76 protein-coding genes and 1 pseudogene (1 of these 77 running past the window's edge) are annotated in these 115,343 nt (G+C 34.7%); 42 read left to right on the forward strand and 35 right to left on the reverse strand.

Annotation, left to right across the window (positions count from 1 at the left end; all coding sequences use genetic code 11):
- On the reverse strand, window positions 1-2,849 hold a 2,849-nt coding region (locus AACZ49_RS11355; protein ID WP_339654759.1), incomplete at its 3' end, for a PQQ-dependent sugar dehydrogenase.
- 838 nt (window positions 2,850-3,687) lie between these two features.
- Here AACZ49_RS11355 and AACZ49_RS11360 point away from each other — a divergent pair.
- A complete protein-coding gene (locus AACZ49_RS11360) occupies window positions 3,688-4,482 on the forward strand; it encodes a polyprenol monophosphomannose synthase (protein ID WP_339654762.1) in 795 nt (264 codons plus the stop codon).
- 159 nt (window positions 4,483-4,641) lie between these two features.
- On the opposite strand, the gene AACZ49_RS11365 is transcribed toward AACZ49_RS11360, so the two are convergent.
- Together AACZ49_RS11365 and AACZ49_RS11370 are read right to left on the reverse strand one after the other, a co-directional pair.
- Window positions 4,642-6,165: a hypothetical protein gene (locus AACZ49_RS11365; protein WP_339654765.1), complete on the reverse strand. Its 1,524-nt coding sequence runs from the start codon at window positions 6,163-6,165 to the stop codon at window positions 4,642-4,644.
- Window positions 6,166-6,239: 74 nt separating this feature from the next.
- Complete coding sequence (locus AACZ49_RS11370; protein WP_339654768.1) at window positions 6,240-12,500, reverse strand: PKD domain-containing protein; 6,261 nt, start codon at window positions 12,498-12,500, stop codon at window positions 6,240-6,242.
- A 203-nt stretch (window positions 12,501-12,703) separates the two neighbouring features.
- Here AACZ49_RS11370 and AACZ49_RS11375 point away from each other — a divergent pair.
- The 4 genes and pseudogenes from AACZ49_RS11375 (at window position 12,704) to AACZ49_RS11390 (ending at window position 18,848) form a co-directional block, all read left to right on the forward strand.
- Window positions 12,704-12,793: pseudogene (locus AACZ49_RS11375) on the forward strand.
- A gap of 166 nt (window positions 12,794-12,959) precedes the next feature.
- Entirely contained in the window at window positions 12,960-14,492 is a 1,533-nt protein-coding gene (locus AACZ49_RS11380; RefSeq protein WP_339654771.1) for an FAD/NAD(P)-binding protein, read from the forward strand.
- A 109-nt stretch (window positions 14,493-14,601) separates the two neighbouring features.
- Window positions 14,602-18,174, forward strand: a complete 3,573-nt coding sequence (locus AACZ49_RS11385; protein ID WP_339654774.1) for a PQQ-dependent sugar dehydrogenase — start codon at window positions 14,602-14,604, stop codon at window positions 18,172-18,174.
- An 86-nt stretch (window positions 18,175-18,260) separates the two neighbouring features.
- Window positions 18,261-18,848 carry a hypothetical protein gene (locus AACZ49_RS11390; RefSeq protein ID WP_339654777.1) on the forward strand — a complete coding sequence of 196 codons (588 nt, stop codon included), beginning with the start codon at window positions 18,261-18,263 and terminating at the stop codon, window positions 18,846-18,848.
- A 116-nt stretch (window positions 18,849-18,964) separates the two neighbouring features.
- Here the strand turns inward: AACZ49_RS11390 and AACZ49_RS11395 are convergent, their stop codons facing one another.
- The 9 genes from AACZ49_RS11395 to AACZ49_RS11435 form a co-directional block, all read right to left on the reverse strand.
- On the reverse strand, window positions 18,965-20,149 hold the full coding sequence (locus AACZ49_RS11395; protein WP_339654780.1) for an OmpA family protein: 1,185 nt from the start codon (window positions 20,147-20,149) through the stop codon (window positions 18,965-18,967).
- A gap of 122 nt (window positions 20,150-20,271) precedes the next feature.
- Window positions 20,272-20,712 carry a hypothetical protein gene (locus AACZ49_RS11400; protein WP_339654783.1) on the reverse strand — a complete coding sequence of 147 codons (441 nt, stop codon included), beginning with the start codon at window positions 20,710-20,712 and terminating at the stop codon, window positions 20,272-20,274.
- Window positions 20,705-21,844 carry an N-acetyl-alpha-D-glucosaminyl L-malate synthase BshA gene (gene bshA / locus AACZ49_RS11405; RefSeq protein WP_339654786.1) on the reverse strand — a complete coding sequence of 380 codons (1,140 nt, stop codon included), beginning with the start codon at window positions 21,842-21,844 and terminating at the stop codon, window positions 20,705-20,707. The genes AACZ49_RS11400 and bshA overlap by 8 nt, the downstream gene beginning before the upstream one ends.
- An 18-nt stretch (window positions 21,845-21,862) precedes the next feature.
- The gene (locus tag AACZ49_RS11410) at window positions 21,863-24,772 is read right to left on the reverse strand and encodes a glycoside hydrolase family 3 N-terminal domain-containing protein (protein WP_339654788.1); all 2,910 of its coding nucleotides are present in this window, start codon (window positions 24,770-24,772) and stop codon (window positions 21,863-21,865) included.
- A 94-nt stretch (window positions 24,773-24,866) separates the two neighbouring features.
- Window positions 24,867-25,349: an ABC transporter ATPase gene (locus tag AACZ49_RS11415; RefSeq protein WP_339654791.1), complete on the reverse strand. Its 483-nt coding sequence runs from the start codon at window positions 25,347-25,349 to the stop codon at window positions 24,867-24,869.
- 19 nt (window positions 25,350-25,368) lie between these two features.
- On the reverse strand, window positions 25,369-26,160 hold the full coding sequence (locus AACZ49_RS11420) for a (Fe-S)-binding protein (RefSeq protein ID WP_339654794.1): 792 nt from the start codon (window positions 26,158-26,160) through the stop codon (window positions 25,369-25,371).
- 8 nt (window positions 26,161-26,168) lie between these two features.
- Complete coding sequence (locus AACZ49_RS11425; protein WP_339654797.1) at window positions 26,169-27,494, reverse strand: (Fe-S)-binding protein; 1,326 nt, start codon at window positions 27,492-27,494, stop codon at window positions 26,169-26,171.
- Window positions 27,495-27,502: 8 nt separating this feature from the next.
- The gene (locus AACZ49_RS11430) at window positions 27,503-28,468 is read right to left on the reverse strand and encodes an MlaD family protein (RefSeq protein ID WP_339654800.1); all 966 of its coding nucleotides are present in this window, start codon (window positions 28,466-28,468) and stop codon (window positions 27,503-27,505) included.
- Window positions 28,469-28,515: 47 nt separating this feature from the next.
- Window positions 28,516-29,757, reverse strand: coding sequence for an N-acetylmuramoyl-L-alanine amidase (locus AACZ49_RS11435; RefSeq protein ID WP_339654803.1), 1,242 nt, complete (start codon window positions 29,755-29,757; stop codon window positions 28,516-28,518).
- 143 nt (window positions 29,758-29,900) lie between these two features.
- Between AACZ49_RS11435 and AACZ49_RS11440 the strand changes: the two genes are divergently transcribed.
- Together AACZ49_RS11440 and AACZ49_RS11445 are read left to right on the forward strand one after the other, a co-directional pair.
- A complete protein-coding gene (locus AACZ49_RS11440) occupies window positions 29,901-32,624 on the forward strand; it encodes a putative LPS assembly protein LptD (RefSeq protein ID WP_339654806.1) in 2,724 nt (907 codons plus the stop codon).
- 18 nt (window positions 32,625-32,642) lie between these two features.
- Window positions 32,643-33,023, forward strand: a complete 381-nt coding sequence (locus AACZ49_RS11445) for a RidA family protein (protein WP_339654809.1) — start codon at window positions 32,643-32,645, stop codon at window positions 33,021-33,023.
- Between the two features lie 4 nt (window positions 33,024-33,027).
- On the opposite strand, the gene AACZ49_RS11450 is transcribed toward AACZ49_RS11445, so the two are convergent.
- The 4 genes from AACZ49_RS11450 to AACZ49_RS11465 all read right to left on the reverse strand — a co-directional run bounded on the left by AACZ49_RS11450 (window position 33,028) and on the right by AACZ49_RS11465 (window position 40,586).
- On the reverse strand, window positions 33,028-33,879 hold the full coding sequence (locus AACZ49_RS11450; RefSeq protein WP_339654812.1) for an N-acetylglucosamine kinase: 852 nt from the start codon (window positions 33,877-33,879) through the stop codon (window positions 33,028-33,030).
- Window positions 33,880-33,966: 87 nt separating this feature from the next.
- Complete coding sequence (gene gap, locus AACZ49_RS11455; protein ID WP_339654813.1) at window positions 33,967-34,968, reverse strand: type I glyceraldehyde-3-phosphate dehydrogenase; 1,002 nt, start codon at window positions 34,966-34,968, stop codon at window positions 33,967-33,969.
- Between the two features lie 23 nt (window positions 34,969-34,991).
- Window positions 34,992-35,978, reverse strand: a complete 987-nt coding sequence (gene pfkA / locus AACZ49_RS11460; RefSeq protein WP_339654815.1) for a 6-phosphofructokinase — start codon at window positions 35,976-35,978, stop codon at window positions 34,992-34,994.
- A gap of 162 nt (window positions 35,979-36,140) precedes the next feature.
- Window positions 36,141-40,586 (reverse strand): translocation/assembly module TamB domain-containing protein, encoded by a 4,446-nt coding sequence (locus tag AACZ49_RS11465; RefSeq protein WP_339654818.1) that lies wholly within the window; start codon window positions 40,584-40,586, stop codon window positions 36,141-36,143.
- Between the two features lie 68 nt (window positions 40,587-40,654).
- Between AACZ49_RS11465 and tsaD the strand changes: the two genes are divergently transcribed.
- The 11 genes from tsaD to AACZ49_RS11520 all read left to right on the forward strand — a co-directional run bounded on the left by tsaD (window position 40,655) and on the right by AACZ49_RS11520 (window position 63,622).
- Window positions 40,655-41,680 (forward strand): tRNA (adenosine(37)-N6)-threonylcarbamoyltransferase complex transferase subunit TsaD, encoded by a 1,026-nt coding sequence (gene tsaD, locus AACZ49_RS11470; RefSeq protein ID WP_339655076.1) that lies wholly within the window; start codon window positions 40,655-40,657, stop codon window positions 41,678-41,680.
- A 16-nt stretch (window positions 41,681-41,696) separates the two neighbouring features.
- Complete coding sequence (locus AACZ49_RS11475; RefSeq protein ID WP_339654821.1) at window positions 41,697-42,404, forward strand: 16S rRNA (uracil(1498)-N(3))-methyltransferase; 708 nt, start codon at window positions 41,697-41,699, stop codon at window positions 42,402-42,404.
- Between the two features lie 83 nt (window positions 42,405-42,487).
- Window positions 42,488-43,138: a DUF4159 domain-containing protein gene (locus AACZ49_RS11480; protein ID WP_339654823.1), complete on the forward strand. Its 651-nt coding sequence runs from the start codon at window positions 42,488-42,490 to the stop codon at window positions 43,136-43,138.
- Between the two features lie 3 nt (window positions 43,139-43,141).
- Entirely contained in the window at window positions 43,142-44,242 is a 1,101-nt protein-coding gene (locus AACZ49_RS11485; RefSeq protein ID WP_339654826.1) for an AI-2E family transporter, read from the forward strand.
- A gap of 7 nt (window positions 44,243-44,249) precedes the next feature.
- Window positions 44,250-45,434: a class I SAM-dependent methyltransferase gene (locus tag AACZ49_RS11490; RefSeq protein WP_339654828.1), complete on the forward strand. Its 1,185-nt coding sequence runs from the start codon at window positions 44,250-44,252 to the stop codon at window positions 45,432-45,434.
- A gap of 408 nt (window positions 45,435-45,842) precedes the next feature.
- Window positions 45,843-49,154: a TonB-dependent receptor gene (locus AACZ49_RS11495; protein WP_339654831.1), complete on the forward strand. Its 3,312-nt coding sequence runs from the start codon at window positions 45,843-45,845 to the stop codon at window positions 49,152-49,154.
- A 56-nt stretch (window positions 49,155-49,210) separates the two neighbouring features.
- Window positions 49,211-50,947 carry a RagB/SusD family nutrient uptake outer membrane protein gene (locus AACZ49_RS11500; RefSeq protein WP_339654834.1) on the forward strand — a complete coding sequence of 579 codons (1,737 nt, stop codon included), beginning with the start codon at window positions 49,211-49,213 and terminating at the stop codon, window positions 50,945-50,947.
- A gap of 110 nt (window positions 50,948-51,057) precedes the next feature.
- Window positions 51,058-54,615 (forward strand): FG-GAP-like repeat-containing protein, encoded by a 3,558-nt coding sequence (locus AACZ49_RS11505; protein ID WP_339654837.1) that lies wholly within the window; start codon window positions 51,058-51,060, stop codon window positions 54,613-54,615.
- Window positions 54,616-54,793: 178 nt separating this feature from the next.
- Complete coding sequence (locus AACZ49_RS11510) at window positions 54,794-58,129, forward strand: VCBS repeat-containing protein (RefSeq protein ID WP_339654840.1); 3,336 nt, start codon at window positions 54,794-54,796, stop codon at window positions 58,127-58,129.
- A 430-nt stretch (window positions 58,130-58,559) separates the two neighbouring features.
- Entirely contained in the window at window positions 58,560-61,844 is a 3,285-nt protein-coding gene (locus tag AACZ49_RS11515) for a TonB-dependent receptor (protein ID WP_339654843.1), read from the forward strand.
- Between the two features lie 23 nt (window positions 61,845-61,867).
- Entirely contained in the window at window positions 61,868-63,622 is a 1,755-nt protein-coding gene (locus AACZ49_RS11520) for a RagB/SusD family nutrient uptake outer membrane protein (RefSeq protein WP_339654846.1), read from the forward strand.
- A 92-nt stretch (window positions 63,623-63,714) separates the two neighbouring features.
- On the opposite strand, the gene AACZ49_RS11525 is transcribed toward AACZ49_RS11520, so the two are convergent.
- The 3 genes from AACZ49_RS11525 to AACZ49_RS11535 all read right to left on the reverse strand — a co-directional run bounded on the left by AACZ49_RS11525 (window position 63,715) and on the right by AACZ49_RS11535 (window position 74,374).
- Entirely contained in the window at window positions 63,715-64,923 is a 1,209-nt protein-coding gene (locus AACZ49_RS11525) for a multiheme c-type cytochrome (RefSeq protein ID WP_339654849.1), read from the reverse strand.
- Between the two features lie 17 nt (window positions 64,924-64,940).
- Complete coding sequence (locus AACZ49_RS11530) at window positions 64,941-65,654, reverse strand: PHB depolymerase family esterase (RefSeq protein WP_339654852.1); 714 nt, start codon at window positions 65,652-65,654, stop codon at window positions 64,941-64,943.
- A gap of 149 nt (window positions 65,655-65,803) precedes the next feature.
- Complete coding sequence (locus tag AACZ49_RS11535; protein WP_339654855.1) at window positions 65,804-74,374, reverse strand: T9SS type B sorting domain-containing protein; 8,571 nt, start codon at window positions 74,372-74,374, stop codon at window positions 65,804-65,806.
- Between the two features lie 128 nt (window positions 74,375-74,502).
- Between AACZ49_RS11535 and AACZ49_RS11540 the strand changes: the two genes are divergently transcribed.
- Window positions 74,503-75,624: a PQQ-dependent sugar dehydrogenase gene (locus tag AACZ49_RS11540; protein ID WP_339654857.1), complete on the forward strand. Its 1,122-nt coding sequence runs from the start codon at window positions 74,503-74,505 to the stop codon at window positions 75,622-75,624.
- Between the two features lie 77 nt (window positions 75,625-75,701).
- On the opposite strand, the gene murQ is transcribed toward AACZ49_RS11540, so the two are convergent.
- The gene (gene murQ, locus AACZ49_RS11545; RefSeq protein WP_339654860.1) at window positions 75,702-76,514 is read right to left on the reverse strand and encodes an N-acetylmuramic acid 6-phosphate etherase; all 813 of its coding nucleotides are present in this window, start codon (window positions 76,512-76,514) and stop codon (window positions 75,702-75,704) included.
- 4 nt (window positions 76,515-76,518) lie between these two features.
- Entirely contained in the window at window positions 76,519-77,268 is a 750-nt protein-coding gene (locus tag AACZ49_RS11550) for a DeoR/GlpR family DNA-binding transcription regulator (protein WP_339654863.1), read from the reverse strand.
- A gap of 203 nt (window positions 77,269-77,471) precedes the next feature.
- On the opposite strand from AACZ49_RS11550, the gene nagB reads away from it, so the two are divergent.
- The 8 genes from nagB to acs are packed head-to-tail and all read left to right on the forward strand — an operon-like array spanning window position 77,472 to window position 88,884.
- The gene (gene nagB / locus AACZ49_RS11555) at window positions 77,472-79,400 is read left to right on the forward strand and encodes a glucosamine-6-phosphate deaminase (RefSeq protein ID WP_339654865.1); all 1,929 of its coding nucleotides are present in this window, start codon (window positions 77,472-77,474) and stop codon (window positions 79,398-79,400) included.
- A 58-nt stretch (window positions 79,401-79,458) separates the two neighbouring features.
- Window positions 79,459-80,991, forward strand: coding sequence for a family 10 glycosylhydrolase (locus tag AACZ49_RS11560; RefSeq protein WP_339654867.1), 1,533 nt, complete (start codon window positions 79,459-79,461; stop codon window positions 80,989-80,991).
- Window positions 80,975-82,249, forward strand: coding sequence for an MFS transporter (locus tag AACZ49_RS11565; RefSeq protein WP_339654869.1), 1,275 nt, complete (start codon window positions 80,975-80,977; stop codon window positions 82,247-82,249). The genes AACZ49_RS11560 and AACZ49_RS11565 overlap by 17 nt, the downstream gene beginning before the upstream one ends.
- Entirely contained in the window at window positions 82,242-83,798 is a 1,557-nt protein-coding gene (locus tag AACZ49_RS11570) for a glycoside hydrolase family 3 N-terminal domain-containing protein (RefSeq protein WP_339654872.1), read from the forward strand. The genes AACZ49_RS11565 and AACZ49_RS11570 overlap by 8 nt, the downstream gene beginning before the upstream one ends.
- A 15-nt stretch (window positions 83,799-83,813) precedes the next feature.
- A complete protein-coding gene (locus tag AACZ49_RS11575) occupies window positions 83,814-84,890 on the forward strand; it encodes an anhydro-N-acetylmuramic acid kinase (RefSeq protein ID WP_339654875.1) in 1,077 nt (358 codons plus the stop codon).
- Between the two features lie 40 nt (window positions 84,891-84,930).
- Window positions 84,931-85,191: a DUF4212 domain-containing protein gene (locus tag AACZ49_RS11580; protein ID WP_339654878.1), complete on the forward strand. Its 261-nt coding sequence runs from the start codon at window positions 84,931-84,933 to the stop codon at window positions 85,189-85,191.
- Window positions 85,192-85,225: 34 nt separating this feature from the next.
- Window positions 85,226-86,920 carry a sodium:solute symporter family protein gene (locus AACZ49_RS11585; protein ID WP_339654881.1) on the forward strand — a complete coding sequence of 565 codons (1,695 nt, stop codon included), beginning with the start codon at window positions 85,226-85,228 and terminating at the stop codon, window positions 86,918-86,920.
- A 56-nt stretch (window positions 86,921-86,976) separates the two neighbouring features.
- Window positions 86,977-88,884, forward strand: coding sequence for an acetate--CoA ligase (gene acs, locus AACZ49_RS11590; RefSeq protein ID WP_339654884.1), 1,908 nt, complete (start codon window positions 86,977-86,979; stop codon window positions 88,882-88,884).
- Window positions 88,885-88,964: 80 nt separating this feature from the next.
- On the opposite strand, the gene AACZ49_RS11595 is transcribed toward acs, so the two are convergent.
- The 4 genes from AACZ49_RS11595 to AACZ49_RS11610 form a co-directional block, all read right to left on the reverse strand.
- Window positions 88,965-90,680, reverse strand: a complete 1,716-nt coding sequence (locus tag AACZ49_RS11595; protein ID WP_339654887.1) for a hypothetical protein — start codon at window positions 90,678-90,680, stop codon at window positions 88,965-88,967.
- Window positions 90,681-90,729: 49 nt separating this feature from the next.
- Window positions 90,730-91,386, reverse strand: a complete 657-nt coding sequence (locus tag AACZ49_RS11600) for an SCO family protein (RefSeq protein WP_339654890.1) — start codon at window positions 91,384-91,386, stop codon at window positions 90,730-90,732.
- Complete coding sequence (locus tag AACZ49_RS11605; RefSeq protein ID WP_339654893.1) at window positions 91,383-93,068, reverse strand: hypothetical protein; 1,686 nt, start codon at window positions 93,066-93,068, stop codon at window positions 91,383-91,385. Before AACZ49_RS11605 ends, AACZ49_RS11600 begins: the two co-directional genes overlap by 4 nt.
- A 188-nt stretch (window positions 93,069-93,256) precedes the next feature.
- Window positions 93,257-94,480: a multidrug effflux MFS transporter gene (locus AACZ49_RS11610; protein WP_339654896.1), complete on the reverse strand. Its 1,224-nt coding sequence runs from the start codon at window positions 94,478-94,480 to the stop codon at window positions 93,257-93,259.
- A 108-nt stretch (window positions 94,481-94,588) separates the two neighbouring features.
- On the opposite strand from AACZ49_RS11610, the gene udk reads away from it, so the two are divergent.
- The 9 genes from udk (at window position 94,589) to AACZ49_RS11655 (ending at window position 101,521) form a co-directional block, all read left to right on the forward strand.
- Window positions 94,589-95,203, forward strand: coding sequence for a uridine kinase (gene udk, locus AACZ49_RS11615; protein WP_339654898.1), 615 nt, complete (start codon window positions 94,589-94,591; stop codon window positions 95,201-95,203).
- Window positions 95,203-95,535 carry a septum formation initiator family protein gene (locus AACZ49_RS11620; protein WP_339654900.1) on the forward strand — a complete coding sequence of 111 codons (333 nt, stop codon included), beginning with the start codon at window positions 95,203-95,205 and terminating at the stop codon, window positions 95,533-95,535. Before udk ends, AACZ49_RS11620 begins: the two co-directional genes overlap by 1 nt.
- A gap of 187 nt (window positions 95,536-95,722) precedes the next feature.
- On the forward strand, window positions 95,723-96,496 hold the full coding sequence (locus AACZ49_RS11625) for an AAA family ATPase (RefSeq protein ID WP_339654902.1): 774 nt from the start codon (window positions 95,723-95,725) through the stop codon (window positions 96,494-96,496).
- A gap of 2 nt (window positions 96,497-96,498) precedes the next feature.
- Window positions 96,499-97,407 (forward strand): ParB/RepB/Spo0J family partition protein, encoded by a 909-nt coding sequence (locus AACZ49_RS11630; protein ID WP_339654905.1) that lies wholly within the window; start codon window positions 96,499-96,501, stop codon window positions 97,405-97,407.
- The gene (locus AACZ49_RS11635; RefSeq protein WP_339654908.1) at window positions 97,400-98,047 is read left to right on the forward strand and encodes a DUF5683 domain-containing protein; all 648 of its coding nucleotides are present in this window, start codon (window positions 97,400-97,402) and stop codon (window positions 98,045-98,047) included. Before AACZ49_RS11630 ends, AACZ49_RS11635 begins: the two co-directional genes overlap by 8 nt.
- Before the next feature lie 2 nt (window positions 98,048-98,049).
- The gene (gene dapB, locus AACZ49_RS11640) at window positions 98,050-98,751 is read left to right on the forward strand and encodes a 4-hydroxy-tetrahydrodipicolinate reductase (RefSeq protein WP_339654911.1); all 702 of its coding nucleotides are present in this window, start codon (window positions 98,050-98,052) and stop codon (window positions 98,749-98,751) included.
- 96 nt (window positions 98,752-98,847) lie between these two features.
- Window positions 98,848-100,548, forward strand: coding sequence for a signal peptidase I (gene lepB / locus AACZ49_RS11645; protein ID WP_339654914.1), 1,701 nt, complete (start codon window positions 98,848-98,850; stop codon window positions 100,546-100,548).
- 30 nt (window positions 100,549-100,578) lie between these two features.
- Window positions 100,579-101,208 carry a WbqC family protein gene (locus tag AACZ49_RS11650; protein WP_339654917.1) on the forward strand — a complete coding sequence of 210 codons (630 nt, stop codon included), beginning with the start codon at window positions 100,579-100,581 and terminating at the stop codon, window positions 101,206-101,208.
- Window positions 101,201-101,521 (forward strand): DUF6122 family protein, encoded by a 321-nt coding sequence (locus tag AACZ49_RS11655; RefSeq protein ID WP_339654920.1) that lies wholly within the window; start codon window positions 101,201-101,203, stop codon window positions 101,519-101,521. Before AACZ49_RS11650 ends, AACZ49_RS11655 begins: the two co-directional genes overlap by 8 nt.
- On the opposite strand, the gene AACZ49_RS11660 is transcribed toward AACZ49_RS11655, so the two are convergent.
- From AACZ49_RS11660 to AACZ49_RS11690, 7 genes are all read right to left on the reverse strand, one after another.
- Window positions 101,502-102,500 (reverse strand): endonuclease/exonuclease/phosphatase family protein, encoded by a 999-nt coding sequence (locus AACZ49_RS11660; RefSeq protein ID WP_339654924.1) that lies wholly within the window; start codon window positions 102,498-102,500, stop codon window positions 101,502-101,504. The two genes, AACZ49_RS11655 and AACZ49_RS11660, sit on opposite strands and share 20 nt — an antisense overlap.
- 35 nt (window positions 102,501-102,535) lie before the next feature.
- On the reverse strand, window positions 102,536-103,414 hold the full coding sequence (locus tag AACZ49_RS11665) for a rhomboid family intramembrane serine protease (RefSeq protein ID WP_339654927.1): 879 nt from the start codon (window positions 103,412-103,414) through the stop codon (window positions 102,536-102,538).
- Window positions 103,415-103,417: 3 nt separating this feature from the next.
- Complete coding sequence (locus AACZ49_RS11670; RefSeq protein ID WP_339654929.1) at window positions 103,418-104,161, reverse strand: rhomboid family intramembrane serine protease; 744 nt, start codon at window positions 104,159-104,161, stop codon at window positions 103,418-103,420.
- On the reverse strand, window positions 104,162-106,006 hold the full coding sequence (mutL, locus tag AACZ49_RS11675) for a DNA mismatch repair endonuclease MutL (RefSeq protein WP_339654932.1): 1,845 nt from the start codon (window positions 106,004-106,006) through the stop codon (window positions 104,162-104,164).
- Window positions 106,006-106,341, reverse strand: coding sequence for a riboflavin synthase subunit beta (locus AACZ49_RS11680; RefSeq protein WP_339654934.1), 336 nt, complete (start codon window positions 106,339-106,341; stop codon window positions 106,006-106,008). The genes mutL and AACZ49_RS11680 overlap by 1 nt, the downstream gene beginning before the upstream one ends.
- Before the next feature lie 85 nt (window positions 106,342-106,426).
- A complete protein-coding gene (ribH, locus tag AACZ49_RS11685; protein WP_339654936.1) occupies window positions 106,427-106,912 on the reverse strand; it encodes a 6,7-dimethyl-8-ribityllumazine synthase in 486 nt (161 codons plus the stop codon).
- Entirely contained in the window at window positions 106,912-107,679 is a 768-nt protein-coding gene (locus AACZ49_RS11690) for a tetratricopeptide repeat protein (RefSeq protein ID WP_339654938.1), read from the reverse strand. Before AACZ49_RS11690 ends, ribH begins: the two co-directional genes overlap by 1 nt.
- A 123-nt stretch (window positions 107,680-107,802) precedes the next feature.
- On the opposite strand from AACZ49_RS11690, the gene AACZ49_RS11695 reads away from it, so the two are divergent.
- Genes AACZ49_RS11695 through AACZ49_RS11705 form a run of 3 tightly spaced genes read left to right on the forward strand, consistent with a single transcriptional unit; the run spans window position 107,803 to window position 109,597 of the window.
- Window positions 107,803-108,882, forward strand: coding sequence for a DNA replication/repair protein RecF (locus AACZ49_RS11695; RefSeq protein WP_339654941.1), 1,080 nt, complete (start codon window positions 107,803-107,805; stop codon window positions 108,880-108,882).
- A gap of 2 nt (window positions 108,883-108,884) precedes the next feature.
- Complete coding sequence (locus AACZ49_RS11700; protein WP_339654944.1) at window positions 108,885-109,301, forward strand: hypothetical protein; 417 nt, start codon at window positions 108,885-108,887, stop codon at window positions 109,299-109,301.
- Entirely contained in the window at window positions 109,301-109,597 is a 297-nt protein-coding gene (locus AACZ49_RS11705) for a DUF721 domain-containing protein (protein ID WP_339654947.1), read from the forward strand. Before AACZ49_RS11700 ends, AACZ49_RS11705 begins: the two co-directional genes overlap by 1 nt.
- A gap of 68 nt (window positions 109,598-109,665) precedes the next feature.
- Here the strand turns inward: AACZ49_RS11705 and AACZ49_RS11710 are convergent, their stop codons facing one another.
- Complete coding sequence (locus AACZ49_RS11710; RefSeq protein WP_091627078.1) at window positions 109,666-110,085, reverse strand: nucleoside-diphosphate kinase; 420 nt, start codon at window positions 110,083-110,085, stop codon at window positions 109,666-109,668.
- Window positions 110,086-110,130: 45 nt separating this feature from the next.
- Window positions 110,131-111,159 (reverse strand): alkaline phosphatase D family protein, encoded by a 1,029-nt coding sequence (locus tag AACZ49_RS11715; RefSeq protein ID WP_339654952.1) that lies wholly within the window; start codon window positions 111,157-111,159, stop codon window positions 110,131-110,133.
- 75 nt (window positions 111,160-111,234) lie between these two features.
- Here AACZ49_RS11715 and AACZ49_RS11720 point away from each other — a divergent pair, with 75 nt between their 5' ends.
- From AACZ49_RS11720 to AACZ49_RS11730, 3 genes are read left to right on the forward strand one after another with little or no spacing between them, the layout of a single operon-like run.
- Window positions 111,235-112,251: a bifunctional oligoribonuclease/PAP phosphatase NrnA gene (locus tag AACZ49_RS11720; protein WP_339654955.1), complete on the forward strand. Its 1,017-nt coding sequence runs from the start codon at window positions 111,235-111,237 to the stop codon at window positions 112,249-112,251.
- Window positions 112,248-112,799, forward strand: a complete 552-nt coding sequence (gene gldI / locus AACZ49_RS11725; protein WP_339654958.1) for a gliding motility-associated peptidyl-prolyl isomerase GldI — start codon at window positions 112,248-112,250, stop codon at window positions 112,797-112,799. Before AACZ49_RS11720 ends, gldI begins: the two co-directional genes overlap by 4 nt.
- Before the next feature lie 10 nt (window positions 112,800-112,809).
- Entirely contained in the window at window positions 112,810-113,949 is a 1,140-nt protein-coding gene (locus AACZ49_RS11730) for a peptidylprolyl isomerase (protein WP_339654961.1), read from the forward strand.
- Between the two features lie 61 nt (window positions 113,950-114,010).
- Here the strand turns inward: AACZ49_RS11730 and AACZ49_RS11735 are convergent, their stop codons facing one another.
- A protein-coding gene (locus AACZ49_RS11735; RefSeq protein WP_339654963.1) for an aminoacyl-histidine dipeptidase crosses the window boundary here: on the reverse strand, window positions 114,011-115,343 show its 3' portion. It continues 113 nt past the right edge of the window; only the last 1,333 of its 1,446 coding nucleotides appear in the window; the start codon falls outside the window, past its right edge; it ends in the stop codon at window positions 114,011-114,013.

A 115,343-nucleotide genomic window follows, 5' to 3' on the forward strand; every position in this document is an offset into this window, starting at 1 on the left:
CCGCTATCGCTCGAAACCACCGATGGACCGGCAGCGTTCAATCGATAATGGTAGGTATTAATAGTAGGTGTACTTTCCGTACCTTCAAATTTCCATTTTATTCTATCAGAACCGTTATTATCAGCAACAATCACATTACCATCTGCTAATGCTGTTAAATATTTAGATGTTCTCTTATTTACAATAAAGAAAGAATCATCACCTGCATCTAGAACTTCCCATAATTGGGCATCAGAACCATTTCCATCATACTGCCATACATTACTTCCTGTCATTGGACCAAAACCTGCTACATCTAACAACTTACCGCTATGAACAACTTTAAATTCATAATAACCAATACCAGCAATATCAAATTGAAATTGTTGCCATTGTTCCTCTTGATAACTTTGATGAACAATATTTACCGAATTTTCAAGAGCCCCGCCTAAAGCTTGTAAAGTGTTATTTGTTGCTACGTTAACTAAACGATATTTCCCTGATTTAGGAGGTTTTACGCTTGGCAAAAGACTATTGATCCAACTTTCGATAAGCGTAATACCAGCTTCATCGACTTGATTCTTCGCTAAGGGAGGCATCATAATACCTGGTTGAATACTCGCTGTACGATGATAAATTATAGATTTTAATGCTTCACCTTCAAACAAAACCTTTTCTTCTGGATCGATATTGAGAGATTCATTTACACCAGCAGTCAATAACCCTGTCTGTGCCAAAGTACGGTCTAACCTTAAATCGAAATTTGCCCTATTCGCTGTAGCAGGATTATGACAGTAAGCGCAATTTAAATCTAGGTATGATCTAGCTCTATCATCTAAACTACTATTTGAATCAAGTATTGAAGTATGTGTTAAATAGCCAGGAGTATCAAGGTCAGTTATCGCCGCATCCAATATGCCCAAGGCACTCAAAGTAACCAATTGATTACCAACTGTACCGCCAACAGCAGTATAATTATAGCTTTTATTTAAATTTTTAGTTCTAGGGCCCAATGTACCGCCACTTGAAGGATTATGACAGGTTAGACATTCACCTTCAGAAGGAAAATGCCATTTAATTTGACGTGGAGCACCACCTTCCCCAGTAACTAGAATATTTTCGTCAATACCACTTTCTACCAAATAAGCTTCAGTTTGTTGCTCGTTCCATTTATAGGTTAAGAAGTAAAAATTACCTTCAGTATCTTTAATAGAAAATCTAGTTTCAATCTTTTTGGTAATAGAAATATCGCTATCATTAATAGGATAATCAAAATGCTTTATTAAAACAGTACCAATTGGAAAATTCCAATTACCATTTTCTGAAAAGTTAATTTTCTCAGCAGGGGTGTCATGAGAACCGTTATTAGGTATCGCCATCCATCTACTTTTAATTGCTCCGTCCGAATAAAACGAGTCAATCAAATCATACGGAACAAATCCATCTCTTACATTCAAATCTGCTACATCGCCAACGAATACTCCTGTTTCGGTCAATGTTTGCGGTGCAGATTGAATATTTGAACTAGACTTCATTTTATATAACTTTACCCCATCACCCTGTTTTAACAGATACAGTTCACCCTCGTTATCTTGACCAAAAGAAACAATATTTGTTGGTGAAAAATTGCCTACAAGGCTATAACTGCCATTAGTAGTATCAACTGCCCATATTTCACTACCAATGCCATAATCTGCACAAATATATTTACCTGTTAACTCAGGTATATCGTTACCCCTATAAACATACCCACCAATAATGGCATTGGCATCGGTTCTTGGAAAAGAAACCAATGGTCTGGTATGCGCCATATTATTATATAATGTCGGCAAACAATTTAGTTTAGGTCCGGAAAAACCTTCGTAAAGCGGCCAACCATAGTTTTTACCAGCTGACAATACATTAATCTCTTCATGAGTGTCCTCCCCAACTTCGCCTATATAAAAAACTCCTGTTTGCTTATCTTTAGTTAATCGATGAGGATTTCGATGACCAATAGAAAAATATTCTTCGAATACGCTTCCATTTATATTTACAAATGGATTGTCGTTCGGTATGGTATAAAATTTTCCTGAAAATTCATCGGGATCACCAGCATCTAAACCTAAACTACGTATAGGTATATGACTTGTATCGAGGTTCATATCAACATCTAATCGTAGTACTCCCCCATCTAAATTTTCTGAGATTTGTTGTGCGTTTACATATGCTGCTTGATCACCCGTGGAAATATACAAATAACCATCTTTTCCGAATTCCATTCCCCCTCCTCTATGAGTCGTGTTGAACATTCTTCTTTTTATCAATGTTACTCGGCTATTGCTTACAAACTGCAGCGTAGTAGCATTAACCTCGAAACGCTCTAAAACTAAATAATTACCATGAAATCTTTCTAAGCCACAAGAAAACGCCAAGGGCCCTTCTAGGGTTTTGTCTTTAGATTGCGTAGTATAATAAACATATATGAAATTTTTATTGGCTACAGTTCCAAATTGAGGGTGTATACTTAAACCTAAAAATCCACCATCCCAAACTTTTCCCCCAACTTCAGATGACAAGTCAATTAACAGGTTTTTCTGAAGTACATTATCATCATCATCAAACCAAAAAACTTTACCATCTCTTTGTCCTACAATTATCTTATTAGAATTGGGCACCACATTAAAATTTAAGGGTGTATTAAATTCTAAATTAACAAATGCAACATCATACGGCTGTGTACCCGTAGGCAATGGATCAAATGAGGTATCAGATACTAAGTTAAAAGCCTTTGTGGTTGTAAGGCCTGGTCCGAAGAATAATGGAACAAAACTAGTTAGTAATATGAAAGTAAAAAACAATAAAACAAAACCCCTGTAACGCTTCTTCATAGCTTTGAAATCCTTATAATTGTTTAGGGGAATTCCAAAATTATACTATTTATAACAATTAGAATTTAAGTAGTTTAAAATTCGATAAAAGACATTTTTAATACGTTCAAACGCATATTAAACCATATATATCTTCTTTTAACTTAAATTACAATTTTTTAAGCTATAGTAATTTATAACAATTTGTAATACAAACTCTCTTTTAAGATAACCATTTTACTACATCTTTTCTACCCTAAAGATTACCTTAAACTTTTTTTGCCCCCTTTTAACGAATATTTTTAATAATCGAAGAATTCATTTCTTTATTTGTTACTACGTAATTTTGCACGCTAAATAATATGAAATGAAAATTGACCTGCGTAAATCCGCATTTTTGAAATTCCTAGTAGTTGGTGGTTTTGGAACAATCATCAATATAAGCTTTTATACTATTTTTGTAAAATATGGATTACACTTTATTTTGGCCTCATTCTTGGCTTTTGTAATTGCGGTTTCAAGCAACTATTATTTTAATTCTATCTGGACCTTTAAAAATAGGGCCACCCATAAAACAAAAATCAAAAAGTACTTTGAATTTATTAGTATAAGTGGTCTGAATTTAGCAATTAACTTAATTATACTATCTATCTCACTTTGGTTTTTAAATAAAAATATGTTCTTTGGTGAGTTTCTATCAAACAATTTAAATTTTTTACTAGAAGGTGATGCCATCTTTTATAATAAAATAGTATCGCAAATTATTGGAATTGGATTTGCCACAATTTTAAATTACTTAGGAAATAAATTTATAACCTTTAAAGAAGCCCCCAAAAATACATTCATAAAGCCCTAGATCATGAAAAATAAAGTTTTAATCATTGTACCAACGTACAACGAAGTAGATAATATACCTGTTATCTTAAAGCAAATATATATTCAACAAGAATTTATTGACCAAAACAAAACAATTCATGTTCTAGTCGTTGATGACAATTCGCCAGACGGAACAGCAGATATAGTAAAAATGCTACAATCGGAACTTTACAATGGCAAATTGTATCTTCTGCAGCGTGAAGGTAAACAAGGGTTAGGTACTGCCTATATAGCCGGTTTTAAATGGTCCATAAGCAATAATTACGACTATATATTTGAAATGGATGCAGATTTGTCTCATAACCCTAAATATTTACCAGACTTTCTTGAAAAAATAAAAACCACTGATTTGGTTCTAGGAACCAGATATATGAAAGGTGGTGGTGTTGTAAACTGGGGAAAGCATAGAATTCTAATTAGTAAAGGTGGAAATCTATATTCTAAAATAATTTTAGGTTTACCATTCAGAGATTTAACAGGAGGCTACAAATGCTTTTCAGTTGAAGTTTTAAAGACAATAGATTTAGATTCTATTATCTCTAACGGATATGCTTTTCAAATTGAATTAACCTATAGAGCTTACTTAAGAGGGTTTAACATTAGTGAAACACCTATTATATTTCATGATCGCGTTGCAGGAAAGTCTAAATTATCCAACAATGTTTTTACAGAAGCCGTGAAAAATATTATTCTTCTTCGATTAAAAAAGAACTCCCTTTTAAAGGAATTCAAAAGTAATTCAAAATCTTTCAATACCGTTGAATCTATTAAAGGATAATTTAAATTAGAAATTACCAAACTGGTATTGACTCAATAATTATTGAAGTAAAATAAAAAGGTTCGGTACTAATTTATAAATCCTCTTTTACCATATAAATATGGTGAAGGAGGATTTTAACTTTATAAGAAAATAAAGAAAAGTTATTTTTGTAGAATTTTACTTGTTCAAATCATTAAGCTTATAAAGCATAAACCTATGAATCTCTTCTTCATAATATTGGTTTTTCTCCATCACCAAAGTGTAATTTGCTTCTAAAATTTTATTTGAATACGGTTTGTCAACCTTAGTCCTTAATACCACGAAATCTATATCTTTATTTCTTACATACGAATTAAGCGCATCTACATCAAAAGGGTACACACCATAGTCAAAATTATGTTTCATGTAATAAAAGGTAGTAGGCTCAATATTAGCAGTGTTATAAACACCCATATCAAGAAACATATAATTCAATAACGTTGGCTTTGTATAATCTTTTATGTAATCTGCGAATTGATACTGAAATAAATCAGCTTTTTTATAATCTCGCATGTATGCATTATGATGCATAAAGTTCATTATAACACAAAATATTGCGATTGTTCCTATTGTAAGATAGTGTGCCTTACTTTGAATTCTACTTAATAGTTTACCAGGTAATAATTTCAAAGCAAATAAAATACCCAGGAATATAAATGGTGTGAATATTTGAAAATAATAATCTAATCGAATTCCACCACCATAAACCGAAAGAAAAAGAAAAAGGAAGGGTACTACTATTCCCAACTTAACTAGGATATTAGACTCCACTTTTTTGGTCATCAAATACCCAATAAGACCACCGAGAAATAAAATACCAAATCCCGGATTATGTCTAAAATATACAAGTATAATTTTACCTGTTATGGTTACCAGATTCATTAACATTCCGTTAGAACTAGCATAGTATTTTATATTCGTGATAAAATACACATCAATAAAGTTGGTAAGGCCGTCTACAGAATAAAAATATAGTAACCATGGTATACCTGATAATACCATCCCTAATAGAAACACAACACTGGCTTGTAAAGCTCTTAATATTTTTTTATCAATTAATAACGTAAATAACACAACTAACATCCACCCGAACCAAAAACCAATCATAGAATACTTAATCCAAATGACCGATCCAGCTAATACTCCATTTAGTAATAATAATTTAAATGACATGAAGCTTTTATTATCCTCTTTTAAATGTCGAATTAAGTAAAAGATGCTTGCCCCCAGTAATGGAATACAATATTGCTCAGCACTATCACCATGGACAAAATTAGTTATGTTCACCATCAAGAATGCCATTAAAATAGTTGCTAAATTGGATAATTGAACATTCAGGTATAATCTAAATATTCTTCTTCCAAAAAATAGAAATACCGCAAAAGCAATTACCTCCATTACATATATACCAACAAATGTGTTATGTGATATTAAAGAGCCAATACCATGTATTAAGTATAAGGTTGGGCCTTTCTGTTCAAATATATCTTTATAGACCACCTTGCCATCCATCATACTCTTACCGACCGTAAAAATAGCATTAGCATCTACCCAATCATTCAAAGGATATATTGGGGATGACTTTGAGGCAAATAATAGAAATAAACATGCTACTAGTATTGTAAAACCAATCGTTTTAATGAAATTATTTTTAATATTCATAAACTATTATAAAAAGTAAAAGTGACTATAGTACGAGATATAGTCACTTTTATTGTGTTTCGATAAAAATTTTATTACTTATTAATAAGCAACCTTTTAGATATAGGTTCTTGACTAATCATGACCAATGTTATAACATACATTTCATTATTAAATATTGCTGTTGAAATTCGATATTTATTATCCTCTTCAATTTCCTCAGGCATATATCTTCGAATTAATTTGCCACTCATATCATGGACCGTTAATCCGATTACATCATCCATATTAAAATCACCATTGAATGAAACTTCAACATAATCGGCTGAAGGATTCGGTGACAATATCACTTCAAAGTCGTCATTATCCAAGATAGTATTTTCTGGTGAAACTTGTAATGTAATAATTGCTTCATCTGTCAAACCTTCTTCATCTGTAACTATTAAAGTTATCGTATAACTTCCAGCTTCAGTAAATGTATGTGCAGGATTAGCTTCAGTAGAAATACCTCCATCTCCAAAATCCCAAGCAAAAGATACAACCTCTTTATCATCACTAGACTGATCCCCAGTAAAAATTATCTCTATAAAAGCTTCACCCACCTCAATACTCGATGAAGCAACTGCAATTGGTGCTAGATTAACTCCACCAGTCACAATAATTTCTATTGTAGATGTTCCTGTAAACCCTTCACTATCAGTAACAGTTAAAATTGCCGAATATGTGCCGGGTATATTATAAATATGCGTAGGATTTGGTTCTGTTGAATTTTCATCATCACCGAAGTCCCATGCATATGAAACAATCTCATTAACACCTATAGATTGATCTCCTACAAATGACACAACTAACGGAGCTTCTCCACTAGTAACATCAGCTGAAGCCACAGATGTAGGATTTTCCACAACAACTTCTATAACCGCAATTAAAATAGATGATGTTCCAGTCACTCCCTCATTATCGGTGACGGTTAAAGTGGCCGTAAAGTCGCCAGCTGTCATATACGTATAAAGTGGGTTGGCTTCATCTGAGGTTCCTCCATCTCCAAAAACCCAAGCATAAGAACTAATTTCAACATCATCTGTTGACTGGTCTCCTGTAAACTGAACCTCTAAAGGTGCTACACCTTCTATTACATTAGCAGAAGCAACAGCAACAGGAGCTTCATTAGCAGCTGATACGGTAATATCGATAGTCGTAGTATTCTCTAGCCCTTCTAAATCTGTAACTGTTAATTCTACAGTATATACACCTATTTCATTAAAAGTATAAGTCGGATTAGCTTCTATTGATGTTTCACCAGGTTCAAATGTCCAAAAGTAAGATTCTACACCCACATCATCTGTAGATTGATCTCCTATAAATTCAACAAAAAGAGGAACAATACCACCGGTAACATTTGAAGACGCAACTGCAACCGGTGCTTGATTAGGCGCGGTAATTGTTATTTCAATATTACTTGTGTCTTCCAAACCACCTGCATCCGTTACTAAAAGAGTTACGTTATATGTACCTGCTGAAGTAAATGTATATGTAGGATTAGCCTCATTTGATGTTTTGCCTGGTTCAAATGTCCATAAATAAGATTCAATACCTACATCATCTGTAGACTGATCACCAATAAACGAAATATCAATAGTAGCTTCACCACCATTCAAATCAGAAGATGCCTCAGCTACAGGTGCTCCATTGACATCAATTATTATAACATCTGCAACATCTGCATAGCCATCACCATCTTCTATTGTTAAAACAACATTGAATGCACCGCCGTCTTCGAAAATGTAAATTGGATTAGCCTCATTTGAAGTAAAGCCATTACCAAAATCCCATAGATAGGATACAATATCATTTTTATCATCGGTAGAACCAGCACCAGAAAATTGTACCGTTAGATCTTCATTACCCGATAGAATATCAGCAGATGAATTAGCGACAGGAGCAAAACCTGTACTTAAGAATTGCCATCTATAAATATCACCACCATTATCAGCATCAATATTAATATTGCCGTTAGGTGCTTCTGTTAAATAATAGCCACTTAATTTACTAATTATGTGAAATGTATTATTACCTGCATCAACAATTTGCCATAACTGCGCATTAGAGCCATTATATGTATACTGCCAAACATTTGCACCAGTAGCAGTATTTGAAGACTGCACATCCAAATATTGATCATTTGTATGCAATGTTCTTAATACATAGTAACCATCTGCAGCTTCTTCTAAAGCAAACTCTTGATAATCTGAACCATCATAAGCACCAGTAACTAAATTAGTACCTTGAATTAATTCACCATTTGCAGCTCTAATAGTATTTTGTGTTTGTACATTCACGAGCCTATATTCACCAACTATTGGAGGGCCATTATCACCACCATCATTATCATAATTTAAGCCTTTAACAGTAGTACCAAGCCCTTCATAGTTTGTATCGACAATAGGTTCAACCACTAACACATCAATTACAAAATCTTGTACACCATCGGCAATAGCATCATCAACACCAGTTACTAAAACTGTTTGTGGAATGTTCCAGTTAGCTGTATTGAAAATTAATTGAGTTTGATCCAGAGTAAATTCATCAGCACCAAGTACCATATTGAATTCAAGAATAACTTGACCAATAGGCGAAGTATTCAAGGTTACATTAAAAGAATCTGTATCTAAATCTTCATCAACAACTACAACATCTTTACTTACATTAACACCGGCACTAGCAGGAGTACCGATAGGCAAGAATGTCCATTTGAAAATATCTGTATTCAGATTAGCAACAACTTCAATATTACCTTCTGGAGAAATTCTAAGATAGTTACCAGTAGATTTACTGATTATAAAATAAGTATTATCTCCATCGCCAGTATCAACTATTTCCCAAAGTTGTGCGTTAGTACCATTAAAATCATATTGCCAAACATTGACACCAACTCCAGCTCCTATACCAGCAACATCCATTGCTTTTAAACTATGTTGTGCAATAAATGAATAGTAACCAGCACCATCATAGTCAATTTCAAAATGCTCATTATCAACACCTTGGTAAGGACCTTGCTGAACGTTAGCCTCATTGTCTAAACTAGATGCCAAAACTTCTAGAGTTTGTCCGCTATTTTTGTTAACTATTCTATAAATACCTGGGTTTGGTGGTGCTACACCACCACCATCGTTATCAGAATTAACTCCGTCTAATAATATAGTAGTACCGATATAATCAGCATCTACAGAATTTTCATTCGCTCTAATTTGAATTTGAAAATCTTGAGGACCATCTACATCTACATCGTCTACCCCAGTAACATCAACAGTTTGCGGAAGGTTCCAATTAGCATTAGTAAAAGTCAATATCGCCTCGGACAATAAAATTTCATCAGCATTTAATATTACTGTTAAATCTAACTCAACATCACCTGTAGGCTCAGCGCCAAGAGAAACTTGAAACTGTGCTATATCTTCATCTTCGCTAGTAGTAAGAATATCAACATCGAGAACAATTTCTCTCTCAACAACAGCACCTATATCATCAAATCTCCATTTAAATATATCGGTTCCATCATCATCTAGAACTGCAACGTTACCATCTGTTTGTACGCCTAAATATTTTCCAGTACGAGAATTTACAATATGGTATTCATCATTACCAACACCTAACACTTCCCATTGTTGAGCATCACTACCATTACCATCATACTGCCATACATTTACATTTTGTGCAGCTCCAAAACCAGCTACATCTAAGTATTTATCACTGTGTACTGCACGAAGTTCAAAATAACCAGCATAAGCATTTTCTAATATAAAATGCTGACTATCTACACCTTGATATCCACCTTGAAGGACATTAGCAGTATTGTTAGTAGCACCACCATCGACTTGTAAGGTTTTACCTGACTCCACATTAACTATTCTGTATGTACCCGTATCAGGTGCAGCTAATGGTTCTACTAAACTGTTGATCCAATCTTGAAGCATAGCTACACCTTGTTCATCAACTCTATTTTTAGCCAATGGAGGCATCGCTTGACCTGGAACAACACTATTTGTTCTATGCCAAAGCACTGATTTATTGGCATCGCCAGCAAATACAATTTTTTCATCTGGTGTTACACCCAACGGTTGATTAACACCTGCAGTCAATAATCCTGTTTGGTTTAAGGTTTTAAACAATCTTAAATCGAAATCACCTCGATTATTTGTACCCTCTTGATGACAATAAGCACAATTCAAATCTAAATAAGACCTTGCCTTATCATCTAAAGTTCCATTTACATCGTTAATTGAAGTATGAGTTAATATACCAGGAGTATCTGTATCAGTAATAGTAGCATTTAAAATACCTAGCCCACTAAGGGTTACTAATTGATTACCTACCACACCACCTTTATCAGCATAATCATAATTGCTATTTAAATATCTTGAGCGGACACCAAGGGTTCCTTGAGATATCTCATTATGACATGTGACACACTCTCCATTATTTGGAAAATGCCATGTATCGGTTCTTGTACCACCACCAGCTAACGTAACTTGAACTGGCTCATCTAAACCATCTTCTTGTAATACAGCATCTGTTTGGGCATCATTCCAATTATAGGTAACGAAATAGAAGTTTCCATCAGCTCCTTTAATGGAAAATCTAGTTTCCATTCTTTTAACAATATTTGGATTATTCTCATCAGTAGGGTAATCAAAATGTTTGATCAAAACACTACCTATAGGAAAATCCCAAACACCATCTTCTGAATAGGCAATTTGTTCTGCTGGAGTGTCATGTGTTCCATCATTTGGTATTGCCAACCATCTTTTTTTCAAAGCTCCATCAGACCAAAAAGGATCAATACCTTCGTAAGGTATAACACCCTCTCTAACGGTTAAGTTGGTCATATCAGTAAATATGCCGGTATCACTTAAATTTTGAGGTAGATTGCTATAATTAGTAGCTTCTGGGGATCTTAATTTATATAGCTTAACACCAGCCCCTTGACTAAGAATATACAATTCCCCATCATAATCTTGACCCCAAGATACCATGTTACCAGGAGCAAAATTACCTAAAGAAGTATAGGTATTATTAACTCCTATATCAACCTTCCAAATTTCACCACCTACACCGTAATCACCACAGATGTATGAACCTGTAAGATCATTATAATCTTGACCTCTATATACATAACCACCAATTATTGCATTTGCCTCTGCTCTAGGAAACTGCACTAAAGGCCCGGTATGCGCCATGTTATTATATAACTGCGTTAAACATACATCTCCTGCATTTGTTCTTGGTGTATAAGGGGCATTTGCCTCGAATAATGGCCAACCATAATTCAAACCAGGTGTTGCCGGGTTTACTATATTTATTTCTTCATGACTATCTTCACCTACTTCACCAATATAGAATATACCTGTAGCACTATCTTTGGTCATACGATGTGGATTTCTATGACCTAAAGTAAAATATTCTTCAAAAACTGCCCCTGAACCATCATTAAAAGGGTTATCGTTAGGAATATAATATCCTATACCAGAAAATTCATCAGCCTCCCCTGCTTGGTTACCAAGAATACGAATCGGCGCATGACTTGTAGTACCGCCAATCATATCAACATCTAAACGTAATACACCACCATCTAAATTTTCATCAATTTGTTGTGCATTGATATAAGCTGCTTGATCACCTGTTGTTACCCATAAGTAGCCATCATCACCAAACTCCATACCACCACCACGGTGTGTTGTATTATAAAGTTGGCGCTGAATCATTGTTATTTTAGTATTTGGCACCGCTACTATAGTGGCTGGATTTACCTCAAATCTTTCTAACACTAAGTAGTTGCCATGAAACTTTTCTTCACCACAATAAAAGCCTAGGGGTTCTTCTAAAGTTGTGTCATTAGATGCAGTACTATAATAGACATAGAAAAAGTTGTGTACTCCATCTCCAAAATCTGGGTGAATTGACAATCCTAAAAATCCCCCATCCCAAACTTGTCCTCCGACAACATTTGATAAATCGATCACCGTATTTTTTACCGTGGTATTATCTGCATCGTCAAACCAAAATACCTTACCGTCTCTTTGACCAACAATAATCTTGTTCTGACCCGGTACAACATTAAAATTCAAAGGTGTATCAAAATCCAGATTTGGATAAGCAACCACATAAGGGTCTTGTGTAAAACCTGTATTAGGAAATACACCATCCAAATAATTACCAATAGGTTCTGCTTCTGTTAGACCTGGACCAAAAAACATTGGACCAAAACTCATTCCTACTGCAGATATCACTATTACCAAAGCAGTTAAAACAACATTCTTTTTGTTCTGCAACATATTCTTGTAAGAAACTTTTCTCATTTTAAAGACTTCTAGGTTAATTCAAACAACAAAAAAAAGCTATTTAAGCTTGATCAAATATTAATATCGTTCAAAGGGGTTTATTTACGATATATTTCAATTATACAAATTTACCTCAACCCATAATCATTAAGAACATTTTTTCATACAAAAATGAAACATAATAAAATAAATGAAAGATTAGGTCGTTTTTTTTAGAACATGGAGGAATGGCAGAGTGGTCTATTGTAGCAAGTAATGTATTTTAATTGTAAGGTTAACGCCTTCGAGGGTTCGAATCCCTTCTTCCTCCGCAATTAAAAAGCCTGATTCTGTCAGGCTTTTTTTATTAAAAATATTTTTAAGTTTGAATAATTTGCAACATATCGATTTTATTTACTAGTTAAACCAATTGTCAAGAAAAAAGATTCTTTTCTCTTAAATAATGCTCATTTTTGAGCAAATATTTATATTAATTTTATGTCCGAAAAAATTTCCTTTATTGGTGCGGGAATCGCTACAAGTTATACCTTAATCCCATTAATTGAGAAATTAGTAATGGCCACCAAGAAAGTTGAACTATTTATAATAGATAAATCGGATAGTTTCTATAGTGGAGTACCTTATGGCAAACGTTCTGGAGAAACCGTTTTACTAATAAATGATTTAAAAAACTTCATCCCTTTAGATGATCATAGAACACGCTTAAAAAATTGGTTAGACAAAAATTTAGATGAATTACTACAAACGTTTGTTTTAAAAGGTGGAGAACTTTCGAAAGCATGGATATTAGAAAATAAAGAAGATATTTATAACGGTAAATGGGATGACCTATATATTCCAAGATTCTTTTTTGGAAGATATATAAAACAACAAGTTGGAAACCAAATTGAAAAAGCTAGAAAAAGTGCTCATATCACCATAACAGAAATTAAAAAAGAAGCTATTAATATAGATTCAACTGAGAATGGATTTACTATAAAATTTACAGATAATTCTGCTTTAAAATCTGACAAAGTAGTTATTTCAACTGGTTCGCTTCCGAATAAAAAGTTGTTTGATTCTAGTAAGAAAATTGCACCTACCTTAAAATATATTAACAATTTATACCTACCCTCAATTGATACAAACATAAATAATATCGTAGATATTCTTACTTCAAGAAACAAGAAAAAATTAGTTACAAACATCTTAGTTCTAGGTGCAAATGCCAGTGGTCTAGAAGCAATTTATAGAATTTTTGACCAACAACCTTTCAAAGATTCACAAAACTCATTTACTTGCCTTTCAACTCATGGTACTATGCCAGATGGCAAAATAAATCATAATAAATTAACAGAATTTAATACGATAAACCTTAATAAACTTAAGAATTTAGAAATTATTACTGCGGATCAAATTGCCGAAGCTGTAAATAAGGATTTAGATTTGGCCGAAAGTTTAAAATTAGGAGCCGCATCCACTGTAGGCATTATCTCAAAAGGCATCGGCAGCTTACTACCAAAGCTAAATGAGGAACAATTAATAAAATTTGCGTGTAATCATGGTAATCAAATCGGTAGAAGACAACGATGCGCCGGGATTCATTATTTATCTGTGGTTGACCACTTAGTAGAAGAAGCAAAAATTGAACAGGTTAAAGGTCAATTTGAAAATTTAGAACTCCAAGACGATTCATTCAAATTAAACTATTTCTCGCCTGAAATTAACGTTTTTAAAAGTTTAGAAAATTTTCATATTGTAATTAATTGCCTAGGAAGCATTAATTTGGAAAGTGAATATATACCCGAATTATTTAAAAATTTATTTGACAAAAACTTCGCTTCTATAAACGATTCTAAAATTGGGTTAAAAATAGACAACCATTTACAAGCCTCTAAAAATATTTATGTTGCTGGACCAATGCTAGCTGGAAATTTAATTGAGGATCGAGCACTTTGGCATTTAGAACATTGTGGGAGAATCATTTGGAGTAGTGAAATATTAGCCAATAAAATCTTCAACAACATTTAACAAACTACCAAATTATTTTATTTTGAATTAATTTAAGATTTAATTGAGCTAAAACCCAACTTCACATTCTCTATCTTTGGCACGTAATTTTAACAAGTGCCAACTTTAAATGAACATAAATCCTAAATTTAATTATTGGGTCTTTTTAATTTTTATTTTTTTTTATACCCGAATATTCTCACAAGTTTCTTATCAAGAAGCTTTCCCTAATTTAGATTTCAACTTTCCTGTTGAAATTCAAAGTAGCAACGATGGATCCAACCGTTTATTTGTAGTTGAACAGCCAGGTAGAATTAAAGTATTTCCAAATAAGTCTGACGTAACTTTAGGTGAGCTTACAACATTCTTGGACATTTCCTCAATTGTATCGTATAGTTCAGGTCAAGAAATAGGTTTATTAGGTCTGGCATTTCATCCAAATTATTCAGTTAATGGCCATGTATATGTTTACTATATAGACCAACCAAATAACTACAGAATTAACATAGCACGCTATCAAGTAAATAGCAATAATTCGAATCTACTTAATCCAAGTTCGGGAGTAATCATAGCTCAATTCATCAAAAACCAATCAGATTCGAACCATAATGGTGGTAAAATTGAATTTGGTCCTGATGGATATTTGTACATATCCGTAGGTGATGGTGGCGGTGGCGGAGACCCTCAGGGTAACGGGCAAAACCTAAATACCGTATTTGGTAGCTTGCTTCGAATAGATGTAGATATAGATGGTAGTAATCCCATAGAAACTAATCCCGATTTACCTAACGGCAATTATGAAATACCTTCAAACAATCCTAGGGTGGGTCAATCGGGATTAGATGAGTTATACGCTTGGGGTATCAGAAATACATGGAAATTTTCTTTTGATGCTTCTGGAAATTTATGGGGCGCAGATGTTGGACAAAATATTTACGAAGAAATAAATTTAATTACAAGAGGAGGAAATTATGGCTGGAACAAATTTGAAGCAAATTCAGAACCTAGTTATGGCTCTGGCACTACTTTAATGTCTACACCGGATATAAAACCCATTTTTTTTAATGATCACAGTAATGGAGATAATTCGATAACCGGTGGCTATGTTTACCATGGTTCTTTATCTAGTTCCTTACTACAGAACAAATATATTTATGGAGATTATGTTTCTGGTAGAGTTTGGGCATTAAGTTATAACCCGGCCAACAGCAGTACCACTAATGAACTTTTATTTAAAACCAACGGTGAATTTATATCAAGTTTTGGTGAAGATGAAGCTGGTGAGCTGTATTTTTCAGATTACGGTTCTAACGTAAAACTATATAAATTAACGGAAACAATTATAGAACCAGTAACTACAGCTGTAAATGGAATTGGTGAATGGAAACCGATATCAACAGGCACCAATGGCAATGTTGAAACAATTGCAAATTCTTCAAATGGCATAACATATGTTGGAGGCACATTTAGCACTGCAGGAAATCTTAATGTAAATAACCTAGCTAGCATTAGTACGGTCAATGAATGGGAAGTATTTTCAAATGGAAGTAATGGTTCTATATATTCAATTGACATAGCCCCAGATGGGACAATTTATGCTTCTGGTGAATTTACCACCATCGGAGGAGTTTCTGCAAATAATATCGCAAAGTGGAATGGCTCATCTTGGTCGTCTTTAGGAGTTGGAACTAATGGTCCAGTATTAAAAATTAAATTTAGCGAAACCGGAGCATTATTTGTTGGTGGTGTATTTTCTAAAGCAGGCGGGATAACTGTAAACAATATTACTAAATGGGAAAATAATACATGGAGTGCACTTGTCGATAACACTACTAATATTTCTGGCACAAATAACGAAATAAGATCAATAGGTTTCGACGAGGATAATAATTTATACATAGGAGGAAATTTTGATACGGCAGGCGGAGTTTCAGCCAATAGAATAGCGCGTTGGAATGGCGCTAATTGGTCTGCCTTAGGAACCGGCACAAGTGGTTTTGTTCAAGCTATAGCATCTATAGGGGACTACCTATATATGGGAGGGAATTTTGCTATTGCAGGTAATAAGACAGTTAACAGAATCGCTAGATTCAATAAAAATAATGAATCGTGGGAAAGCCTTGGTAACGGTTTAAGTGGCAATGTAAATACCATAACCTCAAATGGAACATATATTTACGTTGGAGGTAGTTTTAGTACCGCTAGTGATGATGGCAATGTAGATAAAATAGTAAATAATATAGCCCGTTGGAGTGCAGACAATGGTTGGGAAGCATTAGGGACAAATACAAATGTAGGAGTTAACATAAGGGTAAATTCATTGACATTTACCAACAACAATACGGAACTTTTGGTAGGGGGTAATTTCAGTATAGCTGGCAATATAAATGCCAACAATGTAGCTATTTGGAGTGAAAATTTTTGCGAAGAAGATAGTATTATTCCAGAATATCAAATAAATGGTGTGTTTGAAAGCGGAAACAATACTCTTACCGTAAATGAAGGTGATGAATTAGTTATAAGCATGTTACCTAATAACGTTTCGTTTACACTCACCTTACCAAATGGCTCAAATGTAAATGGTGATTATAGTTTCGGAAGTATAACTGCTGAACAATCGGGGACGTATACTATTGAAACAAACCAAGGTTGTATTGAAAATTTGGAAATTTCAGTTCAGCCTTCAGAAGGAGCTGATCAAGACAATGATGGTGTATTTGATGAAAATGATAATTGTGCTAATACACTTTCTGGGGAATCTGTTGATTCAAATGGATGTACTATTAGTCAATTAGATAGTGATAACGATGGTGTGAATGATTCTTTAGACGATTGCCCCAATACTACAAATGGTACTTTAGTTGATCTCACAGGTTGCCCCGTACAAGAAATTGACAGTGATGAAGATGGTGTTAATGATACTATTGATTTATGCCCTAATACATTAAAAGGCATAACTGTAGATGAAAATGGTTGTGCTGTTAGAATTTACCCTAACAATCAATTTAAAATCACATCTGTTGGAACGTCTTGTATTGGCTCGAATAACGGTTCTATTTTTATTGAATCGATCACCAATGAAAACTTCTTGGCATCGATAACAGGTGCTACTAAAAATATCACATTACCATTTACTGATATTTTAACTATAAAAGACTTAAATATAGGAGATTACGACCTTTGTATTTCTTCAATAGATTCTCCAAATTATCAAACCTGTTCAAAGATAATAATAACAGAACCTTTACCACTAAGTGTTCAATTAGACTTCAATTCATTAACCAATAGTATTACCTTAAAAATGAATGGTGCAAAGGAATATACTATAGAAATAAATGGTAAAAGTATGCAAACCGAAAATCAACTCATAAGTTTACCATTGTATGATGAAGTTAATAATGTAAGGGTAAGTACAAGTCAATCATGTCAGGGGGAATTTGAAGATACCGTTATTTTAGAGAACTCATTTTTGATCTATCCAAACCCCGTAAGTGAAAGTCTTTCATTAGATGTAAAATCATTGACTTCTGATACCGTTGAAATAGCTATTTTTACGGAAGCTGGGCTTTTAATTCATTCTGAAACCTATTTAGTTAAACAGTCTAAAATTGAATTAAATACCAGTGCTTTTAGCTCAGGTATTTACTTTTTGAGAGTGAAAAATGATAAAGTAAATAAATCCTTCAAACTTATTAAACAGTGAGAAAAATTGGGTTTTTAATTTTCATAACACTAGTAATCCAATCATGTGGAGTTGATTTGGATGTTTTAGAGTATGCTAAAAAAAATATGAATTTATTACTTGTTTTCCCTGAGAACGATTCTGAATGTACCGAAGGTATTGTTGTTTCCGACACGGAGAGCGAACTAATTTTTGAATGGATAGATGAAAATGATAATGCCCCATATATCTTACATCTAACCAATATTTCTAACTCTCGGACAGAATTATATGAAAGTGAGACTACAGAGATAGCCATTACTCTTGAACGTGGTGTTGTTTATTCATGGTACGTTACAGGAAAAACTAATAGCATTAGTGAAGTTTGGAGTTTTTATAATGAAGGACCTGGACTTGAATCAACAATTCCTTTTCCTGCCACAGCTATTTCTCCTGTTTCTGGAGCATCAATTTCCCGCACTAGTACTACCGTTAATTTAATTTGGCAGTCAGAAGATTTAGATAATGATATTGTTGAGCATGACTTATATTTTGGTGAAGTCAAAGATCCTGAACTATATGGCACTAATATTATTGAAACAAGATTTGATGATATACCTGTAGTGGCAGGAAAAACCTATTATTGGAAAATAGTTACAAAAGATAGTGTAGGAAACGAATCCACATCACCTGTATTTACCTTTTCAGTTGGTTAGTCTACATCTCTTTCTAAAATAAACGAATTCGATAATTTAAAATCTTAATTAGTAAATCAAAATTGCCCATTAATCTCATTTCTGAATAATGGGCAATTGAAAATATTTTTAGTTCTTTAAAATTCTATAATAACAAACTCTGATCGTCTATTAACGGCATGCTTTTCTTCAGGACAATACGTAGTGTCATCACACTCATTTAACAACTTTCTTTCACCAAAAGATTCGGTTGTTAGTTTTGAGTCAGAAATACCTTTTGAAAGTAAATAATCTCTTGTTTTATAAACCCTGCGCTCTGATAGCCATTCGTTATACGATGAAGCGCCCCTAGAATCTGTATGGGAAGTAATTTGTAATTTTAATGTTGGAATTTCTTCAAGTATTTGCACCAAAGAATCCAAAATAGTTTTTGCTTTTTTATTTAATGTAGATGAATTCAAATCAAAATAAATATCCCCTAATTGATTAATTCTTGATTTAATCGCATCCCTTTTCTTATTAAAGACGTCTAATTTTTCTTGTTCGGCAGCAGCTAAAGCCTCTTCCTTTCTTTGCTTCTCAAGTCGCTCTGCTAGTAATGCTTCGTCCTTTAGTCTATTGACCTCAGCGATAGAATCTGTTTGACGTTGTTTTTCCTTTTCGATAGCGGCCAAAAGTTCTAACTTTTCTTCACCTCGTTTAGATAAACCTTTTTCTATACCAAATTGATAAACAACCCCTGCTGCATGCTGAATATGGTTCGAAGCGCCATCACTCTGGCTCATTGCCCATTTTCCTGTAGAATTCAAATCAAGCCCCCAATGATCGGAAAACCAAGTTCTAAAACCGACCAAAGCATTGTACGTACCTCTTCCCAAGTTATTGGCATCCGTATAACCAGCACCAATACCAACATAGGGGTCAAACCAGCCCGTTTGGCCAATAATCTTGTTCAAATCATAAGTTATACGAGTATCTAGACCGAAATAATCAATATCATCAGAAATTACCATATTATCAATTAGAACATTACCGCTTTTATATTTATTGTAGGTTCCAATAACCTCAATACCCAATCCATTTTTAAAATTCCTTCCAATATTTATCCTAGATGGAAAAGGAACCATATTCCATTCATTTGCAACATTAAACAATCCATCAAACACATTTCCTGAATCATCAACGGCATTGAAACCAATACCAAAAATCCATGAACTCTGTACTATACTATCCTTTGCTGTTATTTGAAGTTCATCTTGAGCAGAAGTTAAATTAGCAGCTAATAATAGCATCAAAAAGCCAAAAACTTTAGTAATTTTCATAATATTAAATTTGGGTTATAAATTGTAAAAATAATTGTAGATAAGATAACAGACAAATAAGTACTATGTAAAGTAATTATTATCGATTGAAAGTTGAATGTAGATTAATCATCGACGAATTACTATTGAATCTTAAGAGATTTCGAACTTAGTCGTAATTGAAAAATACTGAAAGGACTCACTATCAAATTGTTTTGTTTCTCAGTCTTGGATTTAAGTTTATGTACTACCAAACTATCAGCATATTCATTTATTTCTAAATCAATATAATTGGATGTTTTACTATCTCCACACCATACTAATAGCATATTTTGACTAAAATCAACTACTGGAGGTACTAAACCTGGTTTTCTTGTCCTATTAATTTTGCCGTAAAAAGTATTTAAAGCCTCTTGATTTCTGATTAAAAAATATTCTTCTTCTTCAAAACCACTGTAATTTTCATTTAAAATATTCTGAATACCCATTTCATTAGAATTCAGTAAACTACTAGTAACTGAACTTTTACATGCATTTAATTGAATCGATAAAATAAGCGCTAAAAAAATAAGGTTTTTATACATTTTTAAAACGACCTTTAAATGCTCTCTCATAAACTTCTTCGTAAAGTGGAAGAACTTTCTGAATATCAAATTTATGAGCTTCTTTTAGAGCATTAAGTTTAAAACTTTCTAATACTTCATCATTCTTCAATATAGTTATTGCCTTAGCTGCCATATCTTGAATATCACCAACATTGCTAAGAAAGCCACTTATCCCTTCTTTATTTACCTCTGGAATACCACCGGCATTACTTGATATTACAGGTACTTTATTAATCATAGCTTCTAAAGCAGCAAGACCAAAACTCTCCGTTTCCGACGGTAAGAGAAACAAATCTGAAAAACATAATATTTTATCGATTTCGTTACTATTACCTAAAAAGATGACTTTATCAGCAATACCTAGTTCCTCGCAAAGTCTTTCAGCACCTTCTTTCTCAGGACCCTCGCCCACCATAATAAGTTTAGAGGGTATTTCAAGTTGAATTTTGCTAAATATCTTTATAACATCAGGAATACGTTTAACCTTTCTAAAATTACTGATATGCGTAACTATTCGCTCATCATCATTGGCCATATTATAGCGTTGGCAATCGGTAAAGGATGTACTATATTTTTTGGCATCAATAAAATTCGGAATAACTTCTATCTCACCTTTAATATCAAAAATCTCCAAAGTTCCCCTTTTCAAGCTCTCAGATACAGATGTCACAACGTCAGATTGGTTTATACTGAAGGTTACCGCAGGCTTATAAAAAGGATGCTTGCCTACTAACGTTATATCAGTACCATGAAGTGTTGTAATCATAGGAACGAAAATCCCCTCTTCCTCTAACATTTTCTTAGCCATATAACCAGCATATGCATGTGGTATGGCATAATGAACATGTAATAAATCTATTTTATGAAGCTTTATGGTATCTACCAATTTACTGGATAATGCCAGCTCATAAGGCTGATAATGAAAAAGTGGATATTCTGGAACGTGAACTTCGTGAAAGAATATTTTATTACTTAACAACTCTAATCGTACCGGTTGTCGGTAGGTTATAAAATGAATCTCATGACCTCTATTCGCCAATGCGATTCCTAATTCTGTCGCTACAACACCACTACCACCAAAAGTAGGGTAACATACTATTGCTATTTTCATTACTACAAAACTAGCTTTTTAATTTAGAATTGAGTCGTAAATGACTTGTTGAATTCTAGTTCTTAACCCAGATTTAACTAATAAGGTGTTTGATGCAGATGGATACGTTCTGTTAGATAAAAACACATAAACAATTTCTTCTTCAGGGTCAGCCCAAGTATACGTACCTGTAAAACCACTATGACCAAAACTTTTTCTAGAAACACAACCACAGGTTGGTCCGCTATGTTCTAATTGTGGTTTATCAAAACCCACTCCTCTACGTACATTTTTATCGCAGAAATAGCAGGTGTTAAATTTCTTAACTGTTCTAGAATCAAAAAATTTGGTGCCACCATAATATCCGTTTTGAAGATACATTTGCATAATCTTCGCGATATCATTTGAGTTACTAAAAAGTCCGGCATGTCCTCCTACTCCTGCTTGCATCGCTGCCCCCATATCATGAACATAACCTTGCACAGTACCGTATCTATAATAATCATCTTCTTCTGAAGGTACAATCCTATTTTTTTCAAACTTATCTAAAGGATTGTATGAGGTATGGTTTGCACCAAGCCGACTATATAGAAAATTATTGGTCAAATAATCTAAGGGTTGACCATAATTCTCTTCAATAACCTTTTTCATCACATAGTAAGGCACATCGCTATAACGATATCGATTAGATTTTAAGTCTTGCCTTCCAATTCTATCATAAATTGAATCTTTATAGGCATCTGCTAAATAAAGGTTATCATAGACTTTAGTTGAAAAACCAGGCAATGGTGAATTTCGATAAAACTCACCAGAAGGCTTTCTATTTTCATCTAATGTATTAATGTAAAAAGGTATCCATGCAGGTAAGCGACCATAATGTGACAAAGCCTTTAAAACAGTTACATTTTTAATTTCGGTATCGGAATAATTTGGTAGTAATTCTTCAAAAGTATTATTCAATCCAATTTTACCTTCCTCTTCCATCTTCATTACCATGGGCAACGTTGACAATATTTTTGTCAATGAAGCCAAATCATATATATAATCGTTCGTAATTTTTTCTTTGGAATCATAGGTAGGCTTCCCAAAACTTTTTTGATAAATAATTTTGCCTTTTCTTGCCACCAAAATTTGCGCTCCCGGAAACATTAAACTATCCAACCCATCATTCACCATCCGGTCAATATCCCCTAAACCTTTCGAACTCATACCTACTCGCTCAGGTATACTATAACCAAGCCTACTTAGTGATTGTGTTTTAATTCCTGAATTCACCGGAAAATCAGAGTGTGCACTAACCGGTAATTTCCCTGAAGCTCCTACTGCGCCAAAAAGAACCTCTGCGGTTTTCTCTTGCGCTATATCACTATTCTGATAAGACATGACTACTGCGTCAATATTTTGAAATGAATTGATAGCAGATAATGCATAAGGTTTAGCAAAAACGCAAAGTATAAGATTAGACGTTCTTTCGGCCGCAATCTCTTGCAACCAATTTAGCTCGGATGCACTAAATTTGTAGCCTTTCCATGGGCTTTCATTACTTTTATGATGGCCAATTATAACAAGGTTAAATTCTTTTAATTTTACCTTTAAAGTGTTGATATCATTTGCATCTACAACGGTTACGTCAGCATAATTTTTCAATCCTTTCACAAAAACATCATTAGAAGCATCACCGAACTTTACATAAGCAATTTTCTTATTGTCCAAATTTTTAATAGCCAGTAAGTCTAACTTATTTTTTACGATAGTAATGGCATTCTCAATGGCCTCTTCATATATAATATCGTCTTCTAAACTGTTTAAATCATCATAAAGATTATCGACAGCAATTGGTTTATAATTGTTCAACCCTACTTTGTATTTCGCGAACAAAATCTTTTTAACTGAATAGGCTAAACGCTCTTCAGTCAATTTACCTTTTTCATAAGCTTTTGCTAATTTTAATTTAGCTTCAACTACATTTTCTGGCATTAAAAGTATATCGTTACCTGCCATAAATGCTGCTAATTCTACACTACCATCATTACCTTTCGATGAAACACCTTTCATATTAAGTGCGTCGGTAAAAATTAATCCTTTATAGCCAAGATCTTCTTTTAAAAGTCCGGAAATTATTTGTTCGGAAATAGAAGACGGCAAACCCTTCTTAATTTCTAGTTCAGGTACTTCTAAATGGGCTACCATTATACTGCTTAACCCAGACTTAATTAGTTTTTTAAAAGGGTATAACTCTAAACTATCCAATCGTTTTTTTGAAAAAGGAATTATAGGTAAATTATGATGTGAATCTACTTCAGTATCCCCATGACCTGGAAAATGTTTACCATTTGCCAAAACCCCTGCACGCTCCATTCCCTTAACAAATGCAATTCCCTTTTCAACTACATTATCCCTATCCTCACCAAACGAACGATTACCTATTATAGGATTGTTTGGATTGGTGTTAATATCTAAGTCTGGAGCAAAATTGATATGTACTCCCAATCGTTTTGCATGCCTACCAATTTGAAAGCCTACCTTTTCAACTACAGCACTATCTTGTATGGCACCTAAAGTCATGTTCCATGGAAAAGCATAGGTAGAATCTAACCGCATAGATAGTCCCCATTCTGCATCCATACCAATTAACAAAGGAACTTTTGATGCCGCCTGATATTCATTCGTAAGAATGGCTTGCCTAACAGGCCCTCCTTTTGAAAAAATAACTCCGCCTAAATTCTCCTTACTAATTAAATTTTTAATTTGATCCGTTGCCTCCTTATTTTGATTTGATGCGATACTAACCATGAACAACTGACCCAGCTTTTCATTTAAGGTCATTTTATCATATTCCCTATCGACCCAAGTCTTTTGAACTAGGCTATCTTCTGTAAATAACGGGTTTTGAGCAAGAAGACTTGAACAACAAAACAACCCACAAAAAACTATTAAAACAAGGCGCATAAAAATGTATGTACTGAGATAACTATTATGGGATGAAATTATTGTATTTCATCGATAAAACCCAATAAATAAAGATAGTTAAGAAGAAATCGTTTTACAGAAAACGAGCATGCCAACTCTCAGAGGCTGGCACTTCCCAATGTTCAAGATATTCCCCTTTGTTGGTTACCAAATTATTGAATACAATTGTATTTTTTGAAACAGCTTTTTGTTTCGCCATTGCCTTAAAGTCAAGTAAACTTTTGTAAGCAACAAACTCCCCTTGCTTATAAGACACATTCATTTTATCCAATAACAAAACATCGTATTTCTTTTCCAAATCTTGAATAAAACGAACTGATGCATCAATTGAACAACCTGTAGCACTTTGTGAATTCTGATCTAATGCAATTACTATGAATCTTTTATACCTTATTTCATAACCGGCATTTAAATCATTCCCATGAGCTGTCCAATTTTGTAAAAACACATCAATATCCGACTTTATATCAACTAACTCATCTTCAGAAAATGAACGACTACATTGATATATCCAAACTCTTGCTGTCTCGGGTAACGTATTAAATTCTACTAGCAAATTATGTATTTTTAAAATATTATAAATCTTCTGCAGTAGCAATAAGCTCTGCAATATCCATAACTGCAATTGAATCTTCTTTCTCTTTGTTCTTAATACCATCGGTCATCATGGTATTACAGAAAGGACATCCTGCTGCAATTATATCAGGCTTTATTTCTAAGGCTTGTTCGGTACGTTCAATATTCACGTCCTTGTTCCCCTTTTCAGGTTCTTTAAACATTTGCGCACCCCCAGCACCACAACAAAGACCTCTTTGTTTACAGCTTTTCATTTCTACCAGCTCGGCATCCAGTTTTCTGATTAAATCCCTTGGAGCTTCGTAAACGCCATTACCCCTTCCTAAATAACAAGGGTCATGAAAAGTAATTCGCTTTCCTTTAAACGTTCCGCCTTCCATCTTAATTCTACCCTCAGTTAGTAGTTGTTTTAGAAACTGTGTATGGTGAACAACTTCATAATTTCCCCCTAAACCAGGGTACTCATTTTTAATGGTATTAAAACAATGAGGACAAGCTGTTACTATCTTTTTTATTTCATATGCATTTAGTACTTCTATATTGGTAACTGCCTGCATTTGAAATAAAAATTCATTTCCTGCTCGCTTTGCTGGGTCGCCGGTACAACTTTCTTCAGTACCTAAAACCGCGAATGACACATTGGCTTTATTCAAAATCTTAACGAAAGCTTTTGTAATCTTTTTTGCCCTGTCATCAAAACTACCGGCACAACCTACCCAAAATAAAACTTCAGGAAAGGTACCTTTCGAAAAAAATTCTGCCATTGTAGGCACTTTCAATTCACTTACCATATCTTGTTTTAAGATTCTTTACTCCAGTTTAAACGGTCCATTTGGTTAAATGGCCAAGGCGCTCCATTATTTTCAATATTACCCATCATATTATTCAAATCTGTTGGAGCGGCAGATTGTTCCATAACAAGATATTGTCGCATATCCATAATTATAGAAAGAGGATCAATGCTAATAGGACAAGCTTCTACACAAGCATTACAAGAGGTACAAGCCCATAATTCTTCTGGGGTAATGTAATCGTTCAATAATTGCTTTCCATCGTCTTTAAACTCGCCATTATTCTCATCTATATTCTTACCAACTTCCTCTAAACGGTCACGAGTATCCATCATAATTTTACGAGGAGATAATTTTTTACCTGTTTGATTCGCTGGACATTCGCTGGTGCACCTGCCACATTCGGTACAGGTATACGCATTTAATAATTGCACCCAACTTAAATCTTGTACGTCTGAAGCACCAAATTTATATGGTACTGCAGTATCTTCAACAGGTTCTGCATACGGGTCTACATCAGGATCCAACATCAACCTAACTTCATCGGTTACCGATTGTAAATTCTTAAACTGTCCTTTGGGTGTTAGTTTACCATAATAAGTATTCGGAAAGGCAAGTAATATATGCAAGTGTTTCGAATAGTACAAATAGTTGAGGAAGAATAAAATCCCTGCAATATGTAGCCACCAAGCAGTACGTTCAACTATTATTAAAGTCGATATAGCTAAATTTTCGAATAATGGGGCTATAAAACTACTTATTGGAAACGATCCCGCTTTAGCATAATGTTCGGCTCCCATTTGTTGCAATTGATAATCTGAAGCATTCATGGTAAGAAATAAAAACATCAATATCAATTCGATATACAGAATAAGGTTACCATCCTTTTTTGGCCAACCCACCATTTCTGGTTTAAAGAATCTTTTTAATCGAATAACATTTCTTCTTATCCAAAAAACAAGTACTGCAATAATCACTAATAATGCCAATACCTCAAACGATGCGATTAGAAAACCATATAAGCCGCCTAATACCGAAAACATTCTATGTGTACCAAAAACACCATCTAAGACAATTTCAAGCACTTCTATATTTATAATAACAAAACCAACGTAAACGATAATATGAAAAAAACCTGCGATAGGGCGAACAACCATTTTAGATTGACCTAATGCAATCTTTGCCATGTTTTTCCATCGTTGTGGCTTATTGTCATTCAAAGAGGCCTCCTTACCAAGGAAAATATTTCGTTTTAATTTTGAAATATTCTTTACAAAAAAACCCACACCAACTATAAGTAATACTACAAAAATGATATTAGGGAGATACTGCATATATATATTTATTCTTCTATTTTATCAGCTGGGTCTTCTTCAGGGACAGTATAGTCCTTTTGTTTTTTACCAAAAACCGAAACGTTGACATAACGTTTTGGGTTTAAACGAAAATCTTGCAAGAGCAGCTCCAATTCTCTGGTGGTAGTATTCAAATTAGAATATAGTTCCTTATCGTTCATCAGTAAACCTAGTGTACCATCGCCATTTTCAATTCTTTGGGTTACTTGATCTAAACTGGCCATTGTAGATTCTAAACTAGCCAAAGTACGCCCTAAACCAGCTGAATTTAAGGAGTCTGAAAGCTTAGAAAAATTTAAAGTAAGCAATTCAAAATTCTTAAATGAATTATCTAACTTTTCCCTATTACCCTCTAATACGCTATTTAGTGATGTAGCACTCCTATTAAGATTTGTTATTAAAATATTAAGACCTCCTATCACCTCTTTTAATTCCATTTTTGTCTTAGGGTCCAAAATAGAATTTACATTAACCAATACAGAATCAGCCCCAGAAATAGCAGATTCGAATTTACGAACCAAAGGTGTCAATTTTTGTTGTGCTAAATCTGTAATTCCAAGTCTAGTTTCCGTTTTTAATGTATCACCAGATTGTGCAACACCAGTGGCATCAAAAACAGGTTTAATTTGTAACCCCTTACCACCTATTATACCAGTATCATAAAGTTCAACAAGGCTATTTTTAGAAAATTTAAAATCATTACCAACCGTAAAAGTCACTAACAAATTCCCTTTTTCATCTAAGAACTTTATGTCATTAACTTTCCCAACACTAAACCCGTTAATTGAAACGGTAGTGCCAGATTGAAGTCCGCCAACATTAGGGTAAACGGCATAGAAAGTTTTGCTATTGTCAAAAATAGGAGTGGATTTCAAATAGCTGAATCCCATGATAAACAAAAGAATACCTCCTATTACAATAATTCCTGTTTTTACTTCTCTAGATAGTTTCAAGCAATTTTATTTTTGTTACACTCAAAATTAGGAATAATATTTACACTTTAAGGGGTAAATTCAGAAACCTCGTCCAGCGCTTGTTTAATAGGAATTCTTTCTCCTAATTTATATGCAACAATATACGCTGACCTATATCCCTTTTCTTGTGCTAGGGTTTGCATCATTTTCGCTTCTCTATATGACCTAGTTTCTCCGTACATGTAACGATATAAATTTTTATAGGGCTCCTGTGACAAACTTGAAAGACCATTAAAATTAGCAGAACTAAGTTGTATGTTTTTACTACTCGCCATTAACTGAATCTTAAAAATAATTGACCCTACAACTTCTTTTGAAGAAATAACCTCTTTTTGTTTAGTTATAACCGCAGGCTTTTCTATAATCTCTTTTGCTTCTTCAACTTTTGCTGAAATAACTATTGGTTCTTGTTTCTTTATTTCTGCAACCTCTTCCTTAACCGGTGGCGTTTTTGGTTTCTCGATAGTTTTCTCCACTGTTTTAACGGTCGGCTGAATACCTTCTTTATAATGCAATATCGCTTTTGCAATAGCACTTCCCATTTCGTTCTGTCCTTTACCTGAATTTAAATAGGCACCTTCATCTTTATTGGTCAAGAACCCCGTTTCAACCAAAACACTTGGCATAAAGGTTTGATGCAACACAATAAAACCAGCTTGCTTCACTTGTCTATCGGTCCTCTTTAAAGAGCTTGAAAAATTCTCCTGAATCATGGTAGCCAATGCTACACTCTGATCTAAAAATTCTTCTTGCATTATCGTCAAACCAATTACAGATTCCGGTGAATTAATATCATAATCGGCATATCTATTTTCATAATTATCCTCTAAATAAATCACCGAGTTCTCTTTCTTAGCAATTTCAAAATTTTGCTTATTGGCATGTAGCCCTAGCACAAAAGTACCTGCACCATGTGCATCTGAAGTATGAGAATCACAATGAACGGAAACAAACAGATCGGCATTTGCCTTATTCGCTACCTCACCTCTTACATACAAATCAATAAAAGTATCGTCTTTACGAGTGTAAATAACCTTAATGTCTTTATTCTTTGATAAAATTTCACCAACTTTTAAAACAATATTAAGAGCAATCTTTTTTTCCAAATAACCATTACCCAAGTTACCTGGATCATGGCCCCCATGACCAGCATCTAACACTACAATAAAAGGGTCATCGGACTTTGTTTCTGTTCCTAACCCTGTGAAAGATTGAAGCAAAAATGACATTGCTATAACTAGTGAAATGCAAAAGAATTTTATTTTCATAAGTACTAGGGATTATATAGCCCTGATAATGGTTAAATTTATTGTAACACCCTACATTAGGATTAAAAAATATATGTAAGTTTGACATCTGAAACAATGGCTCGTTGGACCGCCAAACCTTTACAAAAATAGGATATATAGCCTTGCAATCAAACAAACAATACTTACTTTTCCTATTCGTGGTTTTTGCCGGTGCTATTTACGCCTTCGGACAAGAGGGTAAAATTACACCGCTAAACATTCAAATAGAAAAAGATTCTATAATAGCTCCATTATTCCCATCCACAAGTATTAGAGATTCTATTACAGCAGACTCTTTGGCTGCAGATTCTATTAATAAAAAGCCTCCTTTATTATTAGATAAAATAACCTACAAGGCGAAAGACTACGTTAAATTAAGTCAAAAAGAAAATAAAATCTATCTCTACAACGAGGCTGAAATTTACTATCAGGATACGGAATTAAAGGCCGGTATAATCATTATGGATTATATAAAAAATGAAGTTTATGCCGGTAGAATGAAAGATTCTTTAGGCAATTATACGCAACTACCCTATTTTAAACAAGGCTCAAACATAGTTATACCAGATTCCATAAGATTCAATTTCGATACCCAGAAAGCATTAATTTGGAATTCACGAACCGAGCAGCAGGCCGCTGCAGGTCAATTAGGTAGTGATGCCATGAAAGTATATGCAGAGATTACAAAAAAGGAAAATGATTCCGTATACTTTTTAAGTGAAGGAAAACTTACCACATCTACGGACACCATAAATCCCGACTATTACATAAGAGTAAGAAAGGCAAAATTTGTACCTAAGAAAAAGGTGATTGCAGGGTTTAGCAACTTATACATAGCAGATGTCCCAACCCCAATAGCAATGCCATTTGCCTATTTTCCACTTTCTGTTGGTAGATCTGCAGGTATTTTAATGCCCTCTTTTGGCAATGACCCCAATACGGGATATTTTCTTCAAGATATGGGCTATTATGTTCCATTAGGCGATTACGCCGATGTAACACTTTCTGGAGATTTTTATACGAATGGAAGTTATGCTTTTAGATCGGCATCTATCTACACCAAAAGATATAAATATAGAGGAAATGTTAACCTGAGATATGAAAATCAAGTTCGTAGCCAAAAAGGCTTTAGCGATTACAGCTTGTCAAAAAATTACAACATTCAATTCTCACACTCACAAGACCCGAAATCTAGCCCCAATTCTAGATTTTCGGCCTCGGTTAACCTAGGTAGTAGTGAATATTACAGAAATTCATTACAACAACGAAATTTACCTAATACTCAAAACAACACCCTATCTTCGTCTATTTCATATTCTAAAACATTTCCTGAGTATCCGTCAGTAAATATGAGTTTGACCGCGACGCATTCTCAATTAACATCACCAACCGCAACCGCCTCTGACACAGATAATATTAACATGACCCTACCTACTTTTCAGGCAAGTATGGAGCGTATTTATCCTTTCGCAAAAAGAGAGGGTATAAAAAAAGGGATTATTCAAAACATTAATTTTCAATATGATGTTAATGCTCAAAATAGATTAACTACTAACGATGATGATTTTCTAACTTCTAGAATGTTCGATAATACTAAAGTTGGTGCAAGACATCGAATACCATTAACCACAAATTTCAAGGTGGCCAAATTTTTCAGCGTTAGTGTTGGAGGTAACTATGAAGATGTTTGGACCCTAGAAACCTATAATAAAAGATATGATTTTGATACAAAAAAAGTAGTTACTGATACTATAAGTGGTTTTGACCGATTTAATAAATATAATTTTAGCGCAAGCGTTGGTACAACACTGTATGGAACCTTTGATTTAGGTGAGGACAAAAAGATTCAAGCTATTCGCCACACCATGCGCCCGTCAATTAGTTATGGCTATGCACCCTCTTTTGACCAGTTTTATGATGAATATATTAATGGTAATGGCGATGTTATTCAATTTAGTCGTTTTCAGGGAACCTTAAACGGCGCACCTTCATTAGGCAAATCGAATAGTTTAGGCTTTTCTTTAGCTAATACTTTAGAGGCAAAGGTTAGAGATAAAGATTCGACCAAAATAGAGCCTAAAAAAGTTTCTTTATTAAGTAATTTCAATATCTCAACAGGGTATAATTTTGAATCTGATTCGCTTCGTCTAAATCCATTAACCGTAAATGGTGGCACTAATATTCTAAACAATAAAATGTCGATTAACTTTTCGGCAGGCCTAGATCCATATGCGATTGACAATAATGGCAAAAGAATCGACACCTGGAATATTGATAATGGCGGTAGTCTTTTTAGGCTTACAAGAGCAAATGCCAACATTTCCTATTCAATTAGCAGTGAAATGTTCGGTAAAAAAGAGGACGATGAAAAAGAAGAAGAGGAAGATCCCTTCGATTATGTAGCCCAAAGTGGTGGTAGAGATGATGACCTCTTTGGAAGAGCCGATAATTTCAACGACAATCCCGTCCGTAAAGATGACAAGAACAGTGATGTGGCGAACCCCATATACGGCACCAAAATACCTTGGAACTTAAGACTAGCTTATTCTGCCAGTTATTTAAATTCTGCAAGACAGAGTGAGTTTAGCAGTCACTCTCTAATGTTTTCTGGTGATATAGAATTAGCTCCGAGATGGTCGGTTGGAGGTTCTTCTGGTTATGATTTTAAAAACCAAGGCTTCACTTTAACTCAACTTCGTTTTCAACGAGATTTGAAGAGCTTTACCATGCGTTTTAACTGGACCCCATTCGGACAATACAAAAGATGGTACTTCTTCATCGGTATAGATTCATCTATTCTTAAAGATCTTAAATGGGAAAATCGAAGTCAACCCATTAGAAATTAACAAAATTCATTTTACACTATGAAAAAGATAATTAACACTTCAAATGCCCCAGCCCCAATAGGTCCATACAACCAAGCCATTTTAAGTAATGGAACATTATACATTTCTGGTCAAATACCCTTAAATCCAAAAAATGGTGAATTAGTTTCAGGTGATATTAAAAAAGAAACTAAACAGTGTATGGAAAATTTAAAGGCCATTTTAACCGAAGCTGAAATGACCTTTGAAAATGTTGTGAAATCTTCTATATTTCTAAGTGATATGAAACAATTCACTGAAGTAAACGAAGTATATGCATCTTACTTTAATGCGGAAACTGCACCTGCAAGAGAAACCGTAGAAGTAGCAAATTTACCAAAATTTGTAAACGTTGAGATTTCTATGATTGCAATAAAATAAAAAATCACATATTTGCTTGGTGAAATTCTACTAAACCTTCAATTGGTCTTTGTCTAATTACCCCTACTATTAAGTCATTTCTTAATAATACGGAAGTTAGCTCATCTCTTAAATAATGGGCAATACTACCAACAAAGTTAACTGGCACTTTAGTAGCCAACTCAAACTGCATTACGTAATTATTAATGAATTGCTGAAAGCCTTTATCTATAACGCCTTTTGAATAAGGGTGTTCTTTATTCTCTATTAAGAAGCGAGCAAACGTTGCAAGATAGGTATTTGGATTAGGTTGCTTATACAAATTTTCTTTAATGACATCGGCATCAAGGTCGTGTTGCTTCGCAAATTTATGAGCCAAGTCTGCCGGCATTTTATGAAAATAATAATCTCTAATTAATTTACGTCCAAAAAAATTACCACTTCCATCATCCATTGGAATATAGCCTAATGACGTTACTTTTTGAAATAATTGATTACCATCATAGTAACTACAATTAGAACCTGTACCAAGTATACAGACAATACCTTGATGCCCTACTTTCGTAGTAGCGAATATTGCCGCATAGGTATCCTCTTTTACGTCAGCTTTAGCATTAGGGAAGAAATCCTTAAAAATAGCTTTTAGAAAGGATTTCATGCGATCCGTTCCACAACCCGCGCCGTAAAAATATAAATGAGTTACTTTTTCACGGTTTTTAGAAAGTTCAAAGTTATTAGCTAAGCGATCTTCAATTACATCTTTAGTCAACACCTCTGGGCTTAGACCCAAAGTTTGAGTTAAAAAAAGTTGTTCGCCATTTTCATCCAAAGCAATCCAATCCGACTTGGTTGCGCCACTATCTACTATTAAAATCATATACCGAATATCTTTAAAAAATAAACCTGAAAATAAGGAAAAAATGCCTCATTTTCAGGAAATATCTTAATTATACCAAAATGTTGGTTACAGTGTATTAACGTGTTGCATTAGGTCTACCATTTTATTGGAGAAACCTGCTTCGTTATCATACCAGCAAATTAATTTGAAGAATTTAGAATTCAACTCAATTCCTGCGCCAGCATCAAATACACTTGTATGGGTTTCACCAATAAAATCTTGAGAAACCACATCTTCTTCTGTGTATCCTAAAACCCCTTTCAATTCACCTTCAGAAGCTGCTTTGAAAGCTTTTTTTATTTCTTCGTATGAAGTTTCTTTTTCTAAACGAACAGTTAAATCAACAACAGAAACATCTGCAGTTGGAACCCTAAAAGCCATACCTGTTAATTTCCCTTTCAAAGCAGGAATTACTTTTGTTACCGCTACGGCAGCACCAGTAGATGCAGGTATAATATTCAACAATGCACTTCTACCTCCTCTCCAGTCTTTTCTTGAAGGACCATCAACAGTCATTTGAGTAGCAGTTGTTGCATGAACAGTAGTCATCAACGCCTCTTCTATACCGAATTTATCGTTTAAAACCTTAGCCATTGGAGCCAAACAGTTTGTTGTACAAGATGCATTAGAAACGATTGTATCAGAAGACTTAGCATCTTTATGATTCACACCCATAACAAACATTGGAGCATCTTTAGAAGGAGCAGAAATAACTACTTTTTTAGCACCACCATCGATATGATATTGAGCAGTTTCTAAAGTTGTGAATATACCAGTACATTCAGCAACAGTTGTTGCACCTACTTCATCCCACTTACAGTTCTTGGGATCTCTTTCCGCAGTAATGCGAACAATTTTACCATTTACAACTAAATGACCATCTTTTACTTCTACAGTTCCGTCAAAAGCACCATGAACTGAATCATACTTAAGAAGGTAAGCCAAATGCTCAACATCTAACAAATCATTTATAGCAACTACATCAACATCGCCACGTTTTACCGTTGTTCTGAAGACCAATCTTCCTATTCTACCAAAACCGTTTATTCCTACTTTTAAATTTGACATTTTCTCTATTTTAACGTTTAATATTATGTTGTCATTATTTCCGAAACCCTTATAAGCTCCTTATCAATTTTTGTATGCCCCTTTATTGCCTTATTAATAGGTGTTAAGGTTAGCTTATTACATTGAATACCTACCATCAGATTAGTTTTACCTTCAAGCAACGCTTCTACTGCCTTTACCCCCATTCTACTAGCAAGAACCCTATCGTAGCATGATGGTGCACCGCCTCTTTGCATATGACCAAGAACAGATACCCTAACATCATAGATTGGTAAATGCTCTTCAACATATTCCTTAAGTTCGAATACATTTTTACCAGATTTATCACCTTCCGCCACTATAACGATACTTGAAGATTTTCCAGACTCCTTACTTCTTTTCAAGGATTCTAATAATCTATCAAGACCAAGATTTTCTTCGGGAATTAAGATTTCCTCCGCACCAGCACCAACACCTGCATTTAAAGCTATATGGCCAACATCTCTACCCATAACTTCTACAAAGAATAGTCTGTTATGAGAACTAGCCGTATCTCTTATCTTATCAATACAATCTACCACTGTATTAAGAGCGGTATCAAAACCTAAAGTAAACGTGGTTCCGAAAATATCGTTATCAATTGTACCAGGTATACCGATTACAGGAAAATTGTACTCTCTATTAAAGATCATGGCACCTGTAAAGCTACCATCACCACCGATAACGACAAATGCGTCTATACCGGCTTTTAAAAGCTCTTCGTGCGCTTTTTTTCTACCCTCTGGTGTTCTAAAATCATCACATCTAGCAGACTTTAATATAGTACCACCTTTATTAATGATGTTATTTACACTTCGGGCATCCATTGGTTTAAAATCCCCTTCGATCATACCTTGATAACCTCGGTAAATTGCAATACAATCTACTTTCATATAGGCACAGGTTCGAACAACTGATCTAATGGCTGCATTCATGCCAGGTGAATCACCACCAGAAGTCAGTACTGCTATTTTTTTTATTTCTGAAGACATCGAAAAATTTAAGCCAACGAAAGTAATAAATCTTCTTTCAATAAAGAAATAATGTGAGTCGGCATTTTCAACAGAAATTAAAGAAAACGTTTTAGTTGTGACATTTTATTACAATACTTCTTAAAATTCCACATTTCTTAACATTTAGCATACATAATGCTATCAATTTATTGATTTTGGCTTATCATAAAATCGAATTAAGCTATCATTTCCCATTACCGAAGTTGGGTTATCTTTAAACTTAACAGGCTCTTTAACTTCATTGTTTTTAGTTAAAATTTTCTCTAAGAGTTCTTTAAAGTTATTAAAATCAACCTCGTAAGACAAACCAGCACCTTGGGTAGAGCCTTGTCGGTCAGATAAATACGCCTGAATTTCACTTTGTCTACTAAAAAACTTAGCGCTTAAAGTACCCTCATCATTTAACAGCACCTGTATTTCAAAATCACCAGCCACCAAGGTTTCACTTGAAGCACCGACCGGCACACCAACCTTACCATTAAATAATATTCTATCAGAAATTTGTGTTGAAACCGTAACTCCAATTCGGTCATCAGTTTCAATATCGGCAGATCTATCTAGTACACCTTGCTCATATGACAGACCAAGATTGAATTTATCATTGCCTCCACTTAAAATAGAATTTAAAATACCTGATGCACTTTGAACCAAATTACCGGTAATTGCTTGTTGGTTGATTCCGCTTTGTGCGTTCACAAACGTACCCTGAGCCAATAAAAATATAGCATTCTTCTCTTCTACTGTTGGATCCTGCAATCTATATTCTAACTCTGATTGCACAATGGAACTCGTTCCCGGAAAATCTATCCCAAAGTCAATATTTGGACTTTGAAGCTCTCCTGTTAAACGTATAATAACATCTGTTGGAATTCTTCTAGTAAAACCGGGATCATCTAATAAAGGAGCCGGATTAGCATTTAGAGAATATACCGCTTCCATATTCAATAAAGCCTCTAAAGGCTTCTGATCCCAGTTAATAGTACCCCCAGGTTTTACCTTGAATTTTTTATCAATTATTCCGCCAAATTTATATTGGTACTCGCCGGTAACCACAACGAAATCACCATACATTTCAAATTTACCATTGGTATTTATTTGAATCAAAATAATTCCATCTCCCGTTCCTTTTAAAGAACTACCGGTTTTCGTGTCGGTTACAATTTCAACCTCTGCATCCGGGGTAACATCAAGATTAAATTCCAATTCCAATCCCTGATAATCTTTTAATTGCCGTTGGCCTTCTATAGTTCGTTTATCGTTCTTCTCAATAAAATTTATAAAAGAATAATCCCCTACACTAGCTACGTCACTTAATGGGATTTTCAAAGAAGTTCCTTTTGCAGTAGAACCGTCTACAATTATATTTAATGCTGTGGTAGGACCATAAATACGGCCAGTGCCATTTAAATAACCCGTACCATAATACAACTCCCCTTCCTTAAACTCGGTATTCAAAATCAAGAATGATTGATCCTGGGTATCAACATGTAAATCTAAAATCCAATTATCAAAAAAACTATGTGAAATGGTCCCGTCAAGATTAGCTCTGGTACCTTTAGCCACATCTTCTAATGCAATATTTTCAAAATCGAAAGTCTGGTCAGAGAGCACTACCCTAGAACGAGGTGCAAAACTATAATCAACATTTAAATAAGGAATTGCTATACCGGCATTATCTAAAGTCAAAAGTCCATTAAAACTCGGATTATCCACATTACCAATAATACTTACCCTGCCATCGATATCTCCTCGTATATTATCTATAACACCTTCACCTAAGGGACTAAAGGGCTCTAAATTAAAATTACTGAAATTTGCTATTAAATTGGCTTTAGGGATATCTACTTTATTATCGATACTACCCAAAACGCTAAACTTTTCTATACCATTATCAGTGAGTTGCGAATTAACTTGAAACTCAGTTAAATCTTTGTTACCAATAATACTTATTGCCAAATCGCCTAAAGGAATATCGTTAATTCCGAAGTGCTCTATATTCAAGTTCGATGAGGGTAAATAAATACCATCTTTTTGCAAAACATTTAAAGTTCCGTTTACTTCACCTTGCAATTTAAGGCTATCGATGACCGGAGTAATTTTATCTAAGGAGACAATTTTAAACTGTAATTGAAGATCCTTATAGGTAGAATCTGCTAACTGACCTTTTAATCTTATTTGCTCTTTCTCCTCATTGTTCATTACAATTTCTTGAATAGTAATACTATCGAGTGCCCTATTCAATATTACTTTGTTCTTAGAATCACCATCTTTGTTCAAAACCCATTTATTACCCTTAAAATTAACATCGGATGTTTTTAAACCTATGACAGATTTATTGTCCTTATTAAACGTATGGTAAAAATTCAGGTTGTAAGAATCATTAAAATCGCTACCTCCTTTGAATTCAGACCTAAAGAACAAAGTATCCTTAAGCGTAGTATTTATTAAATTAAAGTCCTTAAAATTATAATAAGGAGTATCCAATTCCCCAACCGAAACAAATGTATTGAACAACGGATTCTTATTATCTATACGTACTTCTATATTATCTGCAGAAGTGCCAAAAGCTTCAATACTAGGAGATTCAAAATTGAGTTTAAAATCACCTTCATCGGCAACTATATTTCCTTTAATAAATGTATTGGGATCAAAACGTACTTCAGGAAAAAATACGTCAACAATTTTATTATAAATTTTAAAATTGAAGGAAAGATTTTGACCATCAGATATTTGAAATGGCCTATAATTGGTATAAATACTACCTAATGAATTTTGAACAAGCTTACCTAATTCACGAACCTTAAAATTACCTTTCATAAAACCGGTAATAATATCCGGAGAATTAATATTTATAATACGAGCGCGCTCTATATCAAAACTAGAAGTTATTTCAAAATCTTCGAAATAATACGTGTCATTTACATTTTGATAATTAGTTTGAGTAAACTTAATATCCCCAATAATATTATCTAGATTAGTCCCCGTAATATCCATACTCACGTTCCCTTTAAAAATGGAAACACTGTCCTTAATGAAGTTAAGTTTCTTTAAATCGGCATAATCTACAGAGGCAATAAAATTGAAATTATTTCTAGTTTCAGCAACATTAGCCAGTCCCTTAAAGTCAAATTTTAAATTCTCATCATTACTTATCAAAGACCCGTCGAATAATTGGTCTTTTATTATACCGGAAACTCTTAAATCTTGATAGTTATATTTATTGAATTCAATAGAATATATCTGTCCTATCACTTCAGTATTCAATCTTTCTTTAACGAAGCCTTTTCCTTCTACATTAAAATCTAGAGTGGTTTTACCTAAACTTTTGTTTTCTGCAAAATTCCCTAAATCAAAATCGATTAAGGAAATAAATCCTTTATAAGTGGCGTTGTCTATATTATTGAAATTGCTTAATACAATATCAGCATAACTACTACCAATAGCTGTATTAAAGTTGACTTTCGCATCTATTGATGAATTCGTTATTAATGCATTACCGCGAATTGTAAATTGACCAAGCTTACTAAAAGTTGATGGTAATGAATTACCAATTAAATTAGGCAATAACGCATTTAATTGATAATAACTACTTGTTACATTTTTCATTTCAGCATTTAAGCTGAATGGTTTTTGCTTGCTAAAAAGATTTTTAAAATTAAAATCTCCACGAATACCGGTATTATCAGAAAAAAGAAAAAGATTATCGGTATTAAGGTCATTTAACACACCGTTTATATCAGCACTAAAGGTTACCTCTTTACCCTTTCCAAACTCATTATATAGCAGATTAATCTCATCAAAAGCTACCTTCGACTCTTTAAAATCCGCAACAACATTTACTTTGTTCAAAAAATCACGAAAATCTTCTCGATTATAATTAAAAACCAGATTGCCATCTAATTCAGATAAACGAGTTTTTATTTTGAGGGAATCGAAACGCATTTGCTGCTTCGTGTACTTAAAATTGGTGGCCAACTTATTCACCTTTAAACCCCTAGTGCTATAAAGGGACATATCTCGAATATCAGCAGTCACTTCTGGCCCAAGAATAAGAAAGTTTCCCGCACTTATATTCAGACTATCAAAATTTAAAACAGTAGGCTTTTCTAAATTCTCGTCAATATATTTAAATCTACTGTTTTTAATATCAACTTGAGAAGACGATAATTCAAATGGGGGCGTACCTGGTGCTCTAGGCCTACCATCATCAAGTTTATCCACAAAGACTTCTAGGTTAGAATTCTCTTCACCAAAATAGGTCTTCATTTTAAAATTTAATTCATCGACAGAAATATCACCAAACTCCAAATTGCCTTGAGCCAAATTACCAATACTAAGAATAGAAGTTTTAAGTTCATTGATATAGAAAAGCGTATCTTTTTTATAATCTTCGATAAAGACACCCTCCAATGCAGTATCCCAAGAAATCAATGAAAGTTTTAGACGATTAATGTTAATATGAGTGCCATACTGCTTATTAATTTTCTTCGTAGCATACTGCGCCAATAAAGTTTGAACAACAGGCAACGAAAAAATCAGGGTGCCTAAAACACATATCAGCAAAATCACCAATACTATTCTAACCAATATTTTCCTAAGTTTTTTGATAGGGCTATATGTTTTACCTTTGTTATTCAAATTTTATTCCAAATATGTTGGAACACGAACCAATTTATATACTTGCTATAGAATCTTCTTGTGATGATACTTCTGCGGCAGTTTTAATGAACGATAAAGTGCTTAGTAATGTTGTCGCTACCCAAGCAATTCACAAAGAATATGGAGGGGTTGTACCAGAACTGGCATCAAGAGCGCATCAACAGAACATTGTCCCCGTAGTCGATCAAGCAATAGCCAAAGCAAATATCGATAAAAAACAATTATCAGCCATAGCATTTACAAGAGGACCTGGCTTAATGGGATCTCTACTTGTAGGCACCTCATTCGCAAAGTCTTTGTCGTTAGGTTTGCAAATACCTCTTATAGAGGTAAATCATATGAAAGCCCATATTCTTGCACACTTTATTGACGAAGAAAGTATGAAGCCGCCTAAATTTCCTTTTTTGGCTTTAACGATTAGTGGTGGACATACTCAAATTGTGCAGGTCAATGATTTTTTTGACATGAAGATCATAGGCCAAACCTTAGATGATGCCGTTGGCGAAGCCTTTGACAAAAGCGCTAAAATTCTAGGCTTACCCTACCCTGGCGGACCTTTAATTGACAAATATGCAGCTACGGGAAATCCGCATAAATTTGAATTTCCGATTCCTAAGGTGAATGAACTAGATTTTAGTTTCAGTGGATTAAAAACCAGCATCCTATATTTCATACAGAAACAAACCAAAATGGATCAAGATTTTATAGAAAATAATCTTGATGATATCTGCGCATCCATTCAATATACCATTATAACTATTTTAATGCGAAAGCTTAAAAAAGCGGTTAAACTTACAGGTATAAAAGAGATAGCTATAGGCGGCGGAGTTTCTGCAAATTCAGGCATTAGAAAAGCTTTAGTGGATGCTCAAATTAAATACGGTTGGAAAACCTATGTCCCTAAGTTTGAATATTGCACCGATAATGCTGCCATGATTGGTATAGTTGGATATTATAAATATAAAAATGAAGTTTTTGCTCAGCAAGATATAACCGCAAAAGCGAGATATTTAATTTCTTGATTTAACTGAAAATTGTATGCAACTATTTTATAATTCTGATGTGAAAGTCAACGATACGTTTTTTACTTTCGACACCAATGAAAGCAAACATATTATCAAAGTTCTTAGAAAAAGAAAAGGTGATGAATTATGGATTACAAATGGTGAAGGATATTTATTCGAGGCCAAAATTATAGATGATTCTATTAAGAAATGTGAGGTTGAACTCATATCTTCAAAAAAAACACCTCCTAAATCACATAGGCTTCATATGGCGGTGGCACCTACAAAAATGAACGACCGTTTCGAATGGTTTTTAGAAAAGGCAACAGAAATAGGTGTTGATGAAATTACCCCAATAATCTGTGACAGATCTGAACGTAAAATACTTAAGTTAGACCGCATGCAAAGGGTTATAGAATCTGCTATGAAGCAATCACTACAAACCTATTTGCCAAAATTAAATGAACCCATTAGTTTATCAGATTTTTTAGAAAAACCAATTACCGGTATACAGTTTATAGCGCATTGCGAAGATAGTGAGCGTCATGAACTAAAGCGAAGCGTTGTTGGCGATCAAGAGGTAACCATTTTAATTGGTCCTGAAGGTGATTTCACGCCTAATGAAATTAAAAGTGCAATGTTAAAAGGGTATGCACCAGTTATCATGGGCAAAACTAGATTGAGAACGGAAACTGCTGCCGTTGTAGCATGTACCATTATTGCCTCCATCAATAATGGATAACTAAAATATCTATCGATGACTATGCAACATATTGAAAATAATACTCTAATAATTTTTCATCTACTAATTTCGTAGATTTGATTATGAGAAAATTTATTCGCCTACTCATCTTTTTCATTTTAATGTCAAACCTTTCATTAAAGGGACAAGAAATAGCCATTTTAAAATATCAAGGCGGTGGAGATTGGTATTCCAACCCTACTGCATTGCCCAATTTAATTAAATTTTGCAATAACAATATAGGAACTTCTTTGAGCAATAAACCTGAAACTGTTGAGGTTGGCAGTTCTTCTATTTACCAGTATCCTTTTATACATATGACAGGCCATGGTAATGTAGTATTTACTGAAGAAGAATTAGAAAATTTAAGAAACTATCTTTTAGCTGGTGGTTTTCTTCATATTGATGATAATTATGGTATGAAACCATATATCACCAGAGAAATAAAAAGACTTTTTCCAGATTCTAATCTAGAGGAAATTGGAGCCGATCATCCTTTATTTTCAAATAACTACATATTTGCACAAGGTTTACCCAAAATACATGAGCATGATGGCCAACGCCCGCAAGCTTTCGCGATAACTTTTAATAATAGAATTGTATTGTTATTTACCTCAGAATCAGATTTAGGAGATGGTTGGGAAGACCCTACCGTACATAACGATTCTGCCGAAATAAGAGAGAAAGCACTAAAAATGGGTGCTAACATTATTACCTATGTATTTAAAAGTTAACTAATGACTTCAAAAACTATCTCAAAAGGCATCTTAAGAGCCATAGGCATCATAGTTGGTGTTGCTCTATTGCTTTATTTTCTATACACCATACGTTCAGTATTGGCATATTTGGCCATCGCCGCTGTTGTCGCCTTAATTGGAAGACCATTAGTTCTATTCTTAAGGTTGAAACTTAAATTCCCTAATATTCTAGCTGTTATTGTTACCATGCTGATAATGGTTGGGGTTTTAGCCGGCATTTTTGCTTTATTCATTCCACTGATATCAGAACAAAGTAAAAATCTTTCTCTTCTTGATATTGATGAATTACAAAAAAGTCTTAATGAATTATACCATCAAATTACTAATTATCTAGGGCTTTCATCGCATATCGTTAAAGATGTAATTGACGATGTAGGCTTAGAGAAAAATATTCTAGAAGGTTTGGACATAGGGTTCATTCCTAATTTTTTAAATTCTTTCTTAACTGTTTTAAGCTCTGCTAGCATAGGCTTATTTTCAATACTCTTCATTTCTTTTTTCTTTCTAAAGGACAGAAAGCTTTTTGAACATGGACTATTAATATTTATTCCTCAAACTAAAAAGCAGGGCACTACAAATTCAATAGAAAAAATAAACACTCTATTATCTAGATACTTCGTTGGCTTACTGCTTCAAATATTCATTCTATTTGTCATTTACACCATAGTTTTACTACTAGTTGGCATTGAAAATGCTGTAGTCATAGCTTTTCTTTGTGCACTATTTAACATTATACCGTACATCGGACCAATTATTGGCGGTGTTATGATGCTGACATTAACCATGACCAGTAATTTAGGATTTGATTTTAGCGAAGTAATACTTCCTAAAACAGGTTATGTTATCTTAGGATTATTACTTGGGCAATTGGTCGATAATTTCTTCTCACAACCTTTCATATTTTCAAATAGTGTAAAATCTCATCCTTTAGAAATTTTCTTGATTATTATTATCGCTGGTTTACTTTTCGGTGTGGTAGGTATGATTGTGGCAGTACCAGGCTATACTGCTATAAAGGTTATTATGAAGGAGTTTCTATCAGAGAACCAAATCGTTAAATCATTGACCCAAAATCTATAGAACTTAAGTGAATCTTAAAATTTTATCTAATGAAGTACAACTGTTTATCAATGACAATCTAGCTACTGATATTCATAAGATACTTTTAAAGAAATCACCTTTTGCGGAAGTAACGTCTAAGGAGCTTGTAGAGCAAATAGAATCTAAATCAAAGGCGAAACAAAAGCTACCAACTTGGTATGCAACAAAAAACATCTTCTACCCCAATAAACTTAATCTTTCACAAACATCATCTGAATTAGCTGCGCACTATAAATCTACATTGGTACAAGGTAAATCTTTAATAGACATTACTGCTGGTCTTGGAATTGATTCTTTTGCTTTTAGCAAAAACATAAACAAAGTAATTCATGTTGAACAAAATGAAGAATTATCTGCTATTGCACATTATAATTTCATTCAGTTAGGAGCAACGAACATTGAGTGTATATCAGCAGATGGGATATCATTTCTAAAGAATTATCCACTTACATCTGATTGGATTTACCTAGACCCCTCAAGACGAGATAAGAATAATAATAAAGTATATTATTTATCCGATTGTGAACCTGATGTAAACGAGCATTTAAATTTCATATTTACCAAGTCAAATAACATTCTAATTAAAACAGGTCCATTGCTTGATTTAAACAACGGATTGAAACAATTAAAAAATGTAAAAGAAATACATATTGTGGCGATAGGCAACGATGTAAAAGAAATACTATGGCTATTAGAAAAAAATTACGATGGAGAACCGCTAATAAAAACAATAAATTTTAAAAATGAAATTGAACAAACTTTTCAATTTCATTTAAAACAAGAACAGTCTGCAATATCCAAATATTCTTATCCATTGGAATATTTGTATGAGCCAAATGCTGCTATTTTAAAATCTGGCTCTTTTGAATATGTAGGTAGCTACTATAATTTAAACAAAATACATTCTAACTCACACTTATATACTTCAGTTAAATTAATTTCATTTCCAGGCCGCGTATTTAAAATATTAACTATTCTTGACTACACTAAAAAATCTTTCAAAAAAACAGCTATTTCAAAGGCTAATATTTCTACAAGAAATTTTCCTGATTCTGTCGAAAAAATTAGAAAAAAACTTAACCTAAAAGATGGCGGCAATTCCTATCTATTTTTCACTACGGATAAAGATCAAAAACTTATTGTGCTTAATTGCACCCAAATCTTCGAATAACTTGGTGATATATCCTCTATTTTTCAACTCAATTAGCTCTTAATTCATGAACTATTTTTCGATCTATGCTACTACTACAACGATTTAGAAAGTCATTTTTTGTGTTTTTTTTACTACAAATTAAACTTAAGATGTTAAAATTATTAACATAAGGATATCTGAATTCAAATAGACCTAAATTATTGATACATCAACAATTACGGTAACTTTAAGAGAATTATTTAAACACAAATACCTTAAATAGAATTAAAGATCTCATAAAATATCGCAATTGAATTATCTATATATGCGTTAAAATTGCTATTATTATACCGGATTTTGATTTTTTTAACATTTAATAGCTTCATTAAATAATTCTAAAAGTCAAAAAACACGCTAATTAATTTAAACTAACAAACAACAACGATTATGAGTCAAAAACGTGATTACAAGTCGATCAAATCCCAAAAAAGGTCTTCCTTTTTTAAATCAGGGATTTTATCGATGCTTGTTTGCTTAGGAGCCCAAATGGTCCAAGCAAATGAAATGACTGGCACTTCGAATGAAGAAAAGGTTAAAACAGTACAATCAACAGTTACAGGTACTGTAACAGATGATTTAGGAACACCACTACCAGGTACAAATGTGGTAGAAAAGGGTACTACTAACGGTACTCAAACAGATTTTGATGGTAACTATACATTAAATGTAGAACCGGGTGCTACATTAGTATTTAGTTATTTAGGTTTTCAAAGAAAAGAAGTAGCTGTTAATGGTCAATCGGTAGTGAATACTTCTTTAGCCGAAGATGCTGCTGCTTTAGATGAAGTAGTAGTAACAGGTTATCAAGTACAAACTAAACGTGAAACTACAGCTGCTGTTTCTATAGTAGCTGCTGAAGATTTGGCTGCTGTACCTTCTGGTAACATTGAACAACAATTACAAGGTAGGGTAGCTGGTGTAACTGTTCTTACAAACGGTCAACCAGGTACTACTAGTCAAATTAGGGTACGTGGTTTCAACTCTTTTGGAAACAACGCCCCTTTATATGTTGTAGATGGGGTGCCAACATTAAATGTTGACTTTATAAACCCAGACGATGTTCAATCGGCTACAGTACTTAAAGATGCAGCCGCTGCATCCATTTATGGAGCAAGAGCTGCAAACGGGGTTATTGTTTATACTACGAAACAAGGATCTCGTTCTAAAAGGAAAACTTCCATGACCTTGAACATTAATAGTGGTGTTGTAGATCCAAATGTTGCTGGTTCACCAGATCAATTGAACCCATTAGACATGGCTAGATATACACATATTGCCTATGAGAATAATGCAGCTGCCAATGGTACTGCTGTTCAATATACGCACCCTCAATATGGTTCGAACGCAACACCAAGCTTACCGGACTATTTGCATGCAAATGGCCAAAACGGTGTTAGTGCCGGTGATGTTGATTTAGCTGCCGTAAGAGCTGCTTATGAGGCTGATCCTGGTAACACATTCTTAATTAGACCCAATTTACAAGGTACTAATTGGTACAAGGAAATTACAAGAATTGCACCATCAAGTAGAGTTTCTTTAGGTTTTGATGGTGGTAACGAAAATGGCCGTTTTTACATGGGTGTTTCTGCTCAAAACCAAGATGGTATAGTTCTTGGGCAAGAATTTTCAAGATATGCTGCGCGTTTCAACTCTGAGTGGGATGTTACGCCATGGTTATCTATTGGTGAAAATTTTCAAGTTACTTATAGATCAGCAATTGGTATTGCAGGTGGTAACGGTGGTGTAGAATCAGCAGATGATGAGTCTGAAGTTTTATCTGCCTTTAGAATGCCAACTATTATTCCTGTATATGATGATTTTGGTAGCTTTGCTAGTACTAAAGCTGCAGGGTTCAACAACCCTAGAAACCCGGTTAGAAGATTAAAATTGAACAATGGAGATGACAAATCATATAACATTGGTGGTTTCGGTAATATGTATGCATTAGTAAAACCACTTGAAGGATTGACTTTACGTTCTAGCCTTGGTGGTAGTTACGGAAATTATCATTATGTAGATTATAACTACAAATATTTAGGTGATTCTGAGCCTGAAGCAAGTAACTCCTTTAGTGAAGGTAGTGGTTATGCTTTTTCATGGACATTTACCAATACTTTTAGTTATGAAAAATTATTCGGTCAACATAAAATTACGGCCTTTGGTGGTATAGAAGCCTTGAATACTGGAAGAGGAAGAAATATTTCTGGTAATGGTATTAATCCATTTTCTACAGATTTAGATTTCCAAAGTTTAACAGTAGTGCAAAGTCCGAATGTAAACAGTAATCAATTCAAAGGATCTACGTACTTCTCTACTTTTGGTAAATTAGATTATAATTTTAATGAAAAGTACTATATAACCGGTGTTCTTCGTCGTGATGGTTCTTCTCGTTTTGGTGAAAATAAAAGATACGGAACATTCCCTGCGGTTTCTGCTGCTTGGAGAGTTATTGATGAGCCGTTCATGCAAAACCAAGACGTTATTTCTGATTTAAAAATTAGAGGTGGTTGGGGTGAAATGGGTAGTGATTCCAACGTATCACCAAATAACCAATATTCTTTATTTGCTTCTGACCGTGGTAATACGTTCTATCCAATCGATGGCCAAAATAGTGGTGCCAATGAAGGATTTGCTGCTAGTAGAATCGGTAACCCAAATGCACAATGGGAAACTTCTGTAACTACCAACATTGGTTTCGATCTTTCTTTATTCAACAATAAATTAGAATTTATTTTAGATTGGTGGAAAAAGGATACTAAAGATCTTTTATACCAAGTACCACTACCTGGTGTATCAGGTAATTATGCTTCCGCTCCTTCTGTAAACATTGGTGGTATGAGCAATCAAGGTGTAGATTTTCAAATTATTGGTAGAGGTAACTTTACCGAAGATCTTTCTTTTGAAGTGAATAGTACAAGTTCTTTCCTTAAAAATGAGATTACAGCTTTGGCACCAGGTATTGATGCTTTTGGTGATAACATTTCGTTTAGAGGTATTGCACCAATTCGTAACTCTGTTGGGGAATCTATTTCTACGTTCTTTGGCTATAATGTTTTAGGTTATTTTAATAGTGCAGATGAAGTTGCCAACTCTCCAGCGCAAGATGGTAAAGGATTAGGTCGTTTCAGATATGAAGATATAAATGGTGATGGTGCAATTACCCCAGATGACAGAACGGTAATAGGTAGTGCTGTTCCTGATTTTACCGGTGGTTTAGATTTAATCTTACGTTATAAAAACCTAGAATTCCAAACCTTCTGGTATGGTTCTGTTGGTAACGAAATTTTTAACCAAACTAAATGGTTTAGAGATTTCTTTGGTACTTTTGAAGGTTCTGCAAAAGGTACATCAGCTTTTAATTCTTGGACTCCTGAATTAGGCAATAATGCTGGTTCACCAATTTGGGAAAGTGCTTCTAACTTAAGTACAAGTGGTGCTTCTAACTCTTGGTATGTAGAAGATGGTAGTTATTTAAGATTAGTTCAATTGCGTATTGGGTATAATTTTGATAATGCGTTGGTTGACAAAATGGGACTTAGAAAGTTAAACGTAGGTTTATCTGCGAATAACGTTTGGACACTTACAAATTATAGCGGTCTTGATCCTCAAGTTGCTGGTCCGGATACAAACTTCGGTGTAGATGTAGGTAACTTCCCTGTTACTCCAAGTTATGCAATAACCTTAGAAATAGGTATTTAATAGTTTTATAATAAAATAATAATACAATAATTAGTAACTTTAAGAAAAAGTAAACTATGAAAACATTTAAATTTAAAAAACCATCGTTATTACTAGGTGCGTTGCTGCTTGCATCGATGTCTTGTAGTGATGAATTTTTGCAAGTAGCCCCTACGGACTCCCTTGCAGATGCTCAAGTAAGTACCAAAGCCGGTATTGACGGTTTATTAATCGGTACATACTCTGCACTTAATGGCGTTTTTGGCAATCGTTTTGAAGGTCCTAACCATTGGGTAACAGGTTCTATTCTTGGTGGAGAAGCTAATAAAGGAACGGATGCGGGAGATTATAGCACCATAAATCCTGTTCAACGATACGAAACCAATCCAGTAAACGGTGACTTAGACAATCTTTGGAGAGGTAGATACGAAGGGGTAAGTAGAGCTAACAAAGTTTTATCTGCAATAACTAACTCAACTGAGTTGTCAGCTGCTGACGCCGCAAGACTTTCAGGTGAAGCTAGAATGTTAAGGGGTCATTATTATTTTGATCTTAAAAAACATTTTAACAACATTGTTGTTTTTGATGAAACAGTAGCGCCAGAAGATTTGGCAACACTTTCTAACAATGGTGACGCTTGGACTCAAATTGAAGCTGATTTGCAATATGCTTACGACAACCTTCCTGGCGTAAATGGTGCAGGTCGTGTTAACAAATGGGCAGCAGCAGCATTAATGGGTAAAGCTAAATTATACCAACAAAAATTTGGCGAAGCCAAAACTTGGTTCGATGATGTTATAGACAATGGAGTAACGTCAAATGGTATAAAGTATGCGTTATTAGATAATTATGCACAAATTTATAATGCTGAAAATGACAATAATTCAGAGGTTGTTTTTGATGTAGAATCTGCCAACAACACAGGTAGTGTTAATAATGCTAACGCTTTTGATGATTTGAACTATCCTTACAATACAGGTCCTGATGGTCCTGGTAACTGTTGTGGTTTCTTTCAACCTAGTTTTGAAATGGCAAATTCATTTAGAACTGGTGCTGATGGACTACCATTATTGGATAAGTCATATAATAGCGCAGCAAATGCAGTTAAAAATGATTATGGTTTGGAAGCAGATGACCCGTTTGTTGAAGATGCAGGTCCATTAGACCCAAGAATTGACCATTCAATTGGAAGAAGAGGTATTCCTTATTTAGATTGGATCGAACACCCAGGTAAAGCGTGGATCCGTAGCCAACCTTATGCAGGCCCTTACTCTCCTAAGAAATATATCTATTACAGAAGCCAAGAAAACAGCTTTACTGATGGTAGTTCTTGGACACGTGGTTATGCAACAATGAACTACACTATCATTCGTTTTGCCGATGTTTTATTGATGGCTGCAGAAGCTGAAGTAGAAGCAGGTTCTTTGGCAACTGCTTTAGATTATGTAAACCAAGTAAGAAGAAGAGCTGCAAACTCAGAATATTGGGTGAAAGAATATGATTCAGCTGATAATGCTGCAAATTATGTTATCTCCGAATATACTTCATTCCCTAATGCTGATTTTGCTAGAGATGCTGTACGCTTCGAAAGAAAACTTGAACTATCTGGGGAAGGACATCGTTTCTTTGACCTAGTTAGATGGGGTGTTGCTTCAGAAGAACTTAATGCATATTTAGATTACGAATCAACATTGTTGATTACTAAATTTGGTGGTGCTAGTTTTACTAGTGGTAAAAATGAATATTTACCGATACCACAATCTCAAATTGATATAACAGGTGCTGATATTTTATCACAAAACCCAGGGTATTAATAAATTAAAGCTTTCAATATTTTATAAAAAGGCTACCATAATTGGTAGCCTTTTTTTTGTTAATTCCTAAAGGTTCTTGCATATTTGTAAAAGTATATTCCAAAAGAAAAATGAAGAATTCCAAATTTCAAATTGTTACTTTTTTATCTCTATTTATCCTTTTAGGATGTAGTGAGAAGAAACAGAAAACATTGTTCACAATAATTAATGCCAATGCATCAGGCCTGAATTTCAGCAATCAATTGTTTGAAAACGATTCAATCAACATATTAGACAATGAATTTGTGTATAACGGTGCCGGGGTTGCTATTGCCGATATTAATGGTGATGGTCTTGAAGACATTTTTCTTGCCGGTAACCAAGTAGACAATAAATTATATCTAAATGAAGGAAAATTAAAATTTAGGGATATTAGCCAAGAAGCGCAGATTGGTAAAACCGATACTTTACAATGGTCCTCAGGTATTACAATTCTAGACATTAATTTAGATGGATTACAAGATATCTATATCTGCAATACGTTTAGAAAAGATAGTATACAAAGAAAAAACCTATTATATATTAATCAAGGAAATAATGAAGTAAATATTCCTCTTTTTAAAGAAGAAGCTGCAAAATATGGATTAGATGATCAGACCTATTCTTCTCATGCGCAATTTTTTGATTACGACAATGATGGTGATTTAGATGTATTTATTGGTGTTAACCGAATTGAGGGTATTAATCCAAATCAGTTTAGCCCATTAACTGATGATGGCACTTCTAAAAGTAAAGATATTTTATATGAGAATGTTTTTATAGATAGTTTAAACCAAAGAAAATTTATTGATGTCTCAGAAAAAGCAGGCATTCGATACCATGGGTATAGCCATAGTACTTTGATTAATGATTTTAATGAAGATGGGTGGCCAGATATTTATGTTGCCAATGATTTTTTAAGTAACGATCTACTTTATATTAATAATCAAGATGGTTCTTTCACCAATAAAGCCGGTGAAATATTTAAACATTTTAGTCTATCTTCTATGGGTAGTGATATTACCGACGTCAACAATAATGGACGAATGGATATATTCACTACAGAAATGCAACCTTATTACAATAAAAGAAAAAAATTATTTCAAGGACCAAGCAGTTATCAAAAAGAAATTTTTACAAGAAAATACTTATATGAGCATCAATACACTAGAAATACGTTACAACAAAATCTAGGTATAAATCCTGAAAACGACTTGCCTATTTTCGGTGAAATTGGAATGTTTTATGGCATACAAGAAACCGATTGGAGCTGGGCTCCCCTATTTGCAGATTATAATAATGACGGATGGAAAGATTTACTGATAACTAATGGTTTTCCTAAAGATGTAACCGATCGTGATTTTGGTGATTTTAGAATTACTGCGAGCAGATTGGTAAGTAAACAAACTTTAATCGCCGCAATTCCTGAAATTAAGATTCCAAACTTTATTTTTAAAAATATGGAAGGAAAAGGTTTTGCAGATGTCACAAAAGACTGGGGATTGAATTTCGGTACTTTTTCGAACGGAGCAGCTTATGGAGATTTAGATAATGATGGAGACCTAGATTTGGTTATAAACAACATTAATGACCCTGTTTTATTATTGGAAAACCATTCTAATGAGTTAACCCCAGATGACAATTTTCTTAGAATAAAACTTATAGGAGACAAACAAAACCCTGAGGCAATTGGCAGTACGATCATAACTTATTACGACAACAAACAACAACGCCAATCATTACTTTCAGGCAGAGGGTATTTATCACAACCAGAGAGAACTTTACATGTTGGACTTGGAAAAATAAAAAAGGTGGACAGTATAAAAATCATTTGGCCTAATGGAAAAACACAAATTGAACATAATCCTACAATCAATAAACTCAACAGTTACAATTATAGTCCTTCAAATCTAATCTCAAATAAGAATAATACTCCTTTATTTAGTAAGGCCTCAAAAAGTTTAGGTTTAAACTTTTTAAGCAAGGATAATGACTTTATAGATTTTAATTTTCAAAGAACTATACCACACAAATTTTCTCAATTTGGCCCTTCAATTTCCGTTGGAGATATTAATGGGGATAATTTAGAGGATATTTTTATAGCCGCTAGTAGAGGTGAAGATGAGGCTTGGTTCTTACAGACACCTGAAAGCACCTTTATTAAAACTATGGTCTCCTATAAAAGCGAGGAAAAGCTTGAAGATGATTCTAGCTCTTTATTATTTGACGCTGATGGAGACGGAGACCTAGACTTATATTTAGCCAGGGGTAGCGCCCAATATCCTTCAGGTAATGAACTTTATAAAGATAAGCTTTTACTTAATGATGGTAAAGGTAATTTCTCCGATTCTTCAGCTGCCATACCCGATGTTAATACAAATTCAACTAGTGTGAAAGCAGCTGATTTTGATAAAGATGGTGACTTAGATCTATTCGTGGGTAGTAGAGTATTACCATTTTCCTACCCTTCTTCAGATAGGTCTTATATTTTTGAAAATCAATCTGAAGGAAATCAAATTAAATTTGTTGATGTAACTACTAAAATAAATCCTAATCTTGAATATCCAGGACTAATTAGTGATGCATTATGGACCGATTTCAATAATGATTTTTGGCCAGATTTAATTTTGGCAGGGGAATGGATGCCACTACGATTTTTTGAAAACAGAGAAGGTAAATTAATTGAAGTTACAGATAACTCTGGTATTCAAAATAAACTTGGTTGGTGGAATAGCCTATCTGCAGGTGATTTGGATAACGATGGCGATACCGATTATATAGCCGGTAATTTTGGGCGAAATATAAATTTTCAAGGAACAGAGAACCAACCTGTTCGATTATACGCCAAAGATTTAGATAATAATGGAACAATTGACCCCTTACTATCCTTTTATCTAAGAGACAGTATTGGCACTAAAAAGGAATATCTCTATCATCCTTGGCAAGATGTTACCACACAATATGTGGGAATTAGAAAAAAATATAATTCTTTTGGAGAGTTTGGTGCTTCTACCCTACCAGAGATGTTTAATGATGGTTTATTGGATGATGCCACCAAACTTAGTTTCAACTACATGGAAACATCACTAATTGAAAATTTAGGCAATGGTAAATTCAAAATACACCCACTTCCTATGGAACTACAATACGCCCCTATTTATGGACTACTAGTACAGGATATTAATGATGATAATTTATTGGATGTTTTGGCCGTGGGTAATGATTTTGGTATGGAAGTGCAACAGGGCATGGCCGATGCTTTAGTTGGTCTGGTACTAAAAAATGAAGGCAATTTAAAGATGACCACATTGTCATTAAACGAAACTCACTTTTTTGTACCTGGTGATGCCAAAGCCTTAGTAAATGTCAATTTGAATAACGGAAATGAATTAATTATTGCCTCTCAAAACAATGATTCATTAAAAACGCATGAGTATATCAAAAAAAGAACCAGCAAACTTGTAAAATTTAAACCAGACGAAGTCAAGGCTCTCATAAATTTTAGGGATGGCTCAAAAAGAATTCAAGAAGTATATTGGGGTGATAGTTTTAATTCACAATCGACACAAAATATTTTAATTAATGATAAAATTACACAAATCAAATTCTACAATAACACTGGTGAAAACACTAGAAATATTACTTTTTAAATTAGCAGATAATTAAGTACCATTTAAAAAAAACCTTAAATAAACAACCTTAATTGAGTTAATAGGTAGTTCAAGATAACCTCTTACTTGTAATAAGTACTAAAAACAATCATGTAGTATTCTAATTTATATTATTTTAAAGGTCAATTAAAGGTGTAACCAAATTAAACCAAAATGTATGCGGGTCTTTTCTGCTGTAACAATTCTATTATTAAGTAGTAGTTTTATTTCATGCGATAAAAACAACTCTACACTCTTCCAAATTGTACCAGCTTCTGAATCTGGAATAGAATTCAATAATAAAATTGTTGAAACAGACAGTTTCAACATCCTAACAAGCGAATACATATTTAATGGTGGTGGTGTTGCTGTAGGTGATTTTAATAATGATGATAAGCCAGATATTTTTTTTAGTGGAAATCAAGTTGCCAATAAATTATACTTAAATCAGGGAGATTTTAAATTTAAAGATATTTCTAAAGAGTCGGGCATAGAAGCACTGAACAAATGGAATACAGGTATTGCTTTAGCTGATATAAATAATGATGGTTTTTTAGATATCTACGTTTGTTCTGCCATGCTAACTAAAGAAGAAGATAAAAAAAATCTCCTATTCATAAATCAAGGTTTAGATAAAAATAATGTGCCCCATTTTAAAAACATGGCTAAGGAATATGGTTTGGAAGAATCAGGCAATAGTATGGGTGCAGCTTTTTTTGATTATGACAAAGACGGTCTATTAGATTTATATGTTTTAAACAATGTAGATATACATGTTCTACCTGCCAATTATAGAAAGAAAATAACCGACGGATCAGCATTAAGTAATGATAAGTTATATAGAAATAATGGTGATGGGACATTTAAAGATGTAACAAGTGAAGCAGGTATAACCATAGAAGGTTATGGCTTAGGTCTTGCGATTTCCGATTTAAACTATGATGGCTGGCCCGATATCTATATTAGCAATGACTACTTAACAAATGATATTCTATATATCAATAACCAAGACGGAACATTTAAAAATCAAATTAAAGAGAATATAAAACATCAAAGTAAGTTCTCTATGGGAAATGATATATCTGACTTTAACAATGATGGCCATTTAGATATCATAACCTTAGATATGCTTGGCGAAACAAACCAAAGGTTAAAAACCACTTTATCCAATCATAAGTATACAGAATACATTTTAAATGACAGATTTGATTATGAGTATCAGTATACTAGAAATATGCTTCAAAAAGGAAATGGCAATGGTATTCCCTATAGTGAAATTGGATTGATGGCTGGTGTTGCAAAAACTGATTGGAGCTGGTCTCCCTTATTTGTAGATATGGATAATGACGGCTATAAAGACGTGCTTATTACCAATGGTTTTCCAAGAGATATTACAGATTTAGATTTCGGTGAATTCAAATTTAATGTGAGTCGTTATTTAAGACCGGGCCAAATTTTAGATTCAATTCCAAAAATTAAAATACCTAACTATGCCTTTAAGAATAATAAGGACAACACATTTACAGATGTTAGTTCAAGTTGGGGTATAGGTATACCATCTTTTTCTAATGGTGCAGCATTTGCCGATTTAGATAATGATGGTGATTTAGATTATATTGTTAACAATATAAATGACCAAGCGCTCCTATTTAGGAACAATGTTGATCAGCAAAAGAATGAAAATCATAATTATTTAAACATTAACTTGATTGGGCCTTCTACAAAATCACTTGAAACTGGATCCAAAGTTGTAGTTAGATTTTCAGATAATACTTTTCAATTTCAAGAACATCAAACATACAGAGGCTACATGTCCACTGTTCAAGATATTATTCATTTTGGATTAGGAGACAAAAAGCAAGTAAGCTCATTAGAAATTTTATGGCCCGATGGAAAATATCAAAAACTTATAGATGTTCAAGGAAATCAAATAATCACACTAGAACATTCTAACGCTGCTAATGTTTCTTTTTCTGCTTTAACTTTTCCGTTAGTAGATGAGAAAAAAAATACCATTTTTAAAGAAGTATCAAGATTGATTGGTGTTGAATATGTACATAACGAAAAAGATATTATCGACTATAATGTACAGCGTATTTTACCGCATAAATTCACCCAAAATGGTCCATGTTTGGCAAAAGGTGATTTTAATGGTGATGGGACCGAAGATTTTATTGTTGGTAGCTCTGCCGGATTTTCACCTCAAATATTTCTACAAGACACAACAGGTAAATTCAATCAACAACCATTGTTTATTGATGAGGGAAATATGCAATATGAAGAAGAAAGTATTGCTCTTTTCGACTTGGAGAATGATGGGGATTTAGATATGTATTTAGTTTCTGGAAGTAATGAATTTAATCCCGAAAACATACAATATACAGACAGATTACTGATCAACGACGGTCTCGGTAATTTCAATATTGCTAAAGACAAATTACCTACTATCAATGCAAGTGGTTCAGTTGTAGTCACAACTGATTATGACCACGATGGTTATGTAGATCTTTTTATTGGAGGTAGAACTCCTTATTCTCAATATCCAAAACCAGAAAAAAGTTATTTACTTAAAAATGTAAATGGAAATTTAAAAGATGTAACTGATGCAATTGCGCCAGAACTAAAAAATTTAGGAATGATAACCGATGCCTTATGGGCAGATATTGATTTAGATGGAAATGATGATTTAATAATTGTTGGTGAATTAATGCCCATAACTATTTTCAAAAACCACCTAACAAGTTTTAAAAGAACACAACATACGGGAGTTGAAGAGCTATTGGGATGGTGGGAAAGAATTATTAAAACAGATATTGACAATGATGGCGATATCGATTTCATAGTAGGAAATATAGGTGCGAACAATCTACACCAACCATCTTTTGAAAGACCAGTTACTGTTATTGCAAAAGATTTCGATAATAATGGTACAATAGACCCCGTTATGTTCGCTTATTTCAAGGATAGCTTTATAAACCCAACATATAATTCTTTTCCTGTAAATTTTTGGGGAGACCTAAATGGTCAAAGTCCTATTTTTAGAGCCAAATACAACACCTTCAAATCATATTCAAAAGCAACGATTGAAAATCTATTTAATGAGGATGAATTAAAAGGTTCAACTAAATTAATTGGCAATTATGACAAAAGTATCATAATGGAAAACTTAGGCGATGGTACCTTTAAATATAGTCCACTACCTACAGACGCCCAAGTTTCACCAATTAATGGAATGGTAACATTAGATTATAATAATGACCAAAAAGAAGACATTTTACTTGTTGGCAACAATTATGGCAATGAGGTTTTCATTGGAAGATATGATGCTTTTAACGGTGGATTATTGACGAATAACAATAATGGAAACTTTGAGTTTCTACCTACTTCAGAAAGTGGATTTTTAGTACCTGGAGATTCTAAAAGTATTATCACTGTTAAAAACATAAAAAGTAATTCTCCATACTATATTGCATCGCAAAACAGGGATTCTATTAAAATATTTCAAAAGAGATAAATAGTGAAATTTTAAAAGACTATTTTTTTTATCAAAGTACTTTCATTCTACACTTAACCGATGCCTAGAATTTTATTGGGTATAGGTTAAGTGTAATAGTATTAATACATTTTGTAATCACCTTAAATCAATAATCATCTCATTTTAAGTTACTTTTATATTTAATAGCTCCAGTTTTAAATTCATTTTTCATACAATAATTACAAATTAAACTAAAATAGTCTTTCCAGTAACCACCATTTTTGAAGATATATAACATCAATCAAACGACTAATAACAATTAAAGACCCACAAACAACATATAGTTATTTTTTAAATAATATACTAGTTTTTTGTTATTATTTTAACTAATATTATAACAATATTATATATTCATTAACACTATATTGAATATGCAATAAGTGAATAATTAACTAAACAACTACTTATTATGAATCAAAAACTAGATTTCAAATCGGTAAAATCCAAAGGAAGGTTTTCTATCCTCATCAATGGATTCTTATTGATTTTAGCCTGTATTTGCACCCAAAACATGGTCGCAAATAAAAAATTAGCCACTGTAGATGGTGCTAATCCAAATTTCGTTCAATCTACAATTACAGGAACAATTTCAGATGAAACAGGGCCATTACCTGGCGCAAGTGTTTTGGTAAAAGGAACAACCAATGGAACACAAACTGATTTTGACGGAAACTATACTATTGAAGCTCCAGGTGACGCTACTTTGGTTATTAGTTACATCGGTTACAAAACCCAAGAGGTAGCAGTTGATGGAAACACTAACATCAACATCATCTTAATAGAAGATGCTAGCAGATTAGATGAGGTGGTGGTTACAGGCTATGGCACCCAAGCCAAAAAAGATTTAACAGGTGCAGTTTCAGTTGTAGATGTAGACGAGCTTTTAGCGACACCTGCTACAACTTTCGCACAGCAATTACAAGGTAGAGCTGCCGGTGTAAGTATCATAAACGATGCAAGACCGGGTGGTGAAGCTACTGTTCGTATTCGTGGTTTTGGTACCGTTGGCAATAACGACCCGCTGTATATTATCGATGGTGTGCCTACACAAGCGCAAGCTAACTTAAACCCAAATGATATCGAGTCAATGCAAATTCTTAAAGATGCTTCCGCTGCTTCTATTTATGGATCTAGAGCGGGTAACGGTGTTATAATTATTACTACTAAAAAGGGTAAAATGGGTGCTCCAAAAATCACCTATGATACCTATTATGGTACGCAGACTGCAGCTAATGATGTAGAAGCTTTAAATGCACGTGAATTAGGGCAATATTTATATTTAGCTGATTTGTACGCTGGTAAAACCCCTGGCCATGGTCAGTATACCTTTGGTGCAAATGGAGAAGTAACTATCCCAGATTATGTTTTTCCTAGTGGTGCCAATGAGGGCGATGCAGGCACAAGCGCAGACCTTTATGCCTTAGAGGAAGGAAATATATATGCCATTACACGTTCGGCAGACACTAATTGGTGGAAAGCGGTTACACAATCGGCTCCAATTCAAAGTCATAACATTAATGCATCTGGTGCGACTGAAAAAGCAAGGTATTCCTTTTCTTTAGGATATTTTTCTGCTGACTATGTCACCAAATTCACCAGTTATGATAGAATTTCTTTACGTGCCAATACCGAGTTCAAAGGCTTAAACAACAAGCTTACCATAGGAGAGAATTTTACAGCCTCTTTTGATAATCAAAAAGGGCAATTCAACAATGATGAAGAGCAAAATGCTGTTTCTGCAGGCTACAAACACCATCCATTATTACCTATCTATGACATAGCCGGTAACTTTGCGGGTAGTAGAGGGGCAAACTTAGGAAACAACTTTAATCCTTATGCCTCTTTAAAGAGAAACGAAGATGATAGAACATTCCGATTAAGGTTATTAGGAAATGTGTTTACTAATTATGAAATCACACCTGAATTAAGTGTAAGATCAAGCTTTGGTGTTGATGTTCGGGCATTAAGACAAAGAGATTTAGGTCGCCCGCAACCAGAATATGTGGAAGGTAACTTTATCAATAGCTCTAATGCAAGAGAAGAATATGAGTATCAATGGACTTGGACAAATACTATTAACTATGCGAAGACCTTCAATGAGGTTCACAACTTTTCTGCTTATGTCGGTATAGAATCTATTCAACAATTTGAAGAGCGTTTTGGAGCCGGACGTCAGCGTTTTGCTTTCGAAACTTCCAATATTCTTAGTTATTTAGATTTAGGTAATGCAACTACAGCATCCAATTACGGTTTTGTAAATCAAGATTATTCACTTTGGTCACAATTTGGAAAATTAAATTACGACTATGCAGGCAAATACCTTGCTGGGGTAACGTTACGTAATGATTCTTCTTCTAGATTTCAATCGGCAGCTCGTAGTGCATTATTCCCTGCATTTAGCTTAGGTTGGAGAATGTCTGATGAGAATTTCCTAAAAGATGTAAGTTGGATAAATGACATGAAGTTAAGATATGGTTGGGGACAAACTGGTAACCAACAGATTGGTGACTACAATGCCTTTACAACCTTTCGTTCAGATATTGGTACAGGAGGTTATCCTATTGACGGTAATACAGGATCACCAACAATTGGGTTTTCAACCAGAGCTTTTGGTAACCCTAATGCAAAATGGGAAACGACTACTTCTAATAACTTTGGTATAGATTTAGTAATGTTTGACAATAAGGTTACTTTTAATATGGACGTTTGGGATCGTGTAACTACAGATATGCTATTTCAAGTTCCTGTTACCTATACCGCAGGTCAAGCAGATGAGCCTCGATTTAATGTAGGTGGTGTAACGAATAAAGGTATTGACTTTTCTTTGGGCTACAGTGATAAAAAAGGTGATTTTGGATATAGCGTTAATGCGAACCTATCACAGTATACGAACAACGTAGATCAATTAAGTGAAAGTGCAGACACTAGATTTTTTGGAAGCTCAAGAAGGGTACCAGCCTTAACGGTAACTCAGGCAGGTTCACCATTATCTTCTTTTTATGGATTCAAAACAGTGGGTATTTTCCAGTCGCAAGCTGAAGCAGATGCATGGCCAGAATATGGTGCTTACAATGCACCTGGTAAATTAAAGGTGGCGGATATTAATAATGACGGTGTAATAAATGATGATGACCGTACTGTAATTGGTAATCCTCATCCAGACTTTACCTATGGTCTTAACCTTGACTTTTCCTATAAAAACCTAGCACTAAATATATTTGGTAATGGTTCTCAAGGAAACGACATTTACAATTATGTACGATATTTTGCAGATTTCAACACCTTTCAAGGTAACCGTTCAAAACGTGCATTATATAATGCTTGGCAACCAACAAACCCAACAGCTCCTGTAAGCCAATGGGTTGCAGCAAATCCTAACGCTACTGTTCCAATTATGGATGCAAATGACCAAATTAGCAGTAGACCATCCTCTTATTTTATTGAAGATGGCAGTTTTTTTAGAATTAAGAATGTACAATTAACCTATAGCTTTACTGAGGAAGTTCTTTCTAGTATTGGAGGAATTTCAAGAGCATCGATATACATTCAAGGTCAGAACTTGGCTACGTTTACCAAATACACAGGTTTAAATCCTGAAGTTCAAACAGGGAACAATACAAACCTTGGTTATGACGGTGGGTTCTTACCAGTGTCAAGAACCTTCTTAATGGGGCTTAACATTACTTTAAACTAATTTAAATGCAAACAATACATATCATGAAAAAGAGAAAATTAATTTTCACAGCATGTCTCACCGCACTGGTTTTTATAACCGGGTGTAGTGATGAATTTTTGACACGTGAACCGCAAGGTAGTTTCAGTGAAGGAGATGTCGCAACCGCTGATGGTGTTGAGGGACTTCTTATTGGAGCCTATACAATGGTACCGGGTGGCGGTCTTCAAGGGCAAACTTGGCATAATGATATTCACAGCTGGGTTTTCAACATAGCTTCAGATGATGCCTTAAAAGGTACCGATGCGGGTGATCAACCAGAACAATCTTTTATAGAGGCATATGATTTTCAATCGTTCAATATTCACATTAGAGATAAGTGGAGAGGTCTTTATAAAGGTGTAGCAGCTACTAATATTGTTTTAACAACCCTTGCACAAGTAGAGGATATTAGCGATGAAAGAAGGGCACAGATTACTGCAGAGGCAAGATTTCTTAGAGGTCTCTTTCATATGGAGGCAAGAAAAATGTGGAGAATGCCAACGTATATAAGTGATGAGAATTTCGTACTTAATGACCTTCAGAGCACTAAAGTACCAAATGATAGAGAAATTTGGCCATTAATTGAGGCCGATTTAGCCGCCGCAGCAGCTGTTTTACCTGCAACACAAGGAGATGTAGGTAGACCAACAAGTTGGGCTGCCAAAGCGTTTTTAGGTAAAGCGAAAATTTATCAAGGGTTTGATGCCAATGGTAGCCCTAATACAGCAAAAATGGGAGAGGCAAAAGTAATATTCGATGATATTATTAATAATGGCCCATTTCAGTTGATGGATAAATTTGAGGATAACTTCAAAGTAGCTACCCGTAACAACACGGAATCTATTTTTGAAGTTCAATATGCGATTAGTAGCGCTTCTGGGGATGCTTCTAATAGAGGTATTGGTTTAGCGCACCCATATACCGACCCATGGGGTTGTTGTGGGTTTTACCAAGCTTCACAGAACTTAGTTAACGCTTATAAAACTGAAAATGGTCTACCTATGTTGGATACGTTCAATGATGCTAACGTTTCATCCGAAACAGATGCAACCACTACATTGTCTACCTACACTGGCACTTTAGACCCTAGATTAGATCATTCAGTTGGTCGTCCAGGAATACTATACAAAGGGTTTAAAATTTACCAAACCGATTTTGTTCGTGATCTATCATATGCAGGGCCATATTTCTCTATGAAACACGTGGCTGAACCAGAAGCTTTTGGTCAAGGTGGCTGGGGAAACCTTTCTGCTAACAATTACAGAATCATGAGATTGGATATGATTTATTTATGGTTGGCCGAGGCAGAAGTTGAATTAGGTGATTTAGAAAGAGCTAGAACTTTGGTTAACGCAATTCGTACGAGAGCAGCTAACCCAGAAGGTTTTGTGCCATTAGCAACTCAAGGAACAGATCGTAACGATTTTACTATTGAAGCCGGCACACCTGCTGCAAATTATGATATCGCTACATATGATACTGCATGGACAGATCCTGTAACAGCAAGAAAAGCAGTACGTTTTGAAACACGTTTAGAATTTGCTTTAGAAGGTCACCGATTTTTTGATTTACAACGATGGGGTATTGCTGCAGAAACACTTAATGCCTATATCGCAAGTGAATCTCAGCAAAGAACATATTTATCAGGTAAATCTTTCGTAGCAGGAAAAAATGAATTCTTTCCAATTCCTATAGAAGCAATAGATAGATCGTCAATTGAAGGTCAACCTACTATAACACAAGATCCTGCTTATTAAGAATTTAAGTTTGTTAATTATTTGTTAGTTAAAGAGAGGCTGAAATAAAATTTTCAACCTCTCTTTTTTTACTTCAATATTTTACAACTTTATTAATTATAAATTCCTATCAGATGAGTTCTTATATAAACAGGTATTTCTTCGGAATCATTTTCTAACTTTAACTTCATTACCTCAGAAGGCACTAAAGGCATATGACATGCAATACAATTCTGTTGGTTATCATGAATATGGTTCTCAGTTACACTATTAACTCTATTTGAATCGTGGCAAGTCAAGCATTTTGAATTAAAAATATTCATATCCGCTCTTTGATTTTTATGAGGATTGTGACATGTTAAACAGTCCATTTTGGGTGAGTTTATAAAGCACTCACTCTCACTCAAAAGCCCCATTTGATTACCATGCACATCTAATTTTATTTTAGAATTTATATTTTTATAATTTTTTGAATACAACGACAATGTATCACCAGCTAGAAATGAAAAAGGATTCCCTTTTATTTGCTGCCCCTGCAAGCCAGAGTGGCAAACTGCACAGGCATCAAGTCTTTGTTGTCTAGAATATGTTTTATAGCTATCAACGAATTCACCCTTTATTGCTTCTGGATTTTTACGATGATAAATAACATGCTTTTCAGATGGACCATGACAACGTTGACAATCAATACCCAAAATAATTTTAGAGCGATCATAAGAATTTCCAATTCCTGATTCATTTTTATTCTTCGCAAAAGTTACGTGACATTTTAGACAATTATCATCCACCTTTCTATTTAGTGAATAGTCTGGGAAATTTGGACTATTGACCCATGAACTTGTAGGTTGAAAATATGAGGCTTGTAACTGTACTAAATCCTCATCTTGCCAACTAAGATAACTTTGACCCTTTACCCCAGAACCAACAACAATATCAATCTTAGATGTAGTAGTGCCAATGTCTCCAAACTTTGGCTCTGACACCTGAAAATATTCATCATTTTCCTCTAACATTATAAGTTTAACTCCTTTTAGATTCAATTCAATAGAATCCTCTTTAAAACTACCTTTAATATGTTCCTTATCTGCAGTTGATGATGTATTAAAATGGGCTGTCTCTATATGTGTGTTATAAATATCTGTATGACATTCCAAACAAGTCTGAGACCCTACAAAATTAGAGCCATTGTAATGTGTAGCTATAATTTCGGGATCAATATATTTTGAAATTTTAATTGAATTATTCATATACCAAATTCCATATATCAGCAATATGCTTACAATTAAAAATATGATGTATTTCAAATAAATTTTATTGTTCATATAATTAAGCGCTATACTTATTTTAATTCTTGATTCATAAACCAATCATATAATGCCTCAGTTTCATAAGCTTTAATCCAAGCACTATGCCCTACATTAGGGTATTTTGTAAATAACACTTCATACCCCATTTCCTTAAGCCTGGCAACCATTGTTTCAGATTCTTCGATAGGAATAGACTTATCCTTTTCGCCATGAAATACCCAAATCGGCATTTTCTTATTAATCCATGATGCATAAGGCAAAGGTGTCATTCCGCAAACCACAGCCATAGCTGCAAATGTATTTGGGTATTGCACGGCCATTTCCCAAGCTGCTCCACCTCCTCTACTTAAACCTGTTAAGTAAATTCTATTTTTATCGATTCGATTTCCCTCTACTACCGAATCTAGCAATTGTTTAACGGCTCTGGTATTCCACCATTTTTTTGCATTAGGATTTTGGGGTGCAAGTATTAAAAATGGAAATTTTTTACCTTGAACGATTAATTTTGGAGGACCATTTCGCTTAACCGTAATTAAACTATCCCCAGATTCACCACCGCCATGTAGAAATAAAAGAATTGGAAACTTCTTTTCGGGCTCTTCATGGTAATCTTCTGGGTAATATAGATAATAAGCAAGATTCTCTTTTACATTGGTTTCCATTTCTGAATCTACTATAACTGGCTTAATTTGAGAAGCGCAACTCTGAAAAATAACCAATAGAATACTATATAAAATATACTTCATTAACGATAGCTCTGTTTGTCTATCAAATGTACCTAAAAATGATTGTTTTTAGAGTGTAATGCAAATTGGGCTTATAATTATAAACTACCTATTATATCAAAAGCAAAAGGAGATACAATTTGTATCTCCTCTTCTATATTTAAATAGGATTATCTATACAAGGTAAAATGGCCTACGTATCGTATTTCATTACTATTAGCATTTACAACATACCAATAATCACCTGTGGGCACTTCTCTACCTTCATAAGTACCATCCCAACCACTAACTTCATCTAAAATGGCGACTACCCTGCCATAACGGTCATAAATTTTAACACTTACTCCAGCAAAAAGATTTCTGTTCTTAGGGGACCATATATCATTTAAATTATCTCCATCCGGTGTAAAGAAATTAGGGAATTCTAACATACCAGTAAATTCAAAAGGTACATTCAGTTCTAGAACACAACCTCTAGCATCTACAACCCTAACATTAACCATACCACTTTCATTGGTAGTATATGTCGTTTCTTCACCATAAGACTCCCCATTGAAGAAAAATTCATATTCACCATAACCACCTGCAGCAGAAGCCATCACCTCGTTAGGTCCGGTTTTATCAACAGCTAGGCTTAAAGGTTCATAACTTTCAATATTAAATTCCAAACTGTTGGTACAACCATTCTGATGATATATATATACTCTATGGTCACCTGCAGGTAAATCACCCCATACATACTCTTCTGTAGCATTAGAACTAACAGCATCTGTAGGATCTAAAGGATCTAAAGCGAACATAAGTTGTGAAAGTAATTCATCATCCATCATCTGAATGGTAGTGGTACTTGTTGGAAAAATCCCTTCACAACCGTATTGTACTTGTGGTTCTGCGTTCAAATCTACTCCTATATCTATGGTGAAAAGTTCGGAAATTGAACATAAATTAACATCTTGAACATAAATAACATAAGATGCCCCTCCTTGTAAATCTTCAATAATCTCTCCGTTGTATGGAGCAAAAGTAGCTGTACCTGTTTCATCTATAGGATCAACCATTTCAATTTTATATTCAAAATATGGAGTAGCACCCACTACGAGATCATTAAAAGGGGTACCACCTGTGATATCGAAAACCACAGACCCATTATTGGCTCCAATACAAAGCTCTGGAGTTGTACTGATATTAATAACTTCTAATTGATCTGGCTCTTCAACAGTGATGAAATCTTTCTCAAAACAACCATTCTCATCTTGTATTAGAATCTCATAAGTACCAGCGGCAAGTTCATCGAATGTATAGATTCCTGGGTTATCCGCATCACTAAAGAAATCATTAAAATTAGGTGCGATAGCAAATTGAATTAAACCAACTCCGCCATTACTTACCGAAACAGTAATAGTACCATCTTCTTCACCATTACAGGTTACATTGGTAGGTAAAGCGTCAAAAATTATAGGTTCTGGTCTTATGATTTCGAACGGACCTGCAATATCCATACAAGTAGCACCACTCGTTACTGCGATATAATAGCTTGTTCCTTCTGGTAATGCTTCAAAAGTACCGTTCTCTTGAGGACCTCTTACCAAGGTAGCTGTCGCTGATGGATTAAAGGCATCTATTGGATCACCATCATAAAGATAAAATAAGTCTTCACCTACACCACCATTTACAAATGACTCAATTCTACCATCTAATTCTGAAGCACAAGAAATATCATCTGGTAAATTTGGTAATAACGTAATACCCGTTGCATTCGTCATGGTAATACCATTTGAACGTATTGCCGGGCAAGCTCCTGCGGAGTTTACCTTTCTTACATCAAATTGATACGTTATTCCTTCAATGCCTGAAACTGTAGCTGAATTTCCAATCATAGGTATATAAGTTCCAATAATTACTCCATTTTCCACCCTCAAGTATTCATAGATAAATAGTGGGTCCGGATTTTCAACTGTCAACCTCATCTCGCCATCACCTCCACAACCAGGCACTCTTGTCTGCACCAATAAAGGTTGAATTGGTGGTGGTGGATCTACGAAATACGCATCGGTTACAAATGAACATCCAAAACTAGAAGAAACCTCTATAGCGTACCAACCTGCACTGATATAACCACCACTATCACCAATGAAAGTAGGGGTGTTTTGCAATCCACTTTCAGATACGATATCCGTGTTATCATTACTGTTCAAATACAATAAAGTGTAATTATAACCTGCATTGGCAAAACCTCCACTTGCGCCGGCTATAGCTGTAATTACATCACCAGAAGTTACATCATAAGCCTCAAGAACCGCATTGTTACCATTAGGACAATCTAGACTTTGTGGCTCTCTAATACCAGCAATAATTTGTGGAACTTCTTCCAATTCTATTTCAACTGTAACGGTACAGCCTTCTATATCTCTAATCTCCACTCCATAGAACCCAAAGGAAAGACCCGTAAATTCATTATTATTTGAAAATGGAGCAATTTCAGAAGTATAGCTAGTACCCCCATCGGTACTCATTAATAATCTATACTCATAAGGCGAAGTATCCCAACCACCGGTACCGGTAGCAACTATTTCACCCATATCATTGGTACAACTCACATTTCCTATAGACTCCGCAGTAACCTGAAGGGGACCATTTGGAGTTCTGATATTGGCAACATTACTTGTCGCAGAACAAAACGGCATACCCGTTGAAACGATATCTACTATTAAATTACCTCCTGGTAAATTTTCTATTCGTGCTTCGTCACCATTACCATCTGGATAATTATTAGTATCGAAACTACCTGAAGCCAAAAGTATAGATCTTAAAACATCGCTAGCTTCATAAACTTCATAATCAAATACACCGATATAATTACCAACAGTTATGAATAACGCCCCATCATTGCCTGGCACAGCACAACTTACAGGCTTGGCCTCACTGATTAAAGCCGTAGGTATTACAGGTTGATTAACCGTGTGAATTGGCATTGGGTATGTACACCCAACAGTATTATCCGTTATTTCGAATAAATAATCACCTACATCAGGTAAGTAAACATCAACGTAATTATCACCTGGGGAATTAGTATAAGATGGAACAGAAGATACCGATATCGTATTCACGGTAAAATCATTAGTTCCACTAACTTCTACACGAACACGTTCGTCGTCTCTACAGTTTAGAATATCGATTTCAATAATAGTAGGAATAACATCTGTTGGTGGATTGATAGTCGGCACATCAAAAGTTGTTTGACAACCGTTGCCATCTATTGCATAAACTGTGATGTCTTGCGCGGACCCATTATCTACTATTTCAAAAGTATTGCCGGATTGATAGTTTGAAAAACCTGAAATGCTATATTGATATCCAGAACCAACAGTACCTGCATCAATGATGCCCACTGTAATAATTGTTGAACTATATCTATTAGTACCTGGTTCGCAGGCAAAGTCTGGCGCACTAGCTGTAATACTAAAATCTAATGGATTATCTATAGTATGTACTGCCGACAAAACTTCACAATTACGAGCGGTTACCACTTGAACTTGATAATCACCAGCAGGTAATCCTGCGAATGAACCTGTTATATTTCTATCTTGCTCCGTAGAAGTGGTCAGGTTATTTAAAATATAGGTTATAGGAGTATCTTGTGATGTAAAAGGAACTAGCGCATTTGCAGGACCAACAACAACTTCTATTGACCCATCATTTTCATCTCTGCAACTAATATCAACTGCTTCTTCTGAAATAATCACCGGTTGTGCTGCTTGATTTAAAATAATATTTGAAACAGTAGTTTCACAAAAACCAGAGCCATCATTTACAATACGGTCTGCAATTAAAACTTGATAATTACCAGGCGCTAAACCAATGAACAAAGGATCATTTATTTGAGTTACTGGTCCTATAGCACTAGAATTGTAATCCGTTCCTGTTAGAACATAAGTAAAATCACCACTTCCTCCGTATGTACTTAGACGTATTTCACCATCTGCATCATTACAAGTACTATCAGTCTCAAAATTACCTGTAGCAGACAAAAAGTCATATACGGTAGTGGTACCTTGACTTGTACATCCATTCGCATCCACTACATCTACTACATAATCTCCAGGACTGCTTACGGTATACGTATATTCCCAATTCGACCCTACTATTGATGGTAATTGCTCATCTCCGCCTAGTGTAAATCTAGGTGTGTTTACGGAACTCGGTACTCGAACTGTAATATCAAAAGCTGTTGATGTCGGGTCGCATTGATTTACAACGGTAAAATCTGGAATTGGTAAATCTGGCTGTAACAAGATAACCGTTGCGATATCGAATGAAGTACACCCTGAAATGTCTCTGACATAAACATCATAGTCACCTTCTGGTGCAGAGAATGTTGTATCTGTAGTCCAACCTGCAGGAGCTACGCCAGTATCCATGAAGGCAAATTCATAAGGTCCACCAGAACCACCTCTACCTTGTACGGTTACTTGACCAAAAGCATTACAATTTGCAGGAACTTCTTGTAAGATATCAATATCAGGTAAGTTTTGAAGTATAGTAACCGGAGCGGCATCTGTACAGGTATCAGTCAAATTTTCAACCACTATCTGATAGTCTCCTGGTAATTCTGCATATGTACCTGTATAAGGCAATGCTGATGTTGTTACAGAATTTTCAAGAATTATACTTGAGCCATCTGAATTATCTATCAATTCAATTCTTAAGGCATCACCAATCGTAAAGCCAAGGATATCATAAGTTATTTCTCCATTTCTATTTACATCACATGCCCCAGGTGTTGAAGTTGCCGTAACTTCTAATGTTGAAGGTCCGTCTATTGGAGGTATCTCTTGTTCATACGTACACCCTGTACCCACATCTAAAACTACTACGGTATATGCTACACCATATTGAATTCCGTCTGTAGCATTATCAAACGTATGATCATTAACTGCTGGTGTATTGTTCAAGTTATAAAAACCTGGTTGATCTATTAATCTAATTTGATAAGGACCAGTACCTCCACTAACACTAACCGAGTAGGTAAAAGCTGTATCATCGCAATCTAAAGGAGCTGGTGGCGGTATAGGTGTTATCACAACTTCGTTGGAAGTAATGGTAACCGTATCTATATCTGTACAACCATTAGCATCAATAGTAATTACCGTGTAATCGCCAGTTACTAAACCTGCATCTAATATTTGTACCGGTAAAGTTGCTACATCTTCCATTCTTGTAATTTCTACTCCCGTATTATCTTCAATTATAAATATATAATTAGCTGTACCATCAATTACGGAATCAATAGAAATACCTCCACTTACAGGACCGCTACCACCACAAACTGCCTGTACTTCAGAAACTATTGTAGCAGGTGGCGGTGTGCTATCTATTACAACATCAACAGTAGCCGATACAGTTTCGCAACCTCTAGCATCTCGTACCAAATAAGAGTAAGTACCTACGGTTAAACTAGAAAATACAGTTTCAGTACCCCAACCAGTTCCATTGAAATTAACTTCATATGGTGGTACTCCACTAGTGGCATCAGGAATTATTGTAACTGCTCCGTTATTTGTAGAACTACAACTAACTGGTCTAGTAGTATAAGCAGCCGCTGCAATATTCTGAGGCGGATTTAATGTAATCGAAACAGAGTTTGCAACACAGCCACTATTCGTAGTATTATTATCGGTTATTCTAAAAACATAATTGCCAGGTACTGATGTAGGATATAAGAAATCGTCAGATATCAGTGGAATCGCTGCTCCAAAGGTAGTTCCTCCATCAGCACTTACCTCATATTGCTTTGGTCCCGCCCCAGAAGTATAGCCCCCATTAATCATTACTCTAATTTGACCAGGGGCTCCACCACAAGGTATTTCAGTATCTATACTAGTATTTACTCTTAATTGAGGTTCTATTGTTACAGGTATACTGTCAGAACAATCATTGCCATCTACAACTTCAATTGTATAATTCCCAGGTGCAAGTCCAGAGAAAGATGCACTCGCCTGCAAAGTTCCGCCATTAATTCTATATTGATGCGTACCTAAGGCTGCTGTTCCTGCAATTGAGGTTACGGATATCGTAGCACCTATTCCGGCCACATAACAGAAATCAGATGCTGGACCGTCTAAAGAAACAGACGGAGCATCAATAGGATTTAAATCAAAAGAAAAAGTATCCGTACAACCTTCGGCATCTTCTACAGATAAGGTATAGGTTCCAACAGCAGAAAGATTACTAAAAGTTCTTCCTGATTTTGGACCAATTTGTGGTCCGGTTGGTGGTGTTAACGTATATCTATATGCTCCCCATCCGCCAGTTGCTGTAGCTCTAACAGCACCTAAATTGCCATATGCACAACTCATTGGAGTAACAACACTTGTAGATAAGTCTAAAACCGGAGCATCCTGAATATCGAAAGAGGCAGTATCTGTACAACCAGTATCGGCATCCGTTATGGTAATAGCATAAGTGCCCACACCAGATAACGGAAGAACAACTTCAGTATCACTCTGTGGACCGCCAGTAAACAAACCACCATTTATATCATACGTATAGTTATTGGCAAATCCGTCAATTATAAATGTTCCTGTTCCATCAGTAGCTCCATTACAAACTCTTAAATCACCACCCGACTTTACACGTACACGTATAGAACTTAAAACAATTGGTCTAAAACCTTCCGTATATGTACAACCATTAACATCCGTAATTTGAAAAATATAGGCTTGAGATGTTAATAATCCAGTAAATGTGTCATTATTACCATTATCAAAATAAGCCGGACTTATTATTTCATACCTGTTGATGGCTGCATTGCTCGTTGGTGTCAACTGAACATCAGAAGTACCTGCCGAACAACTAATATTACTTTGAACAAAATCTAAATTTGTTGGTGGATCTACATCTAAAATTGCTATAGAGGTAAGTTCTAAGCGACATCCACCTGCATCACGTATAATAGGTGTATAAGTACCTGCAGATAAGTCTGTATATGATGTCATGGCTGAAAAGTTTACACCATCAATACTAAAAACATAACCACTACCAGACCCCCCGGAAAATGGACCTACAAAATCTATTTGTCCACCATTTGTTCCTGAACCTGTACAGGTAACATCTAAAATTTTGTTGGCAGAACCCGTTAAAGAACCTACCGTATTTACTGTAACAGAAGGCAAATCAAGCGTACATTCAAAACCACCTTGCTGGTATCTTACTTCAATATCATTATACGTACCTGCCGCAACAGAAATTTGTGGTGTACTGACCCATGGCTCAGAAGTGTTCTCCCTAAAAGATATATTATAACCTCTACCATTATTTATGGTAAAGTCTAATTTCGAACCTCCATTACTACAAGTACCGTCAATACCAGCAACAGTTATATCTGGTGGCAAAAGTGTTTCTACATCGGAAGAAGCATTAATAATACAACCATTGCTATCGGTTATGACAAAATCATAAGTACCATCTGTTGCGACCGTATAGGTAGTTGTTCCTGAATCTGTAGAAGCATTACCAAAAGATGGTTGTACCGGTCCTCCATTAACCGTAAATGTATAAGGAGCAGAACCACCTATTGTATTTAAAATAATATCTACACTAGAAATATTGGAACAACCAAAACTACTATTTACCTCAGTAGATGCATCTAGAGCCGAAGCTCCGGCACCAATGGTTAGTGGATTTCCGCTTGTATCTACATTTTGTCTTGGTGGGGTAATTCCATTTAAAGGGTCTCCTGTACATTGTTGTGTTTCTACTTGTACTGTATATGTTCCAAAACCTACAGCAGAAAACGTGTAGGGATTTGTAGAAACAAAAGCAGTAAACTCTTGGGCAACTCCACTAGAATTTAACAACGTATATTTATAAGGACCAGGAACGTTAGATGCTGTTACGGTAATACTACCCGTATCACCATTACATAGTGCATCTGTAAAAGTAGCGGAAATTTCAATCTCCTTCTCTTCTATTACTATTGGTTCATAAGGGTACTCACATGTATTTGCGGTATTTTTTAATCTAGCTTTAATATTATATGTTCCTGGTGCCAAATTTGAGAATATTGGACCTTGCCATACCCCAAAACCACTACCGTTGTCCATGCTAAATTCATATGCACTAGATAAGTTGGTTATTTGAATTCTACCATCTACACCACAGATGTAATCATTTTTTACTACAGTTTGCGTAATGGTACTTTTCTTAACTTTAAAATAATACGTTTGTCCGTCCGCAATAACCCTGTATTCTGCGCCAGTGGTCGAAGGAACAGTACTTGCATCCAACGCGAATGTTTGACCTCCTGATACTTGTGTATAACAAGAACCTGTATTAGGGCACTCTGTATTTACATTTGGACTACATGATCCTCCTAAAATCTGCCATGAAACAGAGCTATATGTTCCACCTGATAAACTTATGATTCGATCATCATAATCACCACATAAATTAAAACGCGCAATTGTAAATCCATTATCATCACAGTTTTCCGTGTCATCAGCTCCAACAATAATAGTTGCGAACATTGCTGAAGTTGCTAAGTTGGCATTACGGACAACATTAACTTCTTTTTCTAAAGTGGGTTGATTTTTGGTAGAAACCGAAACAGCCGTTTCGATTACATTAGCCACCTCTTCGTATAGGGTACGTACCGTAGAGTTGGCAATTGCCGTTGTACCGATTACTGAAATTACAATCAGAAAAAGTATATACAGCGTAAACCGCTGTTTTTTTGGTAGCATAGGTTAAGTTTCGTTTTTAAGAACAATAGCGATTTGGGATCTTTACCGTTCTTTGGTGTAATTTTTTTATACTTATATCTTATCTTTAAATAATAAAATGTCCTTTAATATATTTCTAACGTACCAATATGAAAAATAGTATCATCTTTTGTCTTTTATTCGCTGTAACGCTTAATTTTTCTTGTGCGCAAAATGCTGAAAATAAAATAAATACACCTAAAAACACTAATTCCAAAGCAGAGTTGTTCGTCGATGACCTACAGATTCCATGGGGGTTCGCCTTCCTTCCTGATAAAAGTATTTTAATTACCGAAAAAGAAGGGAAATTGATACATTTTTCTAATGGAAAAAAATCGATAATCGGTAATATTCCAGAAGTTTACCAACGTGGGCAAGGCGGACTTTTAGATATTGAATTGCATCCTAATTATGAAAAAAATGGATGGATTTATTTTACATATGCATCAGCTGAAGGTGATGAAAAAGGAGGACACACAGCTTTAATGAGAGCCAAACTGAAAAATAATTCTTTAACCAATAAAGAACTGCTTTACAAAGCAGTGCCAAACACCACAAAAGGTCAGCATTTCGGGTCAAGAATTGCCTTTGACAACAAAGGTTATCTCTATTTCTCTATTGGCGAAAGAGGAGATAGAGATGTTAATCCTCAAGATATTAAAAGAGACGGTGGCAAAATTTATCGTTTATACGATGATGGGCGAATTCCTGAAGACAATCCCTTTGTTGATGTTGAAGGTGCAAAAACTGCAATTTATAGCTATGGACACCGAAATCCTCAAGGTTTAATTAAACATCCTGAGACTGATGAAATTTGGGACAATGAACATGGTCCAAGAGGCGGAGATGAAATAAATATCATAAAAAAAGGTGCTAATTATGGTTGGCCATTGGTAACCTATGGGATTAATTATGGGGGAACCCCTATTACAGACAAAACAGAAATGAAAGGCATGGAACAACCTATACATTATTGGGTACCTTCTATAGCACCCAGTGGCATGGCATTTGTTACTACCGATAAGTATACCGACTGGAAAGGAAGTTTATTAGTAGGCTCTTTGGCCTTTCAATATTTAGAGAGATTGGTTTTAGACGGCAATAAAGTTATTGCACGTGAAAAATTAATGGATGGCCTTGGTAGGGTTCGAGCCGTAAAACAAGGTCCAGATGGTTTGATATATGTTGCGGTTGAGGGGAAGGGTATTTATAAATTAATCCCCCTAAAATAAGCCGCAAAATATAAACGCATTAACCTTACTAGTTAGGTTAATGCGTTTTTTTATACCTATCATATTATTCAGAAAATTTACCCCCTACCGGCTTCCACTGCCAATTTTACGGAACCATATTTTTTGAGCAATTTTTCAGCATCTGAATACTCAATACCAAGATCCTCCATAATATAACGGGTACCACGGTCAACCAACTTATCATTACTAAGTTGCATGTTCACCATTTTGTTTCCCTTTACTCTACCTATTTTAATCATTAAGGCAGTAGAAATCATATTTAAAACGAGTTTTTGAGATGTACCACTTTTCATTCTAGTACTACCCGTTAAAAACTCAGGCCCAACATTAATTTCTATAGGAATATCCGCAATTCGGGCTATAGGAGCTCCTGGGTTATTTGTAATTGCAGCAGTTAGTATACCATTCTTTTTCGCATCTTCCAATCCACCAATAACATAAGGCGTACTACCAGAAGCAGCAATGCCAACAACGACATCATTTTTGGTTATATCATGTACCATTAAATCTACCCAAGCTTGCTTAGTAGCATCCTCAGCATTTTCAACTGCTTTTCTTATAGCGGTATCTCCTCCTGCAATCAATCCGATTACACGTTCATGTGGCATCCCAAATGTTGGTGGAATTTCTGACGCATCTAAAATCCCCAAACGTCCACTAGTACCCGCGCCAATGTAAAACAACCTACCCCCCATTTCGAAACGTTTCACCAATTCATCTACCAATTTAGTCACTTGTGGTATAGTCTTCTTTACTGCAAATGCAACCTTTTGGTCTTCCTCATTCATTTTTTGCAGAATGGTCTGTGTATCCATCAACTCCAAATTCTCGTGATTAGATGGGGTTTCTGTAATTTTCTTATAATCCATTTAATTATATAATTTTTATATCGTGATTTTTAAAGGGCTTCAGCAATTTGTCCTCTGGTTTCAATTCGGTTATCATAGTATTAATAGAATTGATATCACATGTTTTATAACGATGCTGTGAATTTAACTTTTCAGAAATAGACAGTAAAACCGTTTTCTTAGATGCTTTTATGACCGCTTTCTTAATTTGAACAATATCCCAATCGAACTCTGTTAGTCCATATATAGCATCTACATACCCTGTACCAATAAAACTATAATCGAAACGTACTTCTGAAAGGTGATGAATTGCATTTGCACCAATAGAAATTTGTGCTTCCTTTGAAATTTGACCTCCTATCGAAATAACGTTGATATTCGCCTTATGAGATAATTCCATTGCAACCGGCAAACTAATAGTGAAGCAAGTAAGATTTAAATTTTCAGGAATAATACGTGCAAGTTCCATGCAAGTTGTACCTCCATCTATAAATATAACTGCACCATCTCGCAACATACTAATAGCTTTGGCTGCAATTGCTGCCTTTTCTTCTATTTTATAAATATTGGTATTTCTAGCGCTATTGGTCATATAACCCATAGAAATAGCACCACCATGTACTTTTCGTAATTTATTATCAGCGTCGAGTTCTTTCACATCACGCCTTATGGTATCAATAGATACATCTAAAGCCTCAGCTATATCAGTTATTAAAATCCTATTATGAAGATCTACCTCATTTAAAATTGTTTGTTGACGCTCTTCTTTAAGCATGAATTTGCTACCTTTTATATGATAATTAGAGCAAATATAGCAATTATATTCTCTTGCTGTTTTATGTCGTAAATGTAATTCAAACACTAACTAAACTTTAATAAACCGCAAATAAATGCAAAATTAACGGCACAAAACTGCATTAATTCAAAATAACGCATATATTTGCATGATTTAAAAACTCAAAATTTCATTACAATCTTATGAAAAACGCCGTTAAAGAGACTAAAATTGACATTGGCCACCAACCTATTGGCCAGTTTGAAGAAACACGATTCGAAAAAATTCACAATGTAATCTTTCAGGATTCCAACAAGGCATCTATTCAAGTGGCCCATGAAATTGCCAGTCTAATAAAGAAAAGACAAGGTCAAAAAAGAAATTGTGTGTTGGGCTTGGCAACAGGATCATCACCAATTCGAGTGTATGAAGAGTTGGTACGCATGCATAGAGAAGAAGGTTTGAGTTTTAAGAATGTGGTTACTTTCAATTTAGATGAGTACCTGCCAATGGAACCAAATAACATTCAAAGTTATTTTTACTTCATGCATGAGCATCTATTCAATCATGTAGATATCCCAGAAAAAAATATACATATTCCAGACGGCACGGTGAGTAATGAAGATACCACGACATATTGTCTAAGCTACGAACGAAAAATAAAAGAACATGGTGGTCTTGATTTTCAATTATTAGGCATTGGCAGAACGGGTCACATAGGTTTCAATGAGCCTGGTTCGCACTTTAACTCGGGCACTAGAGTTATAACTTTAGACCACATAACACGTGTGGATGCCGCACCTTCATTTTTAGGTATAGACAATGTACCTCGAAAGGCAATTACCATGGGGATTTCAACCGTGAGAAAGGCAAAACGCATTGTTCTTTTAGGATGGGGTCAGAATAAAGCTGATATAATTAAAAAGACTATTGAAGGAGAAGTTTCTTCACATGTACCGGCAACTTATCTACAGCACCACGACAATTGTACTTTTGTATTGGATACCGGAGCAGGCAGCGAACTTACACGTAATAAAACACCTTGGTTGGTAGATGCATGTAAATGGAATGAAGATTTAAAAGCCAAAGCAATGGTTTGGCTATGCGAAACTACGGGGAAAACTATTTTAAGCTTAACGGATAAAGACTATAATGATAATGGTATGGCGGACCTTCTAGCTTTAGAAGATTCTTACGACCTTAATATTAAAATGTTCAATAAACTTCAGCACACTATTTCTGGCTGGCCTGGCGGTAAACCAAATGCAGATGATACAAATAGACCTGAACGTGCTACACCTGCTAAAAAGCGGGTTATCATTTTTAGCCCGCACCCAGATGACGATGTTATTTCTATGGGAGGTACATTTGATAGGCTTGTAGAACAAGGGCACGAAGTACATGTTGTTTATCAGACTTCTGGAAATATAGCGGTATCTGATACCGATGCAAGAAAATACGCAGAAATCGCTTTGCAGATTCATCCTTCAGATGAGGCAAAAAAAATAATTAAATCGATTACCGATAAAAACGAAACTCAAATAGATTCGGCAGAAGTTCGTAATTTAAAAGGTAAAATAAGACGAGGTGAATCCTATGCTGCAACTAGGTATATGGGCTTACAAGATAGTAATGTTCATTTTTTAGATTTGCCATTTTATGAAACGGGTACAATTAAGAAAAAGAATTTATCTGAAGATGATATTACTTTGGTAGCAGGTATAATTTCAAAAATAAAACCACACCAAATTTATGCCGCTGGTGATTTAGCCGACCCACACGGCACCCATAAAGTTTGTTTAGATGCTGTATTCACTGCTTGCAAACAATTAAAATCCGAACCCTTCATGAAAGATTGTTGGTTATGGCTATACAGAGGAGCATGGCACGAATGGGATATCAATGAAATTGAAATGGCAGTACCGATGAGCCCTGATCAGGTATTAAAGAAACGGCATGCCATATTCTGTCATCAATCTCAAAAAGACGGAGTAATGTTTCAAGGTGATGATTCAAGAGAATTTTGGATGCGCGCCGAAGAGAGAAATCGAAATACCGCTAATAAATACAAAGCATTGGGCTTATCATCATATGCTGCAATGGAAGCCTTTGTTAGACATAAATTCAATTAACGATTAAACTTATTTAAAAAGGCCTATTTTAGTAGTAAAATGGGCCTTTTTTATTACTATGTCAAAATATACATACTTCCTTTTTATTGTAGTCCTATTTAATTCATGCGGCATTTTTAATACCTACGAAAAACACCCTAAAACCGAATTTAGAGGTGTTTGGATTGCAACTGTTGTTAATATAGATTGGCCAAAGAACGGTAATGATACTGCCGAGAAACAGAAAACCGACTATCTAAAGATTTTAGATTTTTATCAGAAAGAAAATTACAATGCAGTTATTGTACAAGTTCGTGCAGCTGGTGATTCTTTTTATGCTTCCGATTATGCACCTTGGTCAAGATTTTTAACAGGTGAAGAAGGCACCCCTCCCAATTGGAATTCAGATGTTTTGGAATGGATGATTTTAGAAGCTCATCAAAGAGGAATGGAATTTCACGCTTGGTTAAACCCATATAGAGCAACTTTTGATGAAAATTTCGAAATTCTTGCCGAATCTCATGATTATTGCACCCACCCAGAATGGATGGTGCATTACGGCAAAAAGAATTATTACAACCCGGGACTGCCTGAAGTTCGAAACCATTTTTTGAATATCATAGCTGAAATAGTATCCAACTATGATGTAGACGCCATCCACTTTGACGATTATTTTTATCCGTATAAAATCAAAGATGAAATTTTCAATGATGCTATAGCCTTTGAAACTTACGCCAAAGAAAACCAAACAATTGATGATTGGCGACGTAGCAATATTGATTCTTTAGTAAAGCAATCGCATGAAACCATTAAGTCTATAAAACCATGGGTACAGTTTGGTATTAGTCCGTTCGGAGTATGGAAAAACAACGCTACAGATCCTAAAGGTTCAAACACCAAAGCTGGGCAAACCACCTATGAAGATTTATATGCAGACCCATTACTTTGGATGAAAAAGGGATGGATAGATTATTTGGCTCCGCAAGTATATTGGAGCATAAATCTACCTGTAGCATCACACAAAACTATTGTTGATTGGTGGTCAAATAACAATTTCAACACAAACCTTTATGTAGGAAACGGTGCTTATAAAATTCGAAACAACAGTGATAAATCCTGGAACAATGTAAAAGAATTACCTATGCAATTGAAGTTAGCTAGAGAAACACCTCAAATTTCTGGCAATATTATGTTCAGTGCTAAATCTCTTATGACCAATAATGACGATGTTGTAGAATATATTCATAAAAAGTATTACAAATTACCTGCTTTGAACCCCGCTTTCCCATTATCAAATAAGAATACATTAAAAACACCTCGTTTGTCAATTACAGAACAAAACAAAAAAGATTTAATTCTTTATCTCGATGATACCGAGAATATGCGCTATGCCTTACTTTATAAATCTGGTCGTAAGACGAAAGACGAATACCCTATAAAAAAATTAGTTTTTAAGATTTTCTTAGATGGCAACCCAAATAGACTGTTAATACCAAGAAACCAAATATCGGACAACTATTTAGCACTTAGTTTCATAGATGTATATGGCGTTGAAACTGAACCAACAATAATTAATATAAAGCAACTTGCAAAAAATGGCACAAAAAGATAAAGGAGCTTGGGCATGGGTACCCGTTCTATATTTTACGCAAGGCCTACCCTACGTATTAGTGGTCACGGTATCAGTGATTATGTATAAAAAATTAGGTGTAAGCAATGAAGATATCGGACTGTACACCAGTATTTTATATGTACCATGGGTATTAAAACCATTATGGAGCCCTTTTGTTGATTTAAAAAGCACGAAGCGAAAGTGGTTTTTAGCTATGCAGTTGTTAATAGCTGTAGCACTTTTAGGGGTTGGACTGACTTTACCGACAAACATGTTTTTTATATCCTCATTAGCCTGTTTTTGGATGGCCGCTTTTGCATCTGCAACCAATGATATTGCTTCAGATGGATATTACATGCTTGGATTAACCGAAAAGAAGCAGTCTTTTTTTGTTGGCATGCGAAGTACTTTTTACAGATTGGCCATGGTTACAGGAGAAGGATTGATTGTTGTTCTTGCAGGTTTTTTAGAAAATAAATATGGTGATAACACTAAAGCATGGAGCATAACGATGTCGGCAGCCGCCTTTTTAATGTTGATAATGACTGTAGCAAACTTTTTCGTTACTCCTAAATATGAATCTGAAAATGAAGAACAAAAGGAAAAACCAAAAGGCTTTTTTGAGGTGTTTTCATCCTTCTTTAAAAAGCCAGGGATTGGTATCGCATTAGCTTTCATTTTAACCTACCGTTTGGGAGAATCGCAATTGGTGAAAATGGCATCGCCTTTTCTATTGGATACGCCAGATGAAGGAGGTTTAGGCTACTCGACAGAACAAATTGGAACTATTTTCGGTACTGCGGGAGTTGTATTCCTTTCTTTAGGGGGAATTCTAGGTGGTATACTAATTTCACGAGATGGCTTAAAAAAATGGATGTTACCCATGGTACTTTCCTTAAACCTACCCAACATTTTATATGCAGTTCTGGCAGTAACCAATACAACCAATATTTATGCTGTTACGGCCACGGTAATTTTTGAAAAATTCGGTTATGGTTTCGGGTTTGCAGCATTTTTAATGTACCTCATCTATATTGCAGACGGAAAATCAAAAACCTCTCATTATGCCATAGCTACCGGGTTCATGGCCTTGGGCATGATGCTACCTGGCATGGTAAGCGGTTATATTCAGCAATGGTTGGGTTATGACGGCTTTTTTGTCTGGGTAGTTATCGCAGCCCTACCTGTTCTTTTCTTATTAAAGTTTATTACTTATCCTGCAGATTTCGGTAAAAAAACTACAGATTCCAATGAATAATTTACTATCAACTTCAGAAGCACTAAAAACACTTTCTACTACTGAAAAAGTAGGGCAATTATTTATGCCCGCAGCATTTATTAACGATACAGAAGAAGATATACAGCAACTTGAAAAACTGATTTCAAATCATTATGTTGGCGGATTATGCTTTTTTCATTCTAGGGCAAGTGCAGCCACTAATTTTGAAGGGAAGAAGAAAGTAGTGGTTAATGAAAATAGTTTCAAGGTATTAAAAGACCTCATCGTCAGATATCAAAAAGCTGCCATTTACCCCCTATTAATTTCTATTGACGCTGAATGGGGACTAGCCATGCGAATTGAAAATACACCACAGTATCCTTACGCAATAACTCTTGATGCAAATGTCAAAAATATAGATCTGACTTTTGAAGTAGGCAAGCAAATTGCTAAAGATTGCAAAGCAGCTGGTATTCATTGGAATCTTTCACCTGTAGTCGACATTAATACGAACCCTAATAATCCAGTAATCGGTTATCGATCTTTTGGAGATAATAAAGAGAATGTAGTTTCATTGGCTACTGCATATGTAAAAGGAACACAAAGTGAAGGTGTTCTTACAAGTATCAAACATTTTCCGGGTCATGGAGACACTGCAACAGATTCTCATTTAGGATTGCCAGTTATTGATAAAACAAAAGCTGAACTTTTAGAAAATGAACTTTATCCATTTCAAAAACTTATCGAAAATGGTGTAGACTCTGTCATGGTAGGTCATCTGTCCGTACCTGCGTTGACTTCCAATAAAAGTATCCCTTCAAGCATAAACAAAGATATTATCACTGGAGTACTTAGAAATGAAATGGGATTCGACGGAGTGGTCATATCAGACGCATTGAATATGCATGCAGTTTCAAAAAATTATACTGTTCATGGTGAATTAGAATGGTTGGCTTTCGATGCTGGTAATGATGTATTATGCTTTGCGGAACATATTGAAGCAGGAATACAAATGATCTTAGAAAATGCCACAGATACTCAAATTAATAAAAGCATTGAACGCATCTGGACTCTAAAAGAAAAAGCTTTTCGGAACACTTCCTTAGAACAAGGTTTAACAGACCCAAGTTCATTAAACCGAAAAATAGCAGAACAATCGCTCACCTTACAAATAGGCACTGCGCGTGTAATTGAAGAATTTAGAAGAACAAATCATTGTACTATTACTATAAAAAGATATAGCAACAATCAATCTGAAGAAGAGATTTCAGCATCTATAAATGAGATGAAGAATGAAATTGCTAATGAAACCGATGTGCTTTTACTATTGACTCCACCTCAAATAAAACCTACCAATAAATTTGGATTTCTTCAGCAGGAAATTGATTTTGTGAACCAGCTTATTCAAACGAAAAAGGTGGTTCTATATCATTTTGGAAACCCCTATGCACTACAGTTTTTTAAAATTGATAAAACTACTGCTACAGTTATTGTTTACCAGAATTTTAAAGAATTTCAAGATGTAGCCACAGAACATTTTTTAGGAACACTTGAAGCAAATGGGAAATTACCGGTTTTACTTAATTAATTTAATCTACCACAAATGAAAGTTTATAAAATCATAGGCCTTATGTCCGGCACCTCTTTAGATGGCCTTGACCTAGCGTATTGTCACATTTGGGAGAAAAAAGGAAAATGGGAATTTGACATCAAAGAAACTAAAAGCGTTCGGTATTCATCAGAAATGTTAAACACCTTAAAAGATGCCATTGGTTTATCCGCAGAAAAACTAATTAAATTGCATAATACCTATGGCACATGGTTAGGAGAACAAGCTCTGCAATTTATCGAAGAACATAAATTGGATGTTGATTATATCGCTAGTCATGGTCATACCACACATCACCGACCAGAGATGGGCCTTACTTTTCAAGTTGGGTCAGGTCAGCATTTGGCGAATACAAGTGGTCATAAGGTAATCTCCGATTTTAGAACGAACGATCTTGCTCTTGGTGGCCAGGGAGCACCCTTAGTACCCATAGGTGACCGAATATTTTTTAATGAATATGATTTCTGTCTTAATCTTGGTGGCATTAGTAATATTTCTTTCGATGTAAAAGAAAAACGAATTGCCTACGATATTGGTTTAGCAAATATGATCTTAAACTTTATTACCAGAAAAGTTGATTTAGAATATGATGAAGATGGAAATTTAGCAAGAAAGGGTAATGTAAACGTAAATATGTTGAAGCGGTTGAACAACCTTCAATACTACCTACTACCCCATCCTAAATCTATCGGCTATGAGTGGTTTTTATCTGATGTTGTACCTATCGTAGACGAAACAATTGATGTTATTGAAAACTTGCTTCACACGAGCATTCATCACATATGTGATAAAATCGCTCAGCAAATCAAACTAAACGCGAATAGTAATCAACAAAGTTTATTGGTTACTGGTGGTGGCGCCCTAAATTCTTTCCTTATAGAAACCTTGCAACAAAAACTTGGCAAAAACACGAAAGTAGTGATACCTGAAAAAATTATAATTGAATTTAAGGAAGCTCTAATTTTTGCGTTAATGGGTGTGCTACGGGTTGAACAACAAACAAATGTTCTTTCATCTGTTACAGGAGCAAAAAAAGATTCTTCTAGTGGCGTTGTTTACCTACCTAATTGAACTTTTTTACCTAATTTACTACATTAAAACACAAACTGAAATGTCAGAAAAACAAAAGAAAGCATCGGCTTATTGGAAAGAGAACGTAAGGTATCTATTTATACTTTTAGCTATATGGTTTTTTGTTTCGTTCGGCGCGGGCATACTGTTTAAAGATGCCTTGGATTCCATCAAAATTGGCGGCTTTAAATTAGGATTTTGGTTTGCTCAACAAGGGTCAATCTATGTTTTTGTAATCCTAATATTTGTATATGTTAGATTAATGAACAAATTAGATAAGAAATACGGCTATAACGAATAGACCAAAATAAAACCAACCACAAAAAAACCAACAGATGAGTGTTCAAACTTGGACGTATATTTTAGTAGGGCTCACATTCGCCCTGTATATAGGAATCGCAATTTATTCTCGAGCAGGTTCAACAAAAGATTTTTATGTTGCTGGTGGTGGTGTTTCACCACTTGCAAACGGTATGGCAACCGCCGCAGATTGGATGTCGGCTGCCTCTTTTATTTCCATGGCAGGTATTATATCGTTTGCAGGGTATGATGGCTCGGTTTACCTAATGGGCTGGACAGGTGGCTATGTGCTACTGGCATTATTGTTAGCTCCATATTTACGCAAATTCGGAAAATTCACGGTTCCAGATTTTATAGGTGATCGTTATTATTCAAAAACGGCACGTATTGTTGCTGTCATTTGCGCACTTATAGTTTCATTTACCTATGTCGCAGGGCAAATGCGAGGTGTAGGTGTCGTATTCTCTAGATTTCTTCAAGTGGATATTAACACCGGTGTGATTATAGGTATGGTCATTGTTTTATTCTATGCCGTTTTAGGTGGAATGAAAGGTATTACATACACTCAAGTAGCTCAATATTGTGTTTTAATTTTTGCCTTTATGGTTCCTGCTATATTTATTTCGATACAAATGACAGGAAACCCAATTCCGCAACTGGGTATGGGTTCTACATTAAATGACGGTTCAGGAGCTTTCTTATTGGATAAATTAGACGGACTTTCTACTGAACTTGGATTTAATAAGTATACGGACGGTTCTAAATCGTTAACAGATATTTTTGCGATAACGTTAGCATTAATGGTCGGTACAGCAGGTTTACCCCATGTAATCGTCAGGTTTTTTACCGTAAAGAAAGTTAAAGATGCCCGTAAATCTGCAGGTCTTGCACTCCTTTTAATAGCTATTTTATATACAACTGCACCTGCTGTTGCCGTGTTCGCAAAAACGAACTTGATCAACACGGTTAGCAATGAAGAATATTCTAGTATGCCAGTTTGGTTTAAAAATTGGGAAGAAACCGGGCTATTAACTTTTGACGATAAAAATGCGGATGGTAAAATTCAATATGTAGCAGATAAAGAAAAAAACGAGCTAACGATTGACAACGATATCATGGTTTTGGCAAATCCGGAAATTGCTGATTTACCAGCATGGGTAATTGCTTTGGTAGCGGCTGGCGGTCTTGCAGCGGCACTATCAACAGCAGCAGGTCTTTTGCTAGTTATTTCAGCATCAGTTTCACATGATTTAGTTAAAAAAGTATTTAATCCAAATATATCCGACAAAGCAGAATTATGGGTGGCTAGAGGTTCAGCAACTGTTGCAGTAGCCATTGCCGGTTACTTTGGTATAAATCCGCCAGGTTTTGTGGCAGCCGTAGTAGCATTGGCCTTTGGTTTGGCTGCAGCCTCCTTTTTCCCAGCAATAGTACTCGGTATTTTTTATAAAAAAATGAATAAGGAAGGCGCTATCAGCGGTATGGTTGTAGGTATTCTTTTAATGCTTTTTTACATGACCAAATTTAAGTTCGGTTGGTTTGGAGGTGGCTCCCAGGCAGATTGGTGGTTTGGAATTTCACCGGAAGGTTTTGGTAGTATTGCCATGATCGCTAACTTTATAGTATCGATTATTGTTTTACAATTTACACCAGAACCACCAGAAGATGTTCAAGAAATTGTAGAGAACATTAGAATACCAAGTGGTGCTGGTGAGGCAACAGGGCATTGACACAAAAACAAAGTAGGTTTTTTTACCTAGAAAATACATAAAAATCAAGTAGCAGAATGAGTAATTATCACATCAAACATTTAGAAGAATATTTTCAAGTGTATCGCAAGTCGGTTCGTAATCCTGAAGCCTTTTGGGAAGAAATTGCCGAAGAACATTTTGTTTGGCGTAAGCGATGGGACAATGTACTGAGCTGGGACTTTGAAAAGCCAGAAATAAAATGGTTTGAAGGTGCCAAATTGAACATAACAGAAAACTGTCTAGATCGTCACCTACCTACTAGAGGAACTAAAACTGCAATTATTTTCGAGCCCAACAATCCTAATGAGGAAGCAGTACATATAACCTATAGGCAATTACACGAAAGAGTTTGTCGAATGGCTAATGTATTATTGGACCATGGAATAAAAAAAGGTGATCGTGTTTGCATCTATCTGCCTATGATTCCTGAATTAGCAGTTGCATTATTGGCTTGTGCCCGAATAGGAGCCATACATTCTGTGGTATTTGCAGGATTCTCTTCAAATGCCTTAGCTACCCGAATTAATGATTCTGATTGTAAAATGGTTATCACTTCAGATGGCTCTTTTAGAGGTACAAAATCAATCGATTTAAAGGGGATTGTCGATAAAGCGCTTGAAGAATGTTCTGGAGTAGAAAATGTTTTGGTAGCAAAACGCACTGGTACTGAAATACATATGGAAGATGGTAGAGATAAGTGGCTACAACCTTTATTAGATGATGCATATGCAGACTGTGTTGCGGAAATTATGGATGCTGAAGATCCACTATTCATTCTGTATACATCAGGCTCAACAGGCACTCCAAAGGGTATGGTCCACACCACAGCGGGGTATATGGTATACACTGCCTATACCTTTAAAAATGTATTTCAATATAAAGAAAATGATGTTTATTGGTGTACCGCTGATATAGGTTGGATTACAGGTCATTCCTATATCGTTTATGGCCCATTGGCAAATGGTGCGACAACATTAATGTTTGAAGGCGTACCGTCTTATCCAGATTTTGGTCGCTTTTGGGATGTGATTCAAAAACATAAGGTAAACCAATTTTATACCGCACCAACTGCAATAAGAGCATTAGCAAAAGAGAATTTAGAATATGTAGAAAAATACGACCTCTCAAGTCTAAAAGTATTAGGCTCGGTGGGCGAACCTATAAATGAAGAGGCATGGCATTGGTACAACAATAATGTAGGTAAGAAAAATAGTCCTATCGTTGATACATGGTGGCAAACGGAAACTGGGGGAATTATGATTACCCCAATACCTTATGTAACCCCAACGGCACCTACCTATGCAACGCTTCCATTTATTGGTATTCAACCAGCCCTTATGGATGAGAACGCCAAAGAAATTAAAGGAAATCAAGTTGAAGGTCGACTATGCATAAAATTCCCATGGCCTTCAATCGCCAGAACAATTTGGGGCAATCATGACCGATATAGAGACACTTATTTTTCCGCCTATGAAAATATGTATTTTACAGGTGATGGAGCACTTAGAGACGCAGTTGGGTATTACCGTATTACGGGCCGTGTAGATGATGTTATCATCGTATCAGGCCATAATTTAGGCACAGCACCAATAGAAGATTCTATCAATGAGCACCCTGCAGTAGCAGAATCGGCCATTGTAGGTTTCCCGCATGATGTAAAAGGAAATGCTCTTTATGGATATGTTATTTTAAAAGAAACCGGTGAAAGTAGAGACAGAGAAAATTTAAGAAAAGAAATAAATCAACAGATTACAGAGCACATAGGGCCTATTGCCAAATTAGATAAAATTCAGTTTGTATCTGGACTTCCAAAAACACGTAGCGGTAAAATCATGCGTAGAATTCTTCGAAAAATTGCCAGTAACGATACAAGCAATTTAGGTGATACTAGCACGCTATTAAATCCAGAAGTAGTAAAGGAAATTATGGATAATTCCCTTTAATAGCAATCTTAAAATTATTAGTAATCAATACTATTTTAAAGTTCATCAAACTCATTTAAGATTATGGGTTTGATGGCTTTTTATTTTATGCGAGAGGCCTTCAATTGTATATCGGCTGTTGCCCAACTCGCCTGTAATTTTTCCTCAACGTCTTTTAACTTAGTTGACTCTTCAAGTTTTTCATAAGCTAATTTTAGACCATGAAGTGCCCAGCCATTTTTCGGTAATCTAGTTAAATCTTCTTGGTAAGTGATTATTGCATCATCATATAGGGCAGCTTCAATTTGAATTGCTCCCAAATGATGTCTTACTGAAAAAAACCAATCTGGTGGTTCATTATAATTTAAATTATCTTCAATTTCTACAGCTTCCTTTAAAAGTTTAATGCTATCTTGATAATTAGATTCACTTGCCAAAATTTCTGCCTTTAAAACTCTTTTTGCGATTTGAAGTAAAACATCTACCGAGTTGATGTCCCAAATGGTAATTTCTTTTAAACTTTCGTCTTCTGAATAAATCTCTAAAGCACTAAGCTCTTTCTTTGCTTCATCCAATTTATCCAATCCTAGAAAGGCCATTCCTCGCGCGTAATTACGAACAGCTTCAGGATATTTTAGGGAAGTATCTTCATTATCCATTTCTAAGATTTTCTTCCATTTACCGAATTTTACATTAATGTAATATGGTATGGTGTAATAATGTTGAATTGTTCCCCAACCTGGCTCTTTCATTAGCAAAGTATTAGAATGTTCAGCAACATTATTAGCAGCTTCTATTGCCCACATACTATTACCTTCTAAAGTTGCCGTGGCCGCCATAAAATGATAATTATGAGGAAAATAAGACAAAGGATAAGCTCCTTGTGCATTGCATGCAGAAACATAACTACTATCTACCGAAATAGCCCGAATGTTTGAAAGTGTCCCTTTATGATAATCACCGGTCCGTATATAAATATGTGATGGCATATGCACTAAATGCCCCGCGCCAGGTACTAAATCCTCGTCAAACAATTGAGCACTCTTGAGTGCCGTTTCCGGGGAATTTGAAGTTTCTAAAACATGAATATTAAAATGATGTGCACCTGGGTGTTTTGCATCTATATCCAAGGCATTATCAATAACAGAAATGATTTTTGGTGTCCACTCTTTTGGGTTTCCCATTTTATCCCATAAGTCCCATGGATGCAAATCCATCAAAGACTCGGCGAATAAAATAGCGACATCTGCATCATAAGAATATTCTTCATAAACCTCTTCCATTGCAAGTGAATAGGCCACATCAAGTTTACTTCTATCTTCCACAGGTGCTTTCACATACCTTTTAGCCAATGCATGAATTAACGCTTTTTCTTTTTGAGAAGCTGAACTCTTAGATATTTCTATAGCATTTTGAATTGCTTCGTAAGCTCTTTCATAATTATCGGGTTCCATACCTGCATTATAATTAGGCCCCAACACATAAGCGAACCCCCAATATGCCATGGCGCATTTTGGGTCTAATTTTGTTGCATAAAAAAAAGAGCGAGCAGCTTCGGCATGATTAAAACCATATGCCAAAACCAATCCTTGGTTTACATATTTCTGAGCTAAACTATTTGTAGTAGTTATAGGAAAATCTAGCACATCGAGACCTTCAATTAGTGGTGCAATATTATCCGATTCGTACCATTCGGCATCAGTGGTTATTGGAGCACAAGTTATAATCGGGCGATCTTTAGTATCAAGTGAATTCGTTTTATTATTACACCCAATAAATAGTAGAAAAAGAAAATTAAGATAGAAAAAGTCTTTCATAAGGAATGATTTAAAAAATTAAGGGTATGTATTTATATAATTATAATATTTACAATGACTTTTCATTGAATTTCATCAAAATTCTCAAATCATCCTTCAATCGATTTATTTCCTCATCATCAGTGCCATTGTACACACCTCTAATTTGCCTTTTCTTATCAACTAGAATAAAATTAGGTGTATGTATAAAATCTTGCATGCCGCCATCACCTTGTTCTACAACTGCAAAATAACTCTTACGAGCGAGTTCATAAATATGTCTTTTATCGCCCGTGGTAATATTCCATTTTTCATCTATCGCTTTTTTATCATTAGCATATTTTCGTAATACCGAAATACTATCTAGTTCAGGAGTTACAGAAAGTGACAATAACATAACATCATTATTATTAGAAAATTCATTTTGAATTTTCACCATATTATCTGTCATAATGGGGCAAATGCTTGGACACCTTGTAAAGAAGAAATCAACAACATAAATCTTATCCTTATAGTCTTCTTGTGTAATTATGTTTCCATTTTGATTAATTAGTTTAAAATCTGAAACCGTATGGTTTCCATCTTTAGACTGTAAACTAACATCAACCAATTCTGCATTAAAATCTGATGGACTATAAACAGGAAGTTCATTACCACCCCAATTGTTACAGGAAATTGAGCAAAATGAAATTAAAATGGCTATTACAACCAAACATCTATATTTCATAATGTCATATTTTGCTGAAGAAATTCTTTGGCTTCTCGTATTTCTGATCTATCACTATTAGAATCTATGGTGAGTTCAAGAAGTGATTCAAAATAAAATATAGCTTTTTCCTTATTACCAGATTCTTTTGCAGCTAAGGCAGCCCCATAAATACCATTAAATCTATTGGGTCTTCTTACAAGGTTCAACTCATAAGCATCTAACGCCTCTAAAGGCTTATTTACTTTCAAAAGCATATCTGCCAAAAGTTCATCTGCAGGTAAAATTTCGCCTGGTGTAACTGGATGTTTTGAAGTCATACTTTCCATTTCAACAGCATTTCTCATTAGGCTCAATGCCTCTTCTACCTCGTTATTTTCTAATTTAAGCCACGCTTCTATTGTTTCTATTTGTATAGCAACTTGATTGGCCTTATAAGCATCTTCTAGTTCAATTAATTCTTCTTTAAATGATTTCAATAAAACAAGTTGCTTCTCCGCATCTATTAAGTTATTCATATGTATTGCGCCTAAGGCCTTCGCGAAATGGAGCAATGAACGTTGCCAAGGAAAATTTTCCCATTCCATACCCGGTATTTGTGGTAACTCTAATAAAGAGGCTTCTTCCCAATTTTTATTTTCCACCGCTATTCGTGCAGGAATAGCAGCGGCCGTATAGGCAATTTTAAAATTCGGGGGAAATATCTTTTCAAAAGATTTTAAGTAGGCATATTGTTCATTGGCCTTTTTATTTTCTCCTATTTGTAAATAAGCATATACCAAATACCCCATTGCATGTACTTCTTCATCCCAATGGGCACCTGGCGCAATGCTTTCGGCGTAGCAAACTGCTGAAGATGCAGAATTTATATTTGTATTAATTGACTCATTCCATAAACCTAATCTGGTGAAAATGTGTGAAGGCATATGCTGCGCGTGTGCAGAATTCGGGGCAATATCAGCATACCGTCTTGCAGTGCTAAGACCCAATTCGGCCAATTCTGGATAATCATAAGAATGTATTATATAGTGTGCTACACCAGGATGATTAGGTTCTTTATCAAATAAATCTTCCAATATTTTACCTGCAGTACGTTGTTTTGAATAACTTTTATCTGTTGGTATTGCTGAAGCACGAATCGGCAATGCATAAAAAATGGCAACTTCAGTATCGTCCATATAATCACTAAACATTATCCCCTTCTTTTGGGCATAACGTTCTTTTCTTGTCTGATTATCTACCGTTTCCCAATCTTTATAAAATGCTCCAATAGCGTTTAAATATTGTTCGGCTTTTTTAGACTTGGAAAGTTTTTCGGCAATGGCAAGCAACTTAACACCTTTCTCTAAAACTGATGATTCAGGTGGTGCCCACAACCCATGATATATACTCATGGTGACACCCCAATAAGCCATTGCACAATCGGGATCTTCATCAATAACTTTCACGAAGGCCTTTTCAGTCTCGATATACTCAAAAGAATGAAGTAAAGAAATTGCTAGATTAAAAGTTTTTCTAGTTTCATAACTGCACGTTTCAGAAAAATTAACATCACCAAATTGACCATTACCACATAATTGAAGGTCTCCTCTCAAAAGATTTAACGAAGATAAATCTGTATTCTGACTACTATTTTTACATCCTAAGAAAAAAGATAGTATTACTAAACCGAAAACAAAGCTTACTTTTTTTAACTCCGACATTTCTGATAGGTTGAAGTTCTCAAAATCTTAACATTAGACAACATCAATTTACAACTATCACACTGTTTACCAGTTATTTAACGTATAAATAGTATTATATAACGTATAACTCGCATTAAACAAATTTTGTAAAAACGTAGTTGTTTCAGGAAATAAAACAATATAACAGGCACAAATACCAACTAATTTTAATTGGTATATGCATGATTGTTGGCAAACAAAGGCCGTGTTTTAAAAGCTAAAAACAATAGCACGGACAACAAGCCACAAAAGCCCAAACCTGCGAAAAGGGCCCATACAGAATCTTCAATAAAACTACCTACGAATATAGAAATTGGAATAGATAAGATAGTAGATATAAAACCAGTAATAGCTGCGCCAATACCCGCAATATGACCTATCGGTTCCATTGCAATAGACCTCATATTACCCCATATAAAGCCTAAACAAAGAAATAAAAATGAAAGAAATAGCAATAAAACCAATAAACTAGGGTCTTCTGAATTCCAGAATATTAAACTATATCCTAAGGCTAGCGCCGTAAAGACTACCAATGCCAAAAAGGATAAGTTTCGCATTCCGAAACGTAAAACCAAAGTACCATTCATAAGCGTAGAAATTCCAACTGAAAAAGCCAAACCGGCAAAAACATAAGGAAAGGTTTCGGTTAATCCGTACAAATCTTCAAATACATGTTGAGCAGAACTTAAATACACTAAAAACGACCCCGTAATTAAGCCTGAAATAAGGGTACATGAAACAGTTTCCTTGTACCTCATTATTTCTCTTGTTCCTGTAACAAAAACAGATAAAGAAAATGGTACCTTAAATTTTGGATTCAATGTTTCTTCTTGTCTTTTCCAAAACCAAATACCTACCAACAAAGCGAAAAACAATTGAATATAAAAAATACCTTGCCAACCCATTACATCTAAAATTGCTTTACCTATTGCAGGCGCAACAATTGGTACCAGAATAAAGAATGCGGTTACGAACGACATAATTTTCGCCATGTAATCTCCTCTATATGTATCGCGAATAATAGAGATACTAATTGTTCGGGGAGCAGAAAGTCCTACTCCTTGTAATACGCGACCGACTAACATAATCTCAAGATTAGGGGCTACTAAACATATGACACTTGCAATTAAAAAAATTATGAATCCAAAATAAACTATTGGTTTTCTACCTAGGCTGTCGGAAAGTGGACCAAAAACTAATTGGCCTACCCCTAGACCTAAAAATATCATAGTAACCAATAACTGATTTCTAGTAGGATCAAGGCTATTAATAGATAGCCCTATATCAGCTATAGCCGGTAAAATTGCATCAATGGTCAAAGCCACAATAGACATTAACGAAGCCATTAAGGCTACAAATTCAAAATTGGGTTTTACCTGTTCATTTTGCATCGTGCAAAAATAAGGTTTAGTATTTCAAGCGATGTTATTTAAACTTGATTTTTAAGTTTTGAGCATATTTGAAATTCAAATATGTATTTTTGTAGCAAAATTAAATGTATGCTAATTATTGGGATAGCTGGTGGAACTGGTTGTGGAAAAACTACCGTAGTAAATCAAATTATCAATGAACTACCTAATGAGAAAGTTGGTGTAATTTCACAAGATTCGTACTATAATAACTTATCTCATTTATCCTTAGAAGAAAGAAGAAAAACCAATTTCGACCATCCAAGTTCAATAGATTTCGCCCTTTTAGAGCAACATTTAATCGAACTTAAAAATGGAAAATCTATAGAGCAACCCGTATATTCATTTCTTGAGTGCAATAGAACGGCGAAAACGATTCTTACCCACCCTACCAAAGTAATAATTGTTGAGGGAATTTTGATAATGACCAATTCGGCCATTCGTAAGATGTTCGATATTAAAATATTTGTACATGCAGATACCGATGAAAGACTTATTAGAAGGTTAAAGCGTGATGTAAATGAAAGAGGTTGGGATTTAGATGAAACCATAGAAAAGTATCAGTCTATTATTAAACCGATGCATGAGCAATTTATTGAACCAACAAAAGAGTATGCCGATATTATAATTCCGAATAACAAATACAATACCGTTGCAGTTGAAATCGTAAAGAGTATAATCAATGAAAAATTAATGCAAGAGTAATGGCATTTAAAGATTTAAAGCAAAAAAAATGGTTTAAAATTATGACCAATATGTATGTATTGGTACTTTCTGTTTTTGTAGTTTGGATGCTTTTTTTTGACACCAATTCTTTATTAATTCATTTAGAATTGAGAAAGGAAATAAAAAAACTAGAGAAAACACAAGACTTCTTAAAAGAAGAGATTGCCAAGGACAAAATAATTATTGAAAAATTATCAGATGAAGGCGAGCTCGAACGGTTTGCTCGAGAAGAATATTATTTAAAGAAAAAGAACGAGGAAATTTATCTGATTGAATATGAAGATAGCTTAAAACAAAAAGAAAATAATTAATTTAATATTTTTTTAATAAGTTATCCCCAACAGAAATACTAAGCATAAATGTGTTGCTTAACCCTTTCATAATTAAAAGTTTAACGCATTTTTAATGAAATGCCTTTGGTTATTCACCTAGTGTTAACAAAATCCTTTCATTAGCCCCATAAATAATCGTATTTTTACGACTTAATTTACTTTGAATATGGGCAAGATTATTGCTATTGCTAATCAAAAAGGAGGGGTAGGTAAAACTACCACTACAGTAAATTTAGCTGCCTCGCTAGGTGTATTGGAAAAAAAAGTATTATTAATTGATGCAGACCCGCAAGCCAATGCAACTTCGGGGCTAGGTATTGATGTAGATAGTGTTGAATTAGGCTCCTATCAGCTATTAGAGCATACAAAAAGTGCCAAAGAGACTATCATAAATACAACATCACCAAATGTTGATTTGATTCCTGCACATATTGACTTAGTTGCTATTGAAATTGAATTGGTAGATAAAGAGGAGCGCGAGTATATGCTGAAGAAGGCAATCATTGATCTCAAGAAAGACTACGATTATATATTGATTGACTGCGCACCTTCATTAGGTTTATTAACATTGAACGCTTTAACAGCTGCAGATTCTATCATTATACCAATACAATGCGAGTATTTCGCTCTTGAAGGTTTAGGAAAACTTTTAAACACGATAAAAAGTGTTCAGCGACTGCATAATCCTGATTTAGATATTGAAGGCATGTTATTGACCATGTATGATTCTAGACTGCGCCTCTCGAACCAGGTAGTAGATGAAGTGCGGAAGCATTTTGGAGATATGGTTTTCAATACTGTTATTCAACGTAATGTGCGTTTAAGTGAGGCACCTAGTTATGGAGAAAGCATTATCAAATATGACGCTGCAAGTAAAGGAGCGACCAATTATTTGAATATGGCAGATGAAATAGTCAAAAAAAATAAGCAGACGGTTTAAGTATGGCAAAAGCGACAAAGAAACAAGCTTTAGGTAGAGGACTTTCGGCTCTTTTAAAAGATCCGGAAAATGATATAAAATCTGCAACTGACAAAAATGCAGATAAAGTAGTTGGTAATATTATTGAACTAGATTTAGAACATATTGAGGTCAACCCGTTTCAACCACGTTCTAATTTTAATGATGAAACCATAAAAGAATTAGCCACTTCTATTCGAGAACTTGGTGTAATTCAACCTATTACCGTACGAAAATTAGGATTCAACGAATACCAATTAGTTTCTGGGGAAAGAAGATATCGTGCATCTAAGTTATTAGGATTAGAGACTATACCTGCATACATACGTATCGCGAATGATCAGGAATCTTTAGAAATGGCCTTAGTTGAAAATATTCAACGTCAAGATTTAGACCCTATCGAAATTGCATTGTCCTACCAACGATTAATCGATGAAATTAATCTTACCCAAGAAAAATTAAGTGAGCGTGTTGGTAAAAAAAGGTCCACAATTGCCAATTACCTACGTTTACTGAAATTGGATCCAATCATACAAACAGGTATGAGAGATGGCTTTTTAAGCATGGGCCACGGTAGAGCCTTGGTTAATATCGATAAAAAGCAGGACCAAATTGCTCTCTATGAAAAAATCATCTTTGACAACCTCTCTGTGAGAGATACTGAAAGTGCAGTAAAAGCATATCATTCTGATGAAGAAGTTACAGAAGAAATAACAAAACCAATTCAAAAAGAAGCTTCTGTATTTGTTCGCAAGGGGATTAAAGAATTAACCGATGCTTTATCAGTTAAAGTGGATATAAAATCTACTGATAATGCCAGAGGAAAAATCACTATTCCATTTAAATCTCAAGAGGAGTTCGACCGTATCAAAAAATTGATAACAGGTGCATAACTATATCACTTTATTAATTGTACTTCTATATTCTATACATTCTTGCTTTTCTCAAGAAAATCAAGTAACGGCGCCTATAACAGAAACCGATAGCACATCAACCACCCTTTCTGAACAAGGTATTATAATAAAAAACTCCGTTTCCTTTAAGAAATCTAAAAAAGAATTTAATCCGCTTGCACCTAGTAAAGCGGCTTTTTATTCCGCCATTTTACCTGGAATGGGACAGATATACAATAAAAGGTATTGGAAAGCTCCCATTGCATGGGGACTTGTTGGTGGTAGTATTTACATGTACACTTGGAACAATGATAATTATCAGCGTTTTCGCACCGCCTTTAAAAGTAGGCAGGCAGGCTTTACCGATGATGAGTTTTATGATCTAAATAATGGGATTATTCCTTCTTTAGATAATGATGATCTTGAATACCAACAAGAACGCTTTCAAAGTGACCGTGATCTATGGTTGGTTGTTACAATTGGCATGTATGCACTGAATATTGTAGATGCAAATGTAGATGCACATTTAAAGCAATTTAATATTGATGATGATCTTAGTATAGATTTTGAACCTTATTTTGATTTTAACCAAATCACCAATAGTCCAAATTATGGTATGGCCTTAATTATAAAATTTTAAGAATGAGAATTGCACTTTTCGGATACGGAAAAATGGGTCGGATGATAGAGCTGGTTGCCCTAAATCGAGGTCATGAAATCGTTGCCAAAATTGATGAGCATACACAGAATATAGATTTTAATTCTATCGATGTTGCTATAGATTTTAGTATGCCAGAAGCGGCTTACAACAATATAACAAAATGCCTGGAAAACAACGTTCCTGTTATATCTGGTACAACTGGGTGGTTAGATAAATACAAAGATGCCGTTGCATTGTGTGAAAGTCGAAATGGCGCTTTTATCTATGCCTCTAATTTTAGTCTAGGAGTAAACATCTTTTTCGAGTTAAATAACTATTTGGCCAAAATGATGCAGAACTTGCCAGAGTACAAAGTCTCAATAGAAGAAATTCATCATACGCAAAAACTGGATGCACCAAGTGGAACCGCTATTACTTTGGCTGAAGGAGTCATTACAAACTCAAAATACACCCAATGGAAATTAGATGATGATTCCAATGGATCATTGCCTATCACCGCTAAAAGAATAGGTGAAACTCCGGGAACCCACACTGTAACATATGACAATGTTGTAGATAGTATTGAAATAAAACATACCGCACACAATAGAGAAGGATTTGCTTTGGGAGCAGTTACCGCAGCGGAATGGATTATTGGTAAAACCGGTATTTTCTCTATGCGAGATGTGTTAAACCTTGCTTAAAAAACGTAACAATAATCAAACAAAAAGACTGATGGATTATTGATGTTAAAAAAAGCATCGAAAAAGATTCATATTATTTCTATAAAAACAAAGCTCATGAACGCCACTCAATGGATTATTTTCACTCTACTTATACAGGTCTTACATTTTTTAGGTACTTGGAAATTATATGTAAAAGCAGGTAGAAAAGCTTGGGAAGCAGCGATACCAGTTTACAATGCTATAGTTTTGATGCAAATTATAAATAGGCCTAAATGGTGGGTGATTTTATTATTTATCCCAATAATCAACTTATTGATGTTTCCTGTAATTTGGGTTGAAACAATAAGAAGTTTTGGTCGTAATAGCACGTTAGAAACGTGGCTTGTTGTCATCACCCTCGGCCTTTACATCTACTACGTCAATTATTCGCTAGACGTCACCTACATACAAGATAGAAGTCTACAGCCAAAAACTGCCATGGGCGAATGGGTCAGTTCTATAGTATTTGCAATTGTAGCAGCTACCTTGGTACATACCTACTTCATTCAACCTTATGTAATTCCTACAGGGTCTTTAGAACGTACATTGAGAGTGGGTGATTTTCTTTTTGTAAGTAAATTTCACTATGGTGCAAGAACACCAATGACTACGGTTGCAGCACCAATGGTTCACGATACACTTCCTGTCTTAGGAGTTCCTTCTTATTTAAAAAAGCCACAACTACCCTATTTTAGGCTTCCTGGTTTTACCAAAGTCGAGCGAAATGATATTGTAGTTTTTAGCTGGCCTGCCGATACAGTGCGTGTATTCTTTAAAAAAGAAAAAGGGGTAGATAAGCCTATTGACAAAAAATCGAATTATGTTAAGCGATGTGTGGGTATACCAGGCGATTCACTAGAAGTTCGAAATGGATATGTTTTTATTAATGGGAAGCAATTAGAATTGCCCGGAAGCGCCAAACCACAGTTTGATTATAGGGTATATAGCTCAAAAGGTGTATCCTCAAGAACCCTTGATGCATTAGGCATCACAGACTTCACTAGAAAATATTTATCTAGTCCATTAAATCAAGAGCAGGTTAACGCAGTACGAAGTTATCTCCTAGGATACAATCAAGCTGAAAATGGTCAAATAGAACTGTACACAAAAGGTTCTGGCATACCTGCCAAGATTATTTCGAAATATCGATTATCCCTGAAAGAGATTACCGACCGTGAACGCATAGTACCTTTAACCGCTGATATGGTTAAAACACTTAAAGCTGACGCTAACATTGATTCCGTAATTCAAAATGTAGCTGAAAAAGGACTACGAGGGGTCAATTTATTTCCTCAAAGTCCTGATTATCCATGGAATTACAGTCAGATGGGACCTATTTATATTCCTCAAAAAGGAGCTACTATAGATTTGAATCTTAAAGTTTTACCACTTTACAAAAAGATTATTAGAGAATACGAAAAAAATGAAATTTCCGTATCAGGTAATCAGATACTTATTAATGGAGAACCTACATCTACCTATACATTTCAACAAGATTATTATTGGATGATGGGTGATAATAGAGACCATTCTGAAGATAGTAGAGCTTGGGGGTATGTGCCTGAAAATCATATAGTAGGAACACCAATTTTCATTTGGATGAGTTTCGATAATTTCACTGAAGGTATTAGCAATTGGAGACCTAGATGGGACCGTATCTTCACCACAGTAAATGGGGAAGGTGAGCCACAGTCTTACTTCAAGTATTTTTTAATTCTATTAGGTGCTTATTTCGTTGGAAACTGGTTTTGGAAACGAAAGAAATCTAAGAAATAAATTAGACACTTAAACTGTAAATCTTAACTGATGAAATTAATTCATCCATCTTATTTTCCGAACATTCTTACGTTCAGTTATATTATGCACCATGATATCTGTTGGGAAGTAGAGGATAATTACCAAAAACAGACCTATAGAAACCGAACATATATTTGTACCGACCGAGGCAAACACATACTTAGCATACCTATTGTTCACGTAGGTAAAGCCAACGGCAGACAAAAATATAAAGATGTTGCCTTAGACAATTCGTACCCGTGGCAAAGACAACATTGGCGTACATTAGAAACAGCATACAGAACGTCACCCTTCTTTGAGTTTTATGAAGATGATATTAAACCATTATACACAGAAACATTTGATGGTTTACTAGACTTTAACCTAAAAACCATAGAAACTATTTTCAAGTGTCTTCAATTAGAAATGCCACAAACCAAAACAGAAGAGTTTGAAGAAAATCCTATACAACACGAAGACTATAGATCTTTGATTAGCGCTAAATTAAAAACCAAATTAGACATAGAACCCTATGTCCAAGTATTTGGTGACCGAAATAGCTTTATACCTAATTTAAGCATCTTAGACTTACTTTTTAATGTTGGACCTAATACGGTAAATTACTTAAATCACGATTTTATTATACCAACTAATGGTTAGGTTTATAGCCCATTATGGCATTCATTTTATCGTACCGATTTTTATAGCTTTTTACTTCTATAAGGAAAATCGATTATGGGTATCGATAATATTATTATTAGGTATACTTATTGATATAGATCACCTTGTAGCTAATCCTATGTTCGACCCAAATCGTTGCAGTATTAATTTTCACCCACTTCATAGCTACTGGGCAATAGCACTATATATTATTCTCTTTTTATTAAAAAAAACAAGAGTAATAGGTTTGGCCTTCTTACTACATATACTTGCAGATACCGTAGATTGTCTATTTATTCGGTCGGAATTTTAATAGTCGCCATAATGGGTTCATGGTCAGAAAGATCAATATCATAATTCTTATGAGATTGGACTTCAAAAGATACGTCTACCAAAATATAATCGATTCGAAATGGTAATTTCCAGAAGTTGATGGTCTTACCATAACCTCTGCCCCTTTCCAAAAAACTATCCCTTAAATCACCCTTAATAGTAAAATATGAGTTTGAAAATTGAGTATTATTAAAGTCACCACAAACAATATTTTTATAAGGACTAGTATTCATATGCTCTCTAACAATTGTAGACTGTTCTTGCTGCTTGGCAAAAGAATGTCGTAATCTTTCGAATAATTTATCTGAACGTTCTCTTTTAATGCTATTCGGCCTTATTTTTAAAGATTCTAAATGAAGGTTATAAATACGAATTGTATCCTTCTTGTATTTTACATCCACAAATATTGCGCTATTGGAGGATTCAGGAAATTCTAAAAGTCCCTCTTCTAAAATTTTAAACTTAGAATACACCGCTTGAATAACCCTTCCATTATCAGGTCCGAATTCGAAATCAACATATTTATATGGGTATTCTTCAAAATAATGAGATCTAATTTTCTTGTAATCGAACTCTTGAAAACAAATAATATCAGGACGTTCATTTTGAATAAACTTGACTATGGTTTCACCAGCAGTACTTTTCCATTCATCCTCTTTACCTCTAAAACCCAAACTATTAAAACTCATAATTGAAATTGAGTCTTCATTACTTATAGATTTATTCATTGAGTTAAAACCAATAAACGTACCTAAGGCAAAATAACCATAAACCAAAATTGATAGGGAGAGAAGGAAATACAATTTCTTACATAATAACCAATATACAAAGAATAAAATATTCACAAAAACCAATAAAGGCACTGCTAAACTAACAAATGCCAAACTAGCCGATGAAGTATATGGAATAATACATGCCAACAATAAACAAAAAGAGAAAATCATGTTTAATAGCAACATGATTTTTGAGAAAAACGATTGTTTTTTCATCTTGTTCAGTTCTCTTTACCGGCTTTAAATAAAAAGTCTTTTTCTACTTTAGAAAGGCTTTCATAGCCAGACTTACTTATTTTATCAAGTATGGCATCAATTTTTTTTTGATGGGCTATTTTATCATAATCTACCGCAGAAGAATTGCTGCTACTCGTCTTTTTATTTTTATAAACAGTTTTCATCGGAGCCTTCTTTTCAGAACCTTTAAATAGATTTGCAATACTATCCATAAACCTTGAGAAACCAGCACCTATATCATTACCTTTAAATAATTGGCTCGCGTATAAATAACCTAAGAAAGCACCTCCTAAGTGTGCCAAATGTCCTCCAGAATTGCTTATAGGCAATTGAACTAAATCTGATAAAACAATGACCGCTCCGACCATCCAAAGTTTTACATTGAAAAAAATAATTCTCACTTCTTGATTGGGCAGATACGTACACACAAAAATAAGTACTGCGCTTGCTCCGGCAGAAGCTCCAATAAGCAATGCATTAGTGTTAAAAAAAGCAGGAAAGATGTTGTAGCCCACAACGAAAAACAATCCTCCTAAAATGACACCGAGTAAATAAACGTTTAAAAATCGTTTGGCATCAAATAGGTTAAGGAAGATTTTCCCAACAAAATATATCATTAACATATTCCAAAATAAATGCCCAATACCGCCATGAAAAAAGGAATAAGTAATAATCGACCAAGGCTGAAATGCAATATCAACGATATCATTTGGCAGCTCGAACCATTGCACAATACTGTTTTTGGGTATACCCAATAAAAAAGGCACTAAAGCATTAACGATAAAAACTAAAACGTTTATCGCAATTAGCTTTTCTGCAATGTTTAACCTGCTAAACTGATATTTTAAATCGGGTTGAGCCATACCTTAGTTCCATCTATTATTTTTGAATTGATTTTTTTTCCAGTACCACATCATTAAGAATCCGAATAACGCCCCACCAACATGGGCAAAGTGGGCAATTCCTTGTCCGAATAAACTATACCCAGTTACACCAGAAAACAAATCTAATGCGATAAGCACAGGAATAAAGAACTTTGCTTTTATAGGTACTGGCAAGAATATAAGAAAGAGTTCGCTATTGGGAAATGACATACCAAAAGCCACAAGTATACCATAAACAGCACCAGAAGCACCTACTACCGGTGTATTGAATGCTCCAAGAAAATTATCGATGGTTGTTTTGCCTGCAATAGAATACCATTCTGTATAATATTGTCCATTATTGATAATCTCTAAAATGCTACTTTCCGTCAACCCAGATTCAATTAAGGCGTTCATACCAGTATTGTAATAATAATAGTTAACTCCAATATGAATTAAAGCTGCACCTAAACCTGCAGATATATAAAAAAACAAAAATTTATTTCTACCCCACATTTGTTCTAATGGGGTACCAAAAGCCCACAGCGCATACATATTAAACAAAATATGCATAAACCCGCCATGCATAAACATATGGGTAATAATTTGCCACAGCTGAAAATGCTCATTCTTAGGAAAATATAGCGAAAACAACTCATAAATTTGTGCGCCAAACATTTGTGCAGCAACAAAGAACAGAACGTTAATTATAAGTAAGTGTTTGATTGTTTCTGTTATTCTTCCCATTTAAATAAATTTTCGTTCAATATCATTCTCAGTGATTGTCATAAATACTTTTTTATTAAACGGACTCAAGGTAGTTTCCTTACAGGCAAATAAATCATTTACCAATTTCACTTGAGAAAACTCATCTAACGTTTCACCAGTTTTAACCGATAAAGTTTTTGCCAGTGTTTTTGCTAACATATCGCTTTGCGAAAAACTATCACCCGGCACCTCTTGTTGAAAGTCAGAAATTAACTGCTCCATTATCATTTGCACTTCACTCTCTGCGACTAAGACAGGTACTCCCTTAATTTCTACGCCATCTTCAGCAACTTCACCAAATACAAACCCAACGGTACATAAATTCTCTTTAATTTCATTTAGAATACTAATTTCACTTGGCGAAAACGACAATGTAAGCGGAAATAATAATTGCTGGCTAACCGCTTCTTTAATAGTTATATTTTTTAAGAATTTCTCGTAAAGAACGCGTTGATGTGCCCTGCTCTGATTGATAACGACCATACCAGATTTTATCGTCGTAATAATATATTTTTTACGCAATTGAAAAGTAGTTGTCGTATGATCTACTACCTCTTTACCTTCGTCAAAAATACTACTATTTACAACTTCAGACTCAAACTCTAAATTACTATTATCTTCCAAAGACACTTCCATGCCAGTGTATAAGTTTTCCCATCCTTCAACCTTTGGTTTAGCATAGTTACTCGTAGCATTACCTCTTGACGTTTTAACAGCCTCAAATGGATTGAATGAGGAATCAACAACGACTTGGGGTATACCAACTTCCTTATTTTTATATGAATATGGTGTTTCTAAATTCTGGTCTTGTTCAAAATCTAAAGTTGGGATAACATTAAATTGACCCAAACTATGCTTAACCGTAGACTTGAGCATCGCATATAAGGTATGCTCATCGTCAAATTTCACTTCTGTTTTGGTTGGATGTATATTGATATCAATAGTACCGGGATCAACCTCTAAGTTCAAAAAATAACCTGGGTGAGTACCAGGCCGAATTAATCCTTCGAAAGCCCCTAATATAGCATGATGCAAATACGGACTCTTAATAAACCGATTATTGGCAAAGAAAAACTGCTCACCCCTACTCTTTTTGGCAAACTCAGGTTTTTGTATGTAACCTGAAATTTTAACAACTTGAGTTTCCTCTTCAACAGGAACTAATTTTTCATCTGTTTTTCTTCCGAAAATTTGAACAATTCGTTTTCTAAAATCATTAGTCGGTAATTGAAAAACATCACTACCATTATTATAAAAATTAAAAGCAACTTGAGGATGCGCTAATGATATTCTATGAAACTCATCGGTAATATGTCTAAATTCAACTTGGTCAGATTTTAAAAAATTTCGACGGGCCGGTATATTGAAAAATAAATTTTTGACTAGCATTGAAGTCCCTTTTGGCGCAACAACTACTTCTTGGGCAACAACTTTACTTCCCTCTATTTTTATTCGTGTGCCAATCTCATCTTCTTCAGTTCTGGTAAGCATTTCTACATGCGCGATTGCAGCGATAGAAGCCAAAGCTTCACCTCTAAAACCTTTGGTATGCAAATTGAATAAATCTTCAGCCTTTTGAATTTTAGATGTAGCATGGCGTTCAAAACTTAACCGCGCATCGGTACCACTCATACCCTTTCCATTGTCTACAATTTGTATCAATGTTTTACCACCATCTTTTACAATTAGTTGAATTTCGGTTGCCCCGGCATCTATCGCATTCTCCAATAATTCTTTAACTACAGAAGAAGGACGCTGAACAACTTCACCTGCAGCAATTTGATTTGCGACATGGTCAGGTAATAATCTAATAATATCGGCCATTATGAAGAAAAGAATATTGAGAGGTCAAAATCAATTATATAAAGGAAAATAAGTACTAAAACAGCCAAGATTACTAGCATTCTAATCTTCAGATTACGATCACCTTTTCTTTTAGTATCTTCTAAAGCACGATTGATTTTTCTTTTTAATCCTCGAGATGTATCTAAAGTGCTACGAAATTGGTCGAACTTGGGTTCCATCTTAAAAGGATTGCCTTTACCCTTGCCATCATAATACCTAGGATTATAGTCGAACTTCCTATTTTTTCGTAACCGTGTTATTTTACTCAACATCCCCATAATACCAAAGTTACTTAAAATAGAAAAACAGGGCATACAAGGAATGCCAAAATTTGTTAACAGGTACAGTAAACCTATATAAAAGATAGGCTTTACAATGAATTAAAAACAAATTTGAAGATTACTCTTTACCTAGTACGGCCATTTTAATGGCAGCGATTGCAGCCTCAGTACCTTTGTTACCATGCTTACCTCCACTACGATCAATAGATTGTTGAATAGTATTGTCTGTAAGCACACAAAATATCACAGGTACATTCATGGTAACGTTTAAATCTTTTATGCCTTGCGCTGTGGCCTCACAAACAAAATCGAAATGCTTAGTTTCGCCTTGTATTACACTACCAATAGCAATAACTACATCGACGTTCTGTGTCTCGATCATTTTCTTTGAACCATAAGTCAGTTCAAAACTACCTGGCACATTCCATCTTAAAATATCCGATTTCTCTGCACCGCAATCCAGTAAAGCTTCTAATGCTCCAGAAAACAGCCCTTCTGTTATCTCAGAATTCCACTCAGAAACAACAATCCCAAACCGAAGTCCGTTCGCGTTTGGGATTGTTGCTTTATCATATACTGATAAATTTTTATTTATTGTTGCCATTACTCACCACTTTTAGCCATTCCTATAAAAGCATTTATAGAACTTGCATTTTCTGATTTTGGAAACTCACTTTTAATTCTTTCAAAAAAGTCCAAAGCTTTACTCTTATCTCCCATTTCCAATGCTGTTACACCTGCTTTGTATAAGAATTTAGGGGTAGTGTATTCATTTTCACTATGGGCTACTGCAGCTTCATAATAACCTAAAGCATCCGAAGGTTGGTCTAATTGCATAAAGGCATCTCCTAAACCACCTTTAGCCAAAGCACCTAAAATGGCATCTTCTGAACTAAAATCTTCTAAATAAGTTATTGCTTCTTGATATTTGTTCATGTTCAAGTAAGACATACCAGCATTGTAATTTGCTAAATTTGCAGCCTTGGTACCACTATATTCTTCAATGATATCTAAGAACCCGTATTTACCATCAGCACCTTCTAAAGCCAATGTAAACAAAGAATCTTTAGCCGTTGTACTGGCCAAAGCCTGATCAAAATATTGTTGCGGATAGTACATTTCATTGGCAGCACTGGTCTCTTTAGGTTTAACAACAAATTGGTTGTAGGCTAAATAACCTAAAACACTTATTGCTATTACGCCAATGGCACCTAAAATATAGTTCTGATTTTTAGAAACCCACTCTTCTGATCTTGAAGCTCCTTCATCTAAAGAACTAAAAACCTCAGCGGTTGTACTTTCCTGCTCTTCAAACTCTTGCTTTTCTTCTTTGGTTTCAGGTTTATATCCTCTTTTCTTATATGTTGCCATCTCTAAATTTATTGGTCGCGCAAAAATAAAGGTTTTATTGAAATCCTATAGTTTATTTATTCGTTATTTTTGGATATTTTATGGTAATTTCCATCCTTCCAAAATCAAAATTCAATAAATTTAATGCTGCTGAGACAATTATCATTGATCAATTACAAAAATTTTGAGTCCAAAGAACTTGTATTCGATGCTAAAATAAATTGTTTTGTTGGCGATAACGGTATCGGTAAAACCAATATTCTCGATGCTATTTATCATCTTTCTTTCGGGAAAAGCTACTTCAATCCAATTTCTTCACAAAATATTCGTCATGGATCCGACTTCTTTGTTATTGACGGAACCTTCGAAAAAGATGATAGAGAAGAAAAAATTGTGTGCAGTTTAAAAAGAAACAATAAAAAAATAATTAAAAGAAATGGAAAAGCATACGAGCGATTTGCCGATCATATAGGTTTACTGCCGTTAGTTATAATTTCCCCTGCAGATAGAGATTTAATAATTGAAGGTAGTGATACTCGCCGCAAATTTATTGATGGGGTTATCAGTCAATCCGACAAAAAATATTTACAACACCTTATAAATTATAACAAAGTAGTATCACAAAGAAATGCACTTTTAAAATATTTTGCCGCTAATCGCACTTTTAACAAAGATACTTTAGCGGTCTACAATGAGCAATTACATAAATACGGTACTGAAATATTCAATAAAAGAACTTCTTTTTTAAAAGCCTTTATTCCAATTTTTCAAGAGCAATACAAAGCCATAACTGGTAATACTGAAAAAGTATCACTAAGCTACGATAGTAAATTATTACATGACGATCTACTAACTTTACTAATCAAAAACCTAGATAAAGACCGCGCATTACAGTACACCAGTGTTGGTATTCACAAAGACGACCTTAATTTTGAGATAAGTGATTTTCCCATTAAAAAATTCGGAAGTCAAGGTCAACAAAAATCATTTCTGATAGCCCTTAAATTCGCCCAATTTCATTTTATGAAATCGCAAAGTGGCACAACTCCTATTCTAATCTTAGATGATATTTTCGACAAATTAGATGAACATCGTGTATCACATATTATTACTTTAGTAAATGACGAGAATTTCGGTCAGATTTTCTTAAGTGACACCCACGCAGAACGGACAGAAAGTGTTGTTAAAAAAATTCATCAATCGTATAAAATATTCAAACTATAACAATGAAACAGCTTCTTCTATTTTGTACTTTATTAATTAGCTCATGTGGCTCAAAAGTTGACCAAGAGCAATTATATCTTTTAAATGGTTATTGGGAAATAAAAGAGGTTACCTTTAAGGATGGTACCAAAAAAGAATATTCAGTAAATACCACTGTGGATTTTATAAGTTTAGATTCTTTGAAGGGTTATAAAAAAAAAATGAGCCCTAAATTTAATGGTACATTTGAAACTTCTAATGACACCGAGCCAATACAGATTAGAATCTCTAATGATACTATCTTTATAAAATATACGACCGAATTCAATACTTGGGAAGAAGTTTTACTCTCGCTTTCTGAAAAAAGTTTCTCGGTAAAAAACGACCAAGATATTACTTATTTTTATGAACGATATGAACCTATAAACATAAATCCATAATGACAAGAAGAGACAATGAAAACATATCTATGAAAGACGCTCTTTCTGCATTTATTCAAAAGAATAAATTAGAAAAAGGAATGGATAAAGTAGATGCACGAGAAGCATGGGCAAGGTTAATGGGAAATGGAGTAAATAATTACACAACAGAAATTGAATTACGTTTCGATACGCTTTACGTATCATTATCTTCATCTGTCTTAAGAGAAGAATTGAGCTTAGGCAAATCAAAAATAATATGTATGATTAATGAAGAAATAGGTAAAGAACTAGTAAAAAAACTAGTACTCCGCTAAGTAATGGTTGAAGAAAAATAAAAAAGCCAGTTCATATGAACTGGCTTTTTTATTTTATGTTTTGTGATTTAGTAAATTTCTCTACCTGCAAAATGAAAAGAACCTTCAAGCGCAGCATTCTCATCGCTATCTGAACCATGTACTGCATTCTCACCAATACTAGTTGCGAACATTTTACGAATAGTACCTTCAGCTGCATCTGCAGGATTAGTAGCACCTATCAATGCTCTAAAATCTTCAACAGCATTTTCTTTCTCCAAAATAGCAGAAACTATTGGCCCTCTTGTCATGAACTCAACCAACTCGCCAAAGAAAGGACGCTCTCTATGAACACCATAAAATTCTTGTGCATCTCTTAAGCTCAATTGTGTATATTTCATAGCTACTATTTTAAAACCAGCAGCTGTAATTTTTTCTAATATAGCCCCAATATGTCCATTCTCAACGGCATCTGGCTTAATCATAGTAAACGTTCTATTCGTACTCATATCTTAATTTTTGTGCAAAAATACGTTTTTCCACAAAACTTACAACTAATCATAGCTTTGTTCTAATTTCTGCAAGACTATACCGTTATCACCAATGATCTTAAAACCGACCTTTTTAGAAATAAAATCGAACTCTAATGTTCCAAAACTTTCCGTAAAAACAACCTCTCCTACTCTGAACGGATTAGGCTCCCCCGTAAATCCTTTATATGCATGTGTAAGTCCGCTACTCGTAAAATCGATTAATGGATAGTTCAAGTCATCTATTTGTGTTTTTGAAAATTCAGAGATATGACGATCTCCAGATAATATAACAACTCCTTTAGCCCTTGAGCTTGAAATTAATTTTTCTAAACGGCCTACCTCATGAGGAAAATTACCCCATGCCTCAAAACCATGTTCATTTGATAGAACTTGAATACTACTAACAATAATATTAAAATCTGTATTAGATTGGTTTAATTGATTCTCTAACCAATTCCACTGAATTTCTCCGAGTATTGTTCCTTCTCCATAATTATTTGGTTTTACTCTTTTATCGGTTTCAGTATCCAGTGTTATAGCGGTTCTAAAATATCTGGTATCTAAAACTATTATAGTAATACTGCCTTTCTCTATATAATATTTGTTTGAACTATAGACTCCCTCTTGTTTCCTTAATGGACTATCTAATGGAACATTCATGAAATTCAAAAACTCTTGTTGGCTTTCAGATTTAGCCTCAAATTCTACACCGCCGTCATTAAGTCCGTAATCATGATCATCCCAAGTGCCAATGATTTCTGTGTTTTCAACAAGCTTTTTATACTCTTTATTCTTCTTTTGCTCATTATACATTACTCTCAACGCTTCCATATCGTCGGTATCTGCATAAATATTATCTCCGCCCCAAACCCAAACATCAGGTTGTGTATTTAAAATATCATCCCATAATAAATTTGGTAAATCTGTTCTATTACAAGAACCAAAAGCAAGAACAAAATCAGCACTTTCCACCTTATTTATTGATACCTTTTTATTTATGGAACAAGACAGTAATAGAATTGTAATAATAGAAATTAAAGAAATTTTCATTGCTGCAAAATATGTCTGGTTAAAATTAAGTTATTCGGTTTAAAGCCTACATTATTAAATTGTATCTTTGCCGCCATGAATTTAGAGCACCTAAACGAGCTTAAAAAGTTACTTTCTTCTTCAAAGAAAATAGCTATTATACCACATAAAAACCCTGACGGTGATGCAATTGGATCAACGTTAGCGCTTTGGCATTATCTTGTAAATAGTGGACATACCGCGAATATTGTTTCTCCTAATGATTTTCCAAAATTTTTAAAGTGGATGCCAGGAGCAAACAAGATATTAAATTTTGAAAAGGAAAATATACAATCAAAATCATGCATACAAAGTGCAGATATTATTTTTACGTTAGATTTTAATCATTTGGGTCGTGTAGGTCATATGAGCGAAACCTTAGAATCTTCGAACGCCACCTTTGTAATGGTCGATCATCACCAAGAGCCATCTGATTACGCAAAAATCATGTATTCAGATGTGAGTATGAGTTCTACCTGTGAAATGGTCTATGTTCTAATTAAGAAATTAGGTAATGAGAATAGTATAACCTCTGAAATGGCTAACTGTATTTATACAGGTATAATGACAGATACTGGGTCTTTCAAATTTGCTTCTACGACAAGTAATACGCATAGAGTTATTGCTGATCTTATGGACAAAGGTGCAGAAGGCACCGAAATTCATCACCGAATTTACGATACCAATTCGCCAAGCAGATTACATCTTTTGGGCTGCGCATTAAAGAACATGGTTATTCTACAAGAATACCAAACCGCATACATTACACTTAGCCAAGAGGAATTAGACAGATTCGACTACCAAAAAGGAGATACCGAAGGCTTCGTAAACTACGGTTTAACTCTAGATGGTATTCGTTTTGCTGTAATATTCATTGAAAATAAAGAAGAAGGTATTTTTAAAATATCATTTAGATCGGTGGGTGATTTTTCAGTAAATGACTTCGCAAGAAAACATTTTCATGGCGGTGGCCATACCAATGCGGCTGGTGGAAAAAGTGATTATTCGATAGAAGAAACCATTAAATACTTTACTTCGTTATTACCATTATATAAGAATCAATTACAATCATGAGATTAGTTTCATTATTATTTCTATTTATAATATTCAGTAGCTGTGATGGTCCAGAACCTAGAAAACCGGTTCAGACAAAAAGTGGTAGTTTTTTCAAAGAATCTATTGAAAGAAGTCGAAAATTATTAGAAGCTGAAGAAAATAAAATTCAAGCTATTATAAAACTCGATTCACTTAAGGATTATTCTCATAGTGCTTCTGGATCTTGGTACCATTATTTAAATGTAAACGAGGAAAGTGATTATACCCCTAAAACTGATGATTTAGTTGTGTTCAACTATGATCTATTAACTCTGGACAATGACACCATTTACTCAAAAGAAGAAATTGGTATTGTCACCTATAAGGTTAATAAACAGGAGCTTTTTTTAGGACTTCGTGATGCTGTTAAAATGCTCAAAGTAAATGAACGGGCTACTTTTTTGTTTCCTTCTTCAATAGCATTTGGGTATCATGGCGATGAAAATAAAATTGGAAGCAACATTCCTTTAAAATCAACAATTACCATTTTACAAATTGAAAAACAACAAGATATTACAGTAAATTAAAATGACCATTATGATTAAAAAAATGTACTTACTTGCAGTTATTGGTTTAATTATGACCAGCTGTAAAACCAGTAAAAGAGCCGACTTAGGAGATGGTATCTTTGCCGATATAAAAACTTCTAAAGGTGACATTATCGTTCGTTTAGAGCATGATAAAACCCCTGTTACCGTTGCAAACTTTATATCGCTTGCAGAGGGTACAAATACCTTTGTAAGTGAAGAATATAAAGGCAAAAAATATTATGACGGACTAACGTTTCATAGAGTGATGAAGGATTTTATGATTCAAGGTGGCGATCCATTAGCTAATGGAACCGGAAACCCAGGATACCGGTTTATGGATGAATTCAACGATTCATTGATTCATGACAAAAAAGGAATTTTATCATCTGCCAACGGTGGTCCATCATCTAATGGTAGTCAATTTTTTATTACCCATAAACCCACGCCCTGGTTAAATAACAGACATACAGTTTTCGGAGAAGTTGTAGAAGGTATAGATATTGTTGATTCTATAGCGAATGTAGCTGTTGGCGCTGGCAACAAACCTGTAGAACAAGTTACCATGAATACTGTAGAAATTATACGTAATGGTAAAGAGGCTCGTAAATTTGATGCAGTTAAAGTAATGACAGCATACTTTGATGGAGAAGAGGATAGACTTGCTGCAATAGAAAAAGAAAAGGCTGATAAAATAGAAGCAATTAAAAGAGTTAAGGAAGAGTTTGCAACAGAAATAGAAGCTGAAAAGGCAAAAGCTACTACTTTACCTTCCGGACTTAAAGTATTGACTTTAAAAGATGGAGATGGCGAAAAGCCTAAAGTCGGACAAAAAGTAAATGTTATGTACGCAGGCTATTTAATGGACGGTACTTTGTTCGATAGTAATTACGAAGAAGTTGCTCGCAAATATGGTACTTTCGATTCGAACAGAGAACAAGGTGGTGGTTACATGCCAGTACCCATGGATTATTCTCCGGAATCTAGATTAGTTGCTGGATTCAGAGAAGCATTGTTAACGATGAAGGTAGGCGATAAACTACGCATATTTATACCACCACACCTTGGCTGGGGCGCACAAGGTAGTGGTCCAATACCTGCTAATGCTGACTTGGTATTTGATTTAGAAATAACAGGTCTTACTCAATAAAAAAAACTACACACTAAAAAGCCCGTTAGTTTAAACTAGCGGGCTTTTTTTATGCTTTTATTTAATTGGTATTTTTTAAAATTTCCAATAGGAAATTCCAAAATTTCTGAACAGAAGAGATACTTACGCGCTCATCAGGTGAGTGAGCACCTAATATGGTAGGTCCAAAACTAACCATATCAATATCTGGATAGTTCTGTCCTAATATTCCACACTCCAATCCAGCGTGGCAAGCGATTACCTTTGGTTCTTCTTTAAATAAATCGATATACGTATTCTTAGTTATAGAAAGAATTTCAGAATCCGGATTTGGGTTCCAACCTGGGTAAGAACCACTAAATTCTACATCGAAGCCTCCTAACTCAAAAACTGAACGTAGTGAATGTGCACAGTCCAATTTTGCCGAATCAACCGAAGAACGTGTTAAACAAGCAATGGCAACCTTACCATCCTTAACCAAAATTCTTGCAATATTATTTGAAGTTTCCACCAAACCATCAATAGAAGCACTCATTGTATACACCCCGTTATGAGCAGCATATACAGCCTTTATAAATTTGCCTTGAGCCCCTAGCCCCATTACTTCTTTGGCTGGCTTAATTTCTTCAAAGCTGATTATGAGATTTGGCTCCTGTACTTTTAATTCTGCTTTGATAGCATCAGCTAAGGCGTTAAATTCTGTAATGACCTCAGCAACATGCTTTCTCCCCACATTCAATCGACAAATGCTTTCTCTAGGTATGGCATTTCGTAAACTTCCACCTTCTAAAGAGCTAATTCGCAAATTATAATCTAGACCCAAATAAAGAAAGCGGTTCATGATTTTATTTGCATTACCAAGACCTTTATAAATATCCATCCCACTATGTCCGCCCTTCAATCCTTTAATGGTAATTTGAAGTCCCGCATCACCATGTGTTCCTGATTTTTTATTATATGACCTAGTTGCAGTAACATCGATACCACCAGCACAACCTATATCAATTTCATCATCCTCTTCCGTATCAAGATTTAATAGAATTTCCCCTTTTAAAATCCCTCCGTTCAACCCGAAGGCGCCTGTCATACCTGTTTCTTCATCAATGGTAAACAATGCCTCAAGAGCAGGGTGGGAAATTGAATCACTCTCCAATAGCGCCATTATTGCCGCTACTCCCATGCCATTATCAGCACCTAAGGTCGTTCCCCTAGCCTTTACCCAATCACCATCGACGAACATTTCTATACCTTGTACATCAAAATCAAATTGAGTTTCTGCATTTTTTTGATGAACCATATCTAAATGGCTTTGAAGCGTTATCATTTTTCTACTCTCCATTCCTGAAGTTGCTGGCTTTCTAATAATAACATTACCAATGGCGTCAGAAAAAGTTTCCAAGCCAAGTTCCTTACCG

The sequence above is a fragment of the uncultured Maribacter sp. genome, from assembly GCF_963975365.1.
GTDB lineage: Bacteria > Bacteroidota > Bacteroidia > Flavobacteriales > Flavobacteriaceae > Maribacter.

Excerpts from the sequence above, each read along its gene's own strand:
- AACZ49_RS11360 (WP_339654762.1), top strand. The coding sequence starts at position 3,688 with ATGAAAAATAAAGTTTTAATCATTGTACCAACGTACAACGAAGTAGAT.
- AACZ49_RS11365 (WP_339654765.1), bottom strand. The coding sequence starts at position 6,165 with ATGAATATTAAAAATAATTTCATTAAAACGATTGGTTTTACAATACTA.
- AACZ49_RS11370 (WP_339654768.1), bottom strand. The coding sequence starts at position 12,500 with ATGAGAAAAGTTTCTTACAAGAATATGTTGCAGAACAAAAAGAATGTT.
- AACZ49_RS11380 (WP_339654771.1), top strand. The coding sequence starts at position 12,960 with ATGTCCGAAAAAATTTCCTTTATTGGTGCGGGAATCGCTACAAGTTAT.
- AACZ49_RS11385 (WP_339654774.1), top strand. The coding sequence starts at position 14,602 with ATGAACATAAATCCTAAATTTAATTATTGGGTCTTTTTAATTTTTATT.
- AACZ49_RS11390 (WP_339654777.1), top strand. The coding sequence starts at position 18,261 with ATGAATTTATTACTTGTTTTCCCTGAGAACGATTCTGAATGTACCGAA.
- AACZ49_RS11395 (WP_339654780.1), bottom strand. The coding sequence starts at position 20,149 with ATGAAAATTACTAAAGTTTTTGGCTTTTTGATGCTATTATTAGCTGCT.
- AACZ49_RS11400 (WP_339654783.1), bottom strand. The coding sequence starts at position 20,712 with ATGTATAAAAACCTTATTTTTTTAGCGCTTATTTTATCGATTCAATTA.
- bshA (WP_339654786.1), bottom strand. The coding sequence starts at position 21,844 with ATGAAAATAGCAATAGTATGTTACCCTACTTTTGGTGGTAGTGGTGTT.
- AACZ49_RS11410 (WP_339654788.1), bottom strand. The coding sequence starts at position 24,772 with ATGCGCCTTGTTTTAATAGTTTTTTGTGGGTTGTTTTGTTGTTCAAGT.
- AACZ49_RS11420 (WP_339654794.1), bottom strand. The coding sequence starts at position 26,160 with ATGGTAAGTGAATTGAAAGTGCCTACAATGGCAGAATTTTTTTCGAAA.
- AACZ49_RS11425 (WP_339654797.1), bottom strand. The coding sequence starts at position 27,494 with ATGCAGTATCTCCCTAATATCATTTTTGTAGTATTACTTATAGTTGGT.
- AACZ49_RS11435 (WP_339654803.1), bottom strand. The coding sequence starts at position 29,757 with ATGAAAATAAAATTCTTTTGCATTTCACTAGTTATAGCAATGTCATTT.
- AACZ49_RS11445 (WP_339654809.1), top strand. The coding sequence starts at position 32,643 with ATGAAAAAGATAATTAACACTTCAAATGCCCCAGCCCCAATAGGTCCA.
- AACZ49_RS11450 (WP_339654812.1), bottom strand. The coding sequence starts at position 33,879 with ATGATTTTAATAGTAGATAGTGGCGCAACCAAGTCGGATTGGATTGCT.
- gap (WP_339654813.1), bottom strand. The coding sequence starts at position 34,968 with ATGTCAAATTTAAAAGTAGGAATAAACGGTTTTGGTAGAATAGGAAGA.
- pfkA (WP_339654815.1), bottom strand. The coding sequence starts at position 35,978 with ATGTCTTCAGAAATAAAAAAAATAGCAGTACTGACTTCTGGTGGTGAT.
- AACZ49_RS11475 (WP_339654821.1), top strand. The coding sequence starts at position 41,697 with ATGCAACTATTTTATAATTCTGATGTGAAAGTCAACGATACGTTTTTT.
- AACZ49_RS11480 (WP_339654823.1), top strand. The coding sequence starts at position 42,488 with ATGAGAAAATTTATTCGCCTACTCATCTTTTTCATTTTAATGTCAAAC.
- AACZ49_RS11485 (WP_339654826.1), top strand. The coding sequence starts at position 43,142 with ATGACTTCAAAAACTATCTCAAAAGGCATCTTAAGAGCCATAGGCATC.
- AACZ49_RS11495 (WP_339654831.1), top strand. The coding sequence starts at position 45,843 with ATGAGTCAAAAACGTGATTACAAGTCGATCAAATCCCAAAAAAGGTCT.
- AACZ49_RS11500 (WP_339654834.1), top strand. The coding sequence starts at position 49,211 with ATGAAAACATTTAAATTTAAAAAACCATCGTTATTACTAGGTGCGTTG.
- AACZ49_RS11505 (WP_339654837.1), top strand. The coding sequence starts at position 51,058 with ATGAAGAATTCCAAATTTCAAATTGTTACTTTTTTATCTCTATTTATC.
- AACZ49_RS11510 (WP_339654840.1), top strand. The coding sequence starts at position 54,794 with ATGCGGGTCTTTTCTGCTGTAACAATTCTATTATTAAGTAGTAGTTTT.
- AACZ49_RS11515 (WP_339654843.1), top strand. The coding sequence starts at position 58,560 with ATGAATCAAAAACTAGATTTCAAATCGGTAAAATCCAAAGGAAGGTTT.
- AACZ49_RS11520 (WP_339654846.1), top strand. The coding sequence starts at position 61,868 with ATGAAAAAGAGAAAATTAATTTTCACAGCATGTCTCACCGCACTGGTT.
- AACZ49_RS11525 (WP_339654849.1), bottom strand. The coding sequence starts at position 64,923 with ATGAACAATAAAATTTATTTGAAATACATCATATTTTTAATTGTAAGC.
- AACZ49_RS11530 (WP_339654852.1), bottom strand. The coding sequence starts at position 65,654 with ATGAAGTATATTTTATATAGTATTCTATTGGTTATTTTTCAGAGTTGC.
- AACZ49_RS11535 (WP_339654855.1), bottom strand. The coding sequence starts at position 74,374 with ATGCTACCAAAAAAACAGCGGTTTACGCTGTATATACTTTTTCTGATT.
- AACZ49_RS11540 (WP_339654857.1), top strand. The coding sequence starts at position 74,503 with ATGAAAAATAGTATCATCTTTTGTCTTTTATTCGCTGTAACGCTTAAT.
- murQ (WP_339654860.1), bottom strand. The coding sequence starts at position 76,514 with ATGGATTATAAGAAAATTACAGAAACCCCATCTAATCACGAGAATTTG.
- AACZ49_RS11550 (WP_339654863.1), bottom strand. The coding sequence starts at position 77,268 with ATGCTTAAAGAAGAGCGTCAACAAACAATTTTAAATGAGGTAGATCTT.
- nagB (WP_339654865.1), top strand. The coding sequence starts at position 77,472 with ATGAAAAACGCCGTTAAAGAGACTAAAATTGACATTGGCCACCAACCT.
- AACZ49_RS11560 (WP_339654867.1), top strand. The coding sequence starts at position 79,459 with ATGTCAAAATATACATACTTCCTTTTTATTGTAGTCCTATTTAATTCA.
- AACZ49_RS11565 (WP_339654869.1), top strand. The coding sequence starts at position 80,975 with ATGGCACAAAAAGATAAAGGAGCTTGGGCATGGGTACCCGTTCTATAT.
- AACZ49_RS11570 (WP_339654872.1), top strand. The coding sequence starts at position 82,242 with ATGAATAATTTACTATCAACTTCAGAAGCACTAAAAACACTTTCTACT.
- AACZ49_RS11575 (WP_339654875.1), top strand. The coding sequence starts at position 83,814 with ATGAAAGTTTATAAAATCATAGGCCTTATGTCCGGCACCTCTTTAGAT.
- AACZ49_RS11580 (WP_339654878.1), top strand. The coding sequence starts at position 84,931 with ATGTCAGAAAAACAAAAGAAAGCATCGGCTTATTGGAAAGAGAACGTA.
- AACZ49_RS11585 (WP_339654881.1), top strand. The coding sequence starts at position 85,226 with ATGAGTGTTCAAACTTGGACGTATATTTTAGTAGGGCTCACATTCGCC.
- acs (WP_339654884.1), top strand. The coding sequence starts at position 86,977 with ATGAGTAATTATCACATCAAACATTTAGAAGAATATTTTCAAGTGTAT.
- AACZ49_RS11595 (WP_339654887.1), bottom strand. The coding sequence starts at position 90,680 with ATGAAAGACTTTTTCTATCTTAATTTTCTTTTTCTACTATTTATTGGG.
- AACZ49_RS11600 (WP_339654890.1), bottom strand. The coding sequence starts at position 91,386 with ATGAAATATAGATGTTTGGTTGTAATAGCCATTTTAATTTCATTTTGC.
- AACZ49_RS11605 (WP_339654893.1), bottom strand. The coding sequence starts at position 93,068 with ATGTCGGAGTTAAAAAAAGTAAGCTTTGTTTTCGGTTTAGTAATACTA.
- AACZ49_RS11610 (WP_339654896.1), bottom strand. The coding sequence starts at position 94,480 with ATGCAAAATGAACAGGTAAAACCCAATTTTGAATTTGTAGCCTTAATG.
- udk (WP_339654898.1), top strand. The coding sequence starts at position 94,589 with ATGCTAATTATTGGGATAGCTGGTGGAACTGGTTGTGGAAAAACTACC.
- AACZ49_RS11620 (WP_339654900.1), top strand. The coding sequence starts at position 95,203 with ATGGCATTTAAAGATTTAAAGCAAAAAAAATGGTTTAAAATTATGACC.
- AACZ49_RS11625 (WP_339654902.1), top strand. The coding sequence starts at position 95,723 with ATGGGCAAGATTATTGCTATTGCTAATCAAAAAGGAGGGGTAGGTAAA.
- AACZ49_RS11630 (WP_339654905.1), top strand. The coding sequence starts at position 96,499 with ATGGCAAAAGCGACAAAGAAACAAGCTTTAGGTAGAGGACTTTCGGCT.
- dapB (WP_339654911.1), top strand. The coding sequence starts at position 98,050 with ATGAGAATTGCACTTTTCGGATACGGAAAAATGGGTCGGATGATAGAG.
- lepB (WP_339654914.1), top strand. The coding sequence starts at position 98,848 with ATGAACGCCACTCAATGGATTATTTTCACTCTACTTATACAGGTCTTA.
- AACZ49_RS11650 (WP_339654917.1), top strand. The coding sequence starts at position 100,579 with ATGAAATTAATTCATCCATCTTATTTTCCGAACATTCTTACGTTCAGT.
- AACZ49_RS11655 (WP_339654920.1), top strand. The coding sequence starts at position 101,201 with ATGGTTAGGTTTATAGCCCATTATGGCATTCATTTTATCGTACCGATT.
- AACZ49_RS11660 (WP_339654924.1), bottom strand. The coding sequence starts at position 102,500 with ATGTTGCTATTAAACATGATTTTCTCTTTTTGTTTATTGTTGGCATGT.
- AACZ49_RS11665 (WP_339654927.1), bottom strand. The coding sequence starts at position 103,414 with ATGGCTCAACCCGATTTAAAATATCAGTTTAGCAGGTTAAACATTGCA.
- AACZ49_RS11670 (WP_339654929.1), bottom strand. The coding sequence starts at position 104,161 with ATGGGAAGAATAACAGAAACAATCAAACACTTACTTATAATTAACGTT.
- mutL (WP_339654932.1), bottom strand. The coding sequence starts at position 106,006 with ATGGCCGATATTATTAGATTATTACCTGACCATGTCGCAAATCAAATT.
- AACZ49_RS11680 (WP_339654934.1), bottom strand. The coding sequence starts at position 106,341 with ATGCCCTGTTTTTCTATTTTAAGTAACTTTGGTATTATGGGGATGTTG.
- ribH (WP_339654936.1), bottom strand. The coding sequence starts at position 106,912 with ATGGCAACAATAAATAAAAATTTATCAGTATATGATAAAGCAACAATC.
- AACZ49_RS11690 (WP_339654938.1), bottom strand. The coding sequence starts at position 107,679 with ATGGCAACATATAAGAAAAGAGGATATAAACCTGAAACCAAAGAAGAA.
- AACZ49_RS11695 (WP_339654941.1), top strand. The coding sequence starts at position 107,803 with ATGCTGCTGAGACAATTATCATTGATCAATTACAAAAATTTTGAGTCC.
- AACZ49_RS11700 (WP_339654944.1), top strand. The coding sequence starts at position 108,885 with ATGAAACAGCTTCTTCTATTTTGTACTTTATTAATTAGCTCATGTGGC.
- AACZ49_RS11705 (WP_339654947.1), top strand. The coding sequence starts at position 109,301 with ATGACAAGAAGAGACAATGAAAACATATCTATGAAAGACGCTCTTTCT.
- AACZ49_RS11710 (WP_091627078.1), bottom strand. The coding sequence starts at position 110,085 with ATGAGTACGAATAGAACGTTTACTATGATTAAGCCAGATGCCGTTGAG.
- AACZ49_RS11715 (WP_339654952.1), bottom strand. The coding sequence starts at position 111,159 with ATGAAAATTTCTTTAATTTCTATTATTACAATTCTATTACTGTCTTGT.
- AACZ49_RS11720 (WP_339654955.1), top strand. The coding sequence starts at position 111,235 with ATGAATTTAGAGCACCTAAACGAGCTTAAAAAGTTACTTTCTTCTTCA.
- gldI (WP_339654958.1), top strand. The coding sequence starts at position 112,248 with ATGAGATTAGTTTCATTATTATTTCTATTTATAATATTCAGTAGCTGT.
- AACZ49_RS11730 (WP_339654961.1), top strand. The coding sequence starts at position 112,810 with ATGATTAAAAAAATGTACTTACTTGCAGTTATTGGTTTAATTATGACC.